The sequence below is a fragment of the Parashewanella sp. 2210YD4-3 genome, assembly GCF_056591735.1.
Window position 1 is genome coordinate 57,672 of record NZ_JBWQOG010000003.1, and the last position, 115,343, is coordinate 173,014.

Annotated in this window: 93 protein-coding genes, 2 tRNA genes, 2 pseudogenes and 1 riboswitch (2 of these 98 cut by a window edge); of the genes and pseudogenes, 56 read left to right on the forward strand and 41 right to left on the reverse strand. The window is 39.0% G+C overall.

Annotation, left to right across the window (positions count from 1 at the left end; translation table 11 throughout):
* Nucleotides 1–1,599 carry the 3' portion of an ankyrin repeat domain-containing protein gene (locus tag AC1EU0_RS05520; RefSeq protein ID WP_480301042.1) on the forward strand. 1,473 nt of this gene lie to the left of the window's left edge, so only the last 1,599 of its 3,072 coding nucleotides appear in the window; its start codon lies beyond the left edge, outside the window; the stop codon is at nucleotides 1,597–1,599.
* A gap of 74 nt (nucleotides 1,600–1,673) precedes the next feature.
* Here the strand turns inward: AC1EU0_RS05520 and AC1EU0_RS05525 are convergent, their stop codons facing one another.
* Together AC1EU0_RS05525 and AC1EU0_RS05530 are read right to left on the reverse strand one after the other, a co-directional pair.
* Complete coding sequence (locus AC1EU0_RS05525) at nucleotides 1,674–3,575, reverse strand: phytase (protein WP_480301044.1); 1,902 nt, start codon at nucleotides 3,573–3,575, stop codon at nucleotides 1,674–1,676.
* Nucleotides 3,576–3,665: 90 nt separating this feature from the next.
* On the reverse strand, nucleotides 3,666–6,434 hold the full coding sequence (locus tag AC1EU0_RS05530; protein ID WP_480301046.1) for a TonB-dependent receptor: 2,769 nt from the start codon (nucleotides 6,432–6,434) through the stop codon (nucleotides 3,666–3,668).
* A gap of 304 nt (nucleotides 6,435–6,738) precedes the next feature.
* On the opposite strand from AC1EU0_RS05530, the gene AC1EU0_RS05535 reads away from it, so the two are divergent.
* On the forward strand, nucleotides 6,739–7,668 hold the full coding sequence (locus tag AC1EU0_RS05535) for a GGDEF domain-containing protein (RefSeq protein WP_480301048.1): 930 nt from the start codon (nucleotides 6,739–6,741) through the stop codon (nucleotides 7,666–7,668).
* Nucleotides 7,662–8,672 carry a helix-turn-helix transcriptional regulator gene (locus tag AC1EU0_RS05540; protein WP_480301050.1) on the forward strand — a complete coding sequence of 337 codons (1,011 nt, stop codon included), beginning with the start codon at nucleotides 7,662–7,664 and terminating at the stop codon, nucleotides 8,670–8,672. The genes AC1EU0_RS05535 and AC1EU0_RS05540 overlap by 7 nt, the downstream gene beginning before the upstream one ends.
* On the opposite strand, the gene AC1EU0_RS05545 is transcribed toward AC1EU0_RS05540, so the two are convergent.
* A complete protein-coding gene (locus AC1EU0_RS05545) occupies nucleotides 8,669–9,859 on the reverse strand; it encodes a hypothetical protein (protein ID WP_480301052.1) in 1,191 nt (396 codons plus the stop codon). The two genes, AC1EU0_RS05540 and AC1EU0_RS05545, sit on opposite strands and share 4 nt — an antisense overlap.
* A gap of 258 nt (nucleotides 9,860–10,117) precedes the next feature.
* Nucleotides 10,118–10,236: riboswitch (TPP riboswitch) on the forward strand.
* Nucleotides 10,237–10,362: 126 nt separating this feature from the next.
* Between AC1EU0_RS05545 and thiC the strand changes: the two genes are divergently transcribed.
* From thiC to thiH, 6 genes are all read left to right on the forward strand, one after another.
* A complete protein-coding gene (gene thiC / locus AC1EU0_RS05550) occupies nucleotides 10,363–12,378 on the forward strand; it encodes a phosphomethylpyrimidine synthase ThiC (protein ID WP_480301054.1) in 2,016 nt (671 codons plus the stop codon).
* A gap of 8 nt (nucleotides 12,379–12,386) precedes the next feature.
* Nucleotides 12,387–13,961, forward strand: a complete 1,575-nt coding sequence (gene thiD, locus AC1EU0_RS05555; RefSeq protein WP_480301056.1) for a bifunctional hydroxymethylpyrimidine kinase/phosphomethylpyrimidine kinase — start codon at nucleotides 12,387–12,389, stop codon at nucleotides 13,959–13,961.
* Nucleotides 13,958–14,719 (forward strand): HesA/MoeB/ThiF family protein, encoded by a 762-nt coding sequence (locus AC1EU0_RS05560; protein ID WP_480301057.1) that lies wholly within the window; start codon nucleotides 13,958–13,960, stop codon nucleotides 14,717–14,719. The genes thiD and AC1EU0_RS05560 overlap by 4 nt, the downstream gene beginning before the upstream one ends.
* Complete coding sequence (thiS, locus tag AC1EU0_RS05565) at nucleotides 14,716–14,937, forward strand: sulfur carrier protein ThiS (RefSeq protein ID WP_480301059.1); 222 nt, start codon at nucleotides 14,716–14,718, stop codon at nucleotides 14,935–14,937. The genes AC1EU0_RS05560 and thiS overlap by 4 nt, the downstream gene beginning before the upstream one ends.
* Before the next feature lie 60 nt (nucleotides 14,938–14,997).
* Nucleotides 14,998–15,780, forward strand: coding sequence for a thiazole synthase (locus AC1EU0_RS05570; protein WP_480301060.1), 783 nt, complete (start codon nucleotides 14,998–15,000; stop codon nucleotides 15,778–15,780).
* A gap of 205 nt (nucleotides 15,781–15,985) precedes the next feature.
* Nucleotides 15,986–17,098, forward strand: a complete 1,113-nt coding sequence (gene thiH / locus AC1EU0_RS05575; protein ID WP_480301062.1) for a 2-iminoacetate synthase ThiH — start codon at nucleotides 15,986–15,988, stop codon at nucleotides 17,096–17,098.
* Nucleotides 17,099–17,171: 73 nt separating this feature from the next.
* Here the strand turns inward: thiH and AC1EU0_RS05580 are convergent, their stop codons facing one another.
* Nucleotides 17,172–20,330, reverse strand: a complete 3,159-nt coding sequence (locus AC1EU0_RS05580) for a TonB-dependent receptor (RefSeq protein WP_480301063.1) — start codon at nucleotides 20,328–20,330, stop codon at nucleotides 17,172–17,174.
* A gap of 173 nt (nucleotides 20,331–20,503) precedes the next feature.
* Here AC1EU0_RS05580 and AC1EU0_RS05585 point away from each other — a divergent pair, with 173 nt between their 5' ends.
* Nucleotides 20,504–21,295, forward strand: coding sequence for a S1/P1 nuclease (locus AC1EU0_RS05585; RefSeq protein ID WP_480301065.1), 792 nt, complete (start codon nucleotides 20,504–20,506; stop codon nucleotides 21,293–21,295).
* A gap of 52 nt (nucleotides 21,296–21,347) precedes the next feature.
* Here the strand turns inward: AC1EU0_RS05585 and AC1EU0_RS05590 are convergent, their stop codons facing one another.
* Both AC1EU0_RS05590 and gloB read right to left on the reverse strand, forming a co-directional pair.
* Complete coding sequence (locus AC1EU0_RS05590) at nucleotides 21,348–22,901, reverse strand: lytic transglycosylase (RefSeq protein ID WP_480301067.1); 1,554 nt, start codon at nucleotides 22,899–22,901, stop codon at nucleotides 21,348–21,350.
* 146 nt (nucleotides 22,902–23,047) lie between these two features.
* Complete coding sequence (gloB, locus tag AC1EU0_RS05595) at nucleotides 23,048–23,824, reverse strand: hydroxyacylglutathione hydrolase (RefSeq protein WP_480301069.1); 777 nt, start codon at nucleotides 23,822–23,824, stop codon at nucleotides 23,048–23,050.
* Nucleotides 23,825–23,890: 66 nt separating this feature from the next.
* On the opposite strand from gloB, the gene AC1EU0_RS05600 reads away from it, so the two are divergent.
* Nucleotides 23,891–24,598 carry a class I SAM-dependent methyltransferase gene (locus AC1EU0_RS05600; RefSeq protein ID WP_480301071.1) on the forward strand — a complete coding sequence of 236 codons (708 nt, stop codon included), beginning with the start codon at nucleotides 23,891–23,893 and terminating at the stop codon, nucleotides 24,596–24,598.
* Here AC1EU0_RS05600 and rnhA read toward each other — a convergent pair.
* A complete protein-coding gene (rnhA, locus tag AC1EU0_RS05605; protein WP_480301073.1) occupies nucleotides 24,595–25,065 on the reverse strand; it encodes a ribonuclease HI in 471 nt (156 codons plus the stop codon). The two genes, AC1EU0_RS05600 and rnhA, sit on opposite strands and share 4 nt — an antisense overlap.
* 61 nt (nucleotides 25,066–25,126) lie before the next feature.
* Here rnhA and dnaQ point away from each other — a divergent pair, with 61 nt between their 5' ends.
* From dnaQ to AC1EU0_RS05620, 3 genes are all read left to right on the forward strand, one after another.
* Complete coding sequence (gene dnaQ, locus AC1EU0_RS05610; protein WP_480301074.1) at nucleotides 25,127–25,855, forward strand: DNA polymerase III subunit epsilon; 729 nt, start codon at nucleotides 25,127–25,129, stop codon at nucleotides 25,853–25,855.
* Nucleotides 25,856–25,861: 6 nt separating this feature from the next.
* The gene (locus AC1EU0_RS05615; RefSeq protein ID WP_480301075.1) at nucleotides 25,862–27,178 is read left to right on the forward strand and encodes a TIGR03503 family protein; all 1,317 of its coding nucleotides are present in this window, start codon (nucleotides 25,862–25,864) and stop codon (nucleotides 27,176–27,178) included.
* 123 nt (nucleotides 27,179–27,301) lie between these two features.
* Nucleotides 27,302–27,378 (forward strand) — tRNA-Asp (locus AC1EU0_RS05620).
* 154 nt (nucleotides 27,379–27,532) lie between these two features.
* Here AC1EU0_RS05620 and adhE read toward each other — a convergent pair.
* The 4 genes from adhE to sppA form a co-directional block, all read right to left on the reverse strand.
* A complete protein-coding gene (gene adhE / locus AC1EU0_RS05625; protein WP_480301077.1) occupies nucleotides 27,533–30,133 on the reverse strand; it encodes a bifunctional acetaldehyde-CoA/alcohol dehydrogenase in 2,601 nt (866 codons plus the stop codon).
* A 238-nt stretch (nucleotides 30,134–30,371) separates the two neighbouring features.
* Nucleotides 30,372–31,541, reverse strand: a complete 1,170-nt coding sequence (locus tag AC1EU0_RS05630; protein ID WP_480301079.1) for an ankyrin repeat domain-containing protein — start codon at nucleotides 31,539–31,541, stop codon at nucleotides 30,372–30,374.
* A gap of 254 nt (nucleotides 31,542–31,795) precedes the next feature.
* The gene (gene ansA / locus AC1EU0_RS05635) at nucleotides 31,796–32,803 is read right to left on the reverse strand and encodes an asparaginase (protein ID WP_480301081.1); all 1,008 of its coding nucleotides are present in this window, start codon (nucleotides 32,801–32,803) and stop codon (nucleotides 31,796–31,798) included.
* Nucleotides 32,804–32,907: 104 nt separating this feature from the next.
* A complete protein-coding gene (gene sppA, locus AC1EU0_RS05640; protein ID WP_480301083.1) occupies nucleotides 32,908–34,764 on the reverse strand; it encodes a signal peptide peptidase SppA in 1,857 nt (618 codons plus the stop codon).
* A gap of 159 nt (nucleotides 34,765–34,923) precedes the next feature.
* Here sppA and AC1EU0_RS05645 point away from each other — a divergent pair, with 159 nt between their 5' ends.
* The gene (locus AC1EU0_RS05645) at nucleotides 34,924–36,936 is read left to right on the forward strand and encodes an FAD-dependent oxidoreductase (RefSeq protein WP_480301084.1); all 2,013 of its coding nucleotides are present in this window, start codon (nucleotides 34,924–34,926) and stop codon (nucleotides 36,934–36,936) included.
* A 202-nt stretch (nucleotides 36,937–37,138) separates the two neighbouring features.
* Here AC1EU0_RS05645 and yfaE read toward each other — a convergent pair whose 3' ends face one another.
* From yfaE to ubiG, 5 genes are all read right to left on the reverse strand, one after another.
* Nucleotides 37,139–37,444: a class I ribonucleotide reductase maintenance protein YfaE gene (gene yfaE, locus AC1EU0_RS05650; protein WP_480301086.1), complete on the reverse strand. Its 306-nt coding sequence runs from the start codon at nucleotides 37,442–37,444 to the stop codon at nucleotides 37,139–37,141.
* The gene (nrdB, locus tag AC1EU0_RS05655) at nucleotides 37,444–38,574 is read right to left on the reverse strand and encodes a class Ia ribonucleoside-diphosphate reductase subunit beta (RefSeq protein ID WP_480301087.1); all 1,131 of its coding nucleotides are present in this window, start codon (nucleotides 38,572–38,574) and stop codon (nucleotides 37,444–37,446) included. Before nrdB ends, yfaE begins: the two co-directional genes overlap by 1 nt.
* 69 nt (nucleotides 38,575–38,643) lie before the next feature.
* Nucleotides 38,644–40,932, reverse strand: a complete 2,289-nt coding sequence (gene nrdA, locus AC1EU0_RS05660) for a class 1a ribonucleoside-diphosphate reductase subunit alpha (protein WP_480301088.1) — start codon at nucleotides 40,930–40,932, stop codon at nucleotides 38,644–38,646.
* A 367-nt stretch (nucleotides 40,933–41,299) separates the two neighbouring features.
* Nucleotides 41,300–41,962 (reverse strand): HAD family hydrolase, encoded by a 663-nt coding sequence (locus AC1EU0_RS05665; protein WP_480301089.1) that lies wholly within the window; start codon nucleotides 41,960–41,962, stop codon nucleotides 41,300–41,302.
* Nucleotides 41,959–42,669 (reverse strand): bifunctional 2-polyprenyl-6-hydroxyphenol methylase/3-demethylubiquinol 3-O-methyltransferase UbiG, encoded by a 711-nt coding sequence (ubiG, locus tag AC1EU0_RS05670; protein ID WP_480301091.1) that lies wholly within the window; start codon nucleotides 42,667–42,669, stop codon nucleotides 41,959–41,961. Before ubiG ends, AC1EU0_RS05665 begins: the two co-directional genes overlap by 4 nt.
* A 353-nt stretch (nucleotides 42,670–43,022) precedes the next feature.
* Here ubiG and gyrA point away from each other — a divergent pair, with 353 nt between their 5' ends.
* Complete coding sequence (gene gyrA / locus AC1EU0_RS05675) at nucleotides 43,023–45,698, forward strand: DNA topoisomerase (ATP-hydrolyzing) subunit A (protein ID WP_480301093.1); 2,676 nt, start codon at nucleotides 43,023–43,025, stop codon at nucleotides 45,696–45,698.
* A gap of 57 nt (nucleotides 45,699–45,755) precedes the next feature.
* Complete coding sequence (serC, locus tag AC1EU0_RS05680; RefSeq protein ID WP_480301095.1) at nucleotides 45,756–46,838, forward strand: 3-phosphoserine/phosphohydroxythreonine transaminase; 1,083 nt, start codon at nucleotides 45,756–45,758, stop codon at nucleotides 46,836–46,838.
* A 53-nt stretch (nucleotides 46,839–46,891) separates the two neighbouring features.
* Here serC and AC1EU0_RS05685 read toward each other — a convergent pair whose 3' ends face one another.
* The 4 genes from AC1EU0_RS05685 to AC1EU0_RS05700 all read right to left on the reverse strand — a co-directional run bounded on the left by AC1EU0_RS05685 (nucleotide 46,892) and on the right by AC1EU0_RS05700 (nucleotide 50,386).
* Nucleotides 46,892–47,218 (reverse strand): hypothetical protein, encoded by a 327-nt coding sequence (locus tag AC1EU0_RS05685; protein WP_480301097.1) that lies wholly within the window; start codon nucleotides 47,216–47,218, stop codon nucleotides 46,892–46,894.
* Nucleotides 47,219–47,706: 488 nt separating this feature from the next.
* Complete coding sequence (gene mnmC2 / locus AC1EU0_RS05690) at nucleotides 47,707–48,390, reverse strand: tRNA (5-methylaminomethyl-2-thiouridine)(34)-methyltransferase MnmC2 (protein WP_480301099.1); 684 nt, start codon at nucleotides 48,388–48,390, stop codon at nucleotides 47,707–47,709.
* A 110-nt stretch (nucleotides 48,391–48,500) separates the two neighbouring features.
* Complete coding sequence (locus AC1EU0_RS05695; protein ID WP_480301101.1) at nucleotides 48,501–49,007, reverse strand: hypothetical protein; 507 nt, start codon at nucleotides 49,005–49,007, stop codon at nucleotides 48,501–48,503.
* Between the two features lie 188 nt (nucleotides 49,008–49,195).
* Nucleotides 49,196–50,386 (reverse strand): amino acid aminotransferase, encoded by a 1,191-nt coding sequence (locus AC1EU0_RS05700; RefSeq protein ID WP_480301102.1) that lies wholly within the window; start codon nucleotides 50,384–50,386, stop codon nucleotides 49,196–49,198.
* A gap of 151 nt (nucleotides 50,387–50,537) precedes the next feature.
* Here AC1EU0_RS05700 and aroA point away from each other — a divergent pair, with 151 nt between their 5' ends.
* From aroA to AC1EU0_RS05740, 8 genes are all read left to right on the forward strand, one after another.
* Nucleotides 50,538–51,821: a 3-phosphoshikimate 1-carboxyvinyltransferase gene (gene aroA / locus AC1EU0_RS05705; protein WP_480301554.1), complete on the forward strand. Its 1,284-nt coding sequence runs from the start codon at nucleotides 50,538–50,540 to the stop codon at nucleotides 51,819–51,821.
* A 234-nt stretch (nucleotides 51,822–52,055) separates the two neighbouring features.
* Nucleotides 52,056–52,748: a (d)CMP kinase gene (gene cmk / locus AC1EU0_RS05710; protein WP_480301103.1), complete on the forward strand. Its 693-nt coding sequence runs from the start codon at nucleotides 52,056–52,058 to the stop codon at nucleotides 52,746–52,748.
* A gap of 114 nt (nucleotides 52,749–52,862) precedes the next feature.
* Entirely contained in the window at nucleotides 52,863–54,530 is a 1,668-nt protein-coding gene (gene rpsA, locus AC1EU0_RS05715; protein ID WP_480301104.1) for a 30S ribosomal protein S1, read from the forward strand.
* 72 nt (nucleotides 54,531–54,602) lie between these two features.
* Entirely contained in the window at nucleotides 54,603–54,890 is a 288-nt protein-coding gene (gene ihfB / locus AC1EU0_RS05720) for an integration host factor subunit beta (RefSeq protein ID WP_480301105.1), read from the forward strand.
* A gap of 162 nt (nucleotides 54,891–55,052) precedes the next feature.
* Nucleotides 55,053–55,328: a LapA family protein gene (locus AC1EU0_RS05725; protein ID WP_480301106.1), complete on the forward strand. Its 276-nt coding sequence runs from the start codon at nucleotides 55,053–55,055 to the stop codon at nucleotides 55,326–55,328.
* Between the two features lies 1 nt (nucleotide 55,329).
* A complete protein-coding gene (gene lapB, locus AC1EU0_RS05730; RefSeq protein WP_480301108.1) occupies nucleotides 55,330–56,490 on the forward strand; it encodes a lipopolysaccharide assembly protein LapB in 1,161 nt (386 codons plus the stop codon).
* A gap of 42 nt (nucleotides 56,491–56,532) precedes the next feature.
* Nucleotides 56,533–57,237 (forward strand): orotidine-5'-phosphate decarboxylase, encoded by a 705-nt coding sequence (gene pyrF / locus AC1EU0_RS05735; RefSeq protein WP_480301109.1) that lies wholly within the window; start codon nucleotides 56,533–56,535, stop codon nucleotides 57,235–57,237.
* Between the two features lie 101 nt (nucleotides 57,238–57,338).
* Complete coding sequence (locus AC1EU0_RS05740; protein WP_480301111.1) at nucleotides 57,339–57,884, forward strand: DUF2058 domain-containing protein; 546 nt, start codon at nucleotides 57,339–57,341, stop codon at nucleotides 57,882–57,884.
* Nucleotides 57,885–57,962: 78 nt separating this feature from the next.
* Here the strand turns inward: AC1EU0_RS05740 and AC1EU0_RS05745 are convergent, their stop codons facing one another.
* Genes AC1EU0_RS05745 through bepA form a run of 3 tightly spaced genes read right to left on the reverse strand, consistent with a single transcriptional unit; the run spans nucleotide 57,963 to nucleotide 60,176 of the window.
* On the reverse strand, nucleotides 57,963–58,343 hold the full coding sequence (locus AC1EU0_RS05745) for a DUF2069 domain-containing protein (protein ID WP_480301113.1): 381 nt from the start codon (nucleotides 58,341–58,343) through the stop codon (nucleotides 57,963–57,965).
* Nucleotides 58,343–58,693, reverse strand: a complete 351-nt coding sequence (gene arsC / locus AC1EU0_RS05750) for an arsenate reductase (glutaredoxin) (protein ID WP_480301115.1) — start codon at nucleotides 58,691–58,693, stop codon at nucleotides 58,343–58,345. The genes AC1EU0_RS05745 and arsC overlap by 1 nt, the downstream gene beginning before the upstream one ends.
* 43 nt (nucleotides 58,694–58,736) lie before the next feature.
* Nucleotides 58,737–60,176, reverse strand: a complete 1,440-nt coding sequence (gene bepA / locus AC1EU0_RS05755) for a beta-barrel assembly-enhancing protease (RefSeq protein WP_480301556.1) — start codon at nucleotides 60,174–60,176, stop codon at nucleotides 58,737–58,739.
* A gap of 139 nt (nucleotides 60,177–60,315) precedes the next feature.
* Here bepA and AC1EU0_RS05760 point away from each other — a divergent pair, with 139 nt between their 5' ends.
* The 7 genes from AC1EU0_RS05760 to rplY all read left to right on the forward strand — a co-directional run bounded on the left by AC1EU0_RS05760 (nucleotide 60,316) and on the right by rplY (nucleotide 70,159).
* Nucleotides 60,316–60,531: a sulfurtransferase TusA family protein gene (locus AC1EU0_RS05760; RefSeq protein WP_480301116.1), complete on the forward strand. Its 216-nt coding sequence runs from the start codon at nucleotides 60,316–60,318 to the stop codon at nucleotides 60,529–60,531.
* Between the two features lie 23 nt (nucleotides 60,532–60,554).
* The gene (locus AC1EU0_RS05765; RefSeq protein ID WP_480301118.1) at nucleotides 60,555–61,616 is read left to right on the forward strand and encodes an AI-2E family transporter; all 1,062 of its coding nucleotides are present in this window, start codon (nucleotides 60,555–60,557) and stop codon (nucleotides 61,614–61,616) included.
* Between the two features lie 312 nt (nucleotides 61,617–61,928).
* Nucleotides 61,929–62,864 carry a lauroyl-Kdo(2)-lipid IV(A) myristoyltransferase gene (lpxM, locus tag AC1EU0_RS05770; protein ID WP_480301120.1) on the forward strand — a complete coding sequence of 312 codons (936 nt, stop codon included), beginning with the start codon at nucleotides 61,929–61,931 and terminating at the stop codon, nucleotides 62,862–62,864.
* 51 nt (nucleotides 62,865–62,915) lie between these two features.
* Nucleotides 62,916–64,700 (forward strand): DUF885 domain-containing protein, encoded by a 1,785-nt coding sequence (locus tag AC1EU0_RS05775; protein ID WP_480301122.1) that lies wholly within the window; start codon nucleotides 62,916–62,918, stop codon nucleotides 64,698–64,700.
* Between the two features lie 445 nt (nucleotides 64,701–65,145).
* The gene (locus AC1EU0_RS05780) at nucleotides 65,146–67,083 is read left to right on the forward strand and encodes a hypothetical protein (protein WP_480301123.1); all 1,938 of its coding nucleotides are present in this window, start codon (nucleotides 65,146–65,148) and stop codon (nucleotides 67,081–67,083) included.
* 540 nt (nucleotides 67,084–67,623) lie between these two features.
* Nucleotides 67,624–69,717, forward strand: coding sequence for a prolyl oligopeptidase family serine peptidase (locus tag AC1EU0_RS05785; RefSeq protein WP_480301125.1), 2,094 nt, complete (start codon nucleotides 67,624–67,626; stop codon nucleotides 69,715–69,717).
* Between the two features lie 154 nt (nucleotides 69,718–69,871).
* On the forward strand, nucleotides 69,872–70,159 hold the full coding sequence (gene rplY, locus AC1EU0_RS05790) for a 50S ribosomal protein L25 (RefSeq protein WP_480301126.1): 288 nt from the start codon (nucleotides 69,872–69,874) through the stop codon (nucleotides 70,157–70,159).
* A 48-nt stretch (nucleotides 70,160–70,207) separates the two neighbouring features.
* Here the strand turns inward: rplY and AC1EU0_RS05795 are convergent, their stop codons facing one another.
* Both AC1EU0_RS05795 and AC1EU0_RS05800 read right to left on the reverse strand, forming a co-directional pair.
* Nucleotides 70,208–73,996 carry a translocation/assembly module TamB domain-containing protein gene (locus tag AC1EU0_RS05795; RefSeq protein WP_480301128.1) on the reverse strand — a complete coding sequence of 1,263 codons (3,789 nt, stop codon included), beginning with the start codon at nucleotides 73,994–73,996 and terminating at the stop codon, nucleotides 70,208–70,210.
* Nucleotides 73,993–75,822, reverse strand: a complete 1,830-nt coding sequence (locus tag AC1EU0_RS05800) for an autotransporter assembly complex protein TamA (protein ID WP_480301130.1) — start codon at nucleotides 75,820–75,822, stop codon at nucleotides 73,993–73,995. Before AC1EU0_RS05800 ends, AC1EU0_RS05795 begins: the two co-directional genes overlap by 4 nt.
* A gap of 202 nt (nucleotides 75,823–76,024) precedes the next feature.
* Between AC1EU0_RS05800 and hrpA the strand changes: the two genes are divergently transcribed.
* From hrpA to AC1EU0_RS05820, 4 genes are all read left to right on the forward strand, one after another.
* Entirely contained in the window at nucleotides 76,025–79,900 is a 3,876-nt protein-coding gene (gene hrpA, locus AC1EU0_RS05805; protein WP_480301132.1) for an ATP-dependent RNA helicase HrpA, read from the forward strand.
* A 154-nt stretch (nucleotides 79,901–80,054) separates the two neighbouring features.
* The gene (locus AC1EU0_RS05810) at nucleotides 80,055–81,050 is read left to right on the forward strand and encodes a hypothetical protein (RefSeq protein WP_480301134.1); all 996 of its coding nucleotides are present in this window, start codon (nucleotides 80,055–80,057) and stop codon (nucleotides 81,048–81,050) included.
* Nucleotides 81,051–81,136: 86 nt separating this feature from the next.
* A complete protein-coding gene (locus AC1EU0_RS05815) occupies nucleotides 81,137–82,363 on the forward strand; it encodes a nucleoside recognition domain-containing protein (protein ID WP_480301135.1) in 1,227 nt (408 codons plus the stop codon).
* Nucleotides 82,364–82,446: 83 nt separating this feature from the next.
* Nucleotides 82,447–83,073, forward strand: coding sequence for a YidC/Oxa1 family membrane protein insertase (locus AC1EU0_RS05820; protein ID WP_480301137.1), 627 nt, complete (start codon nucleotides 82,447–82,449; stop codon nucleotides 83,071–83,073).
* 15 nt (nucleotides 83,074–83,088) lie between these two features.
* Here the strand turns inward: AC1EU0_RS05820 and AC1EU0_RS05825 are convergent, their stop codons facing one another.
* Nucleotides 83,089–83,253: a DUF2897 family protein gene (locus AC1EU0_RS05825; RefSeq protein WP_480301139.1), complete on the reverse strand. Its 165-nt coding sequence runs from the start codon at nucleotides 83,251–83,253 to the stop codon at nucleotides 83,089–83,091.
* A 58-nt stretch (nucleotides 83,254–83,311) separates the two neighbouring features.
* Nucleotides 83,312–84,619, reverse strand: a complete 1,308-nt coding sequence (locus tag AC1EU0_RS05830) for a patatin-like phospholipase family protein (protein WP_480301141.1) — start codon at nucleotides 84,617–84,619, stop codon at nucleotides 83,312–83,314.
* A gap of 289 nt (nucleotides 84,620–84,908) precedes the next feature.
* On the opposite strand from AC1EU0_RS05830, the gene AC1EU0_RS05835 reads away from it, so the two are divergent.
* Entirely contained in the window at nucleotides 84,909–85,349 is a 441-nt protein-coding gene (locus tag AC1EU0_RS05835; protein ID WP_480301142.1) for a hypothetical protein, read from the forward strand.
* Nucleotides 85,350–85,409: 60 nt separating this feature from the next.
* On the opposite strand, the gene kdsB is transcribed toward AC1EU0_RS05835, so the two are convergent.
* The 9 genes from kdsB to AC1EU0_RS05880 form a co-directional block, all read right to left on the reverse strand.
* Nucleotides 85,410–86,147 carry a 3-deoxy-manno-octulosonate cytidylyltransferase gene (kdsB, locus tag AC1EU0_RS05840; protein ID WP_480301143.1) on the reverse strand — a complete coding sequence of 246 codons (738 nt, stop codon included), beginning with the start codon at nucleotides 86,145–86,147 and terminating at the stop codon, nucleotides 85,410–85,412.
* 96 nt (nucleotides 86,148–86,243) lie between these two features.
* The gene (gene can, locus AC1EU0_RS05845) at nucleotides 86,244–86,858 is read right to left on the reverse strand and encodes a carbonate dehydratase (RefSeq protein ID WP_480301145.1); all 615 of its coding nucleotides are present in this window, start codon (nucleotides 86,856–86,858) and stop codon (nucleotides 86,244–86,246) included.
* A gap of 73 nt (nucleotides 86,859–86,931) precedes the next feature.
* Nucleotides 86,932–87,612: a M15 family metallopeptidase gene (locus AC1EU0_RS05850; protein ID WP_480301147.1), complete on the reverse strand. Its 681-nt coding sequence runs from the start codon at nucleotides 87,610–87,612 to the stop codon at nucleotides 86,932–86,934.
* Nucleotides 87,606–88,736, reverse strand: coding sequence for a succinyl-diaminopimelate desuccinylase (dapE, locus tag AC1EU0_RS05855; RefSeq protein WP_480301149.1), 1,131 nt, complete (start codon nucleotides 88,734–88,736; stop codon nucleotides 87,606–87,608). The genes AC1EU0_RS05850 and dapE overlap by 7 nt, the downstream gene beginning before the upstream one ends.
* A complete protein-coding gene (locus tag AC1EU0_RS05860) occupies nucleotides 88,736–89,080 on the reverse strand; it encodes an ArsC family reductase (RefSeq protein ID WP_480301150.1) in 345 nt (114 codons plus the stop codon). The genes dapE and AC1EU0_RS05860 overlap by 1 nt, the downstream gene beginning before the upstream one ends.
* Before the next feature lie 430 nt (nucleotides 89,081–89,510).
* Nucleotides 89,511–90,029 (reverse strand): PTS glucose transporter subunit IIA, encoded by a 519-nt coding sequence (gene crr / locus AC1EU0_RS05865; protein WP_480301152.1) that lies wholly within the window; start codon nucleotides 90,027–90,029, stop codon nucleotides 89,511–89,513.
* Nucleotides 90,030–90,048: 19 nt separating this feature from the next.
* The gene (gene ptsP, locus AC1EU0_RS05870) at nucleotides 90,049–91,752 is read right to left on the reverse strand and encodes a phosphoenolpyruvate--protein phosphotransferase (protein WP_480301154.1); all 1,704 of its coding nucleotides are present in this window, start codon (nucleotides 91,750–91,752) and stop codon (nucleotides 90,049–90,051) included.
* Nucleotides 91,753–91,779: 27 nt separating this feature from the next.
* Nucleotides 91,780–92,037: an HPr family phosphocarrier protein gene (locus AC1EU0_RS05875; protein ID WP_480301156.1), complete on the reverse strand. Its 258-nt coding sequence runs from the start codon at nucleotides 92,035–92,037 to the stop codon at nucleotides 91,780–91,782.
* 55 nt (nucleotides 92,038–92,092) lie between these two features.
* The gene (locus AC1EU0_RS05880) at nucleotides 92,093–93,424 is read right to left on the reverse strand and encodes an anti-phage deoxyguanosine triphosphatase (protein ID WP_480301158.1); all 1,332 of its coding nucleotides are present in this window, start codon (nucleotides 93,422–93,424) and stop codon (nucleotides 92,093–92,095) included.
* 243 nt (nucleotides 93,425–93,667) lie between these two features.
* On the opposite strand from AC1EU0_RS05880, the pseudogene pssA reads away from it, so the two are divergent.
* Both pssA and AC1EU0_RS05890 read left to right on the forward strand, forming a co-directional pair.
* Nucleotides 93,668–94,990: pseudogene (gene pssA / locus AC1EU0_RS05885) on the forward strand (CDP-diacylglycerol--serine O-phosphatidyltransferase); the annotation flags it as partial.
* 343 nt (nucleotides 94,991–95,333) lie between these two features.
* Nucleotides 95,334–96,095, forward strand: a complete 762-nt coding sequence (locus AC1EU0_RS05890) for a tRNA-uridine aminocarboxypropyltransferase (protein WP_480301557.1) — start codon at nucleotides 95,334–95,336, stop codon at nucleotides 96,093–96,095.
* Between the two features lies 1 nt (nucleotide 96,096).
* Here the strand turns inward: AC1EU0_RS05890 and AC1EU0_RS05895 are convergent, their stop codons facing one another.
* Nucleotides 96,097–96,408: a hypothetical protein gene (locus AC1EU0_RS05895; protein WP_480301558.1), complete on the reverse strand. Its 312-nt coding sequence runs from the start codon at nucleotides 96,406–96,408 to the stop codon at nucleotides 96,097–96,099.
* 270 nt (nucleotides 96,409–96,678) lie between these two features.
* Here AC1EU0_RS05895 and AC1EU0_RS05900 point away from each other — a divergent pair, with 270 nt between their 5' ends.
* From AC1EU0_RS05900 to AC1EU0_RS05950, 11 genes and pseudogenes are all read left to right on the forward strand, one after another.
* The gene (locus AC1EU0_RS05900; protein ID WP_480301159.1) at nucleotides 96,679–98,526 is read left to right on the forward strand and encodes an AsmA family protein; all 1,848 of its coding nucleotides are present in this window, start codon (nucleotides 96,679–96,681) and stop codon (nucleotides 98,524–98,526) included.
* A gap of 375 nt (nucleotides 98,527–98,901) precedes the next feature.
* Nucleotides 98,902–99,996 (forward strand): annotated as a pseudogene (gene coxB / locus AC1EU0_RS05905) (cytochrome c oxidase subunit II); the annotation flags it as partial.
* Nucleotides 99,997–100,041: 45 nt separating this feature from the next.
* Nucleotides 100,042–101,631, forward strand: a complete 1,590-nt coding sequence (gene ctaD, locus AC1EU0_RS05910) for a cytochrome c oxidase subunit I (RefSeq protein WP_480301560.1) — start codon at nucleotides 100,042–100,044, stop codon at nucleotides 101,629–101,631.
* Entirely contained in the window at nucleotides 101,631–102,215 is a 585-nt protein-coding gene (locus AC1EU0_RS05915; protein ID WP_480301161.1) for a cytochrome c oxidase assembly protein, read from the forward strand. The genes ctaD and AC1EU0_RS05915 overlap by 1 nt, the downstream gene beginning before the upstream one ends.
* A 12-nt stretch (nucleotides 102,216–102,227) precedes the next feature.
* Nucleotides 102,228–103,100 (forward strand): cytochrome c oxidase subunit 3, encoded by an 873-nt coding sequence (locus AC1EU0_RS05920; protein WP_480301163.1) that lies wholly within the window; start codon nucleotides 102,228–102,230, stop codon nucleotides 103,098–103,100.
* 7 nt (nucleotides 103,101–103,107) lie between these two features.
* Complete coding sequence (locus AC1EU0_RS05925) at nucleotides 103,108–103,875, forward strand: SURF1 family protein (protein WP_480301165.1); 768 nt, start codon at nucleotides 103,108–103,110, stop codon at nucleotides 103,873–103,875.
* On the forward strand, nucleotides 103,868–104,389 hold the full coding sequence (locus tag AC1EU0_RS05930; protein ID WP_480301166.1) for a hypothetical protein: 522 nt from the start codon (nucleotides 103,868–103,870) through the stop codon (nucleotides 104,387–104,389). The genes AC1EU0_RS05925 and AC1EU0_RS05930 overlap by 8 nt, the downstream gene beginning before the upstream one ends.
* A complete protein-coding gene (locus AC1EU0_RS05935) occupies nucleotides 104,389–105,366 on the forward strand; it encodes a COX15/CtaA family protein (RefSeq protein ID WP_480301168.1) in 978 nt (325 codons plus the stop codon). The genes AC1EU0_RS05930 and AC1EU0_RS05935 overlap by 1 nt, the downstream gene beginning before the upstream one ends.
* A gap of 2 nt (nucleotides 105,367–105,368) precedes the next feature.
* Nucleotides 105,369–106,265 carry a heme o synthase gene (gene cyoE, locus AC1EU0_RS05940; RefSeq protein WP_480301170.1) on the forward strand — a complete coding sequence of 299 codons (897 nt, stop codon included), beginning with the start codon at nucleotides 105,369–105,371 and terminating at the stop codon, nucleotides 106,263–106,265.
* A 10-nt stretch (nucleotides 106,266–106,275) separates the two neighbouring features.
* Complete coding sequence (locus AC1EU0_RS05945; RefSeq protein ID WP_480301172.1) at nucleotides 106,276–106,902, forward strand: SCO family protein; 627 nt, start codon at nucleotides 106,276–106,278, stop codon at nucleotides 106,900–106,902.
* Between the two features lie 162 nt (nucleotides 106,903–107,064).
* Complete coding sequence (locus AC1EU0_RS05950) at nucleotides 107,065–107,655, forward strand: hypothetical protein (protein ID WP_480301174.1); 591 nt, start codon at nucleotides 107,065–107,067, stop codon at nucleotides 107,653–107,655.
* 88 nt (nucleotides 107,656–107,743) lie between these two features.
* Here AC1EU0_RS05950 and exaC read toward each other — a convergent pair whose 3' ends face one another.
* Complete coding sequence (gene exaC / locus AC1EU0_RS05955) at nucleotides 107,744–109,264, reverse strand: acetaldehyde dehydrogenase ExaC (protein ID WP_480301176.1); 1,521 nt, start codon at nucleotides 109,262–109,264, stop codon at nucleotides 107,744–107,746.
* A 127-nt stretch (nucleotides 109,265–109,391) separates the two neighbouring features.
* Here exaC and AC1EU0_RS05960 point away from each other — a divergent pair, with 127 nt between their 5' ends.
* Both AC1EU0_RS05960 and AC1EU0_RS05965 read left to right on the forward strand, forming a co-directional pair.
* Nucleotides 109,392–110,300: a helix-turn-helix domain-containing protein gene (locus tag AC1EU0_RS05960; protein WP_480301178.1), complete on the forward strand. Its 909-nt coding sequence runs from the start codon at nucleotides 109,392–109,394 to the stop codon at nucleotides 110,298–110,300.
* 24 nt (nucleotides 110,301–110,324) lie between these two features.
* The gene (locus AC1EU0_RS05965) at nucleotides 110,325–110,804 is read left to right on the forward strand and encodes a GNAT family N-acetyltransferase (protein WP_480301179.1); all 480 of its coding nucleotides are present in this window, start codon (nucleotides 110,325–110,327) and stop codon (nucleotides 110,802–110,804) included.
* A gap of 18 nt (nucleotides 110,805–110,822) precedes the next feature.
* Here the strand turns inward: AC1EU0_RS05965 and AC1EU0_RS05970 are convergent.
* A tRNA-Val gene (locus AC1EU0_RS05970) sits at nucleotides 110,823–110,899 on the reverse strand.
* Between the two features lie 248 nt (nucleotides 110,900–111,147).
* Between AC1EU0_RS05970 and AC1EU0_RS05975 the strand changes: the two genes are divergently transcribed.
* From AC1EU0_RS05975 to AC1EU0_RS05990, 4 genes are read left to right on the forward strand one after another with little or no spacing between them, the layout of a single operon-like run.
* Entirely contained in the window at nucleotides 111,148–111,882 is a 735-nt protein-coding gene (locus tag AC1EU0_RS05975; RefSeq protein WP_480301181.1) for a DUF1538 family protein, read from the forward strand.
* Nucleotides 111,879–112,667, forward strand: coding sequence for a DUF1538 domain-containing protein (locus AC1EU0_RS05980; protein WP_480301182.1), 789 nt, complete (start codon nucleotides 111,879–111,881; stop codon nucleotides 112,665–112,667). The genes AC1EU0_RS05975 and AC1EU0_RS05980 overlap by 4 nt, the downstream gene beginning before the upstream one ends.
* A complete protein-coding gene (locus tag AC1EU0_RS05985) occupies nucleotides 112,657–113,010 on the forward strand; it encodes a P-II family nitrogen regulator (protein ID WP_480301183.1) in 354 nt (117 codons plus the stop codon). Before AC1EU0_RS05980 ends, AC1EU0_RS05985 begins: the two co-directional genes overlap by 11 nt.
* Nucleotides 113,007–113,408 carry a CBS domain-containing protein gene (locus AC1EU0_RS05990; protein WP_480301184.1) on the forward strand — a complete coding sequence of 134 codons (402 nt, stop codon included), beginning with the start codon at nucleotides 113,007–113,009 and terminating at the stop codon, nucleotides 113,406–113,408. Before AC1EU0_RS05985 ends, AC1EU0_RS05990 begins: the two co-directional genes overlap by 4 nt.
* A gap of 59 nt (nucleotides 113,409–113,467) precedes the next feature.
* Here AC1EU0_RS05990 and AC1EU0_RS05995 read toward each other — a convergent pair whose 3' ends face one another.
* Together AC1EU0_RS05995 and fadE are read right to left on the reverse strand one after the other, a co-directional pair.
* Nucleotides 113,468–114,469, reverse strand: a complete 1,002-nt coding sequence (locus AC1EU0_RS05995; RefSeq protein WP_480301186.1) for an ankyrin repeat domain-containing protein — start codon at nucleotides 114,467–114,469, stop codon at nucleotides 113,468–113,470.
* A 156-nt stretch (nucleotides 114,470–114,625) separates the two neighbouring features.
* Nucleotides 114,626–115,343 carry the 3' end of an acyl-CoA dehydrogenase FadE gene (gene fadE / locus AC1EU0_RS06000; RefSeq protein ID WP_480301187.1) on the reverse strand. It continues 1,733 nt past the right edge of the window, so 718 of the gene's 2,451 nt are visible here — the last part of the coding sequence; the start codon falls outside the window, past its right edge; its stop codon occupies nucleotides 114,626–114,628.

Genomic DNA, 115,343 nt, shown 5'->3' on the forward strand with positions numbered 1-115,343 from the left:
TATTGGAAAGCAGTAGTTGAAGATAAAGTAAAGCAATACAAAGGACAGGTTAGGCAAGGTGTTAAAAACATACCTAAAAATATGGATGAGGCGTTAGCATCTCGAAAGAGTCAAACTGTTGAAGTGACTAAAGCAGTAGCAAGCCAACCTTCATTTCAAGATAAACTCAAAGATATACAAGCACAAACAAAAGTGAAAGGCTTTTTAACAGAACTAACAGAATTGAGATCTATGCACCCGTTAGAGTTTCAAAAGCATATCGAACAATTAAAAACTACAGCACAAGAAATAGATGCAAGAGGGCAGTTATCAGATAGTAAAGTCAGAGAAAATTTTGAAAAATTTGTCCAACAATGCTCCATTGAAGAGTTACAAGTCGTATCGCCACTCCTAGTCAATTATGATTTACTTCAGTTAGGTATCAAAAGAGCTGATGAGCTAAATGGTTTAGATCAGTGCTTGCATTTGTTGAAAGGAAAAACCTTACTTGAGTGGCTTCCTGAAAGAATGCTGGAAAGGTGTAGCACTCGAAGTCGAGAAGAGTTGCTACAAAAAGCGGTGGCCGCTCAAGTTAAAAACTTGGACAAGTTCGCTGATTTCCAAGATATCGATACAAACTTCCCAGATGAAGATGGCAACACACCATTAATGAATGCTGTTCTCCATCGCAATATAGCTGCCGCTGAATACTTTTTACCTCGTGCAGCAACAGACCTTAAACTTGTAAATAATAAAGGGCAGAATTTGCATCATTTGATGTTATTGCATGGAAATGCAGAGCTTAAGAATTTATGGTTCAACGTTCATAAGCCTATTCCTGATATCAATGATGTAGATAAGCAAGAGGTTTCTCCATTGATGATAGCTGTCGAACAGGGGGATCTGAGCATGATCGATGCTTTAATCGGAATGGGGACCAAAGCAGAAACACCTGCCGAAAAAGATATACTTGTCAAAAGAGCGATACTATCAGGTAAGCCTGAAGTATTAACTAAAGTGGTGGAACATTTTAAATGTAATCTTCCAGCACGTGATGCCAATGGCGATAATTATCTGCATTTTGCGGCTCAACAAGAAAAATATCAGTGTTTAGAATTTCTTTTAAAAGCTGGAATATCACCATCAGAAAAAAATTCAGCAGGTAAAACTCCGTTGGAATGCGCAGTAGATGTAAACTCTGAACTCTGCATAACACCATTATTAACTGATCCTGAAATGGGTAAAGCAGTTGCAAGCGATGGAAATCCATTATTGCTCTACGCCATAGCTCACAATCTTTCAGTGGCCGCCAGAGTTTTGATGAAAAATACTACTGTTGATGAAACCTTTGTGGATAAAGAAGGTTATAACGCTGCACACCTGGCAGCTATGAATACAGATTCTGATACGATGAGGCTTCTATATCAACGAGGGTTTAATATTGATGCTGTGGTTGGTGATGGGCTATCAGATACTTCACCAGCAAAAACTTCACGTTATGCAGGTAGAACTTTTACCGAAATTGTGGAAGAACGTTATCTAAATGCAGGTACAAAAGCAACGAGCACAAGATACAGACGTTTTTTAGAAGACGTCGTTAAGTTTAAAGGTGGTAATTAGTTGAGTCACGAAAACAAAATAAGAAGACATGTTATGATAAACATGCCTTCTTATTGAAGCTGTAAATGTAGAGATTATTTATTCAATAACTTTTCAATTTCGCTCCAAGGAACCCATTTGAACACCTGATTACCATCAGGCAATCGATTACGTCCGTCTTGAACCGCTAACATTCCTAGTTGCCAAGCACCTGTGCCAACAGCTTTAGAGGTTACGGCAAGTCCGTCGGTTTCAGAGCTACCATCAATGCCTTTGTCAAAATTAGTACCAACTCTAAAGCGACCTTTATATTGGTATGGGGCTTTTGCATCGTAAATCACATACGAATCATTACCTTGGCTAGAAACAATAAGATATGTTTTATCCTGACCATGGTACAGAGCCAAACCTTCAACATCGTCTACCAGCTGATCGCCATCGACTTTAAGGATCAATTTTCCTTTATTGCTGGTATTTGCACCTGCATTAAAGTGCCATACGCCCGTATCTTCTTCACCAATGTATAAATCACCCGTTGTGTCATTAGCGACACAACCTTCAACTTGAGTGGGAACTGACAAGGTACGGACTTTGTTGATACTTGGTTTTAAACCTTGCCATTCAATTTTATATTGAATAGTTTTACCAGACTTCTCATTGGTAAAAGCATATAAGTCGTTGCTGTCGTAGTACAAGCACATACCGTAAATGTCGGAGTGTTGAGTATCTAACACTGCAAGTTGAGACACTTTACCATCAGCTGCAATATCGTAAACCGCTAGTTTGTCACCATCACGTAAACTGGCAGCAGCAATATCATGATTTTTTCCATTGATATCTACATTCTGGCGAATATCAATATTGTTAATACGACCAGTAGCAATGCTTTGAACTTCATTGCCTTGCATATCAAATACCATCAAGCCCCAACGCTTTTGTGCTCCAAGGACTAAACTTTTTTCGGGGTGAGTTGGGTGAACCCAAATAGCTGGATCATCCATGGTGTCACCACTGCGATCAGAGGTATCACTTTCAACCCAAGCTGGAATTTCAGGGAGCAAGTTTGCAGTCGATTTTTGGGTCGCAATTGCTGATTTAACTGATGCAAAACGATAACTATCGGTTTCATCGTCGAAGCTAACAAGCTCTAGTTGATCTGGGGTTTGTTTTGCTGAAAAACGCTCCGCTTCATCACCTTTGATTAAAGCAATAGGCGAATTACCGTCATAGATTGCTCCTTTCTCAGTTTGATAAAGTAGCTGACCATTGATTGAAAACAGAGAAGTGATGTCATTATCTGGCTTTGATAAAAACAACTTCGTTTCTATTGCCGCTTGTGGTTGTGCTGGGTATTGCCAAATTCCGGCATTTTGTTCAGTAACAAATAAACTATCGGTTTCAGCGTGATAGGCACAATCTAAAGAGCCAACAGGTACAGATAATTGGCGAACTAACTTAGGCTTTATTTCAGAGCCATTCGACAATAACCATTGCTCAGATTTACCTTGTTCTCCACCTAACCAAAGGTAAGTGAGCTTATCGGCTGGTCTTGGTTGTAAGCAAAGCCAATTGATTTCAAAGTCACGCTTAGGAAGCTGTGAAACTGGATAGGCTTTATCTTGTTTTACTAAAATAGGTTGCACACTGTCACTACGGCGGTCATAGGTAACGACTAGATTCTTATCGGCAGCAAGTAAAGTGAAATCACCTTGCAACCAAAGTTTTGCTTGAGAAGAGTCATTGTTGTTTACCCAAAGCAAACCTTGTTTTTCACTTGTTACTAACCAGCCGTTATTAAAGGGCTGAGCTTGACCACCTTTTAAAAATTTAAGCTCGGTCAATAAAGGAGTCGGAGCAATGGGTAATTGATGCTCCATTGCCGCTTTGGGACTGGTTTCACCTTGGCAGCCTGTTAAAGCTAAAAGCCCTGTAACTAGGACAATACCTAGGCTAGATTGAGTATATCTATTCATTGTCTTATGATTTTTTTTATTCATTATTTAAACCTAAAGTAAAAAGCTAAATGTGCTCTCGTCACAACTGAAATTACAGCTGTGACTAAAAGTGCATCGACTTAAAGCCAATACTTAGAAGCTCACCATTTGTACACCAAGCTGGAAAGTTCTGCCATAGGCTTCATATTGGTTATTAAAACGGCGAGAACCTGTATAGCTGTAGAAAGGTTCATCTGTAATATTGATGGCTTTGAAATATACCGTCACCTGCTCTGTAACATGAGCTTTAGCTACAAAATCCCATTGCAAATGGCTGTCTTCATATAAGTCATAGCGTGAATCTTCAAAGTCAGAGACTTCTTGCAGGTATTCAGACTTGTAGGCGGCTGATAGCCATACACTTGTATAAGCATTTTCGTAACCTAGAGAGAAATTAGCGGTTAAGTCTGACTGGCTTGGAAGAGGAATTATACGCTCCATTCTTTTGCCATCATCGAACCAATCAATAGTCGCTTCTGAGTCTGTGTATGTGACGTTTGTGTTTAAAATCATGTCACTGAACGGCTCAGGTAAGAAATTAAATTCTTGAACGTATACGAGTTCTAATCCTTTTATTTCTGCATCAACTCCATTAGCAAAAGTCACTGCTTCATCGAAGTTTTCAAAACGACCTTTTTGGCCAGCTAAATCTGTTTGGTAAATAAAGTTCTCGATGTCTTTGTAGAACAAGCCCGCAGAAAGTAAGCCAATACCATCGAAATAATGCTCAATACTTAGGTCAAAATTTACAGACTCTAATGACTCAAGGTTAGGGTTACCAAACTCAGCTTTGATATCGCCATCGTCATCTTCAACAAAATATCCTGGGGCGATTTGGTCGAAAGTAGGGCGCGTGATGGTATTTGTCCATGCCGCTCGAACAATGGTATTATCGTTGATGTTATATTTAGCGTGAAGAGCAGGTAGCCAGTGATCTTCATCTTTGCTGAATGAAGAGGAAGAGTAGGTTTCGTCTTCTTTAAATTCAACACCAGTTGAATCTCTGTCCATAGATTCATAACGAACACCCGCTAACAAGCGAAGTTGATCAAAATCAACGTGCCCCATTAGGTATCCAGCGTTAATTTTTTCTTTGATGTCAAAATCGTTGATTACAGATTCTACTTCGTCTTTGAAGTCATCTGCATTCAACTTATTTACTAAATCCCAAACTGGACCAGCGTTGATTCTAGGTCCAAATTGACCAAGACGGTAATCAATGTTTTTACCAGCAAATTTACTCATGTTGAGTGCATCTTCATCAACGCCGTTTTCGTCAAGATCTTCAAATTTCCAAATGTCTTCACGGTTGGTTTTATCACGACTGCTGGTTTTTAAACCAAACTTAATACCACCATTGTTTGAACCAAGCTCAAAGCTGCGACTAAAGTCCAGTTTGGCTGAAGTCATTTTGTCAGTGGTTTTAGAATCAGCTATTTCAATCTCTTTTAACTCGTATTCACCTGCATCGTAATATGCAGCAGGACCGATTAATCTTGGGATTTGTGTTTCAGAGTAACCCATGCTGTCAATGTCTGCTTCAAAATCAGCACCATCAATATGTCGAGGTTTTGCTGCAGACGCTTCAGAGTAAGAGACTTGGTAGTCAATCGTCCATTTAGTTAAGCGACTCTCACCACCTAATGCATAAGAAGTAATATTTTGCTCTTCAGTACGGGATTTTAAAGAACGTTTTACTTCGGCTTCATGACGTTGACCTAGTGATAAGCCTTCTTCATCATCACCCACTTCCCAGCTGACTTCAGAACCATTGCGAGACTCTACATCATCAAATTGGCTGTAAAGAGTTCGAAGATAGAAGTCATTATTATCATTTGGACGGTAATCAAAGTTTGCTCCGATACCCAAACGTTCACGAGTAATGTCATAACTACGAGCTTCTATTTCTTCAAGAACGGCATTGTCATAGCCTGTGTCTTCTGGGAAGTCCCACTTGCCACCCGTTTCGACATTGTCTGAACCAAATTTCCGCTTATACCAACTTGCAGCAATTGCGAAACCAAACTTGTCGTTAATCACATCGCTGAAACTGAAAGCAATCTTCGGACTGGTTTTTTCACGCAATTGGTTATAGCTTGCTTCTGCTGAAATATTGTAGAAACGACCGTCACGATCAAACGCTGATAAACTTTTTACTTCAACAGCGCCACCTAATGCATCGGCATCCATATCCGGTGTTACTGTTTTGCTCACTTCTACCGATTGAACTAGGTCAGAAGGAATAACGTCAAGTGCCACAGCGCGGCGGTCGTCTTCAGGCGCTGGCAGACGAGTACCATTCATCGAAACAGAGTTGAAATCAGGTGCAAGACCACGAACACGAACAAAACGGCCTTCACCTTGGTCACGTTCAATTGATATTCCCGGAACACGTTGCAGAGCTTCACTAACATTACTATCAGGGAAATTACCCAAAACGTCAGAGCTTATCACGCTTAATAAATTATCGGCACTGCGCTGGCGGTTTAAAGACTTGCTTAAAGAGCCACTTTGACCAATAACTTGGATACGCTCAATTTCACCACTGCCTAATTTAACATTCAAGCTAGTGGTACGATTGTCTTTCACTTCAATCGTTTTAGTTTGAGGAGCCGCACCAAGATAGGTAATGGTGACAGTGTAAGTTCCAGCTTTTAAGCCATTAAAAAAGAATCTGCCATCGCGACCTGCGGTTTGAGTTTGATTAAGTTCTTTTATCGAAACAATGGCTCCAGCCAATGGTTGCTGGCTACTATTGTCACGAATGTTACCTTCAAACTTGCCTGCTGCAACGGCAAAATTGGTCATCCCTGCTGCAATTAATGACAGTGTCAACATGGATAATTTAGTTGGCTTTTTCATTATTTTTCCTATGAGTTCATCTGAGATGTGGCAAAGGTAGGAAATAATGTTTTCATTTTTGTGACCGAAATATTTCGTCTTTGTTTAACTTGTGTTTTAACTCCAGTTTTGGGGTAGGTTTGAGCCAAATTGACTGCTTTGAAACTCTTTGGGTATCTACTTTTGTCTCTAAAAGACTGAGGTGTTTAGTTAAATATGATAATTAGGTGAGCTGATTTGACTGCAAAGCTAACTCGAAGGGTAGTAATAAATACTTAACATCATATGGTTAATTTGATCTTACGTTCAGTAAGGTTTCAAGAAAATGAAATTCGGAGTTAATTCGATCAACTGGAGTTTGTTATCAGTGATCATCGTGGCATTACTTCTTCCCGTTGTACTCATGTTGCAATCTTTACCAATCAAACAGAGCGTCTCTGTCGATTGGTTGGATATTATTACTGAGGGGGCACTATTCGGGGTAAGTTTTTGCTGGCTACTGGTGGTATATAGCGCAAGACCAAAAGGGCGGGTTACCAATCTGCTTCTAATTGGTCTTAGTATTTACATTTTCGGTTGCTACTTAGATATTTTAGACGAAATCTTTATTCGTAATGATTTAGGCGTTGCACTGAATATCATAGAGAAATTACCCACACCTCTTGGGTTAACCATTCTAACCTTTGGCTTATGGCAGTGGCGTCTAGAGCAAAGGGTTATTAATCAACAGTTACATAACCGTGAGCAGTTTATTAGACAGCACCATTTAGTTGATCCTCTCACCCAGCTTAATGACATTCGAGGGTTTGAAGTTCATTTAAAGCACTCTCTTGATAAAGGTTCAAAGTTTGGGTTAGTAATGTTTGATTTAGATAATTTCACAGAATTTAATCAAACCCACGGTATGGCCAATGGTGATAAGTTCCTTAATGAGGTCAGCCATTGGTTAAGTTATCGTTCTCGCAATTGTGATTTAATTTGTCGATACGCGGGGGATAGATTCATCGCAATGATTGATTCGAGTGATGATTATTTTATCCCAGTTTTGGCGCAGGAAATCACGGAGTCATTGAAAGCTCAGAAAATTCAAGTCAGTAGCTCTTGGATGCTTCCGACTGAAATACAATCAGTTAAAAACAACCAATGCTTTGAAGATGAAATCATGTTGTTCCGATTGATTGGTGTTTTAAACCAAAAAATGGAAACCATCAAATTTAGCAATACAGTAGTAAATGAATGGAAGCTGCAATGCTAGAGCCTGCGTTTTACCGTGATAAGTCCCTCAGATGCCAACCACTTGTTGCAAGTATGGTGGCATTGTTTAAACAGAGAGGGATTGCGGCAGACAAACTTCTTAAAGGGACGGGGGTTTTTGTTGCTGATTTGAAGCAAATTGACAAGTTGTTATCCCCACAGCAATTAAACCAATTAATTGAAAATGCCTTAAAACTTTGGAAGGGCGATGATCTATCGTTTTTACTAGGACAATTTTGGTTAGCTGAGCAATCACAAGAGCTTGCATCTGGTCTTATTTCAGCTAGTGATATTCCTCAGGCATTTGTTTTTTGGAATCAATTTAAGTGGCTAACTCATCCTTGGCTACAGATACATTTATTAGAGACGCAAGATTATTGGCATGTCATTTTTAGCCTTGATGTTGGCGCTCATCAACATCAAATTTTTTTTTATGAAAATCTGTTTGCAACCTTTCAGTCAATCTATAAACAGATGACTAAGCAGCAGCTCAAGGCGGTATACAGTTTTCCATACGCACAACCTAAGCAGCTCGCTTATTATCATAAATATTTTGGTCAGGATATAGAATTCTCTGCGCCCGTTTGCAGAATGTCAATTTGTAAAACCGCTCTGCAACCTGTGTATTCTCGAATTAGACACAATTCGTCTACAAGGTTAATTGAGCATAATGTATACAAGGTTTTAAAAGAGCAGCCTTTTCGTAAAGGTCTGCAGGGTTATATACGCAAGCAGTTAAAACAAAACAGAGTTAGCTTAGATGAAATGGCCGAGCAACTATCATTAAGTCCTGCTTCTTTGAAAAGAAGGTTGAAAGAGTACCATACGAGCTACCAAGCTTTGCAGGACGAGGCTCAGTTAATCAATGCCTTGATGGCTTTGTCTCAACATGAACCAAATGATGTAGCCAAGCAATTGGATTATAGAGACAGTAGTAATTTTCGTCGTACTTTTAAACGTTGGACAGGAGAGTTACCAAGCAATTATCGGTTGTGGTTGGCTTAACTCTCGTCTTTCCTGCTCAGGCTTTCACTACCAGAGATGGTACAACTCGGTGAACCATTATTACGGAAATAAACTCGTTCATTCTGGCTTTCTTGTTCAGGATTTTCTAAGGACATATATTGAGAAGCACCTTTCTCGTTTTTATCAAGTAATGCGTGTGATAACGAGGCATATTTAAGATCTTCAGGAACAAGCTTATCTGTTTTAAAGTGTTTCCAATGTGGGATAACTTCTGTAGCAAGGCTATGTTTTATACTTCTACGCAGAAAAAACGGCAATGCTCTATACATTTCATCCCAGTCCTTGTATACGCTTAAGGTTTGAGGGCAACATTTAAGAATCGCTTTAATGGTATCTATCAGTCCGTTTTTAGTTGCAATGACTAAAGGAGTGCCTAAAGGTTTCACCTTAGAGTCGCTCTGGAGAGCTCTAAGCCGAGATGTTTGATCAAATCCTTTAGCCTCTTCGGTTAGACCAAGAAGAGTTGCAATTAACCCTGACTGCTTTCTATCAATTGCATAATGCAATATTGACGTACCATGTCCATTTAAAATAAAGGGGTTCATTCCTTCCTGTAACATTCGATTTAGGGCTTTAGAGCTGCACGGGTAAGCTTTGATAATATTACCAATAAAGTCCATATCATTTATGACTGGAAAAGATAAATCAACACCTTCAGAAACTTTGGCTTCCACATCTTGCCATTTCCTCGTTGCGACAAGAGAGTTAAGGCTCAAAGTAGCTTTTAGCTGACTTTGTAATTGTTTGAATATTGAACATGTGGACGTTTCTTCACTTTGATTTAGATTAAGGGAAAGGATGAACTGTTGCCCTTTAGCATTAAGCATTAACTTATCGCCATATTTCGATTCTACAAAAACCCTGTTGAATTGATATGTTGAAGCACTAACAACAAATGTCGGCTTATAAGTAAGAGCAAGCGGAATCTCAGATATTTCGTTATAAGAAAAAAATTTTAATACATAAGGCCTGATCGTAGGGTCACTTTTATCAACAGTGAGTGCGAAAAATAGAGTTTTACCAGATGGTATCGTCATTGCAACACAGATCGTATCTTCACTGTCTACTAGGGAAAATCTGGTTAACACTTCAGATGTAAAAGTATTATTCAATGCATAAAAATACTTTGCTGGTTTTGCTTGGATTGGCATGTCAGCTGAAGCCATAGGCTCCTCTTGTTAATTGAAAGTATTTATATTTGTGTATTTTATAGAGTATTTTGAATTACTGAAGATAAATGAATAATAATTCACGCAAAAGAGATTTGTCGAATCTCGATAGTTAGAATTGCCATGTGAATTTTTGCCAAACTTCATAATTTTTAACTTCAAAACCAGTTGATAATACATTTAAATTATGAATATACTAATTGCGCTCAAACTTCTGAAGCTTTCAGGTTTTGAGCGCTACCAATAGATATTGGTAAACACTTGTCGGAGTGCCTAAATGGCTGAGATCGCACTTTCCATATTTGGAATAAAAAGCGGGATCCGTTGAACCTGATTGGGTTAAGACCTACGAAGGAAACAAGAAAAATTGAATTAAAGGATTAACATTCACTCTTAATGGGTGTGTATTCTTTACCATTCACTTTTCCAGTCAATACATCAGACCTTATTGGACACCAGACAAGCAAACTCAAAGAATTACAATTATTGTGAGATTGCTTATGAGCACCAACACTCGAAACGAAAGCCTTCATTCAGAAGGTCATTTTGAAAACAGTAACAAACAACCGCAAACTCGTCGTGAACGCCGCGAATATGCAGAGCAGTACATCAACAACTTAAGACCAGAGCAATTTCCCAACTCTGAAAAAATCTATGTAGAAGGTAGCCGACCTGATATTCAAGTCGGTATGCGCCGAATACATCAAACTGATACTATCCTTGGTGGTAGTAAAGAAAACCCGATTACCGAATCAAATCCACCCATTGATGTTTATGATTGTACTGGTCCATATTCAGACTTTAATTATGAAATTAATGTTCATAAGGGATTAAAACAAGTACGAAAAGGCTGGATTGAAGAACGTGGAGATACGGAGTTATTACCAAAAGTATCTTCTCAATATACTCAGCAACGTCTTGCTGATGACGGATTAGATCACATTCGTTTTGAAGATTTACCGACTCCTCGAAGAGCTAAAAAAGGTAAGTGTGTTACCCAAATGCATTATGCCCGCCAAGGCATTATTACGCCTGAGATGGAATACATTGCCATACGTGAAAACATGGGGCGTGCAGAATTAGCAAAAACTGAGCTAGGAAAACGGGATAAAGGCGAGAGCTTTGGTGCCATTATGGAGCCGATTACTCCTGAATTTGTACGTTCAGAAGTGGCTCGTGGTCGTGCTGTAATCCCATCAAACATTAACCACCCTGAAGCTGAACCTATGATCATGGGTCGTAACTTCTTGGTAAAAGTAAACTCCAACATTGGTAATTCAGCGGTAACGTCTTCAATTGAAGAAGAAGTCGAGAAGATGATTTGGTCAGTAAAATGGGGCGCTGATACTCTGATGGATCTGTCAACGGGGCGTTATATTCACGAAACCCGTGAGTGGCTGGTTCGTAACTGTCCTGTACCTGTTGGTACAGTACCCATTTATCAAGCGCTTGAGAAAGTGAACGGTGTTGCCGAAGACCTAACTTGGGAAGTATTTCGCGATACTTTGATTGAACAAGCTGAGCAAGGTGTCGATTACTTTACTATTCACGCCGGCGTATTACTTCGTTACGTACCTATGACGGCTAAACGTGTAACAGGCATTGTTTCTCGTGGTGGTTCTATTATGGCGAAGTGGTGTTTGAGTCATCACAAAGAAAGCTTTTTATATACTCACTGGCGTGAAATTTGTGAAATTTGTGCTGAGTATGATGTTTCACTGTCCATCGGTGACGGTATGCGTCCCGGCTCAATTGCAGATGCCAACGATGAAGCGCAGTTTGCTGAGTTAGAAACCCAAGGTGAGTTGACCAAAATCGCGTGGGAATACGATGTTCAGGTATTCATCGAAGGCCCTGGTCATGTGCCAATGCACAAGATCAAAGAAAACATGGAAAAGCAGCTTAAACATTGTGATGAAGCGCCTTTCTATACACTAGGCTGTCAAGTAACTGATATCGCACCGGGTTATGATCACTTCACTTCTGCAATGGGGGGAGCGCAAATAGCTTGGTATGGTGTGGCAATTCTTTGTTATGTCACACCAAAAGAGCATTTAGGCTTACCGAATAAAGAAGACGTTAAACAGGGGATGATTGCCTACAAGATTGCTGCTCATGCGGCTGACGTTGCAAAAGGGCATCCAACTGCGCAGATCCGTGATAATGCACTTTCTAAAGCACGTTTCGAATTTCGCTGGGAAGATCAAATTAACTTAGCTCTGGATCCTGATACCGCCAAGGCGTATCACGATGAAACGATGCCGCAAGAATCGGCTAAAGTGGCACATTTTTGCTCGATGTGTGGACCTAAGTTCTGCTCAATGAAGATCACTCAGGACGTTCGTGAATATGCTGCATCTTTAGAGTCAGAGGCTAAGAAAGTAGAAGTACAAAACCATCAAAATTATGTAAATGCGGTTGAAGCTGAAGTAATGGCTGGTTTTGAGCAAAAGGCTAAAGAGTTCAATGAATCAGGGGCTGAAGTTTACCACTCTCTTGAGTCAGAAGAAGCGTAGGAGGCACAATGGCTTCTTACAAAAACGAAACTACAGGGTGCATTCCGTGCCCTGTAGTTTGGACCATAGCGGGCTCGGACAGCGGTGGCGGAGCAGGGATTCAAGCGGATTCAGCGACCATTAATGATTTAAACAGTCATGCTTGTACTGTGATCACTTCTGTGACTGCGCAAAGTAGTGTTGCAGTAGATTTAGTTGAACCGGTTTCACAGCAATTGCTACAGCAACAACTGGATACTCTTGATGCTGATTTACCTCCACAAGCCATAAAAATTGGCTTGCTGGTGGACCAACAGCAAATTCTACTCATAGCTAATTGGTTAAAGCAAAAGCGAACTGATTTTCCAGACTTAGTCGTGGTGCTCGATCCTGTTTTAATCGCCAGTAGTGGTGATAGTCTTGCTGAATCGAAAGGCTTAGATTTTGCTCCTTTAAAAGGTTTAATTGATGTAATTACGCCTAATTTTTACGAGTTACAACAGTTATCAGAATGTAGCTTCTCAAATAAAAGAGACATAGTTACCGCCGCTAGCGCATTATCAAGATCTTTATCGTGCAGTGTGTTGGCTAAAGGTGGTGATAACCCTGAGTTTGTGGATAGTAAGCAATCAATGGATTTGCTTGTTTGTCAGCAAATTGAGCATTGCTCGGACAATCATATTAATGCTGAATTTTGGTTTTCCAGTGAGCGTGTAGATACAACAAATAATCATGGCACGGGTTGTACTTTGTCATCCGCCATTGCCGCAATATCTGCACACGGATATACCATCTTAGATGCTGTTGCTATTGCCAAAGCTTATGTGACAAAAGGCTTAACTCAAAGTTATCAATTGGGAAAAGGCCCCGGTATTTTAGCTAGAACAGGTTGGCCAAAAGAGATTGAATATTTTCCAGTAATTACTTCGACTCAATCGGAGCTGGTTGCAACTAAACCTGTAAAAGGTTTCAAGCCGTTAGATATCGAATTAGATGTTTATCCGGTTGTAGGTAATGTTGAGCTGATAGAGGCTTTATTGAAATCTGGCTGCACAACAATTCAATTAAGGCTTAAAGCGGAAGATCTGAACGATAAAGAATCTGAATGGTTAGAAGCTCAAGTTATTAAGGCGATTGAGTTAGGCAATCAATATAAAGTACAAGTGTTCATCAATGATCATTGGCAGCTGGCTCTTAAACATGGCGCTTTTGGTATTCATCTTGGGCAAGAAGATGTGATTGGCGTTGATTTACACGCTATATCTGATGCTGGTATAGCATTGGGCTTATCAAGTCACGGTACTTTTGAAGCTTTACTGGCCTATCAGTTACAGCCCTCCTATTTAGCGATAGGTCATATTTTCCCAACAACAACGAAAGACATGCCCTCTTTACCACAAGGCTTAGTAAAGCTTCATCAAAATACTAAGTTGTTTAACGGCCATGTGCCGTTGGTCACTATTGGTGGAATCAACAAAAGCAATTTAATGAGTACCAAAACAACTGGGGTTGATTCTGTTGCCGTAGTAAGAGCGATCACCCAAGCCGAATCACCCAAAAATGCTTTTAAGGAGTTAAAAGCCATGTGGTTGGAGGGAGTATGATCACGGATACCGATTTCATGCGCTACTCAAGGCAAATATTATTGCCAGAAGTCGGAGAGCAAGGACAGTTAAAGTTGAAACAAGCATCAGTGGTAGTGATTGGTGTTGGCGGCTTAGGCACATTGGTTGCTCACTACTTAGCAGCGGCAGGCGTTGGAAAAATTCACTTATTTGATGGAGATAGCATTGAGTTAAGCAACCTTCCAAGGCAACTATTGTTTTCTGATGACGATATTGGACTTAACAAAGCTGAAACTGCGGCTGAAAAGCTCTGGGCACAGTATGGCAATTTTGACATCAAGGTAACTGATCTGCACTTCGATACGCAAACTCAGACTCATATTGATAAAGATGTTTCGGTCGTCATTGACTGCTGCGATAATTTTACTGCAAGGCGAAGTATTAATCGCTTTTGTGTCGAAAATCAAAAGCCTCTTGTTTCTGTAGCAGTAGCTAACTTCAACTTACAAGCCATGGTCTATCAACCTGCTAGTTCAGGTTGCTATCAATGCCTGTTTCCTGACTCAACGGAAACTACTGAAAACTGTGCCACCGTTGGCGTGTTGGGGCCTATGGTAGGTATTGCGGCGTCGATGCAATCGCTTTTAGCCGTAAAGTTAATATTAGGCATACCAAATATATCAGGGAAACTGTGGCACTTTGACGGATTAAATTTCAATTGGTTTTCAGCCAAATTAGAACAAGATCCATCGTGTCCTGTTTGTAATAAGCAACAATTCAAAGAGGAATGTGCGTGATCCAAGTTAATTATAATGGTGAGCCAATCAAGATTAATGAGAACAGCACCATTCTATCCGCCATTGAGCAAGCCATTTTACTCAATGATGAACAAATAAGTTTAAAAAGTATTGCTGTCGTTTATAACAGTAAGGTACTACCAAGAAGATTATGGACTGAAACTGTTTGTCAGCAAAGTGACGAGTTACAAGTCTTTCAAGCAGTGGCAGGAGGATAGGTAAGTACCCATGCAAATGAACATCAAAATTATTCGATTACATCCACAAGGGTACTTACTATGCTAACGATAGCCGATCATCAATTTCAATCAAGGTTGTTTACTGGCACGGGGAAGTTTAGAAATTCAAAGCTGATGTTGGATTCGATAAAAGCATCAGAAAGTCAGCTAACTACATTGGCTATGAAGCGTATTGATGCTGAAAATGGTACTGATGATTTAATGCAACCTTTGTTGGATTCTGGTGTTAAGTTGCTGCCTAATACTTCGGGCGCTCGCAATGCCAAAGAGGCAATATTTGCTGCAGAACTTTCACGGGAATTGTTTAAAACTAACTGGGTTAAATTAGAAATTCATCCTGATCATCGTTATCTGATGCCAGATCCAATTGAAACATTGCAGGCAGCAAAAGAGTTGATAGAACAGGGCTTTGTGGTTCTACCTTATGTACATGCAGATCCTGTTTTGTGTTGCCGATTACAAGAAATTGGTATTCATGCAGTCATGCCTTTGGGGAGTCCAATTGGAAGTAATCAAGGATTGGTATCGGAAGAATTTCTCAAAATTATTATAGAACAAGCTCATGTACCTGTCGTAGTTGATGCAGGCATTGGTGCGCCTTCTCAAGCCGCCAGAGCCATGGAGTTAGGTGCTGATGCTGTTCTTGTAAATACTGCAATTGCTAGCAGTTCAGATCCAATCACTATGGCGAAATGTTTCAGAGATGCCGTAAATGCAGGTCGCTTAGCTTATGAAGCTGGGTTAGGAGCGGTATCAAGCAAGGCGCATAATACGAGCCCATTGACCGGGTTTTTACATGATAGCCAGTTGTTACCTGTATAGTGTTCTGTTTGAAATAAAGAGAATCTGAGAAATGAATATACTAGAGGGGAAGAATAGTGAGAACGCCAACGGAAGCGCACATCCATGTGCTGACGACCGTGACATCCTGTCACGGACGGTTGATTTATCTCACTATCCCTCCCATCAGGGTTTTGGTCATCAGTCTTAGATACAGGCTTTTGTTTGTATTCTGTGAGAAATAAATATGAGCTTTACAGAAAAATTTAATCAAATCGATCGTGACGATTTGAAGCTTAGGCTTTATTCAAAAACTCAAAGGGATGTTGAGCGAGCATTACAGCGTCCAGAGCGTAACTTGGATAACTTGATGGCGCTTTTGTCTCCGGCTGCCGAAGATTATATCGAGCAAATGGCACAAGGTTCCGTCGCTTTAACTCGTCAGCGCTTTGGTTCGAACATTGGCATGTATTTACCCATGTATTTATCAAATTTATGCGCTAATGAATGTGATTATTGTGGTTTCAGCATGAGTAATCGCATTAAGCGTGTGATCCTTAATGAAGAGGAAATCGAAGCAGAGTGCAAGATCTTAAAATCTTGGGGAATAGATTCGATTTTATTGGTTTCAGGTGAGCACGAAACCAAAGTTGGCATCGAATATTTCAAAAAAGTAGTTCCCCAAGTTAAAAAGCACTTTAGCCATGTAGCGATTGAAGTGCAGCCGCTTATGGAAGATGAATATCATCAATTGGTTGAGTTAGGGTTAGATGCTGTAATGGTGTATCAAGAAACTTATCAACCTCACACTTATGCTCAACACCATTTACGTGGTAACAAATCCAGATTCGATTATCGATTAGAAACACCGGATAGATTAGGTAAGGCTGGTGTCGATAAAATCGGGCTAGGGGTTTTGCTTGGTCTAGATGATTGGCGACTCGATGCGTTAATGATGGGCTACCACCTAGATTATATGGAAAAGAAATACTGGCGCAGCCGTTATAGTATTTCCTTACCCAGACTTCGTCCGTGTGTTGGTGGTGTGCAACCTAAAGTAGAATTAAGCGATGTAGGTTTAGTCCAACTAATATGCGCCTTTAGATTGTTTAATCCGCAACTTGAAATCAGTTTATCTACTCGTGAAGAAGCAGGATTTAGAGAAAATCTGTTACCTCTTGGAATCACACATGTGAGTGCTGGTAGCTCAACGGAGCCCGGTGGCTATTTGCATCCCAAAACTGAATTGTCACAGTTTGAAATCAGTGATGAGCGAGGCGTTTTAGAATTTGCTGATGTGATGCGGGAGAGGGGATTGAATCCAGTGTTTAAGGATTGGGAAGGAGAGTGGGTTAGCTAGTTTTTGATTTAATTTTTTTGCATTAAAAAAGCCAGTCAGAGACTGGCTTTTTGTTATCAGGTTCTAAGTGATATTAGAACTTGTACTTAACACCAACGTTCATCTGCCATGTAGACTTGTTTACGTTGTAAGTGTTGTAGTTCTTTGTATCAATCGCATCTTGACCAAATGGAATAGTATACTCGTATACTCCTTTACCATTATTACCACCAGGAACAAATTTATGATCAACTAAGATTTTGTTACTGAAGCGTTGGTACTCAACACGTCCCCAATCTTTATTCAGCAAGTTAAGAACATTGCGAATATTGAAGTAAAACTCACCTTTATGATCTTCAGTAAACCCTGGTACTTCTTGAGTAAACTTAAAGTCTAGCTGATGAGTCCATGGTTGGTTGCTCGCGCCTTTAGGTACAATCTTACCTGCATACTTATCAAGACCAATTTCTTTGACAGCAGCTAAGAATTGATCGTAGGTTAAACCACCTTTGAATTTAACATTTGGATCATTCGGTCCTGTTGGGATGTAAGGAAGATATGCATCTGATCTTGAGAAGCCTCGTTGATCACCAAGAGCTGTATCATTATGAGAGCCTAGCACCCATGAAAGAGGGCGACCTTTCTTTATGTTATAGAATAAATTAAAGCGTGAGCTATAACCGGCAAAGAATTCTTTCTCATATCCCATGGTTAGAGAAAAGCGATGTGGTGTTTCAAAGTTACCTGTACCAAGTGTTGGTGCATTACGGTCATATTGTGTAATTGCATATTGGTAGTTTGAAACGGCCCGTGAAGATGTTCCTGGGAAGCCTTCTTTAACATCACTATAAGAGTATGTAAATCTGAAATCTAAGCCGAAATCCCAAGCTTTAGCTGTAGTTAAAGACCAGTTAAAGCTACGTCCGCTCTTATCTGCATTTGTAAGAAGAATATCACGACGGTCAGTTTTCTTACCTGTCAATGGATCGAACGTTTCATAAACTTGACGACCAGTTCCATCTACTTTTAACTTTTTACGTGCTAAATCTTTCCATGCAAGATCATTTTCACGTTTGATGAACAAGAGTTCAGTACCGAAGAACCAGTTTTCTCCTAACGCACCAAGATCCCATGTAGTATCCGCTGCTATGTTAAAGCGCCAATCTGATGGAAGTTCGAAGTTAGGATCTAGTGCATTAACGTCACCATCACCACCAGCTAATCCATCGTGTGCACCTTGAGGTACTTTAGAGAAGTCAGGAGTACCAAAACTGTCTTTCCAACCACCACGGTATGAAAGCAAAGTTACCCCATCATTTGAAAAGCTGTTTGCAATCCATACATTCGGTGAACCACCAGTATAACGACCAATACCACCTCTCAAGGTAACATTATCAGTTAGTGTGTAGTTAAAGCCGGCACGTGGTAACCAAATATCTAAACCATCCAAGGTTAGATTGTTTGCAAAACCATAGCGTTTTTGGAAATTGCTATTCAGTTTTGGTGCATTATCCATAGAAATGGTTTCGTAACGTAAACCAAATTGAAGCTCTAAATCATCATTAACAGTCCAAACATCTTCTGCCCATAAAGCGATGTTTTGAACATCTAATTTTGCTGCAATTTCATTGCGGTTTTTTGATGCTGCATTGTTGTATCTGAATCCATCAACTTTAGCATTTTTGAAATCTTCGATTGAATCGAATGACCAAGAACCTAATACATCAGATGCAAAAAGGTTAAATACATCTAGATCACTGTAGTTGATACCGAAACCAATGAGATGGTCACCTAGGACATAGTCACCAGCAAAAGCAATTTCTAATTTTTGGTTGTTAAGTTCGTTAGCTTGTCTGAAACGCTCAGTACCAAAGTTAACAGTACCTTTTGCAGTTCTAACTGAAACACTACCTATATTAAGTGGGTTTAGCGGACTTACTGTTGATGTAGTATCTTTATGAGCAATCTTTATTTCGGTAGAAAAATCATCAGACCAATCGCTATAAACGTTTAAACCATAAGTTTCTAGCTTTTCATTCTTATTATAAGTATGACTAGATAGGTTCAGGTTTGTTTCATTACTTGTTGCAGACGTTCTATTACCATCTGTATTTTGGTACGTTAATGATGCACGATGATCATCATTGATTTCCCAATCAAGTTTCAGGATAAGTTTTTCATCTTCTTCAACAGGAGTAGAGTCGAAACTACCAATGTTATCTAGTCCATATTTAGATTTTGCAATAGAAACGACTTCATCGAATTCAGCTTTGGTTACACGGCTATCATTTGCAAAGCCTTGACCTGCTGGACCATATTCTTGTTTTTGAGGAGCATCAAATTTTTCATAGCTACCGAAGAAAAACAATTTGTCTTTGATGATAGGTAGGCCGATGGTTCCACCAAATGTAGTTTCCTCAAAGTCTTGCTTAACTTTAGTGCCATCTTCTTGACGGCCATCACCAGCTAAAGAGTCATTAGTAGTTTGCCAGAAAAGAGTACCATCAACTTCGTTAGTTCCAGACTTTGTGATTACGTTAATTTGTGCGCCAGTAAAGCCACCACGACGAGCAGAAAACGGAGAGGTGTCAAGTGCAACACTTTGTACAGCGTCAATTGATATTGGTGAGCGCTGAGTAGGGTAACCATTTGAATTCAAACCGAAGTCATCATTTTGCTGGATACCATCAACTACAAATGAGTTGTAACGTGGGTTCATACCTGCAACTGAAAGACTGATGCCGTCTGAGTCAAGGTTTGCGAATGGGTTTTGGCGAAGCGTGTCTTTTAAGTCACGGTCAAGGCCTGGAGAGTTCTCGATTGCTTTTGCACCATAGTATTGAGAGTCACCTAGTCCGATAATTGCTTGTGAATTTCCAGCAACAGTGATTCTTTCAATATGTTCTTGGCTAGCAAGAGAACGGTTTAAACGGAATGTTTCACCAACATTTAAGTAAACATTCTCAATAGTGTCATCAGCTAATGATTCAGAGTCTAAGATGATCTTATATGGACCACCAACGCGTAGACCCCTTGCGCTGAAGTTACCATTGCCATCAACTTTTACTTTAGTGATAGAACCTGTTGGTTCGTGGACAATAGATACAGTAACATCGTTTACAGCCACACCTGATGTATTAGTAATATGCCCTCTCATATTACTTGCGGTATCAGCCATTGCTGGAGCAGCAAGGCCGTACGCCATACACAAGGCTAAGGCTACAGAGCTTATTTTACGATTTCGCGTTTTCATCGCTTTATTTCCCTTTACGTAGGTATTTAGGTTATTTATCTTGGTGAATTTTAAACATCTGTTAATTACAGGTTTATGACACTTCTTATTCGGTGCGTATTTTGATACCTTTGCAACAATTTTGCAATCTAGGTCACAGAATTTTTGCTGAAATAAATGTAAGAGGTTAAAAAGTGATAAATCAAAAAATTGGATGTTTGCTGGTTTCTGGTCTGATGTGTGGGATGGGGATTTCGAATAGCTATGCACACGGGCAAAATGGACATCGAATTATTGGTGAGATAGGGCAGTTAAATCTAACTCCTAAGGCTAAGCAAAAAATATTGGTAATTACCAATGGTATGCCACTGGCAAAGCTTTCTACCTGGGCTGATGAAATACGCTCTTCTAGTAAGTGGGACCACGCTTCTCCGTGGCACTATATCAGCGCTGATACGGAAGCTGATTTAACTGGAAATAATCGTAATCCCAAAGGTGATATTTTATCCACTTTAAATGCATTGGAGCAGAAGCTTAAAAATCCAAGACTGTCTAAAAAGCAAAAATGGGAGTCACTGGCTTTTTTTATTCACATGGTCGGTGATTTACATCAACCGCTTCATGTAGGCTTTGCTGAAGATAGAGGTGGTAACAGAGTTCAAGTAAAGTGGTTTAATGAGAATTCAAATTTACATCGAGTATGGGACACTCATTTGATTGATAATCAAAAATTAAGTTATAAAGAGTATGTGGAATTTTTACCTCTAACATCTAAAGAAAAAATAGATTGGCAACAAGGAACGTATTTGGATTGGGCTAAGGAATCTCTTAGATATAGAGATCAAGTTTACCAATTTGACAGAGTTGAAAAAGGTATTCCAAAACTAGGTTATAAGTATATCTATAAAAACCGTGAGCTTTCAGAGCAGCGTCTAAAACAAGCTGGAATTCGTTTAGCCTATAAGCTTAATCAAATTTTTAAATGATCGAGTTGATTGGATATGCAAAACAATGGCTGCATTATGCAGCCATTGTGGTTTAGCTTGAGTAGTTGGTTACATCAACATAAAGACTTAAGGTCTGTCCGGGTTGTAAATACTTTTTAGCATCAAGTTGGTTCCATTTAACTAAATCTTTAATACTTACTTTAAATTTGTTTGCAATTCTTGCCAAAGAATCACCATTTCGTACTTTATAGTTTACAGTTCTAATGACCCCAGATTTCTTACCTTTTTTCAGCCAAACTACTAATTTTTTGCCGACACTCAAAGTATCCCTTGGCGCCATGTGATTCCATCGTGCTAAAGACGTCGTCTTTACTTTAAATTGGCGGGCGATTGTCCATAATGAATCACCAGATTTTACGCGGTAATTGACTTTCACTTGCCCACGGGGGGTATTTTGTTTTTGCGCTAATCGCGAAGGTAGAGATAAGGTGTAATCTTCTCTTTCCCTCGCTGATACAGGTATTAATAAATGTTTACCAACAACAATGGTGTTGCTATTTAAATGATTCGCTTTTTTTATGAAACCAATTGATGTGTTATGGCGTTTTGCTATAAGGCCTAAATTGTCACCTGATTTGATTTTATAACGTGTCCATTTTAAACGCTTTTCAGGGCCGTTTTCATTTAGTGCAAGCTCAAAGCGTTCAGCATTTTCAACTGGGAATAATAGGTTGTAAGTTCCATCAGGCCCAGTAGCCCAGCGATTAAAGCCTGGATTTAGTTTATAAAAGTCGTCAATGCTCAAACCTGCAAAGTCAGCAGCCAAAGCAAGATCTATTTGAGAATCGATTTGCACCACTTTTAATTGAGGTTTGTTTGGAATTGGGGCTAATTTTAAGCCGTACTTGTCTGAATGTTTGATAATATCAGCTAAAGCAAGCAATTGAGGAACATAACGTTCTGTTTCCGTGGGTAAATCTAAACCCCAAAAACTGGTGCTTTTACCTTCACGTCGATTGTTTCTTGCTGCGCGTAGTACTCGACCTTCACCTGTATTGTATGCTGCGATTGCATATAGCCAGTTACCTTTGGTTTTTTTATGAAGGTATTCAAGCATATCGAGAGCTGCAATAGTCGCAGCATAGACATCTCGTCGACCGTCATACCACCAATCAATATCTAGTCCGAAATGACGTGCCATAGGTGAGGTAAACTGCCATAAGCCTGATGCTGAACCGTGAGAATAAGCAAAAGGATCAAAAGAGCTTTCCACAATAGGAAGTAGTGCAAGCTCAAGCGGCAAACCTCGTTTTTCAATCTCTTCTACGATCAAATACATAAAAGGTTGGGCACGCTCGGAAACTCTAAGTAAATGCTTTGGGTGTTTGAGATACCATTTTCGATATTGCTTGACTAACTTTTGATTTGGAACTTTAAATTGAAGCCCGTTTCGAATGCGTTGCCACATATCTATTTGAGTAACAGGTGTTGCGGTATGCTCGACTATGGGTTTTGTCTCTTGGATATCCAAGATCGCAGTTTGAACATTGGTTTCAGCTTTTTCTTTTGGGGCTGTATTAAACGTTGATTGACACCCAGTTAGTAGAACAAGGCTTCCTGCAAATAAGCAATGAGACACACGCATAAAAAATTGTTTTCTCCAAACTTCACATTACAAACATTCAACAAGTCAGATGAAGTTTGAAAGTATATTAGCTATTAATTTTTCGAGTATATATAGAAAATAAATAATATAAAGATCAAAAATTGGAATTGATTTTAACGGATTGGTTAAAAAATGTCTTTCCATTTTCTCAAATATGTGAAGCAATCTATCGTATCTAGCGAAGTTGAGAGGTTAAACTTTGTACTAACCTTGGATTGTATTTCCGCTTGGTCACATCGCAAAAATGGGTTTATTTCTAATTCTTTACCAATGGATGATGGTAATGTTATTTCACCGTTTTGTCGTTGTTGTTTAACTTGATCGTAATAATCGAGTAGCAAAGAATTACTTGGTTCAGCCACTAAGGCAAATGTTAAGTTACTTAAAGTGTACTCATGGGCACAAAACACTTTAGTCGCGGATGGTAGCACACTAAGCTTTTTAAGAGAATTGAACATTTGTTCTGCTGTTCCCTCAAAAATTCGGCCACAACCACCGCTGAATAAGGTATCGCCACAAAATAAATTCCCTTCGATTAGATAAGATATATGCTCAAGTGTATGACCTGTTACATTGATAACTTGTGCAGATACACCAAGCTCATTAATAAATATGGGAGTCTTATCATCTACAATATGGGTTACTTGAGGGATACGTTTTGAATCAGGTCCATATACTTGAATTTTGGCATCATAAGTTGAAAGTAGTTCTTCAATACCCCCTATATGATCGGCATGATGATGTGTAATTAATATGCCCACTAAAACCAGTTGTTGTTGTTCTAGAAATTTTATAACTTCTAATGCCGAGCCAGGATCGACAACAACCGCTTGTTTTTGTTGATTACTGATGCACCAAATGTAATTATCGTTAAAAGCGGGTATGGGCTGGATTGTAAGCATATATCTTAATATTGTTTTAGAATTCTTATTTAATAATATACCCAAAAGGAACTTTGAATAAAGACTATGATTACTTCTAAACCTAAGTCTTGGTTGGAACTGCCTAGTGGTGAGCAAGCACTCAGATCATTGAGTCCTTACATCAATGAGCAAATGTCGCAGTTTTTTGGATACCATCTATTAAAGCTTGGACCTTTGTCATCGGAGATAGATACTGCAAAATCAAGTATTGCACATCAATTCTCAATCTTGGAAAAAGGCAATGCAAGCTTATTGGCTGATTACACTCACTTGCCATTACAAAAACGTTCTATTGATTGTGTGTTAGCAGCATTATTATTGGAATTTGAAACGAATCCTTATCGAGTGTTACGAGAGGTGAGCAGAGTTTTGATCTCTGGTGGGCATTTAATTCTAGTTGGTTGCAATCCATTAAGTCCTCTTTTAATTGGTAAAGCCTCACCTAAACATCGTCAGTTATACCCATGGAGTGGTCGTTTTTTTACAGCGCATAGAGTGAGGGACTGGTTAGAGGTATTGGGATATCAAGTCATTGATCAGAAAAAAGAAGTTTATCACCCTTTGATAGGTAAATTTTCAGATAATAGCTTGTGGCAACAATGGATGAAAAATTGGTTACCTTTCTCAGGCTCATTTTATGTAATTATTGCTAAAAAGGTAGAGTGCCCTTTAACTCCTTCAAAAGCTTGGAAAAAGCAACGTGCCACCAACTGGTCGACGGCACCTAGTGCAGGTCGGGTGAATAGAGGTTAGGCTTGATATCCTTTATCTATTTGTGTGGGCTTCGCTTCGGCAGCTTCTCTGGCTAAGTCATCACAACGTTCGTTTTCAGCATGGCCAGCGTGACCTTTAACCCACTTCCAATCGATTTGATGTTGCTGCTGAGCTTTATCTAGTCGCTGCCACAAATCCACATTCTTAACAGGTGTTTTATTCGAGGTTTTCCAATTATTCTTTTTCCAATTGTGGATCCATTGAGTGATACCTTGGCGCATATATTGGCTATCACTTGTTAATGTCACTTGGCAGGGTTCTTTTAAGCTTTCAAGGGCAATGATGGGGGCCAAAAGTTCCATACGATTATTAGTGGTGTTTGCAAAGCCATCGCTCAATTCTTTACGATGTTGCTTAAAAGTCATCACAATACCATAGCCACCAGGACCGGGATTACCAAGACAAGAACCATCCGTAAAGATATTGATATGTTTCCGTTCTGCCATCAAATTGCTACCATAGTTAGATAATTACATCAGATTATACAAATTTTATTTATTTTAGCCTATGAATATTGTTTCTAAAGCGTCACGACAGATCATTCTCGATACTGAAACCACTGGTATGAACCAAGGTGGAGGGCCTGTTTATATTGGTCATCGAATTATTGAAATAGGGTGTGTCGAAGTGATTGACCGTAAATTAACGGGTCGCCATTTCCACGAATACATAAACCCTGGGCAGGAAATTGATGAAGAAGCAATTGCCGTCCATGGTATCACCAATGAAAGAGTGGCAGATTGTCCGAGATTCCATGAAGTTGCCCCAGCATTTCTCGACTTTATCCGTGGAGCTGAAATTGTGGCGCATAACGCTCCATTCGATATTTCATTTATGGACCATGAGTTTTCGTTATTAAACCCCAAAGGACCGGTTACCGAAGATATTTGCTCAATTGTTGACACCCTTGTTATTGCTAAGCATAAGCACCCAGGCGAACGAAACAGCCTCGATGCGCTATGTAAGCGCTATTTTGTAGATAATTCACGCCGTGAACTTCACGGAGCATTATTGGATGCCGAGATTCTAGCGGATGTATATCTGCTAATGACAGGTGGGCAAACAAAACTTAACCTAGCCGCTGATTCGGTTGGCACCGAAGCCGGTGGGATTAAACGCTTAGCAGCAGACCGACAAATGGGTAAAGTAATTCAAGCATCAGCCGATGAATTAGCTAAACATGCCGAACGACTAGAACTGGTCGGCAAAGGCGGAAAATGTCGTTGGAGCGATTAATCCCTTATGATTCGTGTTGTCTTATCTCTGATCTTGGTGTGGTCATTATCAGGAATACCTCTTTCTTGTTTAGCGAATGAAAATGATATATCTACAGCCAGTGAGCTAAAGAATCGTTTTCGAATTGATCATTTGGTTTCAAAAGTGACATTAGTGGTACAGCGGGAATTTGGCTCTCCACCTGTTGTTATTGTTCTACCAGATGGTCGAAAATGGTTTGCTCATCGTCATCCAGATACGGTTAAATGGAAAGACGGTATGACTGGCGATATGATTGAAATTACTCAACCTCAACCAGGTCCATGGCAGTTATTGGGGCGTATAGTAGAAGGTTCGAATATTACTAAGGTAAGCGATCTAAGTATTGAAGTAGAGCCTTTGCCGCAACCACTTTATGTCGGGGAGAGTATAAAAACAGTAGCAAGGCTAAAAGATAATGGATTGCAGATCCGATTGCCTGGCTTGGATTACTTAGTCGAATGGACGGTGAATTTTAAACGAATAGCTGAAGCAACTGAGAGTGAGCAACAGAAGATAATTGGTAATCGTCGAGTTGGTTCCTATAAAGATGATGGCAAACTGTTAGATGAAAAGCCTGACGACGGAGTATTTACTAGTCGATTTCATCTAGATCTTGAGCCTGGAAAGTACCTTTTTGATGTTAATGCCCATAATGATATCTTTGAGAGGCACTATAAAGAGCCTGTAGAATTGAAACCTATTCCTATTACTGCGTCTATTGTTCACCCATCATTCGATTCAGAAACTCGCTATATTCAGGTTAATAGTAATACTGATGAAATTCGGCCGTCTGAAACAATTGTTGAATATACAATCATGGGACCAAATAACATGAAGGAAAACTTTGTGGTTCAAGGGCTAGGTTCTATGAGAGAGCGCATTAAACTTCCCCATGTTGAGGCCTATGGTAATTATATAGTTTCAGTTGTGGCTGCAACTACAACTATTGGTGGACGTGAATTAGTACTTAAATTACCTGAAGTAGCTTTCAATCAGGAGCCTCCTCCAGCACCTTCAAAATCTGCTGTTGAAATTGCTAAAGAAAAAGCTCAACAAGCCAATGATAATGAAGAATCAGCTAAAAATACTATTTTGATGTGGGTAATAGGTTTTAACCTTTTATTTATAGTATTAGCTGTGATTACGATAATTGTGTGGCGGAAAATGCAAGTGAGAAAGGAAGCTATGAAAGCCGCAGAAAAAATGGTGTCAGAAGAAAGTGTAGAAAATGCTACAACTGGTTCTGACAGTTCTAACTTAAATGATATTGATTTAACCATGCCAGAAGAGTTCGAAAAGTAATATCTGATTTTTCGATTGAAATAAAGAATGGTTTCACACCTTGGTTAAAACGTAGGCGTTTGATTCTTTTGCTTGAAAAAAATATTGACGGTTTAAAAGTGTGACAGTAGTATTCAACCCATTGGAGCGGTAGTTCAGTTGGTTAGAATACCGGCCTGTCACGCCGGGGGTCGCGGGTTCGAGTCCCGTCCGCTCCGCCAAAATTTTAAAGCCTTGTCAGAAATGACAGGGCTTTTTTATTGGGTAAAAAATCAATATAGATGTTTGTACCAGTTACCATTAATTGGTATTACATCTACATAAATAAAAACCTCAGCCGAAGCTGAGGTTTTGAAGTCAATAGAAAGCTAAAGCTTATTCGTCTTTATAGTCGTTGCCATAGAAGCTATCTAATAGGATTTGCTTTAATTCGGCAATTAACGGGTATCTCGGGTTAGCGCCTGTACATTGATCATCAAATGCATCTTCTGCAATTTCATCCAGCTTAGCTAAGAAATCAGCTTCGTTTACTCCGGCATCTTTGATCGATGCTGGAATGCCAATCGTCGCCTTGATTTGTTCAATTTTTTCAATGAGCTTTTGGACTTTTTCGTCATCGGTACTACCTCCAAGACCAAGGTGGTCCGCAATTTCAGCGTAACGGCATAGTGCTTTAGGGCGATCATATTGACTGAAAGCAGCAATCTTCTTAGGCATATCGGTCGCATTGAAGCGGATCACGTTTGAAATTAACAAGGCATTAGCTAAACCATGCGGGATATGGAATTCTGCACCGATTTTGTGTGCCATTGAGTGACAAATACCTAAGAATGCGTTTGCAAATGCGATACCAGCAATAGTTGCACCATTGTGGACGCGTTCTCGTGCTACAGGTGCTGCTGCGCCTTTTTCGTATGACTCTGGTAAATATTCAGTAAGTAAGCTCAATGCTTGTAATGCCTGGCCGTCAGAGTATTCATTTGCCATTATGCTTACATAAGCTTCTAGTGCATGAGTAATAGCGTCAATACCACCAAATGCAGTTAAAGACTTAGGCATATCCATCACAAGATTAGGGTCGACAATTGCCATATTAGGCGTTAACTCATAGTCTGCAATTGGATATTTTTGGCCTGTAACTTCGTCAGTTACTACTGCAAAAGGAGTAACTTCTGAGCCTGTTCCTGATGTCGTTGGAATCGCAACCATAGTCGCTTTTTTACCCATTTTAGGGAACTTGTAAATACGTTTACGTATATCCATAAAGCGTAATGCAAGGTCTTCAAAATGAACATTTGGATGCTCGTACATTACCCATAAGATCTTAGCCGCATCCATAGGAGAACCACCACCTAGAGCAATGATTACATCAGGCTGGAAACTTTTAGCAACGTCAGCGCCATGCTTAACCACCGAAAGGGTAGGGTCGGCTTCAACTTCGTAGAATACTTCAGTTTCTAGACCTTGAGCTTTCAAAACCTTGATAGTTTCATCGCAATAACCGTTATTGAATAAGAATTTATCAGTAACGATAAGTGCACGTTTTTTATCGCTTAACTCTTCAAGTGCGATGGCTAAACTGCCTCTACGGAAATAAATTGAAGATGGTAACTTATGCCAAAGCATATTTTCAGCCCTCTTAGCAACGGTTTTCTTATTGATTAGATGGCTTGGGCCAACGTTTTCAGAAATTGAGTTACCACCCCAAGAACCGCAACCTAATGTTAATGAAGGTGCAAGCTTGAAGTTGTATAGATCACCAATACCACCTTGTGAAGCAGGCGTATTGATCAAAATGCGGGCGGTTTTCATACGGAAACCAAATTGTTTAACTCGTTCTTCTTGAGTATCTTGGTTAGTGTATAAACCAGAGGTGTGACCGATTCCCCCTAATGCTACAAGGTCTGCTGCTTTATCTAGTGCTTCTTCGAAGTTAGCCGCGCGATACATACCTAGAAGAGGTGATAATTTCTCGTGGGCAAAGGCTTCCAATTCAGAAATTTCGGTTACTTCACCAATAAGAACTTTTGTTGAGCTTGGAACTTTTATGTCAGCCATTTCAGCAATGGTCATTGCACTTTGACCAACGATGTCAGCGTTTAGCCCACCATTTTTCAAAATGACTTTCTGCATGGCTTTGGTTTCTTTCTTATTCAGAATATAACCGCCATGAGTGCCGAAACGCTCTTTAACTTGATCATAAATGCTATCAACAATAACAACGGCTTGTTCAGACGCACACACAACACCGTTATCAAACGTTTTTGACATTAAAATTGAACTTACTGCACGTTTAATATCAGCCGTTTCATCGATAATAATTGGTGTGTTACCTGCACCAACACCAATAGCAGGTTTACCTGATGAATAAGCAGCTTTAACCATGCCAGGGCCGCCAGTGGCTAGGATTAGGTTAATTTTATCGTGAGTCATTAACTGGTTTGAAAGGGCTACACTTGGTTCATCAATCCAGCCGATAATATCTTTTGGTGCACCGGCTTCAATAGCGGCATTTAATACTAAGCGGGCAGCTTCGGTAGTGGATGCTTTAGCTCTTGGGTGTGGAGAAAAGATAATGCCGTTACGTGTTTTTAAGCTGATTAATGCTTTAAAAATAGCTGTCGAAGTTGGGTTAGTGGTTGGGACAATACCACAGATGATACCAACAGGTTCGGCAATAGTGATAGTACCGAAGGTATGATCTTCTTCAAGAATGCCACAGGTTTTATCATCTTTATATTTGTTGTAAATATATTCAGATGCAAAGTGGTTCTTGATCACTTTGTCTTCAATGATACCCATGCGGGTTTCTTGGGCCGCCATCTTAGCAAGTGAAATCCTTGCATCAGCTGCAGCTAGTGCAGCAGCACGAAAGATTTTATCGACCTGTTCTTGGGAAAAGTTAGCGAATTCAGATTGGGCTTTGGCAACTCTTTCAACGAGTAGATCGAGTTCTTCAGCGTTAGTTACAGTCATGGAATGGATTCCTATAAAAATATTTAGCTAAATTCTTAAGGTTATTATTTGGCTAAATGTTCTTTTACTTACGAATTTACAGTTAAGCAGGGCTTAAGTCTGTGATCTATGTGGCAAAAGAAAAGTCTGTATGTAATTTTATTACACTTTGTAGTGAAATTGTGACTATTGGAGCATTACTAAGGCTTATATTTCAATCTAATTCTAAGAATTTAAAGTAAATTTTTAAGATTGGGAATCAATATGCAGATTTAACAAATTCTGACAGTTTAATTAAAATTCTTTTTGCTGAATCTAAGTGTGAGTTTTGTTGGTATCCATTTATATTCATCTTTAAGTGTTTATCGTAAGCCAGATTAGCTATTGCTAGCGGACTCTGATCTTTTTGATTTCTGATTGTCAGATTTAGATTAGGCGTAGCTAATAGGTCCGAAACGAGATCTAGATGAGAATATAAGCAAGCTGTGTGAATAGCGGTGTTTCCGTTGATGTCTTTACTGTTAACATTGATTCCCTGTTCCAATAAAGCACGAATTATTGGACGAAAGTTGCGTGACGCAGCAATGTTAAGTAGCTCAGCATTAAGCTTTGGGCTGAGTAACTCATCAGAAATGGCCAGTAGTGTTTTTAGTGCATTTAGGTTATTCGAATATACCGCAGTTCTAAGGTGTTGATCTCTTGGCTGGATACAGGGATGTTGAAGAAGTTTGTCAATCAACTTATTCTGATTTGCTTTGATTACTAGCGTTAATACGTCGAGATTTGTATCGTTTTCAAAATTAATATCAGTTTCGATGTTATCAGACAGTTTTGACACAAAGTCCCATGCTTCAAATATTGCAGCCGTTAATATTGGTGTATTGCCTCTATTATCAACGGCATTCACCTCACATTCATTATGGCTTTCAAAAATAGGCAATAATGAATATCGATCATATTGCGCCGCTATATGAAGAGGTGTTTTACCGTCATGGTCTACATCATTGATATCTGCGTGACGTTTTAGCAATAAATTGAATGTCTCAGGACTGTTGTTTAATGCACATACATGCAGCCAAGGAAACTGAAATTGTTTTAGTCGCTCAATGGCGACGCCAGCATCTAAGAGTTTATTCACTGCTTTTGTATTGTCATCACAAATTGACCGAAGCATGGCTGATTCAAGAGATTTGGGGCACAGTGCTCGAGCTAATAAAAAAGGCTCAATTTGTGCAATAATCTTAGGTTCAAACAATTCAATGGCGGTCCAACTATTTTTAGACTCATTTCTATGCTGTGGTTTGAGATCTTGATTAATAAAATCAGCAAATCTGCATTCCTTGGGCGTTTGTTTTATCAAGAGCAAATGTGAGGTTGGCAAAGTGCCAATCTCAGGATTATGAACTTGATATTTCTTCGTGTTTGCCATGGATCACATTGAGTTGAACAGTAAACCAAAAATTACTGCTGATTATTCTGTTATTTGATTGTGCAAGCTTAATTATGATTAGGGAAGTGAATATTTATTAATTGCGATTTCAGAAAAAAACACACTTATATAAGTTAAGGTACTGAAACTAAGGTGTAAAATAAGTTTTTATCATAATGGTAATATATTAAATAAGCATGAAAGAGAATGGTATTCAGCAAATATTAGGGTATTTGCTGAATATGATAAGTTGCTTAATCCATTTCACCACATAGATTTGTAGTAAAATCCTGTTTTACCTGTTCGGTTGTGAGGTCTCTTGACAATAGTATGTGAAGTTTGGCTAAAGCGGCTTCTATTGTTAGGTTGCCACCACTAATAACGCCTGCTGATGCAAGGGCATTGCCAGTGGCATATCCAGACATATTGACTCGTCCTTGAAAGCACTGAGTGAGATTTACCAAAATTATTCCACGCTCATTTGCTTCTTTTAATAATGAAAGTAGCTCAGGGCTTTCGGGGGCATTACCAACGCCAAAGCTCCTGATGATTAATGCCTTTACTGGCTGCAATAAAATGTTTTGGATTAATTCAGCAGATATACCAGGATAGAGCATCACCAAGCCAATTGGTTGTGGTTGGATGTCGATGACTTTCAGTGCTGATTTATTTTCGGGTAATGGCGTATTAATATGCTGTCGAATTTTAATACCTGCTTCAAGCAGTAATGGAAAATTAGGTGAGGCGAAGGCATCAAAGCCATCAGCGTGAGCCTTGGTTGTTCGATTTCCGCGAAACAGTTTGTTATTAAAGAATAAGCACACTTCAGCAATAGGGTGGTTAGCCGCTATATACAAAGCGTTCAATAAGTTTGCCTGTCCGTCAGAGCGTAATTGTGCCAAAGGGATTTGTGAGCCTGTTACGATAACCGGCTTTGTTAATCCTTCAAACATAAAAGATAATGCTGAAGATGTGTAAGCCATGGTGTCTGTACCATGTAAGATCACAAAGCCATCATAACTATCATAATTAGCTTTAATATCATCAGCTATCATTTGCCAATCTGCTGGCATCATATTCGAAGAATCAATTAACGGGCTGTATTCATTAATGGTGAAATTTGGCATTTCTTGATGATAAAACTCAGGCATGTTTTCAACACATTGCGTTAAAAAGCCAGCTACAGGCACAAAACCTTGCTGAGTTTGCTGCATACCAATTGTCCCGCCTGTATATGCAACGTAAATCGACTTCTTGCCCATACTATTCTCAATTTTTTGAAGTAATTAGATAGATCTTACTATTGGCCAATAAAAAAGGGCAACTCAAGTTACCCTTTTTTTGTTTTAATTATCCATAATTCAGGCTATTGAGAGCATTGTTCACAAAGCATATATAGATGATTAGGATCGTTAAATTGTTTCAGAGACTTGGTAGCATCTTCTACCTGAAGCAACAAAGTATCAACAGGGGAGTGTGATTGACTTGTTTGTGGTAAATAAACAGATACTTTGGCAAACATTTCTTGTATTAGCGCTTCTTCAGCACTCAGTTCTTGTTTGATCTCTTTAGTGTGGTAATTATCTAGGTTCGCAAGTTCAGCGGCTTTGGTAATGGCGGTATTCATATCGCCAATAGCATCAACTAACCCTAGCTTTAATGCCTTATTACCACTCCAAACACGGCCTTGGGCAATTTTATCGACTTGTTGTAGAGACATGTGGCGTTCATTAGCCACTAATGAGATGAATTTATGATATCCAAACTCTACTTTCTTTTGAATAACACGTGCCACATCAGGAGTTATACCTCTAACAGCAGATAAACCTGCCCATTCAGAAGTCGATACACCATCAGCGTGAATACCTAAATAAGATAAAGAATCTTCGAAAGTATTAAACATGCCGAATATGCCGATTGAGCCAGTTAGGGTTGTAGGTGTTGCATAAATATAATCAGCACTGGCTGAAATCCAATAGCCACCAGATGCAGCATAACTGCCCATACTCACAACTACAGGTTTACCTGCTTTTTTCAGCTCGACAATTTGTTGTCTAATTTGCTCAGAAGCGAAAGCACTACCTCCTGGGCTGTCTACTCTAAGCACAACAGCTTTCACATTGTCGTCAAATCGGGCTTTGCGTAAAAGCTTGGCTGTACTGGTACCCCCGATATTACCGGGCTTTTGGTTGCCATCCAGAATCACACCTTTGGCAACGATTATGGCTACAGAATCGCCTGTTCCAAAGCTGTGCTTAGGTTTTACAAGTTTCAAATAATCCAGCATATCAACTTGTGTAAAGCTTTGGCCTGTACGAGCTTGTCCAACTTCATTGATCATTTTGGTTCTAAACTGATCAACAGTAGCAAGTTCATCCACAAGTTTTCTTTTTAATGCAAGTTTTGCATCATCATTTCCAACTTCATTCAGTTCGGCTAAATAGGCTTTAGGCTCAAGAAGAACTTGGTTTAGTTTGATGTTTCGATTTGAAGCAACAATGTCTTTATAACTGCTCCAAATATCACTAAGTAGGGCTTCGTTTGCTTCTTTAGCAGCAGGTGACATGTCATCACGTAAGTATGGCTCTACAGCAGACTTAAAAGTTCCTACACGAAAAATATGAGTTTTGATCTTAAGTTTTTCTAACGCAGACTTGTAATACAGTCGATAACGACCAAGCCCTTCTAGAGCAACCACTCCTTGAGGGTTTAAGTAGATTTTGTTGGCGTAACTAGCTAATAAATATTGCTGTTGATTGTAATAGTTACCAAAAGAAACGATAGGTTTGCCAGAATCTTTGAATTTTTGTAGCGCCTTTCCAATCGCTTCAAGCTTACTGGTTTCCGCATACCTTAAATCAGACAAATCTAAAACTAGAGTTTTTATGCGTTTATCATTCGCTGCAGAATCGACTGCATATAAAATATCCGACAATAGTGTTTCATCAGGGTTAGTTTGCCCTCTGCTTTCAGCCACTAAAGTTTCTATAGGATCAACATATTGTTTTTGATCGACGATTCGGCCACTAATATCAAGGACTAAAGCGCTATCAGGTGCAAGGTAAACTTTTTCTTCGGTTGCAACCGCTGCAATGATGCCAATGAGGGCAATAAAAAGAAAAAAGAAAAATACCAAATTAATAATAAATTGGCGCGTAAAGTTTATGACGTTCCAGATAAACTTGAATGTACTTTTAACTGCAGATGGTTGCGTTGAAGACATACCAACTCCCTTTAATTTGAATATGATTTTATGCTACCTGAATCATTGAAGGATTTCTAAATAGAATTGTAACTGTTTTTAATATTCATTATAGGGACTTGAGGAAATTCGAGTAACAGATTAAGTTATGAGCATTATAAATATTAATAAGGCGGCCAGATGCAATACCCACAATTATTCAAACCCCTAGATCTTGGCTTCACAACACTTAAGAATCGTGTGCTCATGGGCTCGATGCATACTGGGCTTGAAGAACAAAAAGGTGGCTTCGAAAAACTAGCACAGTTCTATAAAGAGCGAGCAGAAGGTGGTGTTGGCTTGATTGTTACTGGTGGTATTGCGCCTAACTTTTGTGGAAGAGCATATCCTTATGCTGCAGAATTGAGCAATGGATTTCAACTTTCTAAGCACAGGTTGATTACAGATGCTGTCCATGAGACAGACACTAAGATATGTATGCAAATTCTGCATACTGGTCGCTATGCTTATCATCCTTTTGCAATGGCACCAAGCCGTATCAAGGCACCAATTAATCGGTTTACGCCATGGAAAATGTCCAAGCGTAGAATTAAATCAACAATTAATGACTTTGTTCAATGCGCAAGCCTTGCTCATCAAGCTGGATACGATGGTGTTGAGGTTATGGGATCAGAGGGCTATCTCATAAACCAATTCATAAGCCAAAGAACAAATAAACGTGATGATGAATGGGGAGGCAGTTTTGAGAATCGCTGCCAATTTGCTTTAAAGATTATTGAAGGAGTAAGAGAGAAAGTAGGATCTGAATTTATCATTATCTTCAGGCTTTCAATGTTGGACCTAGTGGACGATGGTTCTAGTTGGGAGCAGGTGGTTCAGTTAGCCAAATGGGTTGAACAAGCAGGGGCCAGCATTATCAATACTGGGATTGGCTGGCATGAAGCAAGGATACCAACAATTGCCTCAAGTGTGCCAAGAGCTGCATTTTCATGGGTAACAGAAAAACTTAAAGGTGAAGTTTCTATTCCGTTGGTTGCGACGAATCGAATCAATACACCTGAAGTTGCAGAAAATATCTTGCAGAATGGTCAGGCTGATATGGTTTCGATGGCAAGACCTTTTTTAGCGGATGCAGACTTTGTTAATAAGGCTGAAGCTGGAAATTCTGAGCTAATTAATACTTGTATAGGATGCAATCAGGCTTGTTTAGATCATGCATTTGAATTGAAACGCGTGACTTGTCTAGTTAACCCAAGAGCTTGCTATGAAACGGAATTAAACTTTGAAAAGGTGATGAAACCCAAGAGGGTAGCGGTTATTGGTGCGGGGCCTGCAGGGCTGTCATTCGCAGTATATGCTGCTCAGCGTGGGCATAATGTCGTCATTTTTGAAGCCAAGAAACAAATAGGCGGTCAGTTTAATCTCGCGCGCAAAATCCCAGGAAAAGAGGAGTTCAACGAAACCATACGTTTTTATCATGCTCAAATTGAAAAGCTAGGGATAGAATTAAAACTTAATACTTATTTTGACCCCAAAGGTAACGAGGTCTTTGATGAATACGTATTGGCTTCGGGAGTGAAGCCAAGAGATATAAAACTTGATGGAATAGAGCATTCGTCGGTAATCGATTATCAGAAATTACTATTGGAGAAAATTGAGTTAGGAAGCCGTGTTGCGATTATAGGCGCAGGAGGGATTGGTTTTGATGTTGCCCACTATTTATTAGAAACAAAATCTAAAACTTTAGACTCAAAGTCTTGGCTTGAACGTTGGGGAATAGATAAAGAACACTCAACAGCTGGAGGCTTAACAGCCGCTTTTGATGATGAGCTTGCACCACGCCAACTTTATTTGCTTCAACGTAAAGACGACAAAATTGGAAAAGGACTGGGTAAAACGACAGGCTGGATACATAGAGCTGAATTGAAGCATCATAATGTTACTACCAAGACTGGGGTTCAATATAACAAGATCGATGATCATGGTCTACATATTACGGTTAATGGCAAAGAAGAAATACTAAATGTCGATCACATTGTTATTTGTGCCGGTCAAGTGTCTAATCTTGAAATGACTGATGAACTTGCTCAATTAGGAAAGCCAGTACACATTATTGGTGGTGCAGAGAAAGCTGGAGAGCTTGATGCTAAGCGAGCTATTAGGCAGGGTGCTGAACTGGCTGCGGTTATATAAAAAGGAATATCTTTTTATATAAATAAAGCGTGTTAACAAGTAGTTATAAATACAGGTCAGAGTATTAGTGTGGTTAGACAACCGTCCGTGACAGGGTGTCACGGTCGTAAATACGTGGATGCACGCCTCAGTTCGTTTCCACACTATTGCACATTAACTTCTTTGGACGACAATTCGCGCATCGCATATCTTTTACTTAACTTTATGGCTTGATATTACTGAGGTTAGAAGAGTCTTGCTCCGCAATTAAATCAAGATCTAGATCTGAACTTGGAATACAACAACAGGGTAAGCATTCATCTTCTTCAAGAGCCGCTAGCGGTTCTTGAAGATAGTCTACGCTGCCATTTATTACTTTAGTTTTGCAAGAACCACAAAAACCGCTACGGCACTCTGAAAAAATATCGATTTCTTTATCTTCTAGTGCTTCTAGCAAGTTGACCTGTTGATCAAACAACAAAACAGGCTTACCTTGCAGGTAGACAATGGGCGCTTTTTTGAAGTTCATTACAAATCGAAATCTTCAAATTCACTTGCATCAATTGACGCATCAATTTGACCAACTAAGTAAGATGATACTTCAACTTCTTGTGGTGCAACTTGAACTGCATCACTTTCAAGCCAGTTCTTCATCCAAGGTAGTGGATTAGAATTTTCAGGGTAAGGTTGAGCAAGCCCAACTGCCTTCATTCTCTGGTTAGTTATGTACTCAACATATTGGCAGAGGATTTCTTTATTCATGCCAATCATAGAGCCATCTTTAAACAGGTATTCAGCCCATTCTTTTTCTTGCTCAGCTGCTTTATAGAATAAGTCATAAGCTTCTTGCTGACACTCTGCTGCAATCTCAGCCATTTCAGGATCATCTTTACCTGATTGCATTAGGTTAAGAATGTGCTGTGTGCCATTTAAGTGCAAAGCTTCATCACGGGCAATCAAGCGGATGATTTTAGCATTACCTTCCATCAATTTACGCTCTGCAAATGCGAATGAGCATGCGAAGCTTACATAGAAACGAATGGCTTCTAGAGCATTAACAGACATCATACACAAGTAGAGTTTTTTCTTTAGAACTCTTAAGTTAACGGTAAAAGTTTTACCGTCTACTGTATGAGTACCTGCACCGAACAACTCATAAATTTGAGTAAGCTTGATTAAGTCATCGTAGAACTGAGAAATATCAGTAGCACGTTTCAAAATTTCTTTATTCACAACAATATCATCGAAAACGGTCGAAGGGTCATTAACGATGTTACGAATGATATGGGTATATGAGCGGCTATGGATAGTTTCAGAGAATGACCAAGTTTCAATCCAAGTTTCTAACTCAGGAATTGAAACTAGCGGCAAAAATGCAACATTAGGAGAGCGTCCTTGAATTGAATCAAGTAGAGTTTGGTACTTGAGGTTCGAGATGAATATGTGCTTCTCATGATCTGGTAATGCAGCATAATCAATCTTATCACGACTAACATCAACTTCCTCCGGACGCCAGAAAAAAGAAAGTTGCTTTTCTATTAGTTTTTCAAAAACTTCGTATTTTTGTTGATCATAACGTGCAACGTTGACAGGTTGACCAAAAAACATTGGTTCTTTGGTTGCATCATTGGGTTGTTGACAAAAAGTTGAATAAGCCATGTTGTATTACTCTGCACTCTAAAAGGGGACTTAACGTCCCCAGATTAATCCTATTAATGAAATGTAAGATTAGATCTTACATGCACCGCCTGCGCATCCATCATCCTCTTCTTCAACACTGGTTATATCATCCAGTTGATCTGAGGCTCCATCTCGAGTGTTATGATAATATAAAGTCTTCACTCCAAGCTTGTATGCAGTCAATAAATCTTTCAGTAATGTCTGCATTGGGACTTTAGCATCACTAAATTTGGTTGGATCATAGTTAGTATTTGCAGAAATTGCTTGGTCAACAAACTTTTGCATGATACCGACTAATTCAAGATAACCTTGATTTCCATTCATGTTCCAAAGTAGTTCATACTTGTCTTTTAGTTTATCAAAATCAGGTACAACTTGTTTTAGTTGTCCATCTTTACTTGCCTTAATACTGATCAAACCTCGTGGAGGCTCAATACCATTTGTAGCATTCGAGATTTGTGAAGACGTCTCTGATGGCATCAATGCAGATAAGGTCGAGTTACGTAATCCGTACTGCTGTATATCACTACGCAAACTTTCCCAATCTAGGTGCAATGGCTCATTACAAATCTTATCTAGATCTTTTTTGTACGTATCAATTGGCAAGATACCTTTAGAGTAGGTCGTCTCATTAAATAACGGACAAGCACCGTATTCTTTAGCCAAATTCATTGAAGCTTTCAATAAGTAGTACTGAATAGCTTCAAATGTTTTATGGGTTAGACCATTAGCACTACCATCTGAATACTTTAAACCGTTCTTCGCAATATAGTTAGCAAAGTTAATTACACCGATACCTAATGTACGGCGGTTCATAGAGGAAAGTTCAGCGGCTTTGATTGGGTAATCTTGATAATCAAGTAAATTATCTAGAGCACGAACAGCAAGGTCTGAAAGTTCTTCAAGTTCGTCTAGGTTTTCGATAGCACCTAAGTTTAATGCCGAAAGCGTACAAAGTGCTATTTCACCATTTGGATCATTGATGTCGTTTAATGGCTTAGTTGGCAATGCAATCTCTAAACACAGATTAGATTGACGAACAGGCGCAACTTTTGAGTCAAATGGACTATGAGTATTACAGTGATCAACGTTCTGAATATAAATACGACCTGTTGATGCTCGCTCTTGCATCAATAGTGAAAATAGCTCAGATGCCTTGATATTTTGGCGCTTGATGTTGCTGTCATTTTCATATTGAAGATATAAACGTTCGAACTCAACTTGATCTTCAAAGAAAGCATCATAAAGACCTGGAACATCTGATGGGCTGAATAATGAAATCTCTTGGCCTTTGATCAAACGTTGATACATCAACTTATTGATTTGAACACCATAATCTAAGTGACGAATACGGTTATCTTCTACACCACGGTTGTTTTTAAGAACCAGTAGTGATTCAACTTCTAAATGCCAAATAGGGTAGAATAGGGTTGCAGCACCACCACGAACACCGCCTTGAGAACAAGATTTAACCGCAGTTTGGAAATGCTTATAAAAAGGAATGCAACCTGTGTGGAATGCTTCACCACTACGAATTGGGCTACCTAGAGCACGAATGCGACCCGCATTGATACCAATACCAGCACGCTGACTAACATATTTAACGATTGCAGATGAAGTAGCGTTGATAGAGTCTAAGCTGTCGTCACACTCGATGAGTACGCATGAACTGAACTGACGAGTAGGGGTACGTACACCAGCCATTATTGGTGTTGGTAAAGAAATCTTGAATTTAGACGTAGCATCATAAAAACGTTTGATGTAATCAAGACGTGTTTCTTTCGGATAACGTGAGAACAAGCAAGCAGCTACAAGAATATATAAAAACTGGGCGCTTTCATATACTTCACCCGATACACGGTTTTGTACTAAATACTTACCCTCTAACTGCTTTACTGCAGCATAAGAGAAAGTCATATCACGCCAATGATCTATGTAAGAATCCATAATATCAATTTCATCCTTGGTATAGTCTTCAAGGATGTGATTGTCGTATTTACCTAACTCAATCAGTTTGGTTACATGATCATAAAGCTTTGGTGGCTCAAATTGACCAAAGGCTTTCTTTCGTAAATGGAAAACAGCTAAACGAGCAGCTAAAAACTGGTAATCAGGTGACTGTGGAGAAATTAAATCTGCAGCTGCCTTGATAATGGTTTCATGAATCGCTTCAGTTGGAATACCGTTAAAAAATTGAAGGTGAGAGCGAAGTTCCACTTCGGATACAGATACATTGTTAAGCCCTTCGGCTGCCCATGTGATCACGCGATGGATCTTTTCGAGATCGATGGTCTCTCTTTCACCACTACGCTTTGTAACTGTCATATTGCTGTTCATTGAAGATAAGCCTTGTCTATATATCGTCAGCAACTACTGCTGAGTTGTTCATGTAATACAATCGAATCATGACAACCCTTGGCCAGGCAAGGTGAAGTCTTAATTTGTTTATTCTGTAGGCAAATTGTAGTGTAGCGATTGTTATTGATACACAAGATATAGTGTTTATTATGTTGTTATCTACAAGATAGTGAGGTTTGTCGTATTTTGCAAGATGTATATCTTGTGGATAACCTGAGTGTAAAATCAAGGTTAGTAGTGGCTAACCATAGAAGCTTTTTTGCTAAACCCTATGTAAGCATTAGGCCAATATATGAACGATAAAAATTTTCTTTGCATGAGTTAAAAAAATGTTAAAAACATTATTTTAAAAATTGAACAATGACAAAAGATCGTTAGGATCGTTTAAAATAAGATCGGCATCCCAATCGCTAAAATTTTCATCAGAAGGTATATATCCCCACGTTGCGATAGCAGATTTCATTCCCGCATTTTTAGCTGCATCAATATCCGTTAGCGAATCACCCACATAAATAATGTCACTTGTTGGTAAATTCATCTGTTGAGCAGCAAGAAGCATGGGCTGAGCATTGGGCTTGTTATGCGTAGTAGAGTCACCAGAAATGAGAGTTGTATTCTGTGTAAATAACTCGAATTTTGCTACCAAAGGACGGGCAAACTTGGCTACTTTGTTAGTAACAATACCATAGCTCAAACCGTGACAGTCTAATTGATTGATTAGGGAATCTATGCCATTGAAGTAATCCGTTTTATGGCCACTTACATCTTGATAATGCTTCAGCATAGTTTGTTGAACCAGTTGTTGAATCTCTATAGGTTGCGTAGGAATTGCAGTTTGGCAAATAATTAAACTTCCTTGGGAGACAGATTCCTTAACTAATTGTTCAGAAACTTGTGCAAAGCCGTGATCGGCTAAACTGAGATTAAGTGCATAAGTTAAGTCTTTTGCTGTATCCAGTAATGTGCCATCAAGATCGAACAAAATCCCTTTTATCTTTTCTTGCATCATTTAACCTTTTGGCACGCAATCATATAGTTGACATCAAGCTTGTTCGTATATGAAAAAATCTGTGTCAATGGATTGTATTTAGTACCAAGAGCATCAAAACACTGAAGTTCTGTTTGTTCTACTAATTTTATCAATTCAGAAGGGCGGATAAATTTACTGTGGTCGTGTGTGCCAACAGGAAGCATTTTTAAAAGATATTCAGCGCCAACAATAGCTTGAATGTATGACATGAGATTACGGTTGATGGTAGAGAAAAAAGCATAGCCATCTTTTTTTACCATATCGCAGCAAGCCTGAATCACAGAAAGCGGATCTGGAACATGCTCCAGCATTTCCATACAAGTCACAACATCGTAATGTTCACGAAAATCGTTTCGGTGAGATTCGGCAGTTTGTTGCAAGTAATTCACTGTGACACCAGATTCTAATGCGTGTAATCGTGCTACTTCTAATGGCTCAGTGCCCATATCCAATCCAGTAACATTAGCGCCAAGTTTCGCCATGCTTTCAGATAGAATTCCACCACCACAACCTACGTCTAATACATTTTTACCAAATAAGCCTTGGCTTTTTTCATCAATATAATTGAGACGCAATGGATTCATTTGGTGTAGTGGTTTAAATTCACCATTTGGATCCCACCATGTAGCAGCCATACTTTCAAACTTAGCGATTTCTTGTTTATCTACATTTAAATTGTCTTGCATACTGAGTTGCCAAATATCCGGCTTAAAATTAGTTGGGATTATATAACGATTAATAACTTTAGCTATGCAAATAATTTATCAATCGGTTAAAAAAAGTGCTAACAATCAGTGGTTTTTTGATTAGTATTAAGGACAGATATTTATTCGTATTGATTCAAACAACTTAATATCACAGGTTTTGAGCGCAATATCGTCAGCAAGCGCGACATTGATACTCCATTCGTCATTTAGGATATCTTAGATTGCAGTGGCGGCTTCAAATAACTGTGTTAGAATGTTAAATCAATTTTTTTGGGCTCGAGTGGACACGGAATCATAGTGTCGTCAGCAATTTTCAGGAGAGCGAGCAGTTTATGACTGATCTGGCATCATCAATTTCGCCGATAAACATCGAGGATGAATTAAAAAATTCTTACCTTGATTATGCAATGAGCGTGATCGTAGGTAGGGCGCTGCCAGATGTACGTGATGGCTTAAAGCCCGTACATCGTCGCGTTCTATTCGCAATGAACGAGTTAAAAAACGACTATAACAAGCCTTACAAGAAGTCGGCTCGTGTTGTCGGTGACGTAATCGGTAAATATCACCCTCATGGTGATTCTGCGGTTTACGACACCATTGTGCGTTTAGCACAACCTTTCTCTATGCGTTACACCTTAGTAGATGGTCAAGGTAACTTCGGTTCTGTCGATGGCGATGCTGCTGCGGCAATGCGTTATACCGAAATCCGCATGGAAAAACTGTCTCACCAATTATTGGCTGATTTAGACAAAGAGACCGTTGATTTTGTACCTAACTATGATGGTACAGAGCAAATTCCAGCAGTTTTACCTACTCGTATCCCAGCATTACTAGTAAATGGTTCTGCGGGTATTGCAGTTGGTATGGCTACCAATATTCCGCCACACAACTTGACTGAAGTTGTGCAAGGTTGCTTAGCACTCATCGAGAATCCTGATGTAACTATTGATGAGTTAATGGAATACATTCCAGGACCTGATTTCCCAACGGCAGCAACCATCAATGGTCGCAAAGGAATCGTTGAGGCTTATCGAACAGGTCGCGGACGTGCGGTAATGCGCGCCCGTGCAGTTGTGGAAACTGACAGCAACAACAAAGAAACGATTATCGTTTCTGAGATTCCTTACCAAGTTAACAAAGCTAAGCTTATCGAAAAAATCGCTGAGCTAGTAAAAGACAAGCGTATTGAAGGTATCAGTGCTCTAAGAGATGAATCTGATAAAGACGGTATGCGTATTGTCATCGAGATCAAGCGTGGTGAAGTGGGTGAGGTTGTTCTAAATAACCTTTATGCACAAACTCAAATGCAGTGTTCTTTTGGTATCAATATGGTTGCCCTAACTAATGGTCAACCAAAGATATTCAATCTAAAAGAAATGCTAGAAGCATTCGTACTACACCGTCGTGAAGTTGTTACGCGTCGTACTGTATACGAATTACGCAAAGCTCGTGACCGTGCACACATTCTTGAATCATTAGCGATTGCACTGGCTAACATTGATCCCGTTATTGAGTTAATCAAAAACTCGCCAACGCCAACCGAAGCTAAAGCTAAATTAATTGCTCAAGGTTGGGATTTAGGCAATGTTAAGTCAATGCTTGAAAAAGCAGGCGATGACGCAGCGCGACCTGAGTGGCTCGAACCTGAGTACGGTATTCGTGATGACAAATACTATTTAACAGAACAGCAAGCTCAAGCCATTCTTGAACTTCGTTTACACCGTTTAACTGGTCTTGAACATGAAAAGATCTTAAACGAATACGAAGAACTATTAGAATTCATCGCTGGGTTGTTACATATCCTTCGTAGCCCAGAACGCTTGATGGAAGTGATCAAAGAAGAGCTTGAAGTTGTACTTACTGACTTTGGTGACGAGCGTCGTACTGAGATCAATGAGAATGAAGTTGATATGAGTCTTGAAGATCTTATCAATGAAGAAGATGTGGTAGTGACTCTGTCGCACCTTGGTTATGCCAAGTACCAGCCATTAACCGACTACCAAGCGCAACGTCGTGGTGGTAAAGGCAAAGCGGCAACCAAAGTTAAAGATGAAGACTTTGTCGAGAAGTTACTCGTGGCGAATACCCACGATACAATCTTGTGTTTCTCTGATAAAGGTAAGATGTATTGGTTGAAAGTGTATCAACTACCGCTTGCAAGCCGAACTGCACGTGGTCGACCAATTGTTAACTTGTTACCACTGACTGATGAAGAGCGTATTACAGCTATTCTGCCAGTACGTGAGTACTCGGAAGACAAGTTTATCATCATGGCAACCGCTCATGGAACGGTTAAGAAAACGGCACTGACGGCGTACAGCAACCCTCGTTCAAACGGTATTATTGCTGTTAACTTGCGTGATGATGACGAACTCATTGGTGTTGATATCACTAATGGCGACGATGAAATCATGTTGTTCTCAAACGAAGGTAAAGTGGTTCGTTTTGGTGAGAAAGTTCGTGACTCTGAAACCGGTGAAATTAAACGTGACCCTGAAACGGGTGAAGAAGTTTATTCGCTCAGAGCCATGGGACGTACTGCTACAGGTGTTCGTGGTATCAGACTTGAAGATGGACAGAAAGTCGTATCGCTGATTGTTCCAAAGGGTGAGGGCGATATTCTCACAGTAACAGCAAATGGTTATGGTAAGCGAACCGTTCTCTCTGAATACCCAGCAAAGAGTCGTGCAACCAAAGGTGTTGTTTCTATCAAGGTCAGTGAGCGTAATGGTGAAGTTGTTGGTGCCGTTCAAGTGAACGAAAACGACGAAATCATGCTGATCAGTGATAAAGGAACACTGGTTCGTACTCCTGCAACTGGCGTATCAACCATTGGACGTAACACTCAAGGTGTAACCATTATTCGAACTTCTGAAGGTGAAAATGTCGTAGGTTTACAACGAATCGATGAGATTCAATGTGCAGACGAAGAAATAGAAGATGAAATCGAAGAGGCAATTGAAGAAGCCGCCGCTGAAGATTCAACTGAGCAACCTGAAGCCGAATAAAATAATAAAACATAATGAGCGCCTATATGGCGCTCTTTTTTTGAAGGATTTTTAGCAGTGACCAAAACCTACAATTTTTGTGCTGGGCCAGCAATGTTACCTGAACCAGTAATGCACAAAGCTCAAGCAGAACTGATTAACTGGAATGGACTAGGAACGTCAGTCATGGAAGTCAGTCATAGGGATAAGCCATTTCTTGCCTTAGCTAAACAGGCTGAAGCCGATCTTCGTGAATTAATGAACATCCCTGATAATTATCATGTATTTTTCATGCATGGTGGTGGCCGCGCTCAATTTGCTGCCGTGGTAAATAACTTTTTAGGGGAGCAAGGTAAGGCTTTATATTTGGTTTCTGGGCAGTGGTCTCAACTGGCGGCTGATGAAGCAAAAAAATTGGTGAAAGAAGAACAGATTAATACTGTTTCGATTTCAAATTACCAAAACAAAGATGAAACTAAATCAGTAACACTTCCTGATTTTACTGATAATGTGCGTAAATTCAGATATCTTCATTATTGTCCAAATGAAACCGTAGATGGTATCGAAATTTTTGATGATATCGAGTGCCCTTGGCCAGTTATTGCTGATATGTCGTCCAATATTCTTTCTCGCAACATTGATGTATCCAAGTTTGCGGTAATTTATGCAGGAGCACAGAAAAATATTGGGCCATCTGGCCTATCTATCGCGATTGTACGAGATGATATGTTGCAGCTACCAAGTTTGCCGCAACCAACTATTTTCAACTATCAAGCGCAACTAGAAAATAATTCTATGTATAACACGCCACCAACTTTTGCTTGGTATCTAGCGGCTGAAGTTTTTAAATGGTTGAAACAAATTGGTGGTGTTTCATATATTGAAAAAATTAATCGAGATAAAGCAGAGCTTCTTTATGCTGAAATTGATGCTTCTGATAACTTTTACAATGATATAGCTGAAAAAAATAGATCACTTATGAATGTAACTTTTCATATGAAAAATACAGGTGATGAAGAACAGTTTTTGGTGGATGCAGAAACTGAAGGTTTAGTTGCTTTAAAGGGACATCGTTTTGTTGGTGGTCTAAGGGCAAGTATTTATAATGCCATGCCAGTAGAAGGGGTAAGAGCATTGGCGCAGTTAATCGAACGGTACTAATGTGTATCCATAAAAGAAAAGCTTTTGGTTGTTTAGAATGCACCAGAAGCTTTTTATTTGCTTTTTCCCACTAACCAATTACCAACTATAGATGCAGCAATGCCAGCAATGCCAGCAATGCCAGCAATGCCTATGCCTGTCACAGCGTAGGTCCATATATAAGTTGGGGTTTTGTCTTCACCAGAACCTTCGCACGTTTGACTAGAATATTTATGCAAAGCCGGAACGGCGGCTAAACAGGCTGTAGCAACGCCATAACCAACAACTTGAAAAGCTCTTCCGCCGAAATAATATAAATTACTGTGTATTGTGTTTTTCTGTCTATAAGTTCTACGAGGGAATAGGCTCTGCACATCGGTGTCACTCTGAACTGCTGCCATAATACTACCAACCTGTATGCTGAAACTTAAACCGTCACTACTTTAAATGATAAAATCAAAGTTAATCCATATCACTCTTAAGTTACAATTGTTTAATGCATGCTCGCTTTTATATTAGATATATGGTTTTTGGTTTTATAGGTTTGAGGTCGTTAGTTTCTGTATGAAAGAATTTAACGTTCTTTAAAGCATCTAATATTGTAATTCTATGGGGATCTACTGCAGTGGGATCTGAGTCTTTACTCCTATCAGTCCTATCAGCATTTCATACAAATCATCAATAAAAGGGTCTGATTTTCCCCGCACCTTCGGTGTAATTCTCTTGCTTAGCTTGAATAACCAACTTTTGCATGCTGCTAAAGTGATACAATAATACTAATTTCAATATTTATTGGTCTGAAAATATCTTCTCTTTTATAGCACTGATGGTAGATAAATTTATTGAATAGATTAAGTTGAGTCAGTATCTATTCAGAAAAAATAATGAGCTACTTTTTCCAAGCGCGAGTGATTTCACGTCTGCCCATAGGACCCTTGCACTGGTCTAGTTTAAACCCTATCGTTTTCAGGTCACGCTTAAATTGCCCATTAGCGCAATAGCTGACCAATAATCCATTTGGCTTTAATGTTTGAAAGCATTTTTCGAATAAGTGTTTTTCCCAAGCATCGGGTTGCTTACTGGGTGCAAATGCATCGTAATAAATAATATCGACTGAGTTGGGAATTAAAGCAGCATCGTGTAATTTTTGTTGAATTTTTAAAAGCTCAAATTGATCGGTAATATCTTTAATTTCTCCCCAATCGCAAGCATGAATTTGTGTAAATAACTCGGGGCTTAGCATTTTTAGCTCTTCTGCGTAATTCAGTTGTAGCGCGGTTTCGATAGGAATAGGGTATGGTTCAAGGCTAGAATATTTAATTGCTAGGTGAGCATCTATACTTTCTTGCAGGCTTAACAAAGCATTTAACCCAGTACCAAAACCAAATTCAAGAATGTTTATAGTCTGGTCGTTACCTGTATTTAGAGATAAAAAGTATCTAAGTCCACATTCAATATATACGAATTGAGATTCTGTAAGAGCCCCATTATAGGCATGATAGGATTCTTCAAGTGTAGGATTTATAAGCGTGTGTGAGCCATCTTTTGTGATGTGTAATTCTACTTGGAGCATTTATAAAGTAAGGGGGTGAAAGTTTCGCTTTATCATAAATAAGCATAAAAGAATGTCAAATTGTGTTTCCCCGTTTAGAAAAACGGGGAAAGTATCACAAATATAAACTACTAACTTGTTTTTGAAGCAGGTTTTGGACCAGTCATCCAACTACCAATCTTCCAAAGAGCGACACCTGTTGCTACTGTACCAGTAACAGCTGTAGCTTTCCATCCCCATGAAAGCACTTCAGATAAGACACTTGAACCATCGGAAGGACTAGGACTAGCTGATGGACTTGGACTTGGACTTGGACTTGGACTTGGTGAAGGGGCTATATCGAGTCCTGCACCAGAACCCGATCCAGAATCACCAGTTGAAGTTTTGCATGAGGCTGAACACTGTAGATAACCTAGTCCCATGCTTAAAGTTGGTGCAACGACTCCTGTCAGAAACGCACCAGTGTATTTGACACCAGTCCCAGTTACAGACCAAAATTTTTCACTTGATGTTTGCTGGTTTGTTGGACGGAACCTGGGTACCAGGAGAGCCTGTTCATCATCTGAGCCGTTTTGGCCGTTAATAGTGTACTGTGATGGAGCTACTTGCCCACCTCCTCCTACTCCTTCTGAAGACATATTTTCACCTTTTTAAATGATTAAAAGTAAGGCTCAACTATGTTTGCAATTACAAATGAAATCCAATTAATTTTAATTAAATATATTTCATAATGTTTATTAACCCATTGAGTTACTGAAAGTTAATCATGAAGAGAATAAGGAAAAATAAGATAAGGCACCCATCAGAGTGCCTATTGTGATAAAAACTAAAGCACCTTTGCTATAGATTGAGCTAAGTAATCAACATTAGTTTCAGTAATGCCGGCAATACTAATACGGCTAGAGCCAACCATATATATGCTGTAATCACTCTTTAGTTTTTCCACTTGTTGTGGATTTACGCCTAAGAAAGAGAACATGCCTTTTTGCTCTGTGATAAAGCTGAAATCGTTACCGACATTTAATCCATGGAGTGCATCTACCAGTAACTTACGATTGCCATTTATCCGGTCACGCATATGCTTAAGTTCATCAAGCCATTGTTGCTTAAGTTCAGCTGAACCTAAGATGGTTTCAACAATCGCGGCACCATGAGCTGGTGGCATAGAGTAAAGGCAGCGAACCACATAAAGCAGTACAGAAAATGCAGTGTCGGCCTTAGCTGCTGTATTGCTAATGATGGAGCAAGAACCAATACGCTCGCGGTACAAACCAAAGTTTTTAGAGCATGAACTACATAGGATCATATTTTCAACGGTAGCGGCCATTTTGCGAACGCCGTAAGCATCAGCGTCTTCATTAATACCAAAACCTTGATATGCCATATCAATCAGTGGTGTGAAGCCTTTATTTTTTGCTAGCTCTGCAATGATGTCCCATTGCGCGGGCGTTAAGTCCATACCACTTGGGTTATGGCAACACGCGTGAAGTAAAACAACGTCATCAGCGCTTACTTGCTCAAGGCAGGCTACCATTTCATCAAATTTGAGTGACTTATTGTCATAATCATAATAAGGGTAGGTTTTTACAGTGATGCCTGCCGCTTCAAATAATCCAGTATGGTTAGCCCAAGTTGGATCACTTACCCATAAAACGGCATTGTTATTACAACGTTTTATAAAATCAGCAGCTACACGAAGTGCGCCTGTTCCACCAGGAGTAGAAACAGTACGAATACGGTTTGCTAATAATGCAGGGTGATCTGAACCGAAACACAGTTCAGTAATCAAAGTATTAAAATCAGCTGAACCTGTGGGGCCAATGTACACTTTGGTATCTTCGGTTGCAAAACGATGTTTTTCGGCGGCTTTTACACAATCAAGGATAGGGGTATGACCTTGTGGATCTTTATAAACCCCAACACCCAGATCAACTTTGTTTGGATTGGTGTCTTGTCGATATTGATTTAGAAGTCCTAAAATTGGATCTGCGGGCATAGCGGTTAAGCGATCTAACATCTTATATCTACCTTTTTGTTTTATCTTATAACTTATTGCAATTAAGTGAGATTATCACAAATTGAAGGGTTGGGGAGAATAACAGTTGCAGAATATTTATGTATGCGCCATTCTGTATCCCCCTAATCTGTATGCTAATTACATTCATAAGATGCAACAACTCACTTTGCCTCATTTTGCTAAATTTAATGGTGAAATAAATATTCCTGGTTCAAAAAGTATTTCCAATCGCGCCTTGTTATTGGCGTCACTGGCTTCAGGTCCAACTACCCTTAAAAACTTGTTAGATTCAGATGACATCCGCCATATGTTATCGGCGCTTAAACAATTAGGCATTCGATACGAGTTAAGTGAAGATAAAACTCAATGTGTGGTTCATGGAAACAATGGGCCATTTACAAGCGATACATTGCAGTCTTTCTTTTTAGGAAATGCTGGAACTGCGATGCGTCCATTGTGTGCGGCGCTAACTTTAGGTGTTGGTGAATATGAGTTAACGGGTGAACCTAGGATGGAAGAGCGCCCAATTCGTGATCTTGTGGATGCTCTCAAACAATTAGGCGCAGAGATTATCTACCAAAAAGAACAGGGCTTTCCACCTGTGTTGGTTAAAGGCACGGGGTTGTCCGGTGGTAGTGTTAATATTTCTGGGAAATTATCTTCGCAATTTTTAACTGCACTACTTATGGTTGCGCCATTGGCAAAAAACAATGTATTAATAACTGTTGATGGCGAGTTAGTTTCTAAGCCTTATATCGATATTACCATCAAACTGATGGAACGCTTTGGGGTTAAGGTTATTAACCATGATTACCAAACATTCGAAATAGAAGCGGGACAATCTTATCAATCTCCGGGGGAATTTTTAGTTGAAGGCGATGCATCATCGGCTTCATATTTTCTTGCCGCTGGCGCAATCAATGGTGGACAAGTCAAAGTAACCGGTATTGGAAAAAACAGTATTCAAGGTGATATTCAATTTGCAGATGCATTAGTGGCTATGGGCGCTAATATCGAGTGGGGCGATGACTATATTCTTTCATCGAAAGCTGAATTGATTGCTATTGATATGGATATGAATCACATCCCGGATGCTGCCATGACTTTAGCTGTAGCCGCTTTGTTTGCCAAAGGAACAACTAAGCTGAAAAACATCTACAACTGGCGGATCAAAGAGACTGACCGTTTAGCGGCTATGGCAGCTGAATTAAAAAAGGTTGGGGCAACGGTAGTCGAGCATAATGATGCGATTGAAGTTACAGCGCCGGAGCAGTTGATTCATGCTGAAATTGATACTTACAATGATCATAGAATGGCGATGTGTTTCTCTCTGCTATCAGCGTCTCCTGTAGGGGTAATCATCAATGATCCCGGTTGTACATCCAAAACTTTTCCTAACTATTTCGAAGCCTTAGCTCAAATAGGTCAACAATAAATTCTTTTAAGCCGTGCAGATAACTATCTGCTACCAGTAGTCAACAAATTTGTACGGCTTCATCTTCTCATTTTATTTCAGCACTCACGAATATCTGAAAAACAACCAGATTTTTTGGTTTGGCTGGTGTACAATGCCGCCGCTTATTTTCATTAGTACCGCAAAATATATTTTTTCGACTAGGCTTTAACAGCCTTTGTGGTGCTTTTGGGGAATGTTTATTTTGGAGGAATTATGTCTGAACGGACTCCAGTGGTAACAGTTGATGGCCCAAGCGGAGCTGGTAAAGGAACAATATGTCATTTACTGGCTCAAAAACTCGGATTTCATTTATTAGATAGTGGTGCCATTTATCGAGTGTTGGCATTAGCTTCAATTCACCATGATGTTGAGCTTGATAATGAAGAAGCTATAAGTTTGTTAGCTGCACATCTCGATGTTCAGTTTCTTGCAGGCAATGAAAGCGACAACATCAAAGTGGTTTTAGAAGGCGAAGATGTCACCCGTGATATCCGCACTCAAGAATGCTCTGATGCAGCATCAAAAATTGCCGCGTTCCCGAGAGTAAGAGAAGCTTTATTACGTCGCCAACGTGCATTTGAAGTTGAACCCGGATTGATCGCTGATGGTCGTGATATGGGAACCGTTGTATTTCCAGAGGCACCCGTTAAGATTTTTTTGACCGCGTCAGCTGAAGAACGAGCAGAGCGTAGGTATAATCAGTTGCAGGACAAGGGCTTCGATGTTAAAATCGACCGCCTTTTAGCTGAAATCATTGAGCGCGATGAGCGTGATATGAATCGGCCAGTTGCACCGCTGAAACCAGCGGATGATGCATTAGTCGTTGATACGACAGGAATTAATATAGATGGTGTGTTGGATATCGTGCTTACACACATCGAAAAACATTTATCAAACCCTGAGTAGCTCATAAAGAGCAACGCAAGGTTGATAGGCATTCACTACAAGGATGATAGTGAAATTATTTAACTGACTCTACGTTTAGGAATGAATGTAGTTTATTACTTAAAGTAAATTAACATGACTGAATCTTTTGCTGATCTGTTTGAACAATCCCTAGAACAACTAGAATTCCGCCCAGGCTCTATCGTACGTGGTACTGTAGTAGCTATCGAAAACGGCATGGTACTAGTTGATGCTGGTCTTAAATCTGAAAGCCCAATCCCTGCTGAGCAATTCAAGAACGCTGCTGGCGAACTTGAAATCAACGTTGGTGATGAAGTAGACGTTGCTCTTGACTCTGTTGAAGATGGCTTCGGTGAGACTCAACTTTCTCGTGAAAAAGCTAAGCGCCATGAAGCTTGGATTGTTCTTGAAAAAGCATACGAAGACGCTGAAACTGTTATCGGTGTTATCAATGGTAAGGTTAAAGGCGGTTTCACTGTTGAATTAAACGGTATCCGTGCATTCCTACCTGGTTCTCTAGTTGACGTTCGCCCAGTTCGCGACACTGCTCACCTAGAAAACAAAGAATTAGAATTCAAAGTAATCAAGCTAGACCAGAAGCGTAACAACGTTGTTGTTTCTCGTCGTGCTGTTATCGAGTCTGAAAGCAGTGCAGAGCGTGACGCTCTTCTTGAGAACCTTCAAGAAGGTCAAGCTGTTAAAGGTATCGTTAAGAACCTTACTGACTACGGTGCATTCGTTGATCTTGGTGGTGTTGACGGTCTTCTACATATCACTGATATGGCTTGGAAGCGTGTTAAGCACCCATCTGAAATCGTTAATGTTGGTGACGAAATCAACGTTAAAGTTCTTAAGTACGATCGTGAGCGTACCCGCGTATCACTAGGTCTTAAGCAACTAGGCGAAGATCCATGGTTAGCAATCAGCAAGCGTTACCCAGAGAACACTCGTTTGAGTGGTCGTGTAACTAACTTGACTGACTACGGTTGTTTCGTTGAAATCGAAGAAGGCGTTGAAGGTCTTGTTCACGTTTCTGAAATGGATTGGACTAACAAGAACATCCACCCATCTAAAGTTGTTAACTTAGGTGATGAAGTTGAAGTTCTAGTTCTAGACATTGATGAAGAACGTCGTCGTATCTCTCTAGGTCTTAAGCAATGTAAGACTAACCCATGGGATGATTTCGCTACTCGTTTCAACAAGGGCGACAAAGTTTCTGGTAAGATCAAGTCTATCACTGACTTCGGTATCTTCATCGGTCTTGACGGTGGCATCGATGGTCTTGTTCACCTATCTGATATTTCTTGGACTGGTACTGGCGAAGAAGCTGTATCTGAGTACAAGAAAGGTGACGAAATCAACGCAGTTGTTCTTTCAGTTGACCCAGAGCGTGAGCGTATCAGCTTAGGTGTTAAGCAAACTGAAGACGATCCATTCAACGCTTACTTGGCTGACAAGAAGAAAGGTACTATCGTTAATGGTACTGTTGCAGCAGTTGACGCTAAAGGTGTTACTGTTGAGTTGGCTGAATCTGTTGAAGGTTACCTTCGCGTTGCTGACATCTCTCGTGAGCGCATCGAAGACGCATCTAGTGTATTCGCAGAAGGTGACGCTATAGAAGCTAAGTTCATGGGTGTAGATCGTAAGAACCGCACCATCAGCCTGTCTATCAAAGCGAAAGACGAAGCTGAAGAGAAAGAAGCTCTAGCATCTGTTAACAAGAAAGATGACGCTGTTATCAGCAATGCTATGGCAGAAGCGTTTAAAGCTGCTCGTAAGTAATCATTGTTGTAAGGTGCTTTTATTAGCACCTTTTAATGGTTAAGTTTGGCTTGAAAAAAGAGGATAGCTAGGATGACAAAATCCGAACTAATCGCAAAACTCGCTGCTAGTAATCCACAATTGTCAGCGAAAGAAGTAGAGAATGCTGTAAAAGAAATGCTGGAGCAAATGGCTTCAACATTAGAATCTGGTGATCGTATTGAGATCCGTGGATTCGGTAGCTTTTCACTTCACTACCGTGCTCCGCGTGTTGGACGTAACCCAAAAACTGGAACCTCAGTGGATCTAGATGGTAAGTACGTACCGCACTTTAAGCCAGGCAAAGAATTACGAGAACGTGTTGATGCAGTCAATTCGTGATCATTCTTGATTAAAAAGCCTCCTTTGGGAGGCTTTTTTGTATCTAATGCTAGCCTAAAAACATTATTTCGCAGATAATCAGAACTCGTACTGTTTTCAATAACTAAAGACCACGAACAGTTCTAATTGATTTCAGTATTACTGAACTATATGGAGATACATGTGAAATCATTTTTCATTACAATTGTCGTTGCTACAATCTTTTTTTTAGCTTTTATTTTCGGCGCCCGTAACGAGCAAATGGTTACCATTAGCTATTTTGTGGCTCAAGGTGAATACCGACTTCCCATAGTATTAGCTTCAGTTTTCTTAATTGGATTTTTTCTTAGTTGGTTGTTCGCAGCTTACCAAATCATAAAGTTAAAGGTTGCTTTGCGCCAAGCAAATAAAAAGCTTGCTGAAATAGAGCCTAAAACGGTTAGCGAAGAAGAACGATAATATGCTTGAAATCTTGTTCTTGTTATTACCATTAGCTGCAGGTTACGGTTGGTATATGGGACGCCGAAGTATGCGTCATCAGCAACAAAAAAAACAACGTAGGCTAAACAAGGAATATTTTTCAGGACTAAATTTTATTTTATCCAACGAATCAGACAAAGCGGTAGATTTTTTTATTGATATGCTTGATGTCGATGATGAAACTATTGAGACACACCTTTCTCTCGGTGCTTTATTTCGTAAACGTGGTGAAGTAGACCGCGCCATCCGCATCCATCAAAACCTTATTTCTCGACCAAGTTTAGCTCCAGAACAACTAGAAATGGCCATGAGTGAACTTGGCAAAGACTATATGGCAGCCGGGTTTTACGATCGCGCCGAAGAAATATTTTTAAGCTTGTTACAGCAGTCAGAAGATACCCACGAAGCGGAATCGCAGTTAATCACTATTTACCAAACCACTAAAGATTGGCGTAAAGCAATTAAAGTGATTAACCATATGAGCCGAGCTCATAGAAAAAATTACCTACAAGACCAAGCTCACTATTATTGTCAACTAAGTGATGAAACGGATGATCCCGCAAAAAAAATCAAATATCTCAAGCTAGCATTAAAACAAGATGATAAATGTATACGGGCTTTATTAGAGCTGGCAAAAGTATATGCTACCCAGCATGACTATAAGCAAAGCAAACAGAAATTATTAGCCATTTTAACCGCAGATATTCATTTTATTGCCGATGCTCTAGAGGTGACAAAAGAAGTTTACCTCGCCAATTCAGATGTGAGTGGTTATCGAGATTATTTACAGCAAGCCGTTGAAAAAGGGGCTGGCATTTCAGTTATTTTAGAAGTTGTTCACTTGTTATTAAACAATGGTGAATCATCAGAAGCTGAAAGTATTTTGCTGGATTCATTATATCGAAATCCAACAATGAAAGGCTTTCAGGAGTTGATGAAGTTATATTTGCTAGAAACTGAAGATGGTTCATCTAAAGATAACCTTACTCGATTAGAAGAGTTAGTGGCTCAGCAAATTGCTTATCGACCATCTTATCGCTGTAAAGTATGTGGTTTTCCTGCTCATGTACTTTACTGGCATTGTCCATCATGCAAATCCTGGGGAAAAATTACTCGTATAAAAGGTCTTGATGGCGAATAACCGCGTTATAAACAGCGGAAATGAAAACATATCGGAGAAACCATGTCTGAAAAACGTATCCTTGTCGCTCTAGATTATGCTAATAAATCTGAAGCTTTTGCACTGATTAATCAACTTGATCCAACAATGTGCCGTCTAAAAGTGGGTAAAGAGATGTTTACCTTATTTGGCCCAGAATTTGTTAAAGAAGTACAAGAAAAAGGCTTTGATGTTTTTTTAGATTTAAAGTTTCATGATATTCCAAATACAGTTGCAAAAGCAGTAAAAGCGGCAGCAGAACTTGGAGTATGGATGGTGAATGTTCATGCAAGTGGTGGCTTAGCTATGATGAAAGCTGCAAAGGATATTCTTGAGCCTTACGGTGATAAAGCGCCATTATTAATTGGGGTTACCGTGCTCACTTCAATGAGTGATGAAGAGTTACCTCTAATTGGTGTAAATAAAACGGCTGATGAACAAGTTCAACATTTAGCAGCATTGGCGCATCAAGCAGGATTAGACGGTGTTGTATGTTCGGCACAAGAAGCTGAGTCATTAAAATCAACACTGGGTGAAAACTTCAAGCTGATCACGCCAGGAATTCGCCCAATTGGATCAGCCGTTGGTGATCAACACCGGGTTATGACTCCAGAGAAAGCTTTAAAAGCAGGCTCTGATTATTTAGTTATTGGACGCCCGATCACTAAAGCGCCAGATCCACTTGAAGCCTTGACGAGCATTCATTACAGTATCAATCCAACTGAATAAATCTGACTTGTCATGCCTGAGAAGGCAGGCGCCCAGAGCCTTTAATAAGTCACTATACACCTGCCTACGCAAGTGTGACGATACAAAATAGAGAAACAATCATGGCAAATGCATTACAAGAGCAGCTATTAAAAGCGGGCTTAGCCAGTAAACAAAAAGTTCGTGACGTAAAAACCCAAAAGCGTCGAAACAAAAATCAAAAAGTTGATGATGGTTCGGCAGCTTTAAAACAACAAATTGCTGAGCAAAAACAGCAACAAGCTGAAAAAGATAAAGCGTTAAATGAACAGCGTTTTGCAGAAGCGATGGAGAAAGGGCAAGTTCGTTCTTTAATTACTGAATTTACGCGTACTGCACTTTCATTACCTTCTAACGGTGAAGTGAAGTTTAACTTTACGGTTGGAACAAAGGTACACGCAATTTACATCGATGACGCTATTCAGTCACAACTTTTGAATGGTAAGTTGGGTATCGTTCGCCACGAAGAGAAAACTTACGTCGTGCCTTTTAAGTTAGCTGAGCGAGTGAATTTATTAGTACCTGAATGGTGTGGATATTTAGCTTCAGAGGCAGATAAAACTGAAAATATGGTAGAAGATAATGATCCTTACGCGGATTATGTGATACCTGATGATTTGATGTGGTAATAGATAAAACAAGTCGTAACAATTAAGCCTATCTTAAAAAAAGCCCAACTACAGTCGGGCTTTTTTGATTTCAAGTGATCAGTTACTTTGATCTTTCTTCTTTTTAAGCCCTAAACCTAACTCTCGACCTCGAAAGCGTGCATAGTATGGAAATCCAACCAAAAGTAGAGAAATTAAAATGGTTTCAATAACAGCAAAAGTAAACCCGTTGTTAGCTACCCATAAGTTCGTAAGAGCGTGCAGCTCATATAGGCATAAAATGAAGCTTGCCCACGCAAATGTATAAGGGTTACCTTGAATCACTCCCTTTAACGGCAGCAGTAACGGAATGATCCATAGTGCAGTAAATGCAAAACTATAGGTTCCTGACAAGCCAAGCTGAATAAAGTAACCACTTAAAAGCAAAACTAATGCAATATAGCCAACTCTGCATAGTTGAAATAATGTTTGTGTTTGCATTAAATAATATCCAATACATTTTCTGGTGGGCGGCCAATCACAGCTTTATCATTGGCTAGTACGATAGGACGCTCAATGATTTTTGGTGTAACTGTCATAGCTTCAAAAAGCTGTTCGTCAGTTACAGACTCCTCAGCTAGATTTTGCTGTTTATAATCATCTTCTTTGGTTCGCATCATTTCACGTACAGAAACATTAAGCTTAGTATGAATGCTTTTTAGAGTAGATATTGAAGGCACATTTTTTAAGTATTCAACGATTTCAATTTCACACTTATTTTCTTCTAGTAGAGCAAGTGTCTGACGGCTCTTTGAGCAACGAGGGTTGTGAAAGATGGTTACTTTAGTCATGTTTTTTCCAATCTAATTGTTTAAGCCGAATTTTAACAAAAATCTATCGCTTAGATAATTTTTTTATTTCAATCTCGTATTGCCTGAATTGTCTTATTCTAGCTTCTATTCTTGCAAGTTGTAGTGGATCGTCTTGGCTTTGTTGGTGGGCGTAATTCAGTTGGTCAATAGCGCCATCATAATTTGCTTGCAATGCCATTATCTCTGCCTGTATATAGTGCTTCATCGACAAATTTTCACTTTTAGTATAAGCATCAAGTAACAATTGATATGCAACCATATTATCCCAATCATAAAAAATAGCGTCTTGAAGAATTGGTATGGCTTTCTTAGGCTTTCCTGCTTCAATATAAGCATGAGCTAAGTTCATCGTAATCACATGCGATGACGGTCTATCTTGATATTGGGTTGCTAACATGTCGATAGCTTGATGGTATTTCTTTACTTTGAGCAATAAGTCGGTTTTTGTGTCAATATAGAACAAATTGTCAGGATCTTTTTTGAGCAATTTATCAATTATTTCAGCTGATTCCTTTGTTTTATCTAGTTCGAATAATGCCAGTGCTTTGCCATAAAGTGCGGCATCTTTAAGGGCAAATGTTTTCAGTTCAAGCTGCTTATTAAAGATGGCTAATACAGCGTTTGGGCTATAGTCTGAAAACCTTACTTGAACTCTAGCTTTGGCTAATTGGAAATCAAGGCTAGCAGGAATATATCTGTGTGGATATTTTGATGCTCGATTACGTGCTTCTGTGATCCTTGATTTCGGAAGAGGGTGACTTTGTAAAATTTCTGGCAATCTTGTTGCGTATTGATATTTTCTTGCAAGCTTATTAAAGAAAAGATACGCTCCATCGGGATCAAAACCAGAATCAACCAGTGCATGCATGCCAATACGGTCTGCTTCTTTTTCATTGGAACGGGTATAGTTGATCTGGGCTTGTCTCGCAATTCCTGTTGTTGTCGCTAATGCGGCCATTCCTGCTTCTGGTGCCGCCACTGCCAATAGTAGTGAGCCTATCATACCGGCAATCATAGCTGGATTACTCCGAGACCTAGCTTCCATCGCCCTTGCTAAGTGTCTTTGGGTAACATGGGCAATTTCATGAGCATAAACGGAAGCAAGTTCACTCTCGTTGTCGGCATTTAGCAATAAGCCTGTATGAATGCCCACATGACCACCAAAGAATGCGAATGCATTAATTTCGTCGTTTTGTATTAAAAAGAAATCAAAAGACGTTTTTACGTCACGTGCATGTGCGACAAGCTTATTGCCTAATTCAGTGATGTATTGGTTTAAAAGAGGGTCGTATACCACAGGTCTAGTTGCCCGTTGTACACGCATGTAAATATCACCCAATTCATTTTCTTGATCGATCGTTAATGTACTTGAGGCTGCTGTACCTAGATCTGGAAGTTCGTTATTTGACCAAGCTAAATTAGATGAAGCAAGCATACTGGCTGTAAGTAAAGCCATTGTCATTTTTTTTAATTTTAAGAAACGCTTTTGTTTATTCAATGTAGACCTACTTTTAATCGATATATCACTAAAATAGGGGAGTCACTTGTGTTTTGCTTGTAACTTAGGATAATAGCCACAGTTACTTAAGAGCAAGCGTATTATGCAATTTATTGATTTAACTGATCACCGTTGTCCACTTGTTTTAGTTAAAGTAAAAATGGCTTTAAAAAGTCTAAATGTAGGTGAAAAGTTACATCTCGCCATATATGACCACCTGTCACGTAAAGATGTTCCCAAATTTTTACAACAACAGGGACACGAAGTTCAAATAATCAGCAATACTAAAGATAAGTTTGAATTTGTTGTAACCAAGTAATTATCCATATTAAGTGAAAACTCATGATTTCTTTACTTTCAGATTGGTATAAGTCCAAATTCAGTGACCCGCAAGCTGTTACTTTGGTGCTGATCCTTTTAACGTTATTTCTGACCATTTATTTCGCTGCTGGTATTCTAGCGCCATTAATCGTTGCGATAGTGTTAGCATTCTTATTAGAGTGGCCCGTTAAGCAGATGCATCGTATAGGCATAAATCGTACTGCTGGTTCATCTATCGTTTTGCTGGCATTTATAGGTCTAGTGTTGCTGTTAGTTTTGGGCGTATTACCCAGTGTTTGGAATCAAGGAATTGCGTTTATTTCTGAGTTACCCAAAATGCTTGATCAAGGCATGCTAATGGCGAAAGAACTCTCTACTAAGTATCCTGATTATATTAGTACAGATCAAATCAACAGCTTATTAAATGAAGCAAAAGCCTTATTAGATACAAAACATTTAATCAACCTTGGGCAACAGTTACTTGGATTTTCTGCATCTTTAATTGTTTTGATGATTTATGTGGTTTTAGTTCCATTGCTTGTTTTCTTTTTCTTGAAGGACAAGCGAGAATTATTGAATGGCGTGAAGCGCTTTTTTCCAAGTAACCGAGAATTAGCAGGGAAAGTTTGGTCGGAAATGCATCAACAATTGTTCAATTATATTCGTGGTAAAGTGATTGAAACGGTTGTAGTCGGTGTTGCTACTTATGTTTTCTTCTTATTTATGGATTTGAGATACGCTGCGTTACTGGGTTTATTAACAGGTTTATCTGTCTTGATCCCGTTTTTAGGTGCGGCTTTGGTTACCTTACCAATTCTACTGGTGACATTTTTTCAATTTGGAATCAGTCCAACGTTTGGTTATGTCATGCTAGGTTATGGAATTATCCAAGCACTTGACGGTAATGTCCTTGTGCCGTTGCTTTTTTCTGATGCTGTAGATCTCCACCCCGTTATCATCATTGCTGCGGTACTAACATTTGGAGGATTGTGGGGAGTATGGGGCGTGTTTTTTGCTATTCCATTGGCTTCATTGGTAAAAGCTGTAATTAACGCCTGGCCTGAACGAGAATTCGTTAACTAAATAACGAAGACGAGTCAGTACAAAGCTGTAGACACACAAAGTCAATTTGGTTCATTTGCCTTTCCTTGTACCTTTAAAAACGCTATGACCACCGGTGAGGTGGTCTTTTTTATTTTTCACTCAAAACACTTACAATCGCCGTTATATACTCACTTTTCTTGAACTTTACTTAGTTTTAGTACTCTACATTAGGTATAATCCAAAAATTAGATTTCAGTTACAAATAATTTACATCTATTTCTACAAATGTTTAAACTAGTTTGCTGTAACTAATAATTATAAAAATATAGATGTTCACGTGAGGTAGCCCGTTTGTCCTGCAAAAAAAGTAAATTGAATTGCGACTTTAAAGCAGAATTATTACACCCTAAGCATTGGTTTTCTTGGGTAGGTGTCGTGATTTTATTTTTAATTGGTCTGCTTCCAGCTAAAGTTAGAGAATCTATCGCTTCTAGACTTACAAATTTCGTTTATAAACTCTCAAAGAAACAAGTTAAAATATGTAAAGCCAATCTCAAAGCTTGCTTCCCTCAAAAATCAGATGATGACATTGAAATTTTAGTTAGAAACAATATTGAATACTTTTTGATGACGCTATTGGCTCAGTCTGAATTGATGGTTTGTAGCAAGAAGAAACTTCAGTCGTCAGTATCTCTAGCAGGTTATCAACATATCAAAAAAGCTCGCGATGAAGGTAAGCCAATTATTTTTGTATCACCACATGTGTGGGGACTAGAACATGCAGGTTTAAGGTTAAGTACTGAATTACCGATGATGGCGATGACAAAGGACCATCGAAACCCTGTTTTCCAGTGGTTATCCGTAAAAATTCGTAGTAGTCATGGTGGCCATGTGTATAAAAGAGAGGCTGGCATTCGTGCTATGATTTCTGCATTAAAAGAAGATAGAAGCTTTTTTTACTTGCCTGATGAAGACTTAGGTCCAGAGCAAAGTGTGCTAGCTCCATTTTTCAATACAGTTAAAGCTACTTTGCCCGTAGTTGGTCGATTAGCAAATGCTGGTAATGCTGTTGTTTTGCCTGTTTGTGTTGGTTATTCAAAACAAAATCATCGTTTCGAAGTCGAAGTTATGGATGCTTGCGATTTAAATTCCATTAAGTGTAAGCAGTCTGAGGCTCAGTGTTTAAATGATATGATTGAGCGTTCAATCATGGCACATCCTGAACAATATATGTGGTGTTTGAAAGTACTAAAAACTCGACCTGAAGGTGAAGCTTCATTGTATTAACAATCTAATTCAGTATTATGTTTCAAACTAAAATTAGTTAGGGACATAATAATGAAAAAGAGCTTATTAGCTATAGCGCTCACAACAGCACTAGTCGGAGTCACTGCATGTAGTGGCTCTTCTAACATAAAACAGGTTCAGTCTCCTCAACAAGCCCAAGTTAAAAACCAAGCATTCATAAAGTTTTCTAATCAGTTTATCGAGAGCCTTTGGAAACAATTTCCAACATGGGCAACGTACAGTGGTTACCATAAATATGATGATCTGCTAATTATTCCTAATGAAAACAGTCGAACTCAAACGCTATCTTTTGTTAAAAAGCAGCGTGATGCTTTAAAACAAATTAAGCTTTCTAACTTAACGACTAGTCAGTCCATTGATTATCGCTTGATTGAAAACGTTCTTGATAAAGTGGAGTGGGGAATTAGCAGTGGTAAGGCATGGCAATGGAATCCGGCACAATATAATGTTGCTGGTGGCTTTGCTCAAATCATCAATGAAGATTTTGCTCCACTTGACCAAAGATTAAAATCAGTTCTTAATCGTATGAAATATGTTGCTGATTATTATCAAGCAGCTAAAAACAGTATTTCTAACCCAACCTTGGAACATACGCTGCTAGCTATTCAACAGAACAAGGGAGGACTTGGGGTCTTCTCTGATGAACTAATCAAAAAAGCAGACAAATCTGGCTTAACTGATGCCGAAAAAAAACTGTTTGCCAAGAGAGTCAAACAAGTTAGAGAGGCAATTAACGGCTATGCTACTTGGCTTCAAGGTTTAGAAAAAGATCTTACTAAAAATGGTGCTCGCAGTTTTAGTATTGGCGAAAAGTTGTACGAACAAAAATTTGCACTGGATATCCAATCTGGAATGACGGCTAAACAACTCTTCACTAAAGCAGTAGCAGATAAAAGCCGTGTCCAAGCGGAAATGGTTAAATTAACAGGTGAATTGTGGCCAAAGTATTTTTCTGAACCACAACCAGATGATAAAAAGCTGGCGATTCGTAAGCTCATCGACAAATTATCTGTAAGGCATGTTAAGCGTGATGACTTTGTCGCAGAAGTTAAAAAACAAATCCCAGAACTTGTAGATTTTGTTAATAAAAAACAATTGATCACACTTGACCCATCTAAGCCTCTAGTCGTTCGTGAAACACCTGCTTATATGCGTGGTTTTGCAGGTGCATCTATTAGTGCGCCAGGCCCTTACGATAAGCATGGTAATACTTATTACAATGTTACACCACTTGATGCAATGACTGACGCACAAGCAGAAAGCTATTTGCGTGAATATAATCATTGGATTTTGCAAATTCTAAATATTCACGAAGCAATACCAGGCCATTACACTCAACTGGTATATTCAAATGAATCTCCAAGCTTAGTTAAAAGCTTATTCGGCAATGGCGCTATGATTGAAGGCTGGGCTGTATATACTGAACGTATGATGCTCGAAGAGGGATATAGTAACTTTGAGCCTGAAATGTGGTTAATGTATTACAAGTGGAATTTACGTGTAATATGCAACACCATTTTAGATTACAGCATTCAAGTTAAGGGTATGACTAAACAGCAAGGCTTGGATTTATTGATGAATGAAGCTTTCCAAGAACGTGCTGAAGCTGAAGGAAAGTGGCGCCGGGCGACGTTGAGTCAAGTACAGTTAACCAGTTACTATTCGGGTTATAGAGAAATCTATGATTTCCGAGAAGAATATAAACAGCGATTAGGCAATAAATTTGATTTACGTCAATTCCATGAAAAATTCCTAAGCTACGGAAGTGCGCCTGTAAAATACATTCGTCAACAGATGCTGTCAGAATTAAATTAGGGCCTGTTGATCTTTCGTGTTTATTTTTGCAGCGATAAATTGGTTATCTTATGCAAGGCGGAGTTTGTGTGGTGTGGTTGCTCCACATAAACAAACGATTACGCAGCAGAAGTGACCAATTTACGCTGTCTTCGATGCTTTTGAGCACTTCCTGTTCGGTGTTGTGAGTGACCAGCTTACTTAGATGACTAAGCTTCACTGCTCACGCCTTGAACAGAAAAGTGCTCAAATAGCACAAAATTTAATCCTGAAAGATCAACAGACCCTAATACTATTTAAGTAAGAAGTAATGCAATTAAAGGTTGTATTACTTCTTCTGCTCCTTCCTATAAAAATTCAGGTCTTATTTTTTATTCTTGCTAAGCTTAATAGCGATCGGCATTGAAGTGAGATCAAGTATCTCTACTTTGATGTTCAATGAAGTTAGTAAGTATTGGAGTAGATCATGTCACACAAAGGATTGTTTGTTGCTGTTTTTTCACTATTTCTTGCTGCCTGTAATGATGGCTCATCATCGAATGAAAATGGTACTGCCATAGCGGTGATCGCTGACGATTACATGCAAAATGTTGTCGTCTGCTCGGACTGTAATAAGAATATGCTGTGTGATACAAAAGAAAAACAATCAACCTCAAATGAAGATGGGGTTGTTTTTTCGAATGATCTCGACATGGAGTGTCCTTTATTAGCAAATGTTGCACTTGACTCAACGATTAAAGCAACTGCAAAACAATCAGAAGTCGAGTTTAAAATGGTATCTCCAGCAGGTTGTGAGAACATCAGCCCAATGTCGAGCTTACTAAGTCAAGAGATAAGCTCAACAGTATCCAAATCCAAAGCTAAGAATGCATTGAAATCAGCGATGCTGACAGATCTCGACATCTGTATGGACTTCTTAAAAACTAAAAATGATTCAGACGCTACTCCGTTTGAAAAGCATGAAGCAAAAATTTATAAAACCATTTCTCAGGATTATATTGCCGATTACTCTCGCCGTAGTCAGTTAATCGAGCAGAGTAGTGAGCTAAGTAATTTGTCCGGTAAGTACCTTCATGAACTCATTACTTACCGAATTTGGCGTAAACTTGATAAGTATCGCAGTATCCCAACACAGGGGTTAACTACCTCTGCATCAACAAGCTCTCAAGTAGTAAGTGATAATGACTCATCAGATGATGAAGCTGGGGATTTAGGTTACGAAGATTACTTAAATCAAGAATTAGATGATGCAACAAGTGTTAACTTATTCTTCACTTTTAACGGTAATACTGGTGCTGATTTGATTAGATTTCATGATGTGCAAGACGGACTTAAAACGACGAGTCTTCGTTACAATGATGGAGCGCTAACTGAATTTCAAAATTATTTTGAACCAGAACAAAATGAAACAATTGAAAGACCGAGCGTATTAGGTAAAAACGGTTATTTAGGTATTACTAATTCCAATGACTCTCTCACTTCACTAAGTATCTATTATGATCATAAATTTGTTGATGAAACAATTCAGATTGGAGCAATAAGCGAACAAATCAATGGGTTGGAATTAACAAACCGTACATACAAACAGTTAAATTACGCCATAACATCAGATTTGTTTTTCATCGAAGGATTACCTGTCCGCATTTTAATGGACGGGTTTGGCGGCATTCCGTCATGGGCTATTGCGACTAAAGGCAGTGACATTACATTTCCAGATAATACCTCTTCTTTTGCATATAGAACAAACATTGTTCCTTTAGTTAATACTGTTATCTTTGAAGATACAGGAAATTGCTCTCCTCAAGCCGATGATCCAATCAGTAACTTATGCAATTATATTGATGTCATTAGGCCTAATGTTCGAACTAAAGGTGCAAAGAGGGTTTCAACTTATTTGAATAAAAAAACAAAATCTGGATATATATATCCAGCAACAGTTGGTGAAATACCTGACGTTTTGTATTTAGGTACAATAGGAAATAATGCATCGCTAAATGGTACCCATATACTCGCTTATAAGTACTCTAATGAAGAATTTAAAATTTCCTTTGTTAAAGGTGACTTGAATTCAATAACTCTAGAGGAAAATGGTGGTTCAGAAAGAATTAACCTCAAATTTTTTAATGGTACTAAGGACATTACTAATAATGATCTCTTTGCAACAGCTAACTGGGGAATATCAAAAGTAAATGGTCATGAGGTGGCGGTAATAACTATCCCAAACTCAATAAGGCAGTTATTGCCTCAGTTACCACGTTTGCTCGCTATTACAAAATTGGGTGGTTTTGATAGATATGGAGATTTTGTGCAGCGCTTCGGTGCCAGAGGGCAAGAACTCTTAGGAGTAAACCAGACAATATTTTCTGTAGTTGAAGAAGCTTTGAACCAGAGTCAATCTAAATAAAGTATCTAATTTTATCCCTCTATATATGTATGGAATTTGGCAGTTATTTCTACTGCCAAATCTATCTCAAAATTGTGTGACTTTTTCACATGACCCATTAGTGCAGGACTCATATTTTCCCTTTCTCTTATTCCATAATGCAAAATAGAACCGGCTGTAAATAAACGAAATCCGGATTACTCTTCAGAGTATATAAACTCTGCTTATGTAGTTAACTTTCGCCTTTCATATGCAAGCTCTACAGCACAGTTACTTATGCGTATTTTGCGTTATAACTGCCCGAAATTGAAACGCAGTAACGACAATATTATATGTCGGAACTGGCGATTAATAGCTGTCCTGTCTTGAGCTATTGAGCTACACAAAATATTCGGTATTGTAGATAAAAGTTTATTTTTATACTGTAAATCATGATGTTATTGGTTTTGTTATACAAGGATGAGGCTAGTTTGACCCGCTTTGCTACTCAGTTGTTAATATATGTTTATAAAATATGCTGATTTGATATATTACGGGGGTAATTTTTAAAGGGATATAACAATGAATAAGAATCTACAGCCGCTCGTTTTTGTAGGTGCAATCGCAGCTATAAGTTCTGCGCAAGCGCATGAAGACAAATTCCAATGGCTTGAAGATGTGCATGGTAAAAAGCCAATGCAGTGGGTAAGCCAAAAAAATGAACATTCCGCTAAGCAAATCAAAGCTTATCCGAAGTTTGGTGAGTTGGTTGAAAACAGCTTAGCCATTTATAACTCCAAACACCGTATTGCTTATGCAAACAAACGTGGTGATTATCTATATAACTTCTGGAAAGATGAAAATAATACTCGTGGAGTATATCGCCGCACCACGATGAATGAATACCTAAAAGAAAATCCAAAGTGGGAAACTGTTCTTGATATTGATGCTTTAGGAAAAAATGAAGGGGTTAATTGGGTTTATAAAGGAATGCGCTGCCATTACCCTGAAAACGAAAGGTGTTTGGTTAGTCTTTCCCGCGGTGGAGCTGATGCTGTTGAAGTTCGAGAATTTGATCTTTCTACTAAGTCATTTGTTCCACAATCGCAAAAGCCGTTTTTCTTACCAGAAGCCAAATCTAATGTATCTTGGATTGACAAAGATACTTTGTTTGTTGGTACCGATTTTGGTGATGGTAAAAGTATGACGGATTCTGGTTATCCTCGAGTCGTCAAAATATGGAAACGTGGTGAACCGCTTTCAAAAGCTAAACTTCTATTTGCTGGTGATAAAAAATCTGTATCGGTTGGTGGTTATGTCGCCTACGATGATAAAACGCCGCTGCCTTTGGTGTACGACAGCACTTCATTTTATACAGCAGATTATAAAGTCTATAAAAATGGTAAATTGATAGATTTACCATTACCTAAAGATGCTGACATTTCTGGATATTTCAAAGGTAATTTATTTGTTGAGTTAAAGACTGAGTTAAAAGCAAATGGTAAAACTTTTAAACAAGGTTCTATTGTATTCACTCCAATTGATAAATTGATTGCTCAAAATCCTGTCTTTACCTTATTTGCAGAGCCTACAAAAACTACGGCCATTTCTGGAATTAGTTTTACCCAAAGCTCAGTATTTATTAATTGGTTAGATAACGTAAAAAGTAAATTGGTTCGCTATCAACAAGATGAAAATGGCAAGTGGCAACACTCAGTGGTTTCATTTCCAGAAAACGGCTCAATAAGCGTATCTAATGTTCAACGAGATAGTGATGAGTTCTTTGTAAGTTACAAAAGCTTTTTAGAACCATCGACTCTGTATCGTGTTGATGGTAAGTCCCTCAAATATTCAAAGCTAAAAGGAATGCCGCAACAATTCGCCGCTGATAAATTCGAGAGCAAGCAGTTTTTTGCAACGTCAAAAGATGGCACTAAAGTACCTTATTTTGTGGTAATGGCTAAAAATGTAAAATTAAACGGTAAGAATCCAACTCTGCTATACGGCTATGGCGGTTTTGAGATTTCACTACGCCCATCATACTCTGCGTTAACGGGTAAAAACTGGCTAGAGCAGGGTGGTGTTTACGTGTTAGCTAATATTCGCGGCGGTGGTGAATATGGTCCTGCATGGCACCAAGCTGCATTGAAGAATAATCGTCATAAAGCTTATGAAGATTTTGAAGCCGTCGCGGAAGACTTAATTGCACGTAACATTACATCCAGTCGCCATTTAGGTATTCAAGGTGGTAGTAACGGTGGTTTATTAGTAGGTGCGGCTTTTACTCGTCGCCCAGAACTTTATAATGCTGTTGTTTGCCAAGTGCCTTTGTTAGATATGAAGCGCTTTAATAAGTTACTTGCAGGTGCAAGTTGGATGGGTGAGTACGGAAACCCTGATGCAGCTGCCGAGTGGAACTATATAAAAACTTACTCGCCTTATCATAATTTAAGTAAAGATAAGCAATATCCAAAGGTTTTCTTTACTACTTCAACTCGTGATGACCGTGTACACCCAGCACATGCTCGTAAGATGGTCGCCAAAATGGAAGACATGGGTTTTGATGTTCTCTATTATGAAAACATTGAAGGTGGCCATGCAGGAGCTGCAGATAATAACCAAGCTGCGGAACTTAAGGCGCTTACTTATGCCTATTTAATGCAGCAGTTACGTTAAAACCTGTTAGGTATAAAGTACCTGTCGATAAGTTCTTTGAAAATTATTATAGTCAGGTACTTAAGTTCGTGATAAACTCCGCGAGCTTTTCATGAGTCAGGACTGGTCGAGGTTCTGACTTTTTATTTTAACGAATTATATAAGTGAGAAAGATATGTCTTACACTTTTAACGCTGAAATCCGCACTGAAGTGGGGAAAGGTTCGAGCCGCCGCCTACGTCGTGCTGGAAAACTTCCTGCAGTTGTATATGGCAAAGGTAAAGAGCCTATGTCAATCATTCTTGAGCACAAAGATATCATCAACATTCAACTAAATGATGATTTCTATACAACTGACCTAACTGTTGTTGTTGACGGTAAAGAAGTTAAAGTTCGCGCTCAAGCTATGCAACGCCATTCGTTCAAGCCAATGGTTGAGCACATCGATTTCGTTTACGCATAATAATACGTATTCAGTCGATAAAAAGCGCCTTTAGGCGCTTTTTTTGTGTTAGTTGAAACTAAATCTATAGTAAATATCTAGGGACTGACCCACAGCGCTAGATACGGTTTCTAAGTAAAGCTGAGAGAGAAGATAAAAGCGCAAACTTAACTCATAGCCAGGGTTAAAGACTCCATAACCGTATTTTACTAATAACCTATTACCAATATAGCCACTAACGGCTACTTTTCCTTCATCATTAGCATTTAGTTGTACGTTTTTAACTCCTATCTTATTTAATACATTTTCTGCAGAATTACTGATGGAGCTAATAGGGTTATTTCCTGCCTGTTTTCCTATCGTAAGTGCAGCGCTTAGCAGTAAGCTGTTATTTGAATTGTCGCCGTCATCATTGAAAAAGCTATGGCCTTGGAATAGATACGATACAATTTCAGCTTGTTCTTTTACTGGATTCGAGAACAGTTGTACATTCGGTTTTAGAGCTGGGCCTGTTATCTTAACACCGACAGTTAGATCTTCATCTTGAATGATTTTGACTGCGGCAATATTAATGTTTGGATTGGTAGGAGGGCCAACGAACTCAAGATTCCCGTCCGTTATATTCAAAGTTTGCCCTAAAAATCGGTAACTTCCATTTAAGACTTTAATAGAGCCAAAAAGCAAAGGAGTTTCTTGTTGTTTTTGACGTAAACTGATTTTGCCGCCTAAGTTTGCAGCTAACCCCATTCCTTTAATCGCTACCTTATCGCTGACATTAATATCTAGATTAGTAATAAGCTTTACTAAGCTTGAATTTAGGTTCTTTTGTTTTTGATTTACGAAGACTACATCATCCGATAGCGGTGTGCCTTCCTTTGGTAAGGGGGCAATAGTTATAGTTCCATCAGGTACACTAACTTTCCCTGTAACCGCAACCTGGCTTCCATCTATATCTATGTGAATATCTGGGTTTACTGTCAATATAGCCAAGGGTGGTTTGATGACACTAAGGCCGTTTCCTTTTAAGGCTAATTTCCCTGTTAGCTTTTGAGCTTTCCAATTTAATGCACCAGTTAACGATGCATTGCCTTCATCCATATTCCATTTACTCGAAATATCTACCTTTTGATCTTTAACAACTAGATCAGCATTTAATGCATGAATACGAGTCGGATTGTTTGCTAAAACAAGCTCAGCATTTTTAATTGAAATATCGCCATCTAATAAGGGTTTTTTTAGTGTGCCCAAAATGTTGAGTTTGCTCGATAAATTGCCATTGAGTGTACGTAAAGTAGGGATAAATTCAGTAATAGGGGCAAAATTGATATTTTTGATATCAAGCGTGCCCTTAAGAGGATGGTCAGGTTCAACACCTACATTTACCTGAGCATTTAAATGCGCCAAGTTTTGAGATTTAAAGTTTGATTTGAGTGAAAGCCATTTATGGCTGAGATCTCCAGAAAGAGAAAAGGATTGAAAGCTAAATTCTTTTGGTACATTTTTATGAGCAAAAAGGCGAACTTTCCCCGATGGCATCTGTAACAAGAGGTTGCCGCTAGGCTTTTGCCCTTGTTGCCACTCTAGCTTTGAGGTTATACGGGCATTTCCTACTAACTCTAGGTGCTTAGGTAAGTAAGGTTTGGTTAGTTCTTTCAGTTCACCATTGAAACTAAGCTCTGCATTTCCAGACGCTCCTATTTTAGCTTCATTGTTTAAACACAAGCCTTCTCCATTATGCAGTAAGCAAAAAGGGCTGACGATGGCAAGTTTTTTAGTATTACTCCAATTGCCATTGATGGTCTTATTTAGTCGCCACATTGTATGTTTGGTAAAGACATCAAAGCGAGGCAAATTGAATGACCAACCCAAATTAGTTTTTTTTGAATTTAGTTTTAAATGGGCGTTGAGCTTACTATGAATTGTGACTTCAGATGATTGATGTGTGAGATTTGCTTGTGCTTTTACTTGCAGAAAACGTAATTTGTGATTGTAGATACTTAGATTGGTTATCTGTGTCAGGCTATCTGTATAGTGTTTTTTTAATGGGAAGTAACTTCCAGAACTTTTTATTGTTTCAAGTTGATAGTCTTGATATTTAACATCATGACCAATTAGCTTGAAATCAAATTTAGCTTGCTTTTGTGGGGAAGAAACAAAATCAGAGCTGATACTTCCGCTTAGGGCAGGGACTAAAGTCGATAATTCCTTAATTATTAGTTTACCCTGAAGCTCACTGTTGTCATGTTGAGCGAGTTGAAGTTCACTCCCCATAAACTTAGCTGTGAAGCCTTGGCTGTTTAAGTGGTAGTCGGAATTGAATTCCAGACTGCCTTTTACAATAAGCGGAGAGGAGTCATATGAGCCTGTTAGATTGCTATCTTTAATCCCAATTTGCCAATGATTAGTATGAATTTTTCCTTTCGATATAAGCCGACCGTTTAAAGCAACTTCTGGGATTTCTTCACTAAACTTTTGACCAAACATTTTAAGTCGAAAATGCTCAAAGCTAGTGTCTAAATCCCACAAATATTGATCTTTCCATGCAACCATACCCGTAGCGTTAATATTGCCCGAACTGGATTTAATAATAAGCCGTTTTATCTGGGTTTCTGTATCAGAGATTTTCCCCGCTACATTAAGGTCAACTTGAGGTATAAATGGTGTTTTAAAATGTCCTTTAGCATTTAAATTTACAGAGTCTAGATCACCTGTTGCTGTAAGTTGAGTTTTACTGGCGTAAACCAAACCCTGTGCTAGCTTCCATCTGCCTTCTAATTTTTTGATGTTAGCTGAAAATGGTATGTTTGGCTTAACAATAGCTGCTTCACCCGAAGCCTTAGCCGTTATGTCACCATTCAATAGCAGCGAATACTTTAAGCTTGACAAATTATTTGATAGTTCAGCTGTTATCAACTGATGCTCCATATCTTTGAGATAGTGTAACCAAGGGAGCGATGTATTAAGTTTGTTTTTACGGTTATCAAGTTTCAACAACAGTTTAATATTTAATGGGTAGTTTCCTGAAAAGTTGACCTCGCCATTTAAATCAGTAGTTATATTGCTATGGGATAATTGCGCTTTTTTAACTCTTAATTGACTTCCTCGCCAAACGCCATCAAGCATGATTTGTTTAAACCTTATAAGGTTACCATCAAGCTCAAGTTGAGAGTTCAGCAAATTGGAATTATGAACAGTCAGTTGAAAGGGAAGAGTTACTTGTGGAAGTGTTATCGGTTGATTTTGATTTTGGTGATGAGGTGTAGTTGATTTAGTAGACTTGGATTTGGGCCAGACACCGGACATAGAGAATTGATTAGAGCTTAACTGGGTAATTATCAGACCTGTAGTTAACCATTGAGCCGAAAACGCCAAGTTACTACTAGCATACTTTTGCTCATTTAAAAAAACACTAATGTCTTGAAAATGTGCTTTTTGGGTTATGAGTCCAAACGGAAGCTGGAATTCATTAGCGCTTTTTTCAGTTGTATGATGAGTGTTTGAGGCTTCTTGTTTCTTTGACTGGTTCGCTGTATCAAGTTTTATAAGTGTTTTAGTCGCTTTAATGTCAGTGATACAAAGCCGCTGCTGCAATAAACAGTGAGGTTGCCATGTAAGTGCAATATCTTGAGAGGTGATAGAAACGCCACTATCATTCCAGCCGAAATCTTTTAAATGTATGGTCTTATTTAAAGTGCCACTTTGATAACTGGCTTTAAATTGCGGAATTAATATGTTCAATGCCGATACTGTAATTTGGCTGCCAAATGGCGTACCAACCAATAAAGCAAGCATAACGAATAGTGCTATAGGTATGTAAATCAAACCACGGCAGAAATGCCGAACAATTTTCCAGTTCATAGTTCGGCACCCATGGTTAGATGTATTCTCCAAGACCTTGGAACAGTATTGGTGTGATTTAAGCCTGTCGCTAAATCTAATCGAATTGGTCCTATCGGAGAAATCCAATGTATGCCAGTACCAGCAGAAACAATCGGTTTTAATTGACTGGTATCAAGCGCATTGCCTGCATCGACAAAGGTAGCTAGGCGCCAGCTAGGGGTGACATAGTACTGGTACTCTGCGCTACCCACTGCTAAGTATCGCCCACCTACAACTTGTCTGTGACGGCCAGTACTGTCAGTGTAATCAATAAATGGTCCAAGTTCTTGATATCCATAACCTCTGATACTTTGATCACCACCAGCAAAATATCGTAATGAAGGGGCTATTTCTGGTAAGTTAGTTCTTTTAGCAATATTAAGCCCTAAATCCAGCCTTGTTACAAACCTGTGTCTATCCCAAGGTGTAAAAATCCATTTAAACTGAGCTTGTAATCGCGTTAAGTTGATACTTGAACCTAAAGCTGTACTTGCTTGCTCAACTCGATACGATTGCCTAAAACCAAATTGTGGATCTAGCGGGTTGGCCATATCTTTAACCGTTCTAGTTAACGCGATATTGAGCAATATATACTTAGGGTTGTATGTGATATTTTCTTGAGTGTATTTACTTCTAACCCCTTGAATTGAATAGTTCAAAATCCAATCGTTTTTAAATTGTTGTTGCCGACCAACACCTATCAAATATTGGGTTGCTTCAAGTTTATTTTTGGTTTCAAACCTTTGGTCATTGGGATCAAAGTCTTGTGTCACTCCATACTTGTCTTGTTGTAAGCCTACCTGAAGCTGTAATTGGTCATTTATTGGGTGGGTCAAAGGTATTTTATAAGTCGTTAGGAACTTGGGGCGTTCTGGTGACCATTCCACAGTAGTTCTTTGTGAGTGCCCATACTTGTTAATTTGAGGCATTTCCCAAGCTACTCGAACCCTTGGGTCGATATCCCTCTCACTAGATGTGCCAATGTCAGCTCCTAAACCAAGTTCAACAATGTTTCTATCTTTATTAGCTAGCTCGACCTTTAACGGAATTTTATGGTTTGCTGAGTGGTGCAACCGGGGTAAAACTTTAATACTGGAAAAATATCCAGTAGAACTTAACTCTTTATTAAACTCGGATAACCAATGGCTAGAATATGGAGAACCTTTTGGGAAGGGAATCAGCTTTTGTAGCACGTTATCATTAAGGGTTTGCCCAGTAAAATTAACATCGCCAAAGAAGTAACGCTTACCTGAGTCTAAATTAAGAGCGATATTTGCTTTACTTGTGTCGCGATTTACTAAGATTTCTGACTTTGTATAGGCTGCATCAAAATAGCCATTGTCTATTGCTAATGCCGCAAGGGAGGATTTTATATCCTCATAAGTGCCGTGATTAAGCTGCTGACCAGTTTTTATTTTGAGTTCAGAGCGCCATTTTAGGTAATCAGGGTCATTTCTCAATTCACCGTCAATGTGAATATTAATATTGGATATGATGGTAGCTTTGCCTGGCTCAACATCGATTTGAAATTGCCATACTCCCTTGGTTAATTCTGTTTCTATTTGTGAGTGATAATAACCACGAGATTCCATCGCTTCACGTATTTTGCTTTCTGCATTAAAAATAAAAGCGCGACGTAAGGCTTTTGAAGTCGGAAGTGGACCGAGGTGAGCCTCAATGTTTTTGGTTAATGATTCATTTACACCTTTTATTTCTACATCAATGAACTGATTACTTTTTCCTGATGCAGAAAAAGCGATTAAAGCTAACAGAATTAATGAGGTAGAGGCGTTGTACTTTTTCAATTATGTCTTTTGGGTTGGTAGGGCGAACCTAGATATTTTCGGTATAGGTTCATTGTGGTCAGGAATCGGTCACCATGCAAGGAAAAAGGCAAAAACTGCATAGTGTAGCAAGACATACTTCAGCTATTATTCGTAAGCGCTTTTTTTAGCCTCAATATGCTGATACGATCGTACGCTTTGTTTTTAGATGTAGGCTTATAAAGTGACTTCGACGGTTAACCCTCTTTCCCATGCGTTTTTGAATCAAGGATTTCTTCAAGATACGGCCAAAATCCGTCGGCGCCTTTTCCGTTTAAATAAACAGCCTAACTCATCTGAAAAAGACCAAGAATTAGAGGCGTTAAAACAAAAAGCATTAGAGGCTAAAGAAAAGGCAGAATTTCGTTATCAACAGCGACCAAAGGTAACCTATCCTGAAGCGCTTCCTGTTTCACAAAAGAAAGATGACATTGCTAAAGCCATTGCAGAAAACCAAGTGGTGATTGTTGCGGGCGAGACGGGTTCAGGTAAAACGACACAGCTGCCAAAGATTTGTTTAGAACTTGGCTTAGGAAGCCGAGGCTTGATTGGTCATACTCAACCAAGGCGTCTAGCCGCACGTTCTGTCGCTACTCGTATTGCAGAAGAAATCAATTCTCCGTTAGGTGAAACCGTTGGTTTTAAGGTCCGTTTTGCGGATGCCATTAAAGACACGAGTTACATCAAATTAATGACAGACGGTATTCTATTGGCTGAATTATCTTCAGATCGTTACTTGAGTCAATACGATGCTTTGATCATCGATGAAGCTCATGAGCGTAGCTTGAACATCGACTTCATTTTAGGGTATCTGAAAGAAATCCTTAAAAAGCGTAAAGATCTAAAAGTCATTATTACCTCAGCAACCATTGATGTTGATCGCTTCTCAAAGCACTTTAGCAATGCCCCTGTAATTGAAGTGTCTGGGAGAACCTTCCCTGTAGAAACCCGATATCGACCTCTAGTGAGAGAAGAGGGGCAGTCACTTGATCTTATTGAAGGTATCTTCTCAGCGGTAGAAGAGTTAATGGACGAAGGTCTCGGTGATATTCTAATCTTCATGAATGGCGAGCGCGAAATTCGTGATACTGCTGAGCAGCTCAATAAACAAAATTATCGCGATACTGAAATTCTACCGCTCTATGCAAGATTATCCTATGGTGAGCAATCCAAAGTATTTAAGTCTCATGTTGGTAGACGAATTGTATTGGCTACCAACGTAGCTGAAACGTCTTTGACTGTTCCGGGTATTCGATACGTGATTGATCCGGGTACAGCGCGGATTAGTCGCTATAGCTATCGTACTAAAGTACAACGATTACCGATCGAACCAGTGTCACAAGCCAGTGCTAATCAGCGACAAGGTCGCTGTGGTCGTGTGGGTCCAGGTATTTGTATTCGTCTATACGATGAAGACGATTTTTTAAGTCGTCCTGAGTTTACCGATCCAGAAATCCTAAGAACCAATTTGGCATCAGTTATTTTGAAAATGCTAGCGATTGGCTTGGGTGATATTGAAGGGTTCCCATTCATTCAACCGCCTGAATCTCGCCATATCAAAGACGGCTTCTTATTGCTTGAAGAGTTAACTGCGGTCAATAAAGGTAAAAATGGGTTACAGCTGACGCAACTTGGCCATCAATTAGCGCAAATCCCAGTTGATCCACGTTTAGCAAGAATGGTGATTGAAGCGAATAAACTTGGTTGTTTACAGCAAGTAATGGTCATCGCTGCGGGATTATCAATTCAGGATCCTCGTGAGCGCCCGCTAGAGAAACAACAAGCTGCTGATGAAGCGCATAGTAAGTATAAAGACAAAGATTCAGACTTTGTTGCTTGGTTAAATCTGTGGGAGCATATTCAGTCTCAACAAAAAGAGTTTTCGGCCAGTCAATTTAGAAAGAAGTGTAAACAAGACTTTTTAGCTTACCTGCGTATTCGTGAATGGCAGGATTTGTATTCGCAGTTAAGACAAGCGGTACACGACCTTAAATGGAAGCTAAAAGGTGAAGAGTCTGATTATGACAATATTCATCAGGCTATTTTGTCTGGTTTGTTAAGTCACATTGGTTTTAAAGATAACAACAATGAATACTTAGGTGCTCGAAATCGTAAGTTTTTTGTGTTCCCCGGTTCACCACTCGCCAAAAAAGGCCCTAAGTGGATCATGGCGGCTGAACTCACTGAAACATCGCGTTTGTTCGCGCGAAGCTGCGCCAAAATTAACCCTGAATGGATAGAGCCATTAGCTGGGCATCTCATTAAACGTAATTATAATGAACCGCATTATGAAGCAAAGCAGGGGAGTGTTGTCGCATTTGAAAATCAAGTGCTTTATGGTCTAACTACCGTCCATAAACGCAAAGTACAATACGGAAAAGTTGACCCTGTTGAATCGCGTGAAATTTTTATTCGAAGTGCGCTTGCAGAAGGCGAGCTACGAACCAAAGAACCTTTCTATATTCATAACTGCAAACAATTAGAAGAAGTGGAAACACTTGAGCATAAGTCTCGTCGCAAAGACATTCTCGTTGATGAGCAAGTGCTGGTGGACTTTTATCAAGAACGTTTACCTAATAACATTTACAGTTCAGCCACCTTGTTCAAGTGGTGGAATAAGGCTAAGCGTAATGACCCTAAACTGTTACATTTCGATCCAGAGATGTTATTCAAACGTGATGCCGATCATGTATCGCAATTAGATTTCCCTGATAAATGGCAGCAAGGTAACTTAACGTTACCTATCAGTTATCAATTTAAGCCGGGCAACGATGACGACGGCGTTTCCATTCATATTCCTATTGCTCTATTGAACCAAGTTGAAGATCAAGATTTTGATTGGCTAGTGGCTGGTCTTCGATACGAGAAATGTGTAGCGCTTATCAAGTCACTACCTAAAACATTTCGACGAAACTTTGTGCCGTCACCTGAATACGCAAAAGCCTGTGTAGAGACTATGAAGCCGTTTGAATTACCTTTTATCGAAGCTTTGAGTAAACAGTTGTTACGAATGAGTGGTGTTCGACTCAGTGAAGATGATTTTGATTTTAGTCAACTTGATAAACATTTACTCATTAACTTTAAAGTGGAAGGTGATAAAGGTCAGTTGATCGAGCAAGGTCGTGAGCTGACCGAGTTACAAGCAACGCTTCAAGGTAAAGTTAAGCAAGCTATTCGGAAAGTTGCGGATTCGGGGATCGAGAAAGATAAACTCACAGAGTGGGACTTCGGCGATTTGCCAAAGCAATATCAGCAGCACAAAGGAAGTTTTGAAGTAAAAGCGTTTCCAGCGCTGATTGATAATAAAGATTCAGTTTCTATCAAATTATTTGATAATGAAAATCAAGCAGATATTCAGCAGAGGAGGGGGTTGAGAAGATTACTGCTTTTAAATATCCCTTCTCCTGTGAAACACTTGCAACAAAAGCTGCCAAACAAGGCTAAGCTTTCAATGTACTTTAATCCTTTCGGACAAGTGCAAATATTGATTGACGACATTATTGCCGCTTCAGTTCAACAACTGCTTGATGAAAAGCAGCTAGATGTTCGTAATGCTGATGAGTTTGATAAGGCGCGTGATTGGGTAAGACAAGAGCTTAATGAAACCGCCGAAAAGATAGCGCTTAAAACGGAAGAGATTTTGACGCTTCATCAAAAAATTAAAAAGCGGTTAAAAGGTAAAATAAGTTTAGATATTGCGTTTGCGATGAGTGACATTCAAGCACACTTGGATCGTCTTGTGTTTAAAGGGTTTGTTGAAGTGTCTGGTTGGGAAAAATTACCCGATATCCTTCGTTATCTAAAAGCCATCGAAAATCGCTTGGAAAAACTGCCAATCGACCCAAATCGTGATCGTTTACAAATGCATTCAATCAACAATTGCGAGAAAAGCCTTGAGGCTAAATTGGCGAAATTACCAAAGCTCGCAGCTGTACCTCAAGAGCTAGAAGAAGCTAAGTGGATGATTGAAGAATATCGAGTGTCTTGTTTTGCACAAGTGCTCGGCACTAAGTATCCAATATCTGAAAAGCGAATTATGATACAGCTAGAAAAAGTTTGATATTCAGAATGCCTATAAGCTGTATAGGCAGAATTTATTTTCTGCCTATAAGTTATTGACCAATTTTATTAACAAAGCTTAATAGCTACCGTACGGTTAGGTTATGTGCAAGTGATATCATTAATAAGATGTTTAGGCTTTTTTAAAGATCATCATGACCGTTGAAGTATCACCACAAAACTCCCCCGTACAGATTCAGCCTGCGACAGCTAGTGCAGTACAAGGGTTAATCTTTAATTTTCAACCAATGAGTTATTTGGTCAGTCCATCAACAAGAAATGCATACAGTGCTCACTGTACCAGTTTGGGCAATTGGCATAGGGGAGAACTAATACCTGAGCTTGTAGAAGAGCAAGGCGAACAACAGCAGACCAAGGAATCACTAATTCCAGTAGCTAAAAGACGCAAAGCTAATTTAACAATTAACTGCAGTAAAACAGTTGAGGTCTTTAACCCATTACATCAAATTTCTATTCCTGAAGGGTTACCTGATGGTGTTGAACATCAAATATTTAATTTATGTGAGCTCGTTCCTTTAATTAAAAAGTTATCCTCAATTGATGCTGAGGTTATTATTGGTTTTGATTTGGATGATATGCTGATTCAAGAGGATCTGGTTGATGGTGGATTTAAACTCATTGAATCTAGGTGTGGAGATGAGCTAGAGCAACTCCAAAAACAATTCCCATTTGCAAAATTTTGTATTATCACCCATACCGATAACTCAAGATTAAAGAGTAAGTTAGCGTGCGTAAAAGGCGGATTTCCAATAAAGTCCTTCAGATTAATGCAAGGTAGAGTCTTCTTGGAAAGTGAAAATAAAGGTGAAATGCTCTCAAAATGCCTTAAAGACAACGGCATTAATCCAATAAAATCTAAAATTGTTTTTCTCGATAATGATTCTGAGAACTTGGTAAGTATTAAAGGAGAATTTGGCAGTAGGGCGATCACAGTTCAGTATTTAAAAGGTATTCCTACTATGGTGGATAACCTTGTTAAAAAATATAATGTGCTTGACGTTACTCAGTTGTGGAGTATGTGCGAGTGTAGCGAGCTTGCCAAAACTAGTGAACTATTTGAACATCTAAAAGGGCCTTTTAGACAGTTAAAGGAATACGAAGCTGCTATTAAAGGGCAAAGCAAAAATTAATGGAATAGCTTTCCCAAATATCTTTTTTCAAATACTCTTTAGCTAAGTGTTTTTATTATTTTCATTTTAGCTATCGGAAATTAATCGTGCTTAATCGTATTTGGTGGTATTTCTTTATCATTTCTTTTGTAGTCATTTTAGGAAAAGTGGCTTTTGGAGATACCTCAGTAGTCAGTGATTCAGTCGCTGCATTATTTGAAAGTTCCAAGCTATCTGCTGATATTGCAATTGGTTTAGTTGGCGTGTTGACGCTGTGGATGGGACTAATGCGTGTTGGAGAAAAAGCTGGAATGGTTCGCTTTATTTCAAAATTTACCGAACCATTACTAGCTAAGTTGATGCCAGAAGTGCCCAGAGGTCATCCAGCTTATGGCAGTGTCACCATGAATCTTACGGCTAATGCACTTGGTTTAGATAACGCTGCAACCCCATTAGGGTTAAAAGCCATGCAGGATTTACAGTCCATTAACCCTGTTAAAACGGTTGCTTCTAATGCACAAATTTTGTTTTTAGTGCTAAACACCTCCTCGGTAACCTTAATTCCAGTGACGGTCTTTTTATATCGCGCTCAACAAGGAGCGACTCATCCTGCGGATGTGTTTTTACCTATTTTAATTGCAACAAGTGCATCGACTATAGCTGGGCTTACGGCTGTTTCCATTGCTCAAAGAATTTCATTATTAAATACTGTTGTGCTTGGATATGCAGCGCTGATAATTGGTGGCTTGTTATCCGTTGTGACGTATTTGACAACCCTTAGTGCGACGGCAATAAGCGAGATCTCTACCGTATTAGGTAACGGCATATTACTGTGTTTAATTTTCAGTTTTATTCTTGTTGCTGGCTATCGAAAAGTAGCGGTGTACGATGAATTTATAGAAGGGGCCAAAGAAGGCTTTGGACAAGCGATTCAGCTTATTCCATACATCCTTGCTATGTTGATTGCAATTGGATTATTACGAGCTTCTGGGGCATTGGATGTTGCGTTACAAACTATTGCAACTGTAGTGAATTGGTTAGGCTTTGATACTAGATTTGTTGATGCTCTTCCTACTGCGATAATGAAGCCATTTAGTGGGGGTGGTGCGAGAGCATTGATGCTTGAAACGATGCAGCATGAAGGTGTGGACTCATTTGCTGGGCGTTTGGTTGCAATTATCCAAGGAAGCTCAGAGACCACATTTTATGTGTTAGCGGTTTATTTCGGTTCGGTTGGAATTCGTAATGGTCGCCATGCCATAACTTGTGGTTTGATAGCTGACTTAGCCGGCGCTTTAGCGGCTATAGGTGTATGTTATTGGTTTTATGGCTAATTATTATATCGCCTCATATTGACAGAACTGTTTTAATCCCTTAGCTTATGTTGACATAATATGTCGCAATAAACGGATTTTACATGGATTGGGTATTTCAATTAGTTTTTAATTTTACGGAATCTGAACTTTCACTATCGTCAGGTCTTGCAATAATTGTTTGTACAGTGGTTGTAAGGATTATTTTATTGCCATTGGGTTTGGCCTCACTTAAACAAACTTTTGCTAATAGTCAGAAGATGGCACAAATCAAACCAGAAATTGAGCAACTTAAAGATAAGTATCAAACTGATCCTGTTAAACAATCTCAATGTTTAATGGAGTTGTATAAAGCCAATGGCATTTCTCTGATGAATAAAAGCAATTTACTCAACATGGTTATTCAGGCCGCGGTCGGAATTTTTATGTTTCAAGGGATTAACGGTGCTTTGCTTTCAGGGCGCTTTGCGTGGATCTCAGACATTGCTAAATCAGATATTATATTGAGCGTAGGTATTGCATTCGTTACAGGTTTATCTATGTACTTTATGCCATCTACAGCTCAAAGCGTAAACTATTTGATGATGACAATCATGAGTGTGATTTGTTTAATAAGTCTGCTAAACGTATCTTCAGCTATTGGCTTATATTGGGGAACGACTTCGGTTGTTTCATTACTTCAATCAATGGCTGCAAAGTTTATTTTTAAAAACAAACCTGCAATTGCATAAAATACATACACCAGATTATTCTTCTGGTGTATCCTCAGATTTCTTTTTGGATTTATTCTGCTCAGAATCATTTTTAAATTGGGGCATTTTAAACTTGGCACTGTACCTTAATACGGCCAAATTACTCACAATCACCCCAATTACCAACAAAATAATCAACCAAATTTCAAGTGTGCTCATAATGAATTCTTTTGTTTTGTCTTAAGATAAAGTAACAGAAAAGTTATCATTATTCATTTCATTTGAAATGATACTTTTGATTTACGTATTCTCGCTTGCTTAATAATTTAGTCCCATCCTCAGCAAGGACTTCCGTTTCTCGTACTTTTGCTAAATATTGTTTTGTTTGTTTTGCACCATCATCTGCAAGCTGCTCGAATCGTTGTAATCCGCTTTTAAAATCTTTAAATGAAACATTTACTTTCATAAAGAATAAGCTAACTCTCGGATCGATTAATCCCATACGAGCATCGAAGCGATTTAACCGCATCACTCTTGATGCATTAAAGCCAGTAATTAACGACGTTGCAGCCAGCTTTAGTTCTTCAGAAATTGCATTTAAAGCAGTTTCACCTTGAGGTATTAGCGTTTTTTTAGCGAAAGGGGTTACAACCAGTTTCTTCTCTCCTTTAGCATAAATATGCGGCGTATTGTTGGTTAGGCCACCATCTACAACTTTAACAGAGCTAGATATTTTTACTGGAGGAAGCCACTTGAACTTTGAACTTGGTAGCTCAACAGCAGGCATAAATCCCGGCATACTTGAGCTAGCTATAGCTGCAGTAATTATTGGTACTTGTGGTGTATTATCAGCTGAAAATTCTATTTCGTATTTACCGTTGAGACTCGCAATAATCGTTAGTGTAGTAAGTTTATTGGGCAGTATTTCAGCGCCACTAGCTTTTGTGCTGGCATCAACAAGTAATTGATGTTGTCTAAAGGTTAGGTTGGCTAAACAGGCTGTTCCGTTAGTTCCATCAAAGACATTCCCGTGTTCGTCTATCAGTGGTTCATGGTTTTGCTGTAAATATTCAGATATGTGTTTAAGGTATGGCCCAAAGGCATGAGTAGCGATACAGGTTAACTGCTTTTTCATGACTTCAGCATCAAACTTTGCGCCAGAGGTTGCCATCCATTGATGGATAATATGCACAGGAAGACCTAGTGAAAGCGCAAATAAAACAATGCCGCCAACACTTGTACCAACCATGTGCTGTATCGATTTTAAGCCGCAATTTGATTGAAGTGCATTAAGTAACCCTGCAAAGCCAGCTGCTTTTGCGCCTGCACCACTTAATACTAAGCTATCAAAATCTAATTTGTACTTAGAGATCGATGTTGGGTTATGTGGCTCATTGCTTTCCGTAAGCGCAGGCTTTGTAAGTTCAAAATATTTTGCACTCTGGAAGCAAGACCGTTTAGGAGCTAAACCGCTAATTTTGTATACGTGGCGGTTAACACAGTAAGTTGTGTCAGTGATTGATAGCGTTGCTCTTGCTAAAGGTTGAAATGCAGTTCTAGCTAAGGCGGGTGGTGTAAGAGCCATAATGATAACCTTTTAGAAGCAAAGGGTTACATTAAACGTTGTAATCTCTAAAATTTAAATAGGCCAATAGTTCTTAGGTTAGATTTATTTAAAATACTAGATAGCTACTAGCTATATACTGAAAAAATATAACAATTACAGCTTGTTAGTTAGTTCGCTGATAACTCATATTTTTTGCTTATTTTTTAGTCTGATGTCATTATCTGATGTGTATTTTAGTTATCTGAAAAGTCAATGAAACTAGGAGAGTCAAACAGGACGTGTAATTTTTATTAATGAGAGACTAGCTATGAAAAACATCACTAAGCTAAGCCTACTTGCTTTAGCTTTTTCTCCATCTTTAGTTTTTGCTGCAACGATTTCTGCGGTTAAACTTATACCAAGCCAACCATCTTCCTCTTTTATCAAAAGTCAGTCAGGCCAAGAAAATAACTATACCCTTAAAGCTAACGAAAATGGAGCAAGTTATTGCAATACCACTTTTCCAGACGCCAAACTCTGTGTTCCATTTGATAATGAAAGTTCAAGTTTGTTAACTGTTTCTATGCCCAAATATGACATTGATAAAGATGCGTTTAAGTCCAACGAAAAAGGGGCTTTAATAAGACCAAAAACAAGTTGGTTTATCAAAATGGAGGTAAAGAAGAATGGAAAGAGCATTTTCAATGGTAGAGTTAAAAATAAAGTTGGACTAACCTGTAATGACTCAGGGTGCCAGGCTTGGAACTAATAAACAAAACAAATAGTCAAGTAAGGTCGCCAGTTAATGGCAACCTTACTTTTATACATACTAGCTTACGGCTAGTCTGATTTCACACTTCCTGACATCTTCAGGCGTATCAACTTCTTGTGAATTAAAAGCACTGATGGCGATTTTTATTTTATGGCCATGCTCAAGGGCACGTAACTGTTCAAGTTTCTCCAATTGTTCCAAATTACCATGTGGTAGCGTGGCAAACTCTTGAATAAAGCGACTGGTATAAGCGTACATACCAATGTGTTTATATACAGGGTAATCTTGGGTATCACGACCAAATGGAATGCGTGAACGAGAGAAATACAAAGCATGATGTTGATTATCAAATACAACTTTGACTTGCATTGGATCATCAATGTCTTTTTCATTAGTGATTTGGTAGGCGAGAGTGGCCATTTCAAATTCACTTGGGTGCTTTTTGAATAGTGCAATTAATTGCTCTATTGATATTGGATCAACCAATGGTTGATCACCTTGTAAATTAATGATGATTTCATCATCTGGTAATCCTAGTTTTGCAATCGCTTCGTTAATTCGGTCAGTACCCGTTGCAGCATCTGGATTGGTCATAACGACCTTACCACCAAAACCCTCAACCACAGTCTGAATACGTTCGTCGTCGGTTGCGACAACAATATTGGCTAAGCCTTTAGCTAAGGAGGCACGCTCATATACATGTTGGATCATTGGCTTGCCAGCAATAGTGGCAAGTGGCTTTCCGGGAAAGCGGGTTGAGCCATAACGAGCTGGTATAATTAGGGTAAAATTCATGACTTAGCCTTAAAACAAAAAATCTGCTTCAATAATAACATTGGAAGCAGATTGATTCTTTTCATTTTTTATTTGGAATTTTAGATTGCTTTAAAATTATGCAAACCCAGCCATCTTTCTATCTATAGTGACATCTAAGTCATTGAGTAAGCCATTATCAATTCCATATATCCAGCCATGAACGGCAACATCTTGTCCATTTTTCCACGCGTGTTGAACGATGGTAGAGCTTGCAACATTAGCCACTTGTTCGATGACATTTAATTCGCACATACGGTTGAATTTAGCATCTTCGTCTAAATCAACCAGTTCGTCTTCATGTTTACGATAGACATTGCGAATTTGATCTAACCAGTGATCAATGAGCCCAAAACGATCTTCGTTTTGCATAGAGGCTTTCACACCGCCGCAACCATAATGACCGACAACCATTATATGTTTTACTTTTAGTACTTCAACAGCGTATTGAATTACGGCTAGGCAGTTAATGTCAGTATGGATTACTTGGTTAGCAATATTACGGTGTACAAAAACTTCACCTGGCAATACATCAATGATCTGATTCGAAGGTACTCGGCTATCAGCACAGCCAATCCATAAATATTCAGGTGTTTGTTGTTTAGATAGTTTTTCAAAGAAGTTAGGGTCTTCTTTTTTGATTCGTTCTGCCCATTGGCGGTTATTGTCAAAAAGCGGTTTTAATAATTTCATTGGTATATACCGAGTAGTTGAGCAAATTGCTAAGGATTATATCAAGTTATATAGGCTATGTGGTCATGCCAAGTCAAAATGCGATCCTGTATACGTATTTCTCTACTAATTGGTTCAACTGCTTGAGAATATCGTTTTTTAAATGGATATCTGCGGTTGATATGACGGTTTTAAAGTCATTTATATCAAACTGTTCAAGGTAGGTATCCGATATAGGACGATAACTTATATGCCAAGGCTCTGGGCTCACACCACTTTTGCCAAATTGATAAGGATGCTCAAAACCAAAATCCGATGCGTTTTGTATTAGCCACTGATGTAAATCACTACAAGGGCCATGAACAGAGTACTCTTTTGAAATGAGCTGTAACTCTGCTTTGGTAATATGGTTCGCATCAAAGACATCAATATCGGTCCCCCAATGATGACGAGATGCTCCGGGTAGGGCTGACCACTGAAGAATAACTTGCATGAGCTTTTCGTCACTAAGGCTTGAAATATCGATAGGTTTAGAATTGATATCTAAAACTGGACGGAGGCCAGCAGCTTTACTATTCCAAATGTTGAGTTGTTGGTTAAAACCTCGAAACCCTGAACAAATTGAAATATCGATTCCATCCGCTTTTGCTGCTTGTGCCATCTTTTTGTAAGCGGTAGCGGTTTTCCTCTCTACTAATATCCCCTTAATATCGATTAAGTCATGCTGTTGCAGACCATAAATGTAAGGATGACTTACAGAGAGGGTATCTAGCATAGTAGTTGTTCCAAAATCGCTTCGTAGCAATCAGATAACTGCACAAGATCATCAGCTTTTACACATTCATTAACCTTATGAATCGTTGCATTCACAGGACCTAATTCGATAACTTCGGCGCCGGTAGGAGCGATAAAACGTCCATCAGATGTACCACCCGTCGTTAATAATTGTGTATCGCGACCAGTTACTTGTTTAATAGCTAATTGGGTCGCTTTGACTAATTTTCCGCTATCGGTCAAAAAAGGTAACCCATTGAAAACCCAGTTTAAATCATAGTTCAATTGATGCTTTTCAAAAATGGCAACTGTTTGTTCTATTAATTGCTCTGCTGTAACTTCGGTTGAATAACGAAAATTAAACATAACGTCTAGATGACCGGGAATAACATTTGAAGCGCCAGTTCCACCGTTAATATTAGCAATTTGAAAACTGGTTGGCGGGAAGAAATCATTGCCATTATCCCACTTTTGATGACTCAATTCTGCCAGCGCAAACGCGGAAGTATGAACTGGATTTTCGGCAAGATGAGGGTAAGCAACATGGCCTTGAATACCGTGGACCGTTAAATTACCCGTTAAGCTACCGCGGCGACCATTTTTGACCACATCTCCTAATTCTGAAGTAGAAGAGGGTTCGCCAACTAAAGCCCAAGTGATCTTCTCATTACGAGCTTCGAGTGTATCTATTACACGGGTAGTACCATTGATAAACGGCCCTTCTTCATCACTTGTGATGAGAAAAGCAATAGAGCCATTATGGTTTGGATGTTTCGCGATAAATGATTCGGTCGCGGTTATCATTGCTGCAAGCGAGCCTTTCATATCAGCGGCACCACGACCATGAATATAACCATCTATTAATTCAGCTGAAAATGGTGGATGCTTCCATAACGATTCTTTTCCTACTGGAACAACGTCAGTATGACCAGCAAAGCAAAACACAGGCCCTTTTGAGCCACGTCTTGCCCACATATTGGTTGTGTCTTCAAAAATCATGGTTTCTATAGTAAAACCAAGTGCTTTTAAGTGGTCGGCCATCATTTTCTGACAGCCTTCATCTAGCGGCGTTATTGAGGGACGGCGAATTAATTCTTGGGTTAGCTTAATAACAGGGTGCTGCATTATTTGAATAACTCTTGATATGTTTCAGCCTTAAACCCTAATGTTACATTATCGGATGTTTGCAAAACTGGACGTTTTATCAGTGTCGGGTGTTGCAACATTAAGCTAATGGCTTTTTCTTCATCTATATCTTTCTTATCACTTTCATTCAAACTTCTAAAACTGGTGCTTCGTTTATTAAAAATGGCTTCCCAACCCTGCGCTGATACCCAATGCTTTATATGTTCTTCAGTTATGCCGTCTGCTCTAAAATCATGAAAAGTATGAGCAATCTCGTTAGCCTCTAGCCATTTACGCGCCTTACGGACGGTATCACAATTTTTAATGCCGAATATTGTTGTCATTGTGCTTTATTATCTCTCTGATTTAGTAGGGCCTGATGATCTTTCGAGCTTATTTTTGCAGCGATAAATTGGTTGTCTTATGCAAGGCAGAGTTTGTGAGTTGTGGTTGCCCCACATAAATAAACGATAACGCAGCAAAAGTGACCAATTTACGCTGTCTTCGATGCTTTTGAGCACTTCCTGTTCTGTGTTGTGACTTGCTTACTTAGATGACTAAGCTTCGCTGCTCACGCCTTGAACAGAAAAGTGCTCAAATAGCACAAAACTTAACCCTGAAAGATCATCAGGCCCTAGTTTATTAATACATTTTAGATAAGCCATCAAATAGATAGCAAATCGCATATAAAGTTTAAATATACTACATGAGAGTTTAGAAAATCTGAATGCTTGATTTACAAGCATTCAGTTATAGAGAGAGGGCGGTTTATTATTAAACTGAATTAAGAGTTACCGAAAATAAAACATCTTGGTTGGCTGATACTGAACCTTGATGTTTTATTACACTCTGTATGTTATCCATATTTGCAATAACTACAGGTGTAATGATACTGGTCACTTGCTCATGAATGTAGTTTAAATCAAATTTCAGGATAGGATCTCCAGCGTTTACTTTTGCACCTTGCTCAACGACGCGTGAAAAGCCCGTACCTTGAAGCTCGACGGTGCCTATACCAAAGTGGACGAAGAGCTCGATCCCTTCGTCTGATACGATAGAAAAAGCATGGTTGGTTTCAAATATTTTCCCAATTGTACCATCCATTGGTGCATATATAGTGTCTCCCTTTGGTTTGATGGCAAGACCATCGCCCACAATTTTTTCAGCAAATATGATATCTGGTACATCTTCTATAGATACAATCTCACCTGATAAAGGTGAGAATATGTCGATCGTTTCTACATGCTGGGGTGTTTTTTCCAGCCATTGTTTACATTGGTTTATGATGCCCATATTTCCCTCAAATTACAGATCAACTGTATGCATTAATTAACTGCTGAAGTGGTTTAATTCGAGTCTGTTTCAAGGCTTCAGCAGCAAGCTCTTGAAATTGAGTATAGTCACCAGAGCAGATTGTGGACTTTATCTCTAAAAATGTATCAAGATTGACACTTAGCTTGTCTAAACCAAGGCCTATGAGTAATGGTACGGCTTTGGGGTCACTTGCTAATTCACCACAAAGTGAGACACTAACATCGTTTTGTTTAGCTTGAGTAACGACTAGATCAATAGTTTTTACGATTGCAGGAGACAGAGAGGGAAAAATTTTTGCCAATTTTGGGTTACTGCGGTCAGCGGCCATACTGTACTGGGTTAAATCATTAGTGCCAATGCTAATGAAATCTAACTCAGGTAACATACTCGTTAGATTGAATACTGCTGCGGGGGTTTCTACCATGATCCCAAACTCAAGGTCACCGTATCCTATATCTTGATTTATCAATTCTTGCTTGCATTCCTCTATAACTGATTTAATCATATCGATTTCTTCAACCTGATTAACCATAGGAAACATAATTTTGATGTGGCCATGATTGGCTGCACGTAAAGCCGCTTTTAGTTGGGGTTTTAAGTACTGAGGATGAGCCAATGAATACCGACAACCACGCATCCCTAGCGCTGGGTTTTCTTCTAATTCAAGGTCGGCAAAAGGTAAAGGTTTATCGGCGCCAACGTCTAATGTTCGAATGGTCAGTGGCAATCCGTTTAAACTGTGTAAAGCATCACAGAATGTTTGATACTGCTTTTGTTCAGAGGGATATTCTTTGGCGTCCATTAACATGAATTCAGTTCTGAATAAGCCAACACCTTGTGCACCGATCTCTGAAGACCGTGTTATGTCGTTGAGGTTTGCAACATTTACCCATAATGAAATGGCAAGGCCATCTTGTGTTTTAGCCTCTTGGTCTTTAATGGCTAACAGAGCGTCAACACGCTTTGCATCCTTTTTCTGCTTTTCCTTGAGGGCTTCTACCAGTTGAGTCTCAGGTCGGTGGTGTAACTTACCGTCGATAGCATCTAAAGCAACGGGCTGACCATTGTGAATGTTCAATTGTCGATATTGGCAGTCTAACAATGCAGGAATACCCGCTGCACGTGCTAAAATTGCGGTATGACTTGTAACACCGCCTGTTTCTAGTACTATCCCATTAATATATTCATGTGGTAATAATGCAAATTCTGCAGGAGTTATGTCATGTGCAAATATAATGGATTCTTGTGAAAGGTGCTCCAAGTTCCAACTTAAAGTGCCGTTTATTGAAGCAATTAATCTAGAAGCCAAGTGGCGAATATCTTGCCCACGACTGGCGATCATTGGATCTTCAACGCACTCTATTTCGTAGGCATGTGTTTCAAAGGTTCTTTGAACTGCAAGCGATGCTGAATAGCGTTTAGCTTCGATACAGTTAAGCATTTGATTTAGCAACTCATCATCATCAAGTAATAGAATATCAGATTCGATGAGTTGATAATTTTCAGTATCAGGTGTGAGTTGATCTAAACTACTTGTTAATAACTGGATAAGGCGTTGAACAGCTGATTTTAACCTCTCTTGTTCTCGCTCAACTTCATGCTTGCGGAGCAAGTGTAAATCAACGTTATGATCTTGTTCAATGATATGCACAGCTTGCCCAAAAGCAAGGCCTGTGGACCCAATAATTCCAGTTAATGACATAGTGATTCTTTGTTGAGTTCAGGTTAGTTAACTTAAGGTTTCGAGCAGTGTAGAGACGCTTTCAACAGCTTCTTGTGCATGTTCTCCTGCAGCAGAGACTTTAACTTCAATCCCTTGGTATAAGCCTAATGTTTGTAATTTGAATAAGCTTTTAGCACTGGCTTGCTTGCCATTACACTCTACTACAACATCACAATTAAACGTCTTAGCTGTTTTCACTAATAAAGCAGCGGGGCGAGTATGAATTCCATGTTTGGCACGAATGGTAATTGATTTTTGATACATTATACGGCTCTAGTAATGCTTAAATTCTACAACCGTATTATCTTACATTGATTGTCTATTGGGAACTTAAATCGATCAAACTATTGGTTTTTGGACTGAATAACTGTTGATATAAGCGCCCAGCAAAATCATCGGTCATACCAGATATATAGTCACATAAGATACGGTTTCCATTTCCAAATTCGTGCATATGCTTTAACCATCGCTCTTGTGTGTTGTAGGGGAGTAGTCGCTCTGGATCAGACTCTAGTGCCTCAAATAACTCCATAACGATTTGTTGTCCTTTAAATTCAATCATTTGGATCTCTGGTCTTCTGATCACCATTTTATAAACGAATCGTTTTAATATATCGAGTAGTAATGAAAAGTCAGGTTGAAGCTTGGCATTATAGCTAAGCAGTGGGCTATCAAAATGAGCATCATGATCGAGATAAATTGCAGTAACTAAGCTATTAACCAAAGTACCGATGGCGTCTTTTCTGATGTGATGTTCAGAGCTAAAGAGCTTTTCTTTAAGGTTAACAATTTCTTGATTAATCCAGTCATTATCAATTTCAATAAGTTGAAATTCAACAAGATGTTGCCATTGCTCTTTGCTGACAATTCCCATCACAATTGCATCTTCAAGATCATGGACTGCATAGGCGATATCATCGGCTAACTCCATAATTGAGCAATCGAGAGATTTATAAACACTCCGTTTATGATGATATAAGTTAGTGGTTTTATGAGTTAAAAAGCGTGTTTTATCATTATCAGATAGTGGCTCTAAAACCCAATTAAGAATATCAAGATCTTCTTGATAAATCCCTTTAACAACAGGCCATTGATCTGGTTTTAATTGACGATAGTTTTGCACTTTTTCTAATTCATATGGGTTGTGCAATTCTTCATAAGGAACTGGATATTTTAAAACACCTAGCAAAGTGCGACGTGTTAAATTCATTCCCCAGTGGGCTGTATAGGGTTCTAGGCGTGCTAAAATGCGAAATGTTTGACCATTTCCCTCAAAGCCACCGTAATCACGCATCATATAATTTAATGCTGTTTCACCACCATGACCAAAGGGAGGGTGGCCAATATCATGTGCTAAGCATAAGCTTTCGATCAGGCTGTTAGAACTTAATAACTCTCTATGTTTAGAGTGTTTTTGTTTGAGTTGCGCTAAAATTCCAGTCCCGATTTGGGCGACTTCTAAGGAATGGGTGAGGCGGGTGCGATAAAAATCATTCATTCCCACACCTAAAACTTGTGTTTTTGCTTGTAAGCGACGAAAAGCAGCTGAATGTAATATTCTAGCTCTATCTCGTTGAAAAGGGCTACGGTGGTCATCGCGTCTATTTTTTGATTCTGTAGACTGTCTTAGCTGCCACAAATTTTGGGTCATCGTTTTTCCTCATCCAATGGAAAAAATAGATTAAGTTTTACTTTAGCAAGTTCAGTCTAAAAATAAACAAGTTGCACTTTAATTTATGATATTGAGCAAAATTACATCGCTCTAACATGCTAGCTTCTTAAAAATGAACAAATAACTTGCTCAATAGAGTACAAATCGGTAGTTTTTAGCACCTATATGTTTATGGTCGCATGATGCCCCTATCTTCTTCATCATCGGCTCTTAGCTCAGGATAAGGAGAATACCTTGTTAAGCCAGTTGAGTGGCATACCTATAGCGGCTGATTCAATGTCGTGGTTGCTTACAGCAGAAAAGTTTCGAGTAGAATTACTTAATCGTATTAAAAACGCACAACAGAGTATTTATATCTCAGCGTTATACCTTGAAGACGATGAAGCTGGTCGTGAAATTATTGATGCATTACTGGCAGCCAAACTGTCCAAGCCCGATCTCGACATTAAAGTATTTGTGGATTTTCATCGTGCACGCCGTGGGTTGATTGGTCATAAAGGTGATAGCGGTAATTACTTTATGTACCGTGAGCGTTTGTCAAAAGCTAAGCACCCAATTGAAATCTACGGTGTTCCCGTTAAGTCTAAAGAAATCCTTGGAGTACTGCATTTAAAAGGCTTTGTAATCGATGACTCTATCATTTTTAGTGGTGCTAGCTTAAATAATATCTATTTGCACCATGCGGATAAATACCGTTTTGACCGTTATCATGTTATCGAGTCTGAGTATGGCGCACGGACTATGAAGAACTTCATGAAAAGTTTATTAGAAGAGCCTGCCGTTGTGTCACTTGCTCAAACCCATGAGCCTGAAGTTCTACCTACTAAAGCACAAATAAAAAAATTAAAGAGCCGCCTTTCGAGAAGCCATTATGAATTTGAGGGGATTCTTTCAGGTTTAAGAATTACACCTTTAGTCGGTTTAGGTAAACGTAAAAATGCGCTCAATAAAGCCGCAATTGCGGTGGTTAAAGAGTCAACAGAATCTTTGTTTATTTGTACTCCTTATTTTAATCCACCTTATTCGTTGAGCCGTGCTTTGACTAAGCACCTTAAGCAGGGAAAAAAATTAGAGATTGTGGTCGGTGATAAAACCGCTAATGACTTTTTTATTCCACCTGAAGAAAAGTTTTCTACGATTGGCGCGGTACCGTACATCTATGAGCAAGCATTGTTAAGGTTTATGAAGCGGCACCAATGGGCTGTAGATAGTGAATTATTGAAAGTACATTTATGGAAACATGAGCATCATAGTTTTCATTTGAAAGGGATCAGTAGTGATAACAAGTACCACTTACTAACAGGTTCAAATCTAAACCCTAGGGCTTGGTCGTTAGATCTCGAAAATGGCATATTGGTGCATGACGTTGATCAGGAGTTAGTAGAAGGTTTTGTAAAAGAGCGTGAGCATATTTTGCAAAACACCAAACTGGTATCTCATTTTACGGATATTGATACCATGCAAAACTATCCTGAAGAAGTGAAAAAAATCTTAACCAGAATTAAACGTTTACGAGCCGATTTTATTCTTCGCCGTATTATGTAATTGTGTGTGAGATTACAACTTCTCATCACTAGAAATTAAGCACTCGTTTTTTACGAGTGTTTTTTAGCTCTAGGGCGTGTTGTTCTTTCAGGATTGAATTTTGTGCTATTTGAGCGCTTTTCTGTTCAAGGCGTGAGCAGTGAAGCTTAGCCATCTAAGTAAGCTGCTCACAACAAAGAACAGGAAGTGCTCAAAAGCATCGAAGACAGCGTAAATTGGTCACTTCTGCTGCGTTATCGTTTGTTTATGTGGGGAAACCACACTTCACAAACTCTGCCTTGAATAAGATAACCAATTTATCGCTGCAAAAATAAACATGAAAGATCAACACGCCCTTAAGAAAATGAATATATTCAAGCATCGAATTCACAGTCTGTATGACTACAGAAAATCTTTATCCTCTACAGAGTTTAATGCAAGAGGTAAAAACATCAGCCGTTGTAAGTTATGTTTGCAGGCAAGAACTTGGTGCTTGTGCCCTCATCGCCGTCAATTGAATTCTGATGCTAGTTTTGCATTGATAATGTACGATGATGAAGTACTCAAACCGTCTAATACTGGACGTTTAATCGCAGATTTGTTTCCCGACACTTACGCTTTTCTTTGGTCAAGAAAAGAAGCAGATATAAATCTATTGTCCCTCATAAACGATGAGACCTATCAGCCTATATTAATCTTTCCTGATGAGTATGCTACTGAACAATCAGAAGTTGTGACGAGTGTATCAGCAGGTGGATTAGCAGATAAAAAACCGCTATTTATATTGTTGGATGGCAGCTGGCGAGAAGCGGTAAAGATGTTCCGTAAGAGTCCTTATTTGCATAATATACCTATGCTGTCTTTTAAACCTGAGTTCTTAGCCAGCTACATGATCAGAAAAGGGGTTAGGGATTTCCAGCTTGGTACAGCAGAAGTTGCTGCGTTAGCATTAGAATCTTTTGGTGAGACTCATAATGCTATTGCATTGCAAAAATGGTGTGATGTTTTTAAAGAGTCTGTTTTATTAGGACGAAACAAACGACCATCAAAAGAAATTAAACCATTCACTGATTATTTAACTAAGTTCAATATTGCTCATGAGCAATCCATACTATCAGGATTGTAAATTATGCTTTATTTGCCATAATTTGCAGTACTTCATCGTAGCTTATGTTGTAGTGGCGAGAGAGGTTAATTACTTTTGTTTTAAAAGTTTGAATTCTCTCTTGCTGCAATAATCGATACTCTTCTGTTTCGACCATTTCACTGATAGCTTCTTGAAGGCATTTCATTCTTCTTAAGCTGTAATCAAGAGTCTCAAGATATGCCATCATTTGCTTTTTATTACGAGCGTGAGTTAAGTCCGACGATTGTTTTTGTTCAAGTCCATATGAATCGAGTGCAGATATAGCTTTTTCTAAATCTAGATTCTCATTCATCATAATTCTATTCAAATATAAGTGTTATTGATTTACCAAAGGGTTAATCAAATGAAGTGAAAAGATGCACTAGTCAATACTTTGATATTACATTGTGTGAAGTAAGTTAGCGCCAGTACGGTAAGTATACAATTTTATTTCTTTTCCTCAATAAATAATAAATTCATTCGTAGATAATCTTTGCACTTTTTGTAAAGAAAAAGAATATTCAGCTTTGGAATCAACCAAATTAGCAGTATACAATAGGTAAACTTTTCTTATGGGACTTTGATGATGAAATTGATAAAAGGACTGGCACTTAGTATTGCCGTTATCACAACTACATTTGTTTTATATCTCACGCTTTTCTTTGACATTAACCAGTTAAAGCCGCAGATCACAGCTTCGATTGAAGAGTCTACAGGCTACAAGGCAAATATTAATGGTGACTTAGGTTGGACACTTTTTCCTTCGGTTGGTGTTGAGGTTAATGGGTTAACCGTTGATAACCCGAATGGTTATAGTAAACAAGAATTGATGAAGATTGATCATGTCGTAGCGGAAGTTGCCTTGATCCCTTTGTTATCAAAAGATATTGAAGTTAAAACCGTTCAATTCAAAGATATGACTCTAAATCTGTTAACTGACAAGAACGGTCGCTCAAATTTATATAAGCTACAAGCTAAAGGAAAGGCTACTGAACCTGATGCCCAAGTAGAAAAGCCTAAACAGGATTCAGGAGCCAAAATCACACTGGGTTCAGTTAAGATTGCTGGGGTAGATATAGATAACATTGTTATCTATCAGCACAATGCACAAACCAATACAGAGCAAACACTTAAATTAGAGTATTTTAGGCTCGATAAATTTAGTTTGAACTCTGATTCTAAATTCAAATTAAAGGCAGAGATTAAACAACCAGAGTTGAGTGCTGAAATTAACGGTAGTGGTGTAATTAATGTTGCTTCAAATTTTAAGTCCATAAGCCTTAAGAGTTTCGAAACTAAATTTGATGGTGAAGGCACACAATTACCAAATGGAAGTATCTCATCTGTCGTTAAATTGGGAGCGAACGTAGATTTAGCCAAGCAAATTGCTAAAGCGGACATTAACCAGATAAAAGTAAATGACATTGTTGGAAGTGGAAATATTCAAGCTAGTTATGGCTTACGCGTTCCTAGAGTCGATATCAATTTTGATTTAGGTGATGTTGATTTAACGCCATATCTGCCAAAAAATTCTGCTAAATCTCAAGCAAGCAGCAAAGAACAACAAACTTCGGTTGAGACGGCTACTAGCGAAGAAGAGCCTAACCTTACAGCATTAAGTTTAATAAACGGTAGTGTGAAGGTTACTGTTAAGAGTGTAAAAGCTAAAAAAATCCATGCAAATAACTTGAAATTACTGGCTAACATTTCAAATTCGGTCCTAACGGTCAAAGACATCTCTAGTGATCTCTATCAAGGAAAGCTACAAGCTAAAGCGCGATTAGATGCCAGAAAGCCTATAGCTACATATAACTTCACAGCAAATTTGTCTAACTTCCAATTCCAGCCTTTATTAAGTGATGCATTGGACAGTGAAGTGATTTCTGGTGAAACAAATTTATCTATTTCTGGTAGCGGCAACGGTTTGTCGCCTGCAGCTATAAAGCAAAAAATGGCGGCTAAAGGTATGTTTGCTGTAACTGATGGGGCCTACCACGGGATGGATATTGGCAAAATGCTTTCGAATTTTGAAAGTCAGTTGAAAGGAGGCGCAGCACCAGAAGAAACTCAGGTTGATAAGACATTGTTTTCTAAATTAGGTACTGAATTTACGCTTAGCAAAGGAGTGGTTCAGATAAGTAATACTTCTTTGTCGTCCCCTGATTTGCAGGTTAAAGGAAATGGCACTGCAAACATTTTAACGGATAATCTTGATTATAAACTCAGTGTTAACGTCAGGGCTAGTGAAAGCAACAAGTCTGGCTTGAACCAATTAAGGGGTAAGGATATACCGTTCTTGGTTTCTGGCAGCTTATCAGATCCGAAATTTAGATTGGACACCGAAGCTGTACTCAAGCAACAGCTGGATAAAGAGAAAGATAAGCTTAAAGATAAAATTAAAAAGAAACTGTTTGGAAAGTTTGGATTCTAATTTCGTAAGCTAAGATATATAACGCCCTGTAAAAGCAGGGCTTTTTTATACCTTTTTATAAAGTTATTTATTATACAGCTTTACTTAGTTTTTACAGTCTATTGACCATCATTAATCCTGATTAATAAAAGGATTTTCTTTTAGCAAGTTAGAGTCATCTCAAGTAATCTCTCCCATCATTTGATGCTTTTTAACCATTAAATGTCAAAATCAACATTGCAGGATGAAAAGGTGATAACTGCCTTAATATCTTCCATAAATGCAGTGACATGATACTCAAAAATATAAAGGATATAGTCTACAGGAGTGTATAAACCGTCCAGCAGCATAAGTAATTACTTTAGGAGTCGTTGGGTGTACTCAAAAATAAAAAGGTTGTTAACTTTAGTTGGCTTGCTTTTATTTCCAGCTTTTGTGGAAGCGGCACAACTTAATATGACTAAAGGTGTTACTGGCATAAGTCATGACATCTACCATCTGCACATGACTATCTTCTACATTTGTTGTGGGATAGGTGTAGGTGTATTTGGCGCAATGATCTATGCCATGCTCATGCATCGAAAGTCACGTGGGCACTCGGCTGCAAATTTTCATGAAAGCACCAAGGTCGAGCTAGCATGGACCATCATTCCATTCTTAATTTTGATTGCAATGGCGGTGCCTGCGACAGGCACTTTGATACGAATGGATGATACTAAAGATGCAGCACTTACGGTTAAGATCACTGGTTCGCAATGGAAGTGGCATTATGACTACTTCAACAAAAATGTTGGCTTCTATAGCATTTTAAAAACCTCGCAAAAACAGATAGATAATCAACAGACAAAAGATGCTCACTATTTGCTTGAAGTAGATAAGCCCCTTGTTTTACCTATACATCGCAAAATACGCTTTTTAATCACCTCTGAAGATGTAATTCATTCTTGGTTTGTGCCCGACTTTGCCATACAAAAAGATGCCAACCCTGGTTTTATTAACGAAGCTTGGACACGCATTGACAAACCGGGCACATATCGGGGTCAGTGTGCTCAGCTTTGTGGAAAAGGGCACGGTTTTATGCCGATTGTAGTTAAAGCTGTATCGGGTAAAGAGTTTGACAATTGGTTGGTTAAACAACAACAGGCCAAGTTGATAGCGGCTAAATCCGCACAAGCATCATTATCTAAGACACTCTCGAAACAAGAATTAATGAGACAAGGGCAGAGTGTTTATTTAGCACATTGCGCTGTATGCCATCAGCCCAATGGAATGGGGTTACAAGGAGTATTTCCTGCACTCAAGGGGAGTAAAACGGCAACTGGACCTGTGCTAAATCATATCCACACCGTTAAATTCGGTCGCCCGGGAACAGCAATGCAGGCGTTTGGAAAGCAGTTAAGCGATGAAGAAATTGCCGCTGCTATAACATATGAACGTAACTCTTGGGGAAATAACATGGGTGATGCTGTACAAGCCTCCGATGTTCATAAGGTGAAGCAATAAGGACAATCCATGACAACAGCAATGAATCCAGAAATGTCTAGCACCATCAACTCTACTAGTCATGAGCACGATAATCATCACAAACCACCCAAAGGTATTACACGGTGGTTAAAAACCACAAATCATAAAGACATAGGCACTTTATATCTATGGTTTAGCTTTATCATGTTTTTAATCGGTGGCTGTATGGCCATGCTAATACGGGTTGAGCTGTTCGAGCCAGGCAAGGTCATTCTTGAACCAAACTTATTTAATCAAATGACAACGGTACATGGCCTTATCATGGTATTTGGCGCAGTAATGCCAGCTTTTACAGGTTTAGCCAATTGGATGATACCAATGATGATTGGTGCGCCTGATATGGCATTGCCTCGTATGAATAACTGGAGTTTTTGGATACTGCCTTTCGCATTCAGCATCTTGATCAGTACTCTATTTATGCCCGGTGGTGGCCCCAATTTCGGATGGACATTTTACGCACCTTTATCCACTCATTACAGCAGTAATACTACCGCTTTATTTGTATTTTCTATTCACATTATGGGGATCAGTTCAATCATGGGCGCGATGAACGTTATCGTGACTATTTTTAACTTGAGAGCCCCTTGCATGAAGTGGATGAAACTGCCACTTTTCGTTTGGACTTGGCTTATAACTGCATTTTTATTGATAGCTGTAATGCCTGTTTTAGCTGGTGTTGTAACTATGGTGCTTACTGATAAGTATTTTGGTACCAGTTTTTTTGATGCAGCAGGTGGTGGTGATCCAGTGATGTTTCAACACATCTTCTGGTTCTTCGGACACCCCGAAGTTTATATAATGATATTGCCTGCTTTTGGCATCATTTCGTCGATTATCCCCGCATTTAGTCGAAAAAAGTTGTTTGGCTACTCTTCTATGGTTTATGCGACTGGAAGTATTGCTCTGTTGTCATTCATCGTATGGGGTCATCATATGTTTACTACAGGCATGCCATTGTTTTCAGAGTTGTTTTTTATGTATTGCACCATGATTATTGCCGTTCCCACTGGTGTAAAAGTATTTAATTGGGTAGCTACTATGTGGCGAGGGTCATTATCATTTGAGCCACCTATGTTATTCGCGATTGCCTTTGTAATTTTGTTCACAATTGGTGGTTTTTCCGGTCTAATGCTGGCGATCACTCCAGCTGATTTTCAGTACCACAATACCTATTTTGTTGTTGCACATTTCCATTATGTATTAGTGACAGGTGCCGTGTTTGCCATTATGGCTGCTGCTTATTACTGGTTGCCGAAATGGACAGGGCATATGTATAGCTTCACGCTAGCCAAATGGCATTTTTGGTGTTCTGTGATTTCAGTCAATGTTTTATTTTTTCCTATGCACTTTCTTGGTCTAGCCGGTATGCCTAGGAGGATTCCTGATTATGCCTTGCAGTTTGCAAACTTAAATAAAGTGGTGTCTCTAGGTGGATTTGCCTTTGGTATGTCACAACTATTGTTCTTAGCGTTAGTTATTAAGTGTATTCGAGGAGGAGAGCAAGCTGCAGCTAAGCCTTGGGACGGTGCTGAGGGTTTGGAATGGACCCTACCAAGCCCACCACCTTATCACTCATTTACAACACCACCAGAGGTTGAGTAATGAGCCATAAGCCCAACACCAAGAATAAAAGGCTGATGATCTATTTGGTCTTTGGATGTCTCGGTATGTTCGGATTCGGCTTTGCACTTGTTCCCTTATATAACGTGATGTGCAAGCAACTTGGAATTAATGGCCACTCTTCAAATCTGCCTGAGAAGTACAAAAAAGAGTTGGTGGTTGATAAAAGTCGTAATATCAAAGTTGAATTTGTGACTCAAATTCATCCCGGCTTGCCCTATGATTTTGGTGCAATTACTAAAGAGGTGACTGTTCACCCTGGTGAACTAGCACACGCTCAGTTCTATGCACGAAATAACTCAGATCACTTGATGGTCTCGCAAGCGATCCCTTCTATCTCTCCGGGGCAAGGAACGTTATATTTTCATAAAACGGAATGTTTTTGCTTTACTCAGCAGCCTTTGAAAGCTCAAACCAAAGCTAATTTACCTGTAGTGTTTTTTATTGATCCAGCATTACCTAAAGACATACATACCATTACCTTGTCTTACACCTTATACGATGTTACCAAAGCTGTATTATCGACACACCCTGAAGTAGCCCAGCAAGTAGAAAGCCAATCATAAGTGGAGAATCTCATGAGCACTTACGCAAAATATTACGTACCTGAACAAAGCTTGTGGCCAATTGTAGGGGCGATAGGTCTTTTTTGGATTGCCTTTGGTGCAGGTAATTTTGTTATGGAGCTTGATAAAGGAGAGCCTACTCATGGCCTTTACTTATTACTAGCTGGGATTGCTACGATTCTCTTTATGATAGTAGGGTGGTTTAGGCATATTATCTCTGAGTCAATGTCAGGGCTTTATTCAAAACAGATGGATATTTCTTTTCGCCAAGGGATGAGCTGGTTTATCTTTTCAGAAGTCATGTTTTTTGCAGTATTTTTTGGCGCGCTGTTTTTTGTAAGGGTTTTTTCCGTTCCATGGTTAGGTGGACATGGTGGCGGGGTTACGCATCAAGTTTTGTGGCCACACTTTGAGGCGCATTGGCCGTTAACCCTTACTCCCAAAGGAGATAAAACGCAAGCAATGCCTTGGCTAGGAGTGCCTTTAGTCAATACCATTATATTACTGACTTCTTCAGTGACCTTACATTTTGCTCATGTCAGTCTGGAAAAAAACAATCGTCGAATTTTGGCATTATGCTTAGGAATAACCATTCTTCTCGGCATGAGTTTCTTGTTTTTCCAAGCTAGCGAATATTATCACGCCTATACCGAAATTGGATTGACGCTCAAATCAGGGGTTTATGGCAATACGTTTTTTATGCTCACTGGATTTCATGGTTTGCATGTCACTTTGGGTACAATTTTTTTAATTGTTCTATTTTGTCGGGTTTTGAAAGGGCATTTTACTCCTAAAAAGCACTTCGCGTTTCAGGCGGGTAGCTGGTATTGGCATTTCGTTGATGTCGTTTGGTTATGTTTATTTGTATTTGTATATGTACTATAGGATGCAAATGTCATCAGATAACTTGAGCAGACACTCTCCACTAAGCAGTAAACAAATCATTGGTTTTATAATGTTTAGTGGGTTATTTTTGTTATTGATAAAGCTTGGCTTCTGGCAGTTACAAAGGGGCGAACAAAATCATAGATTGGAAAATAACTTCCGTTCTAATAGCCAACATCAATTGAGTTTTGCGCAGATAAGCCAAAATCAAACTCCTTCAAAGCTCACTGGCTTCAAAACTAAACTAACGCTGCGGTCTGTCTCAAAGCCACTTATATATTTAGATAATCAAATACTTGGTGATAAAGTCGGATATGAAATATATCAAGTAATGCAGTACAAAAAAGATCAGCCATGGTTATTGGTTGATTTAGGATTCATAGGTGCCTTTGCTAATAGATATCATTTACCTGCAATTAACCCAATTATTCATAGTATCCACATAAGTGGCACCTTATATCACACAGCTTTGAATCCATTCAGTCATCAACTCTTACCAGAAATCGGTGAGCAAGTTCGAATTCAAAATTTAAACTACCAACAACTTAGTCGTTTTCTTGGGCATCCAATATTATCTATAGCGCTGCAAGCTAACCAGCCGTTTGTTAGCACTGATGGTAGGGTATTAAAAAAAAGACAACACAAATTAGCTATGCCGTCTTTTAAAAATTATGGGTACGCGGTGCAGTGGTTTGCCATGGCTACAACCTTGGCTGTAATTGGTTTATTTAGCTGTTTAAGAAGGAGTAAAGTAGGTGATAACACGCTTGAATAATCAGCAAGTATTGTTGTGTCTGCTGCTGGTGTTTTTAGCCCCGGTAGTTATGGGCAAACTTTTCCTACACATGCACTGGTATCGGACTGGAGCAACTAATTTAGGTGATTTACTACCGCAAAACCTGAGCTATCAATCCCTTAATATTGATAACCCCAATCCCCATAAATGGCAGGTGCTGTATCGTCTACCTAGAGTGTGTTCAAATTTATGCCAACAACAATTATTTGTATTGCATCAAAGTATTGTTGCTTTGGGTAAAGAACAATCAAGGGTTATTCCAGAGCTTGTCTCGAATGTTCGACAGCCTGCAAAGAAATTCGATAAAACTCATTTCTTAATGAATTCAAAGGCTTTCGATGCATTGACGAATAAGTTATTTGTGATTGTTGATCCCCTTGGAAAGTGGGTAATGAGTTATCCAAAGGTTACGAATGAAAAAGGCAGTATAGAGCAAACGCGCCACCTTTTGAGCGATATGCATACGTTGCTTAAATTATCGAGGGTGGGCTGATGAAATCAAAGCTACTCTTAGGCGGCGCCATCTTACTTGCATTTACAGTAATTTTAATGGGAGCTTACACCCGTTTGTCTAATGCTGGTTTGAGTTGTCCTGATTGGCCTAAGTGTTATGGTCATTTTACAGTTCCAACTCAGCAACAACTTCAACAAAACCCTCAAAGTATATTTCATGGAGATGTGGTTCAACCTAACAAAGCATGGCTGGAAATGATTCACCGTTATCTTGCTGGTAGCTTAGGATTGTTGATCATATGTATTTTAATTCAATCAATACGCACCAAACTGACTCCAAAATATTTGGCAATGGGGCTAATCGGTATTGTTGTATTTCAAGCTGCATTAGGAATGTGGACAGTAACGATGAAGCTAATGCCAATAGTCGTGATGACACACTTATTGGGTGGTTATTGCATAATTTCGTTGCTGTGGTTGATATATCTTAATTACATAAATACAACGACAACACCTTACTCTTACTCCAATAGCATAAAGTGTCATGCAGCAATTGGGTTGGTAGCGCTTTTAGTTCAAATCATGCTCGGAGGCTGGACTTCTACTAACTATGCAGCTTTAGCCTGTACAACTTTACCAATTTGTCAGGGTAATTGGAGTAGCCATTTAGACTTTGTTCAAGCATTTTCCCCTTGGCAAGGTCTACACCAAAGTTACGAATATGGAGTATTAGACATGAATGCGAGGATGACAATTCATGTCTGCCACCGTGTATGGGCAATGATTACCAGTCTTATTTTAGCTACGTTAGCATTTCGTTTGTTGGCTAAGGGGAAGTTCGCTGTTCAGCGGAGTAGTTATTGGCTGGTAGGATTACTTTGCTTACAAGTCAGCTTAGGTATCTCGAATGTATTATTCCAATTGCCCATAGGCATTGCAGTTTCGCATAATGCTGGCGCTTTATTATTACTTCTTTGCTTAATTTATATCAATTTTCATTTATGGAGAAAGGGTTAATTATGAATAGAGCCGTGATGATCAACTCTTTTTCATCGATCCCTTTTAGATGGAAAGATTACTTAGAGCTTACCAAGCCGAAAGTCGTTGCTCTTATGTTGCTAACTGTAGTGGTTGGCATGTGTTTATCTACAACTGGAACACTACCTATTGATAATGTCATTTATGGGTTGCTTGGGATCGGAATGATGTCAGGTTCTGCGGCAGCAATTAATCATGTTATTGATCGAGAAGCAGATGCCAAAATGCAACGTACCTATACTCGTCCAGTTGCTCAACATCGAGTGAGTGTATTGAAAGCAAGCCTATTTGCAATTGTACTCGGTGCAACGGGGTTTACTGTTTTATTTCATGTTGTAAATCCACTCACCGCATGGCTAACCCTATCGAGTTTATTTGGATATGCAGTGGTGTATACCTTGTACTTAAAGAGAGCCACTTCGCAGAATATTGTGATTGGTGGTTTGGCTGGAGCAATGCCTCCCTTGCTGGGTTGGACTGCCATTACTGGCGAATTTAGTAGTAACGCGTTGTTATTAGTAATGATCATATTTCTATGGACACCACCTCATTTTTGGGCGTTAGCCATAGCTAAAAAAGAGGAGTATGCACAAGCTGAAATCCCTGTATTATCAGTGACTCACGGGGTTGAATACACCAAAACATCGATTCTACTTTATACCTTACTTTTGGGCTTAGCCTGTTTATTTCCTGCTGTTGTTGGTATGTCGGGAACCATATACTTAGTTGGAGCAATTTTTCTTAGTTCTTTATTCTTTATTCAAGCATGGCGATTGAAATTTAATGCTTCAAAAATATCAGCCATGTCGGTATTTAGGTTCTCGATCTATCACTTAATGTTGTTATTTATGATCTTATTGTTAGACCACTATTTATAGGAGTTAGATTATGAAATCTAGGTCATTGATATTTTGCTGCTTGTTTCTTAGTGCTGTTATTGGAGGTGGTGCTGCTTATTATCAGCAACAGCGACCCTTAAAACTGGTTACAACCACTGAATACCCAACAAAAACGCCTGTTATTCCATTTCATCTAACTGATCAATTCAAAAAGCCTTTCACCAATAAAAATTTAGAGGGTAAATGGACATTATTTTTTGTAGGCTATACATCTTGCCCAGATATCTGTCCAACGGCTATGACAAAATTGGCTGCTGCATACCCGAAACTGAAAAAAGACCATCCATTTCAGATTGTCTTTGTTTCCGTTGACCCACAGCGTGATAGTTTTCAAAAATTGAAAGAATATACTGGTTTTTTTAATAAAGACTTTGTTGCCGTAACTGGTAGTCAATCTCAACTACTACCACTTACTCGAAATTTAGGCATGGCTTATTCCAAAGTAGGAGAAGGCAAAGGTTATTTAATCAGTCACAGTGCAACCATGACGCTTGTATCGCCCAATGGGTTGAAAGTAGGAATTGTTAAGCCAGAAGTGGTGCCCGGAAGAATACCTCAAATAAGAAATAAAGACATGGAAGCGGATGTTTTGAAATTGATGGGAAGGTACAGCTAGCAGAGAAATATTTCAAAACTGCTGATTTTAGAAGTTATCGTTCTAAACCTGTTTTAGTTCAACTTATTAGAGGTTTGGATTGAGCTAAATTGATTAAGTAGATATAGATGTTAAAATTTAACTTGTTTATGGATGAATGTATAAATGAGTTTTTAAGAAAAGATGAGTAGAGTTAGAAATGACAATCTCTATCAAACAGGCAAAATGTTTGTAGAGATCAATCCTGATAAGGTAATCAAAACCTTTTTACCGCAAAGGGACAGTCTTAAGCGTTTTAAGCGAGAACTATTTGCTCTTAAGCAACTTGCCGATGTTGATCAAGTTCCTCACTTAATTAATATAAATCAAGATAAAATGCGCTTGGAGATGACGCGACTACCAGGCAAGAATCCAACATTTTTATCACAGTCTCATTTACGTCAATTACAAGTGATTGTTGCCGAACTTTTTTCTCATGGTATTGCTAGACATGCCTTACCAATAAGGGACTTACTGGTAGATCAAAATGGTAAACTCTATATGGTAGACTTTGAACGAATCACAATCTGTCGCTTTAAATTTTCCCCTATATGGTTAATTGCTAAAGCAGTTACCCATTCTCATCTATTACGGTTAATCTGGAAGTATCAACCGCAGATGTTAACCAAAATACAAAAGATGGAAGTGTTTTCATTTTTGGGGATTAGGCGCCTATTTCGCTTTATTAAAGCTCCAATCAATATGCTCAAGAGAACACTTACTAAGGCTAAGTAACCCATTCATGTGCATACAGATGGTTTCAATTTTGAACCTTAATCAAGCAGATAAAAAATGAAACCATCAAATATTAAGCTATCTCAGTTTAGAAAAACCCTAGTGGATTAACATCATAGCTAACTAATAAGTTTTTAGTTTGCTGATAATGCTCAAGTGCCATTTTGTGAGTTTCTCTACCTACACCTGATTTTTTGTAGCCTCCGAATGCAGCATGAGCAGGATACATGTGATAACAGTTCGTCCAGATACGTCCTGCTTCAATTTTACGCCCCATTCGATAAGCAAGATTCATGTCGCGTGTCCATACACCAGCTCCCAACCCAAATTCAGAGCTGTTGGCTAGTTCGATCACTTCTTTTTCATCTTTAAAAGTGGAAAGTGAAATTACAGGACCAAAAATTTCCTCTTGGAAGATACGCATCTCGTTTGTACCTTTAAGAAGAGTAGGTTTGATATAAAACCCATTACTATGCTCACTCTCTAAAGACTCTGCTTCACCACCCAATAAGACTTCGGCACCTTCTTCACGTCCAATTTTTATGTAGCCCATGATCTTATCGAACTGTTCTTGAGAAGCTTGAGCACCAACCATTGTTTCTGTATCTAATGGATTTCCACGTTTAATCGCATTTGAGCGCTCAATGACTTTTTCGATAAATTTAGAGTAAATATCTTCGTGAACAAATAAGCGTGAAGGGCAGGTACAAACTTCACCTTGGTTGAAATACGCTAAAACCACGCCTTCAATACATTTACTTAAATATTCATCTTCTTGATCCATGACATCTTTAAAGAAGATGTTTGGTGACTTTCCTCCAAGTTCGACTGTTGAAGGAATAATATTTTCAGCTGCACACTTTAGGATATGTGAGCCAACAGGCGTTGAACCAGTAAAAGCTATTTTTGCTATACGTGTGCTGGTGGCTAGTGCTTGACCGGCTTCTTCACCATAACCGTTTACTATATTTAATACCCCGGCAGGAAGTAAATCTTCGATTAGTTCCATCAATACTAGAATTGATGCTGGAGTTTGTTCGGCAGGCTTTAATACCACACAATTACCAGCAGCAAGTGCAGGACCTAACTTCCAAGCGGCCATCAGAATAGGGAAATTCCATGGAATAATTTGACCAACCACACCTAAAGGTTCATGGAAATGATACGAAACTGTCTTTTCATCAATTTCTCCGATGGATCCTTCTTGGGCACGTAAACAACCTGCAAAGTAACGAAAATGGTCAACGGCTAGTGGAATGTCAGCTGCCAATGTTTCTCGCACAGCTTTGCCATTGTCCCAAGTTTCTGCAACGGCCAAGTATTCAATATTTTGCTCGATACGATCTGCGATTTTCAACAGCAGGTTTGATCGTTCTGTTACTGATGTTGTGCCCCACGACTCTTTAGCTTTATGGGCTGCATCTAAAGCAAGTTCTATATCTTTTGCATTTGATCGGGGAATTTCGCAGAAAGGTTTACCATTGACAGGGCTTATATTCTCGAAATATTTACCGTCACGAGGCTCAACCCACTGTCCGCCAATAAAGTTCTGATATCGTGGTTTAAAGTCTACAACCGATCCATCGGTGTTAGGTGCAGAGTAAATCATAAGAAGTCCTTTAAGTTGTATTTATGTGTTTTTCTTATTAACGTAATGTGACTTGAAGGGATTAACTTTGCTGAAAGTTCAAAAAAATTGACTCTCAGTACAATGTGGAAGCGTTAGGAAAGGGATTATGATTAGTGAAAAACTAATGGAATTGCGCAACAACCCCAAAGTTCTTGTTGAAAATAAACTTAGCTTCGCAGCACCTGATTCAGAGTTAAGCATCTATGATACTTTTGAAAAAGCTGAGAAGATTCCACTAAAATCAGATCAGTTACTTTTTTGCGGCATGATTTCAGGTAAAAAGATCATGCATGACTGTAACAGTAACTACCAAAGCCCTTTTCTTCCTAATGAATCTTTTGTCATCGCACCTAATCATCAAATAGAAATTGACTTCCCTGAAGCCACGAAATCATCCCCAACAACTTGTCTTGCTATTGAGCTTTCAATTGAACGCATTAATACAGTGGTTGAACAGCTTGAGCAGTTTAATCCTCTCGATAAAGAGTATGGGGATTGGTGTTACAGAACAGATTTGATACATACACGTCATACATCATCGACACAAAGTCTACTCAATCGCATTGTTCAGGTTTATGTCGAAAGTCACCAAGATCGCAACTATATGATTGACTTAGCAACAAACGAGCTAACCGTTAGGCTGCTTCGAGAGCAAACTAGAAATTTTATTCTAGGTCATTGCTCGACTTTTCCAGATGCTAACGGGTTGAATGCGTCACTAAATTACATTGTAAAAAATCTTGAATCGCAATTAAATATTGAACATCTGTGTAAATTGGCCTGTATGAGTAGAACTAAATTTTTCCAACAATTCAAAAGTCATTTTGGTTGTACTCCTGTTGCATTTCAAATGCAATTAAGGCTAAAAAAAGCAGCGGATTTGATCAAAAAGGGCAACAAGATTACTACAGCTTGTTATGAGTCAGGTTTTTCGAATACTAGTCATTTCAGTCGCTGTTTTAAAAGTTTTTTTGCTGTTTGCCCTAGAACCTACCAAGCACAGTGTAATTGCTGAAAATATTAATGAAATGAGGTAACCATGAAAATCACTTATTTAGCCGAACACCCAAATAAACTCAAAACAGTAGCTAAATGGTATTACGATGAATGGGGAAAAAATGGAGACTGTTTTTCATACGAGTTTATCTATGATTTAGGGCTAAATAGAGTTCATAACAAAGGGCAACTTCCATTTTCTTTTATTGCATTAGACAAAGATGAGCTTGTCGGTGTACTCGAAATTAAACACAGAGAGAATAAACATCATCCTGAGTATAAGCATTGGATAGGTGGGGTTTATGTTTGCCCGAAAAATAGAGGTAAGGGTTATGCCAGTAAACTTATTTCAAAAGCAATTGAATTTGCCAAGGAACAGGAGATTAAAACGCTTCATCTGCAATGTGATGATCATAATATCGAACTCTATCAAAAGCATGGTTTTACAAAGCTTCATTCATCTGAGCATTTCGGAGACAAAGTAACTGTCATGCGAAAGAATATTGAAAAATCAAATAAATGACTAGAAGAAGTTAGTAAATGGTACAACCGAGTGGATTCGAACCACCGACCCCCACCATGTCAAGGTGGTGCTCTAACCAACTGAGCTACGGTTGTATTTTGAAAATTGGCTGCTGTATTCAGCGGCCTCAATATTAAATCCTGCTTTACCCAATCGCAAGACTAAATTACATCAAGTGTGTTCATTTGATTGTTTTACAATCAGTTTGATCAATCGTGATATTTATCGCATCAGAATGGTGTTTAGATGTGATCTAAATCAATAAGTGCTACAGGGTTCCATTGGTATCATTGTACTATTGACTATACCGAACAGTAGTTTAAAAGGAATAAAAGGAGTATCAGTGGAAGCTTTTCGCAAGCTATTAACTTCGCTTATAGGGAGTGTTCGGGATCTTATCCCCATCATTCTTGTTGTAACTTTCTTCGAGGTTTTCGTTTTAAAGCAAACCCCTGACGATATGATAACCATTCTGATTGGCTTAGGTTTTATCGTTTTTGGTTTAACTTTCTTTATTTTTGGTCTCGAATTAGGGTTGTTCCCAATTGGTGAGTCTTTAGCGCAAGCCTTAGCCAAAAAGGGCAGTACCTTTTGGTTAGTTATATTTTCATTTGCTTTAGGTTTTGGAACGACCATTGCCGAACCCGCTTTAACAGCTGTTGCCAGTGAAGCGGCAGATGTCGCAGCGAAAGCAAATGCTATTGCAAATTCCGAGGCTGCTAAGGCTAGTTATGCATTAGGGTTGAGAATTACCGTTGCAGTGTCAGTAGGTATCGCAATATTGTTGGGTGTAATCCGTATTTTGAAAGGGTGGCCAATTCACTATTTAATTATAGGTGGCTATATCCTCGTGATGTTATTAACCAGCGTTGCGCCTGAAAGCATAATAGGTATTGCCTATGATAGTGGAGGTGTTACCACTTCAACGATCACTGTACCTCTCGTAACCGCACTTGGTGTGGGGTTAGCTAGTGTTATTAAAGGCCGCAATCCCATGCTAGATGGTTTTGGTTTGATTGCATTTGCGAGTTTAACTCCGATGATATTTGTTCTTTGTTATGGGATGGTAGTGCTATGAGCCAAATTTTATTGTCTCTTTGGGATACCTTTTTATTAACTTTACGTGACGTAGTGCCTATAGCTGCAATCTTATTTGGTTTTCAATTAGGTGTGCTAAGACGCCCGATTGCTAATCCAAGGAAAGTTATTGCTGGCTTTGCTTATGTTATCGTTGGCTTATCATTGTTTCTTGTCGGCCTAGAAAAAGCGTTATTCCCTATTGGGGATATGATGGCAACCCAACTGACTTCAAAAGAGTTTATCGGTGCTGTAGATCATAATGTGATTGTTTGGTCAGATTATTATTGGGTCTACATTTTTGCATTTGCGATTGGATTTAGTACAACCGTTGCAGAGCCATCGCTTATTGCTGTTGCCATAAAAGCCAACGAAGTTTCTGGTGGCGCTATTGGCGTTCAAGGCCTTAGGTTTTCTGTAGCACTTGGTGTAGCAATCGGTATCAGTTTAGGCTGCTACAGAATTGTTGTTGGTGATCCCATCCAATATTACATTCTTGCAGGGTATGTCATTGTAGTTATTCAAACTTTTTTCGCACCTAAGATGATTGTGCCTCTGGCATATGATTCTGGTGGTGTTACAACTTCAACTGTTACTGTTCCATTAGTTGCTGCGTTAGGTTTAGGTTTAGCGACTAATGTTCCTGGCCGAGATCCATTAATAGATGGATTCGGATTAATCGCGTTTGCTAGTTTGTTTCCGATGATCAGTGTAATGAGTTACGCGCAGATTGTGGAATATATGAATTCAAAGAAAATGAAAAAGGAGTCACTCGATGCGCTTTAAACTTATCATTGCATTTGTAGATGATCATTGTACAGATTCTATTATGGATGCAGCTCGTAAAGCTGGAGCTACTGGTGCAACAGTTATCAATCATGCTCGTGGTGAAGGACTTGTTCAAAAGAAAACTTTTATGGGGCTGACCTTAGAAGTTCAACGAGACGTGTTGTTATTTTTGGTAGAAGAGCATAGAAGTAGACATATTCTAGAGACAATTAATAAAGTGGGTAAGTTTGATACTGATTCAGGTCAAGGCATAGCTATACAAATTGATGTTGAAGATGCAGTCGGCGTTGCTCATCAGGTTGAAGAATTGACTAAGGAATTAGGAGATCAATTAGTATGAATGGTGAACTTGTAACCAATAAATCTGTAATGACACAAAACTTCGCGATGGTCGATGGTTTACTGACAGTCTCTGAAGCAATTGAAATTGCTATGGCGAACAAAGTTGAAGTCTTGCTAGTCAATAAGCGTCACGAAAATGATGAATACGGCATGATATTGATGAGTGATATTGCTAAAAAAGTGGTAGCAAGAGACAAGTCTGCAGATCGTGTCAATGTTTATGAAATTATGACTAAGCCAGTACTATCCGTCAGATCTGAAATGGATATTCGTTATACCGCTCGTTTGTTTGAAAGTGTTGGAATTACACGAGCTCCTGTAATTGAAAACCAAGAAATTTTAGGTTTAATCACTTATAACGATATCGTTTTTAAAGGTATGCTAAATAAAAATTAGCTCCATCTCGTGAGTAATATTTAATGGAGATGATCAAGCTGAAAATCTTGATCATCTTTTTAGTTTTCAGCGCCAACAAGCTGCCAACCTTGGCTTACTCCATGTTTATCTAGCATAGATTTAATATCTTGATTAGTGCCAGTAGTTACATAATTATGGGGCGTTTTCCCTTTAAAATCTCTAACTTCCAGATCTCCACCAGCATCAATTAAAGCTTCAAAAGCTGCTTTGTCATTAAAAATTACCGCATAATGTAGCGGAGTTTGATTTAGTGCATCTCTACCGTTAGCATTAATATTTAATTCAACAATAAGGTAATTGATTATTTCCTTCGTAGTAGAGCGTGTCTGACCCACTGTTAAATGCAGTAAAGTTCGATTATTTGTATCTCGACAGTAGGGATTTGCTCCGTGTCGAACTAACAGTTTAATAAAGTTTATATCAGCATGATAGCATGCAATTTGTATGGAGGTTAATTTACTCAAATTGTCTGATAAACCACTGAAATTAACGTCAGCACCATTGATGAGCAAAAGTTTAGTCGGCTCATAGCAATTATGAGTACACAGGTATTGAAGTGGTGTTAGATGAAGAAATGACGTAAACGGTTTCATAACTTCTACACTATGCCCTGCATCTAGAAATGCCTTTAGCTGTTGTAGTGAGCTTGAACAATAGCCACATTCAGCTAGTTCAACGTCTTGTTTACTATTAAAGTTTTGTAAAAAACTCCAAATTATGCCGCTGGAATTAATTTTCTTTGTGATGTAGTTACGAGCCCTTTTTTGTTCACTTGTTTCAGGGTTTAAATGTGATGTTCTAAAGAAATAAAAGATAGTATCTCTAGGTAGTTTGAATTCCCATTGGGTGTAGCACTTATTACTGGTTGTGTAGTTATATGTATAACTTTGCGTTGCACCATCAACAAGTAATGAGATAGTTACTTGAGCTTGTTTTACTCTAGTGAGTTGTGATATTTGATCGCATGTTACCTTTACTACTTCTTCAGAGTTTTGGTAATCATATGAAAACAGAAGTTGTGGTAAAACGCTTGTTATCATTGATTCACAACAGAATAGCTGCAATAAAGTTTAAGATTACTCCAATCTTATGAAGCCAAATAGCTTTTATAAATAGAATTTAATGAGTTGAACTTAAGCACTTCAAATTAATAACAAAAAAGCACCTCAAACAGAGGTGCTTGTCCAGAAAAATGATCAGGCTGCATAAATGTCGCTTGTTTCCCTTTGCTCCATTTGCGCTTTTAGGGCGCTAGGATCAAAATCGTCAACGTTGATACTTCGTAAACGACCTTGCTCAGCTTTTTTCAATATTGAAATTTCAGTTTCGTCCAATACACCAAGCTCCTTACCCAAATCCGCGATTTCATCAAGTCGAATAAATGGAAGCTTTGTTTCAGCTGCTTCACATACCTTTTTATGCAGAGGTTCAGCAAGTAAGATTAATGCTAGCGCTTGCTCTTGCATTCCAATTGGATTGTTTTCATTCGCTTGGAAATATTGATAAGTACCTAAACGATTGCGACTTGCCGATGGTGTTTGCATGATTTGAGCGACCTTGTGATCAATCTGATCACTTGGACGTTTCACGCATCGACCGAATGGGAATAACATGAGCTTTAAAATCTTACCTAAGCCTTTAGGGAAGTTATCAAGCAATTCATCTAAGGATGTTTGTAGTTTATGAAGTGAGTCTTCTACCGCCCATTGCACTAACGGTAAATCTTCAGTTAAGCGACCATCATCGTTATATCGCTTTAGCGTTGCGGAAGTTAGATAGAGCTGACTTAATAAGTCGCCAAGCCTAGCAGAAATACGCTCTTTACGTTTTAGCTCACCTCCTAGAGTTGCCATTGCAATATCTGAAAGCAAAGCTAAGTTTGCGCTAAACCGATTCATATACTGATAATATCGT

Coding starts and splice junctions, on each gene's coding strand:
- AC1EU0_RS05825 (WP_480301139.1), bottom strand. CDS start 83,253: ATGAGCACACTTGAAATTTGGTTGATTATTTTGTTGGTAATTGGGGTG.
- arsC (WP_480301115.1), bottom strand. CDS start 58,693: ATGACTAAAGTAACCATCTTTCACAACCCTCGTTGCTCAAAGAGCCGT.
- rnhA (WP_480301073.1), bottom strand. CDS start 25,065: ATGGCAGAACGGAAACATATCAATATCTTTACGGATGGTTCTTGTCTT.
- AC1EU0_RS05965 (WP_480301179.1), top strand. CDS start 110,325: ATGAAAATCACTTATTTAGCCGAACACCCAAATAAACTCAAAACAGTA.
- adhE (WP_480301077.1), bottom strand. CDS start 30,133: ATGACTGTAACTAACGCTGAAGAACTCGATCTACTCGTTGAAAGAGTT.
- AC1EU0_RS05645 (WP_480301084.1), top strand. CDS start 34,924: ATGCAATACCCACAATTATTCAAACCCCTAGATCTTGGCTTCACAACA.
- thiD (WP_480301056.1), top strand. CDS start 12,387: ATGGCTTCTTACAAAAACGAAACTACAGGGTGCATTCCGTGCCCTGTA.
- AC1EU0_RS05525 (WP_480301044.1), bottom strand. CDS start 3,575: ATGAATAAAAAAAATCATAAGACAATGAATAGATATACTCAATCTAGC.
- lapB (WP_480301108.1), top strand. CDS start 55,330: ATGCTTGAAATCTTGTTCTTGTTATTACCATTAGCTGCAGGTTACGGT.
- AC1EU0_RS05685 (WP_480301097.1), bottom strand. CDS start 47,218: ATGGCAGCAGTTCAGAGTGACACCGATGTGCAGAGCCTATTCCCTCGT.
- AC1EU0_RS05985 (WP_480301183.1), top strand. CDS start 112,657: ATGCGCTTTAAACTTATCATTGCATTTGTAGATGATCATTGTACAGAT.
- can (WP_480301145.1), bottom strand. CDS start 86,858: ATGAAATTATTAAAACCGCTTTTTGACAATAACCGCCAATGGGCAGAA.
- AC1EU0_RS05630 (WP_480301079.1), bottom strand. CDS start 31,541: ATGGCAAACACGAAGAAATATCAAGTTCATAATCCTGAGATTGGCACT.
- AC1EU0_RS05560 (WP_480301057.1), top strand. CDS start 13,958: ATGATCACGGATACCGATTTCATGCGCTACTCAAGGCAAATATTATTG.
- ihfB (WP_480301105.1), top strand. CDS start 54,603: ATGACAAAATCCGAACTAATCGCAAAACTCGCTGCTAGTAATCCACAA.
- AC1EU0_RS05600 (WP_480301071.1), top strand. CDS start 23,891: ATGATTACTTCTAAACCTAAGTCTTGGTTGGAACTGCCTAGTGGTGAG.
- AC1EU0_RS05995 (WP_480301186.1), bottom strand. CDS start 114,469: ATGATAACAAGCGTTTTACCACAACTTCTGTTTTCATATGATTACCAA.
- AC1EU0_RS05695 (WP_480301101.1), bottom strand. CDS start 49,007: ATGTCTTCAGAAGGAGTAGGAGGAGGTGGGCAAGTAGCTCCATCACAG.
- rplY (WP_480301126.1), top strand. CDS start 69,872: ATGTCTTACACTTTTAACGCTGAAATCCGCACTGAAGTGGGGAAAGGT.
- AC1EU0_RS05900 (WP_480301159.1), top strand. CDS start 96,679: ATGATGAAATTGATAAAAGGACTGGCACTTAGTATTGCCGTTATCACA.
- yfaE (WP_480301086.1), bottom strand. CDS start 37,444: ATGAACTTCAAAAAAGCGCCCATTGTCTACCTGCAAGGTAAGCCTGTT.
- AC1EU0_RS05530 (WP_480301046.1), bottom strand. CDS start 6,434: ATGAAAAAGCCAACTAAATTATCCATGTTGACACTGTCATTAATTGCA.
- cyoE (WP_480301170.1), top strand. CDS start 105,369: ATGAATAGAGCCGTGATGATCAACTCTTTTTCATCGATCCCTTTTAGA.
- AC1EU0_RS05765 (WP_480301118.1), top strand. CDS start 60,555: ATGATTTCTTTACTTTCAGATTGGTATAAGTCCAAATTCAGTGACCCG.
- AC1EU0_RS05615 (WP_480301075.1), top strand. CDS start 25,862: ATGATTCGTGTTGTCTTATCTCTGATCTTGGTGTGGTCATTATCAGGA.
- AC1EU0_RS05935 (WP_480301168.1), top strand. CDS start 104,389: ATGAAATCAAAGCTACTCTTAGGCGGCGCCATCTTACTTGCATTTACA.
- AC1EU0_RS05700 (WP_480301102.1), bottom strand. CDS start 50,386: ATGTTAGATCGCTTAACCGCTATGCCCGCAGATCCAATTTTAGGACTT.
- thiC (WP_480301054.1), top strand. CDS start 10,363: ATGAGCACCAACACTCGAAACGAAAGCCTTCATTCAGAAGGTCATTTT.
- AC1EU0_RS05875 (WP_480301156.1), bottom strand. CDS start 92,037: ATGTATCAAAAATCAATTACCATTCGTGCCAAACATGGAATTCATACT.
- AC1EU0_RS05980 (WP_480301182.1), top strand. CDS start 111,879: ATGAGCCAAATTTTATTGTCTCTTTGGGATACCTTTTTATTAACTTTA.
- AC1EU0_RS05795 (WP_480301128.1), bottom strand. CDS start 73,996: ATGAACTGGAAAATTGTTCGGCATTTCTGCCGTGGTTTGATTTACATA.
- thiH (WP_480301062.1), top strand. CDS start 15,986: ATGAGCTTTACAGAAAAATTTAATCAAATCGATCGTGACGATTTGAAG.
- AC1EU0_RS05895 (WP_480301558.1), bottom strand. CDS start 96,408: ATGAATGAGAATCTAGATTTAGAAAAAGCTATATCTGCACTCGATTCA.
- AC1EU0_RS05835 (WP_480301142.1), top strand. CDS start 84,909: ATGAAAAACATCACTAAGCTAAGCCTACTTGCTTTAGCTTTTTCTCCA.
- dapE (WP_480301149.1), bottom strand. CDS start 88,736: ATGCAGCACCCTGTTATTAAGCTAACCCAAGAATTAATTCGCCGTCCC.
- AC1EU0_RS05915 (WP_480301161.1), top strand. CDS start 101,631: ATGAGCCATAAGCCCAACACCAAGAATAAAAGGCTGATGATCTATTTG.
- AC1EU0_RS05820 (WP_480301137.1), top strand. CDS start 82,447: ATGGATTGGGTATTTCAATTAGTTTTTAATTTTACGGAATCTGAACTT.
- AC1EU0_RS05890 (WP_480301557.1), top strand. CDS start 95,334: ATGAATATATTCAAGCATCGAATTCACAGTCTGTATGACTACAGAAAA.
- AC1EU0_RS05990 (WP_480301184.1), top strand. CDS start 113,007: ATGAATGGTGAACTTGTAACCAATAAATCTGTAATGACACAAAACTTC.
- nrdA (WP_480301088.1), bottom strand. CDS start 40,932: ATGAACAGCAATATGACAGTTACAAAGCGTAGTGGTGAAAGAGAGACC.
- AC1EU0_RS05780 (WP_480301123.1), top strand. CDS start 65,146: ATGTCACACAAAGGATTGTTTGTTGCTGTTTTTTCACTATTTCTTGCT.
- AC1EU0_RS05570 (WP_480301060.1), top strand. CDS start 14,998: ATGCTAACGATAGCCGATCATCAATTTCAATCAAGGTTGTTTACTGGC.
- AC1EU0_RS05920 (WP_480301163.1), top strand. CDS start 102,228: ATGAGCACTTACGCAAAATATTACGTACCTGAACAAAGCTTGTGGCCA.
- bepA (WP_480301556.1), bottom strand. CDS start 60,176: ATGACAATGGCTTTACTTACAGCCAGTATGCTTGCTTCATCTAATTTA.
- ptsP (WP_480301154.1), bottom strand. CDS start 91,752: ATGTCATTAACTGGAATTATTGGGTCCACAGGCCTTGCTTTTGGGCAA.
- AC1EU0_RS05950 (WP_480301174.1), top strand. CDS start 107,065: ATGAGTAGAGTTAGAAATGACAATCTCTATCAAACAGGCAAAATGTTT.
- AC1EU0_RS05850 (WP_480301147.1), bottom strand. CDS start 87,612: ATGCTAGATACCCTCTCTGTAAGTCATCCTTACATTTATGGTCTGCAA.
- ansA (WP_480301081.1), bottom strand. CDS start 32,803: ATGGGCAAGAAGTCGATTTACGTTGCATATACAGGCGGGACAATTGGT.
- AC1EU0_RS05945 (WP_480301172.1), top strand. CDS start 106,276: ATGAAATCTAGGTCATTGATATTTTGCTGCTTGTTTCTTAGTGCTGTT.
- AC1EU0_RS05925 (WP_480301165.1), top strand. CDS start 103,108: ATGTCATCAGATAACTTGAGCAGACACTCTCCACTAAGCAGTAAACAA.
- AC1EU0_RS05860 (WP_480301150.1), bottom strand. CDS start 89,080: ATGACAACAATATTCGGCATTAAAAATTGTGATACCGTCCGTAAGGCG.
- AC1EU0_RS05535 (WP_480301048.1), top strand. CDS start 6,739: ATGAAATTCGGAGTTAATTCGATCAACTGGAGTTTGTTATCAGTGATC.
- AC1EU0_RS05745 (WP_480301113.1), bottom strand. CDS start 58,343: ATGCAAACACAAACATTATTTCAACTATGCAGAGTTGGCTATATTGCA.
- AC1EU0_RS05760 (WP_480301116.1), top strand. CDS start 60,316: ATGCAATTTATTGATTTAACTGATCACCGTTGTCCACTTGTTTTAGTT.
- mnmC2 (WP_480301099.1), bottom strand. CDS start 48,390: ATGCTCCAAGTAGAATTACACATCACAAAAGATGGCTCACACACGCTT.
- exaC (WP_480301176.1), bottom strand. CDS start 109,264: ATGATTTACTCTGCACCTAACACCGATGGATCGGTTGTAGACTTTAAA.
- AC1EU0_RS05960 (WP_480301178.1), top strand. CDS start 109,392: ATGATTAGTGAAAAACTAATGGAATTGCGCAACAACCCCAAAGTTCTT.
- sppA (WP_480301083.1), bottom strand. CDS start 34,764: ATGTCTTCAACGCAACCATCTGCAGTTAAAAGTACATTCAAGTTTATC.
- AC1EU0_RS05880 (WP_480301158.1), bottom strand. CDS start 93,424: ATGACCCAAAATTTGTGGCAGCTAAGACAGTCTACAGAATCAAAAAAT.
- gloB (WP_480301069.1), bottom strand. CDS start 23,824: ATGCTTACAATCCAGCCCATACCCGCTTTTAACGATAATTACATTTGG.
- ubiG (WP_480301091.1), bottom strand. CDS start 42,669: ATGCAAGACAATTTAAATGTAGATAAACAAGAAATCGCTAAGTTTGAA.
- ctaD (WP_480301560.1), top strand. CDS start 100,042: ATGTCTAGCACCATCAACTCTACTAGTCATGAGCACGATAATCATCAC.
- dnaQ (WP_480301074.1), top strand. CDS start 25,127: ATGAATATTGTTTCTAAAGCGTCACGACAGATCATTCTCGATACTGAA.
- gyrA (WP_480301093.1), top strand. CDS start 43,023: ATGACTGATCTGGCATCATCAATTTCGCCGATAAACATCGAGGATGAA.
- aroA (WP_480301554.1), top strand. CDS start 50,538: ATGCAACAACTCACTTTGCCTCATTTTGCTAAATTTAATGGTGAAATA.
- cmk (WP_480301103.1), top strand. CDS start 52,056: ATGTCTGAACGGACTCCAGTGGTAACAGTTGATGGCCCAAGCGGAGCT.
- AC1EU0_RS05785 (WP_480301125.1), top strand. CDS start 67,624: ATGAATAAGAATCTACAGCCGCTCGTTTTTGTAGGTGCAATCGCAGCT.
- AC1EU0_RS05665 (WP_480301089.1), bottom strand. CDS start 41,962: ATGATGCAAGAAAAGATAAAAGGGATTTTGTTCGATCTTGATGGCACA.
- pyrF (WP_480301109.1), top strand. CDS start 56,533: ATGTCTGAAAAACGTATCCTTGTCGCTCTAGATTATGCTAATAAATCT.
- kdsB (WP_480301143.1), bottom strand. CDS start 86,147: ATGAATTTTACCCTAATTATACCAGCTCGTTATGGCTCAACCCGCTTT.
- rpsA (WP_480301104.1), top strand. CDS start 52,863: ATGACTGAATCTTTTGCTGATCTGTTTGAACAATCCCTAGAACAACTA.
- AC1EU0_RS05545 (WP_480301052.1), bottom strand. CDS start 9,859: ATGGCTTCAGCTGACATGCCAATCCAAGCAAAACCAGCAAAGTATTTT.
- nrdB (WP_480301087.1), bottom strand. CDS start 38,574: ATGGCTTATTCAACTTTTTGTCAACAACCCAATGATGCAACCAAAGAA.
- AC1EU0_RS05810 (WP_480301134.1), top strand. CDS start 80,055: ATGACCGTTGAAGTATCACCACAAAACTCCCCCGTACAGATTCAGCCT.
- AC1EU0_RS05540 (WP_480301050.1), top strand. CDS start 7,662: ATGCTAGAGCCTGCGTTTTACCGTGATAAGTCCCTCAGATGCCAACCA.
- AC1EU0_RS05775 (WP_480301122.1), top strand. CDS start 62,916: ATGAAAAAGAGCTTATTAGCTATAGCGCTCACAACAGCACTAGTCGGA.
- AC1EU0_RS05590 (WP_480301067.1), bottom strand. CDS start 22,901: ATGCGTGTGTCTCATTGCTTATTTGCAGGAAGCCTTGTTCTACTAACT.
- AC1EU0_RS05830 (WP_480301141.1), bottom strand. CDS start 84,619: ATGGCTCTTACACCACCCGCCTTAGCTAGAACTGCATTTCAACCTTTA.
- AC1EU0_RS05580 (WP_480301063.1), bottom strand. CDS start 20,330: ATGAAAACGCGAAATCGTAAAATAAGCTCTGTAGCCTTAGCCTTGTGT.
- AC1EU0_RS05740 (WP_480301111.1), top strand. CDS start 57,339: ATGGCAAATGCATTACAAGAGCAGCTATTAAAAGCGGGCTTAGCCAGT.
- crr (WP_480301152.1), bottom strand. CDS start 90,029: ATGGGCATCATAAACCAATGTAAACAATGGCTGGAAAAAACACCCCAG.